Raw genomic sequence first — 115,343 nt, forward strand, 5'->3', positions numbered from 1 at the left:
GCTTCGAACTCCTCCAGCATGGGGTTCATGAGGGGGGAGTGGAAGGCGTGGGAGACCTTCAGGCGGGAGGTCTTGCCGCCCCTCTCCCTCACCGCGTCCGCCACCGCCTCCACGGAGGCTTCCGCCCCTGAGACGACCACGGAGCGGGGTCCGTTGACGGCGGCGATCGCCGCGTCGGTGACGCCGTCGAGGAGGGCGCGTACGTCGTCCTCTGTGGCCTGGAGGGCGATCATGGCGCCGCCGGAAGGCAGCGCCTGCATCAGGCGGCCTCGGGCGGCTACGAGGGCTGTGGCGTCGGCCAGTGAGAACACCCCGGCCACGCATGCGGCGGCGATCTCGCCGATCGAGTGCCCGGCGACGATGTCGGGCCGCAGGCCCCACGACTCCACGAGCCGGAACAGGGCGACCTCGACGGCGAACAAAGCGGGCTGCGCGTACTCGGTACGGTCGAGGAGGGCGGCCTCGTCCGAGTCCTCCGGCGCGAACATGATGTGCCGCAGGGGGTGTTCGAGCAGGGGGTCGAAGTGGGTGCACACTTCGTCCAGGGTGTCGGCGAAGACGGGGAAGGTGTCGGCGAGTTCGCGGCCCATGCCCACGCGCTGGGCGCCCTGTCCGGTGAAGAGGAACGCCAGCCGGCCGCCGGTGGCGGTGGCTTCGACCAGGCCCGTGGTGGTCTCGCCCGATGCGAGAGCCCGAAGCGCCGTAAGGGCTTCTTCGGGGCCGGTGCCGACGGCCACCGCGCGGCGGTCGAAGTGGGCTCGTGTTGTGGCCAGTGCCAAGGCGGTGTCCGCCGGGGCGGGGGCGTCCTCGCCCGTGAGCAGTTCCAGCACGCCCCGGGCCTGTGCCCGTAGCGCGGCGGGGCCGGTGGCGGACAGCGGGAGCAGCACCGGGCCCGAGGCGGTCTGATGGCCGGTGGGGGTGTCTCCCTCCGGCGCCTCGGGGGTCTTCGGCGCCTCGGGTGCCGTGGGGGTCTCCTCTGGGGCCTGTTCGAGGATGACGTGGGCGTTGGTGCCGCTGATGCCGAACGAGGAGACGCCCGCCCTGCGGGGCCGTCCGGTGGTCCAGGGCACCGCGTCGGTCAGCAGCTCCACCCGGCCCGCCGTCCAGTCCACATGGGGTGTGGGCTCGTCCACGTGCAGGGTCTTGGGCAGTACGCCGTGGCGCATGGCCATGACCATCTTGATGATCCCGGCGACACCGGCGGCGGCCTGGGTGTGGCCGAGGTTGGACTTGATGGAGCCGAGCCGGAGGGGCTGGTTGTCGGGGCGGTTCTGTCCGTAGGTGGCGAGGAGGGCCTGGGCCTCGATGGGGTCGCCGAGGGTGGTGCCGGTGCCGTGGGCTTCCACGGCGTCGATGTCGGCGGGGGTCAACTGGGCGCTGTCCAGGGCTTGTTTGATGACGCGCTGTTGGGAGGGGCCGTTGGGGGCGGTGAGGCCGTTGCTGGCGCCGTCCTGGTTGACGGCGGAGCCGCGTACCAGCGCGAGCACTTGGTGGCCGTTGCGGCGCGCGTCGGAGAGGCGTTCGACGACGAGGACGCCGACGCCCTCGGAGAGGCTGGTGCCGTTCGCGGCGCCCGCGAACGCCTTCGCCCTGCCGTCGGACGCCAGGTTGTGCGCCCTGCTGAAGTCGATGAACGTCTCGGGCGTGAACATCACCGACACACCGCCCGCGAGGGCGAGCGAGCACTCGCCCTTGCGCAGCGCCTGCACGGCCAGGTGCAGCGCCACGAGCGACGACGAGCACGCCGTGTCCACGCTCACCGCGGGGCCTTCGAGACCGAGGGTGTACGAGACGCGGCCCGAGGCCACGCTGCCGAGGCTGCCGTTGCCGAGGTAGGTGTCGACGCCCTCTGGCACCGGGGAGTTGCCGAGGCGTGAGGCGTAGTCGTGGTACATGATCCCGGTGAACACGCCGGTACGGCTGCCGCGCAGCGCGTGCGGGTCGAGCCCGGCGCGCTCCAGGGCCTCCCAGGACGCTTCGAGGAGCAGCCGCTGCTGGGGGTCGGTGGCCAGGGCCTCGCGCGGGGAGATGCCGAAGAACTCGGCGTCGAAGTCGGCCGCGTCGTACAGGAAGCCGCCCTCGGCCGTGTGGCTGGTGTGGGGGCGCATGCCGACGGGGTCGCAGATCTCCGCGAGGTCCCAGCCGCGGTCGTCGGGGAACGCCGAGATCCCGTCGCGGCCCTCGGCCAGCAGCTCCCACAGCTCCTCGGGGCTGGTGACACCGCCGGGGAAGCGGCAGCTCATGCCGACGATCGCCACCGGCTCGTCGGCGACCGCGCCCGCCGCAACCGCGGGGCCCGTGTCCTCCGGCTCCTGTGCGCCGCCGAGTTCGGTGCGCAGGAACTCCGCGAGGGCGACCGGTGTCGGGTGGTCGAAGACCAGGGTGACCGGCAGCCTGACGCCCGCGGCCGCGCCCAGCCTGTTGCGCAGCGCCACGGAGGCGAGCGAGTCGAAGCCGAGGTCCCTGAAGGCGCGGTCCGGGTCGACGGCGGCCGCGCCCTCGTGGCCGAGGATGGCCGCGACCTGGGTGCGTACCAGATCGAGCAGCAGTCGGCGGCGCTCCGGCACCGCCATCCGCGCCAGCCGGTGGGCCAGTGTGTCGCCGCCGCCCGCCGCGGCCGACGCCACCGCGCGCCGCGCCACCGGCCGTACCAGGGCGCCCAGCAGCGGCGGCGGGCCGCCCGGCCGGTTGCGCAGCGCCCCGAGGTCCAGCCTGACCGGCAGCAGCACCGGGGCGCTGCCGCGGACGGCGGTGTCGAAGAGGGCGGCGCCCTCCTCCGCGGAGAGGCCCACCACGCCCGACTGCGCCATCCTGCCGACGTCCGACGCCGAGAGGTGCGTCGTCATGGCGGACTGCTGCGCCCATAGTCCCCAGGCGAGGGAGTGGGCGGGGAGGTGGTGTTGGGTGCGGTGGTGGGCGAGGGCGTCGAGGAAGGCGTTGGCGGCGGCGTAGTTGGCTTGTCCTGCGGCGTCGAGGGTGGCGGCGGCGCTGGAGTAGAGGATGAAGTGGGTGAGGTTGAGGTGGGTGGTGGCGTGGTGGAGGTGCCAGGCTGCGTCGGCTTTGGGGGCGAGTGTGGTGTGGAGGTGGGTGGGGGTCTGGTTGGGGAGGGTGGCGTCGTTGAGGGTGCCTGCGGTGTGGATGATGCCTTTGAGGTGGGGGAGGTTGTGGATGAGGGTGGTGATGTGGTCGGGGTTGGTGAGGTCGCAGGTGTGGTGGGTGATGTGGGCGCCGAGGTGGGTGAGGTGTGTGGTGAGGGTTTTGGCGTTGGGTGCGTGTGGGCCTTGGCGGCTGGCGAGGGCGATGTGTCGTATGCCGTGGTGGGTGGTGAGGTGTTCGGCGGCGAGGGCGGCGAGTGCGCCGCTGCCTCCGGTGATGAGGAGGGTGTCCTCAGGACCCCACCCCTCGAAACCGGTGGTGTCGGAGGGTTCGGGTGCCGCGCGGACCAGCCGGGGCACATGGGCGGCGCCGCCGCGCAGGGCGAGTTCGGGCTCGCCGCCCGTCAGTGCCAGGGCGGCCAGGCGGTTCGCGGACTCCGGAGTGCCGTCGGTGTCGACCAGGACGAAGCAGTCGGGCGTCTCGGCCTGCGCCGCGCGCACCAGGCCCCACACCGACGCGCCGACCAGGTCGACGGGCAGCCCCTCGGGGCCCGTCGCGCCCCGGGTGACGACGGCGAGCCGTGACGACACCGGGCGCCCGTCGCCCGACAGCCACCCCTGTAGTGCCTCCAGCACGGTGGCGAGGGTGTCGCGCAGCAGCCCGGGCACCCGCGGCGCGTCCGCCACGTCGACACCGGGGACCGGCAGGACAAACAGTTCGGGCGCGGCGTCGGCGGCCACGGGAATGCCCGCGGGCAGCAGCGGCGCGACGGCCGCGGGGTCCTCCGGCTCCGTGCCCGGCAGCAGGGCCCAGGGGGTGTCGGCCGCCGTGGCGTCGTCCTGCCACGGCCGCCACTCCACCCGGAACAGCGCGTCACGGTGCGGCGCCCGGCTGCCCGACAGGCCGTCGAGCGCGACCGGGCGCAGCAGCAGCGCGTCGACGGACGCCACCGGGGCGCCCGCCGGGTCGGACAGGGTCAGGGACACCGCGTCGTCCCCCGCGGGTGCCACCCGCACCCGCAGCGCCGCCGCGCCCACCGCGCGCAAGCTCACCCCGCTCCAACTGAAGGGCAGCCTGATCCGCTCCGCCGTGCCCGCGGTGTCGAAGGGGCCGAGGCCCGCGGCGTGCAGGGCGGCGTCGAGGAGCGCGGGGTGCAGGCCGAATCTCGCGGCCTCGCCGCTCACCTCCTCCGGCAGGGCGACCTCGGCGAACACCTCGTCGCCGCGCCGCCAGGCCGCCGTCAGGCCCTGGAACACCGGCCCGTACCCGTAGCCCTCGTCGGCGAGGCGCCCGTACAGGTCCGTCACGTCGAGCGCGGTGGCACCCTCGGGCGGCCACGGTGCCGCGGTGTCGGCGGGCTCGGCACGTGGCGGCTCGGGGACGAGGAACCCGGTGGCGTGCCCCGTCCACGCGGTGTCCTCGTCGCCGTCGGCCGCCGCGCCGCCCGTCGGCCGGGCGTGGACCGCCACCGGGCGCCGCCCGCCGTCGTCGGGCACACCGACGAACACCTGGAGCTGGACGCCGCCCCTTTCGGGCAGCAACAGCGGTGCGGTCAAGGTGAGTTCGTCGATACGGCCGCAGCCGACCTGGTCGCCCGCGCGGATGGCGAGTTCGACCAGTGCCGTGCCAGGCAGCAGCACCGCGCCCCCCGCGGCGTGGTCGGCGAGCCAGGGATGGGTGTCGAGCCCGATACGGCCCGTCAGCACCGCGCCGTCGGCGTCGGCGAGGCCGACCACCGCGCCGAGCAGCGGGTGGTCGGCGCCGTCGAGGCCCGCCGACGCCACGTCGGAGCCGCCCGCGTCGGGGCGTGGCCAGTACGGGCGGCGCTGGAACGGGTAGGTCGGCAGCTCCACCCACGTCGGCGCGTGCGGCGCGAACACCGGCTCCCAGTCCACGGCCACCCCGCGCGCCCACGCCTCACCGAGCGCGAGGTGGAAGCGGTCCATGCCGCCGTGGTGTCTGCGCAGCGAGCCGACCGACGCGGCGGGCCGCCCGGCCGCGTCCCCGGTCTCCTGGATGCCCATCGCCAGCACCGGGTGCGGGCTGGCCTCGACGAACACCGTGTACCCCTCGGCGAGCAGCGCCCTCGTGGTCTCCTCGAAGCGCACCGTCCTGCGCAGGTTGCGGTACCAGTACGCGGCGTCGAGCCCGCTGGTGTCGATGACGGACGCGGTCACCGTCGAGTAGAACGGCACACGCGAGGCGCGCGGAGCGATGTCCGCGAGGACGTCGAGCAACTCGTCCTCGATCGCCTCCACATGGGCGCTGTGCGAGGCGTAGTCCACGGGAATGCGCCGCGCCCACACGCCGTCGGCCTGGAGTTCCGCGAGCAGTTCGTCGAGCGCGTCGGAGTCCCCGGAGACCGCCACCGAGCCCGAGCCGTTGACCGCAGCCACCGACAGCCGCCCGTTCCAGCGGCGCAGCCGCTCCTCGACCAGGCCGGCGGGCGAGGACACCGACATCATGCCGCCGGGGCCCGTCAGCCGCCCGGCGATGGCCCGGCTGCGCAGCGCCACCACCCGGGCGGCGTCCTCCAGGGAGAGGGCGCCCGCGACACACGCCGCGGCGATCTCGCCCTGGGAGTGGCCGACGACGGCCGCGGGCCGCACCCCGTGGGCGCGCCACAGCTCGGCGAGCGACACCATCACCGAGAACAGCACCGGCTGCACCACGTCGACACGGTCCAGGGCGGGCGCGTCCTCGTCGCCGCGCAGCACCGCGAGCAGGTCCCAGTCGGTGAACGCGCCGAGCGCCCGCGCGCACTCCTCGATGCGCCGCGCGAACACCGGTGCGGTGTCGAGGAGTTCAAGGGCCATCCCGGCCCACTGCGAGCCCTGCCCGGGAAAGACGAAGGCCACCTTGGCGCGGCCCGCGGCCGTGCCGGACGCCAGGTTGTCGGGGGTGTCACCGGCCGCGGCCGCCCGCAGCCCCGCGAGCAGTTCCTCCCGGCCGCCCGCGACCAGCACCGCCCGGTGCTCAAGCGCGGCGCGGGTGGTGGCAAGCGAGTGCCCGAGGTCGGCGAGGCGCAGCCCGAGGTCGGCCGCGACCCGCTCGGCGAGCCGCCCGGCCTGCGCGCGCAGCGCCGCCTCGCTCTTCGCCGTGATCAGGAATGGCAGCGCGGTGGCTGCGGTGCCGGGTCCGGCGGCAGGAGCCGCCCCGGCCGCCGGGGCCTGCTCGATGATGACGTGCGCGTTGGTGCCGCTGAGCCCGAAGGACGACACCGCGGCGCGGCGTGGCCGGTCGCGCTCCCACGGCACCGGCTCGGTGAGCAGCCGTACGGAGCCGTCCTCCCAGTCCACCTTCGCGGACGGGGTGTCCACGTGCAGGGTCCTCGGCAGCACCCCGTGCCGCAGCGCCATCACCGACTTGATCACCCCGGCGACCCCGGCGGCGGCCTGGGTGTGCCCGATGTTCGACTTGACGGAGCCGAGCCACAGCGGGTCGTCGGCGGGCCGGTCGCGGCCGTAGGTGGCGAGCAGCGCCTGCGCCTCGATGGGGTCGCCGAGCACGGTGCCCGTGCCGTGCGCCTCCACGACGTCGACGTCGCCGGTGGCGAGGCCCGCGTCGGCCAGCGCCTGCCGTATCACCCGCTGCTGCGAGGGCCCGTTGGGCGCGGTGAGGCCGTTGCTCGCGCCGTCCTGGTTCAGCGCGGAGCCCCGTACCACCGCGAGGATACGGCGCCCGCCCCGGCGGGCGTCGGACAGCCTCTCCAGGACCAGCATGCCGACGCCCTCGCCCCAGCCGGTGCCCGCGGCGCTGTCGGCGAACGAGCGGCAGCGGCCGTCGAGCGCGAGCCCGCGCTGCCGGCTGAACTCGATGAACGTACGCGCCGTGGACATCACGGTGACACCGCCCGCGAGCGCGAGCGAGCACTCGCCCTTGCGCAGCGCCTGCACCGCCAGGTGCAGCGCCACGAGCGACGACGAGCAGGCCGTGTCCACCGACAGGGAGGGCCCTTCGAGGCCCAGCGTGTAGGAGACACGGCCCGAGACGATGCTGCCGTCGGTGCCGGTGACCATGAACCCCTCGGCGCCCTCGGGTACCGTGCCCACCCGCACCGGGTAGTCCGTCGCCATCACCCCCGCGTACACACCGGTCCTGGTGCCCGCGAGGGCCTGCGGGTCGATCCCGGCCCGCTCGAACGCCTCCCAGGACACTTCGAGGAGCAGCCGCTGCTGGGGGTCGGTCGCGGTCGCCTCGTGCGGGCTCATCCCGAAGAACGCCGCGTCGAACTCCGGCGCCCGGTGCAGGAATCCGCCCTGCCCGGTGTAGCTGGTGTGCGGCCGGGTGCCGTCGGGGTCGACCACCCGGTCGAGGTCCCAGCCCCGGTTCGCGGGGAAGCCGGTGATGGCGTCGGTGCCCGAGTCGACGAGCGACCACAGGTCCTCGGGGGACTCCACGTCCCCGGGGAAGCGGCAGCTCATGCCCACGATCGCCACCGGCTCCGCGGCGGCGGCCGTGGCCTCGTCATAACGCCGCCGCAGCCGCTCGTTCTCCAGCAGCGAGGTGCGCAGCGCCTCGGCGATCTTCTGCACGGGTGTGTCCACGGTCGTCACTCGCATTCCTGCTCGCTCGTATGACTTGAGTCGCTTACGACGGGACGGGGCCCCGAACCGGGGCCCCGCCGCGGTCACTCGGGCTGTTCCGAGTCGCTGCGCTCGAATGCCTCGCGCACGAGATCGTCGATGTCCATCGCCAGGATGGCGCCGCTCTGGTCCTCCCCGCCGCCGGACCCGGCGGCCCCGTCCGCACCGTCCGCGCCATCGGCGGGGGCCAGCGCGAGCAGCGCTTCGAGCAGCCCCGCCTCCCTGACCCGGGCCAGCGGCACCGAGGCGATGATCCGCCGCAGCGCCTCCTCGTCCGCGTCCTGCTCCGCCGCCGGGTCCGCCGCCGTGTTCGCCGTCGTGGGCCCGGCGCTCGTCGCGATCTCCTCGACGGCCGGCAGCAACTCCTCAAGCAGGTACTTCGCCAGTGCCTCGGGCGTCGGATAGTCGAAGACCAGGGTGGCGGACAGCCGTTGCCCCGTCGTCTTCTTCAGCCTGTTGCGCAGTTCCACCGCGGTGAGCGAGTCGAACCCGGAGTCCTGGAACGCCCGCGCCGGGTCGAGCGTGGAGGCGTCGGCGTGCCCGAGCACCGCCGCCACCTCGACACAGATCATGTCTTCGAGCAGGTGCAGCCGCTCGTCCTCGGCCAGCGGCGCGAGCCGCTGTTCGAGCGTCGCGGGGTCCACGGGGGCGGCCTGCGCCGCCGGGTGCGCGGCGGGCCGGGCGGCGCCGTGGGCCGCCGCGAGGCCGAGGTTGTCGGTCAACGGCGGTGTGGGGCGCCGGGGGTTGATCCTGACGGGCAGCACCGCGGGCCGCCCGGCGCCCAGCGCGGTGTCGAGGAGGGCGAGGTTCTGGGCGGTGGTCAGCGGCAGCAGGGGGCCGTTGGCCAGGCGGTCCAGGTCGCTCCTCGTGAGGGTGGCCGCCATGCCCTGCCCGGTGTTCCAGAGTCCCCAGGCGAGGGAGTGGGCGGGGAGGTGGTGTTGGGTGCGGTGGTGGGCGAGGGCGTCGAGGAAGGCGTTGGCGGCGGCGTAGTTGGCTTGTCCTGCGGCGTCGAGGGTGGCGGCGGCGCTGGAGTAGAGGATGAAGTGGGTGAGGTTGAGGTGGGTGGTGGCGTGGTGGAGGTGCCAGGCTGCGTCGGCTTTGGGGGCGAGTGTGGTGTGGAGGTGGGTGGGGGTCTGGTTGGGGAGGGTGGCGTCGTTGAGGGTGCCTGCGGTGTGGATGATGCCTTTGAGGTGGGGGAGGTTGTGGATGAGGGTGGTGATGTGGTCGGGGTTGGTGAGGTCGCAGGTGTGGTGGGTGATGTGGGCGCCGAGGTTGGTGAGGTGTTCGGTGAGTTGGGTGGCGTTGGGTGCGTGTGGGCCTTGGCGGCTGGCGAGGGCGATGTGTCGTATGCCGTGGTGGGTGGTGAGGTGTTCGGCGGCGAGGGCGGCGAGTGCGCCGCTGCCTCCGGTGATGAGGAGGGTGTCCTCAGGACCCCACCCCTCGAAACCGCTCTGGGGCGCCTCGGGCCGCGCCACCTCCGCGAGCCGGGCCGCGTACACCCCGTCCGTCGTGACGGACACCCACGGCTCGCCGCTGGCGACGGCGGCCGGGAAGCGGCGCAGCGACGCCTCGGCGCCGTCCCAGCCCGCCAGTACGAAGCTGCCAGGGTTCTCCTGCTGGGCCGCGCGCACCAGGCCGCCGACCGCGGACTCCACGAGGCCCCCGGGGCCGTTCGCGCCTTGGGCCACCACGACCAGCCGGGACGACGCGAACCTGTCCCGCGCCAGCCACTGCTGGAGCGTGCCGAGCACACCGCCGAGCACCTCGCGCAGCCGTACCGGCAGGGTGGTCCTGGCCTCCGGGTCCGCGGGGTCGGGGTCGAACGCCGGGCACGGCAGCAGCACCACGGGCGGCACCGCGTCGCCGAGCGCGTCCAGGTCCCGGCACGCCGTCGTGCCCGTCCAGGACCACTTCTCCGCCTCGGGGCCGAGCACCACCCAGTTGTCCGGGGCCGCCTCGGGCCCGTCGGCCGCGACCGGCACCCACTCCACCTCGTACAGCGGCAGCGCACCGTCCCCGGCCGCCGCGATCTGCTCCGCGGACACCGGGCGCGCCGCCATCGAGCGCACCGTCGCCACCGGGGCGCCCGCCAGGTCGGCGAGGTCGAGCGACACCGTGTCCGCGTTCCCGCCGACCGCCGAGAGCCTGACCCGCAGCGCGGTCGCCCCCGAGGCGTGCAGCGACACATCGCTCCACGCGAACGGCAGGGTCGCACCGCGCCCCGGCTCCCTGTCCCCGCCGAGCAGTTCGCCCGCGTGCAGCGCGGCATCGAGGAGCGCCGGGTGGAGGCCGAAGGCGCCCGCGGTGCCGTGTGCCTCCTCCGGCAGGACCACCTCGGCGAACACCTCGCCGCCGCGGCGCCAGGCGGCGCGCAGGCCGCGGAACACCGGGCCGTACCGGAGGCCGTCGGCGGCCAGCGTCTCGTAGAGCCCGCCCACGTCCACGGGGGTGGCGCCGCGCGGCGGCCACACCCCGAGATCGGCCCCGCCGGGCGCCGCCCCGGCGCCGGAGGCGAGGAAGCCGCTCGCGTGCCTGGCCCAGGCGTCGGGCGCCGCGTCCGGCACCCGCGAGTACACGCCCACCGTGCGCCGCCCCGCGCCGTCGGGCTCGCCCACGGACACCCTCAGGTCGCGCGCCCCGGACTCCGCCAGCGCGAGCGGCGCTTCGAGCGTCAGCTCCTCAAGCAGCCCACAGCCCACCTGGTCGCCCGCCCGCAGGGCGAGTTCGACGAGCGCGGCCCCGGGCAGGAGGGCCGTGCCCATGACGACATGGTCGGCGAGCCAGGCGTGGGTACGCAGCCCGATCCGCCCCGTCAGCACCACACCGCTCGACTCCGGCAGGGTGACCGCGGCGCCCAGCAGCGGGTGCTCCGCCGCCGCGAGACCCGCGGAGGCCACGTCGGCCCGCCCCGCCACCGCGTCGATCCAGTAGTGCTGGTGCTGGAAGGGGTACGTGGGCAGGTCCACGGGCCCGGCCGGGCGACCGGCGTGCAGAGCGCTCCAGTCGACCGTGTGCCCGTGCGCCCAGAGCCGGGCGAGCGCGGTCAGCGCCTCGGGCCGCTCGGCCCTGCCGCGCCGCAGCAGCGGCACGAACCGGGCGCCGTTGTCGTCGGGCAGCGCGTCGGCGGCCATCGCGGTGAGGACCGCGTCGGGTCCGATCTCCAGGAAGGTGGTCACACCGTCGTCGGCCAGCGCCCGCACCCCGTCGGCGAAGCGGACGGCTTCGCGTACGTGCCTGACCCAGTACCCGGGTGAGGCCAGATCGCCAGGCGCCGCGGGGCCACCCGTGAGGTTGGAGACGACCGGCACCAGGGCGTCGTGGTAGGTGAGCGTGGAGGCGACCGCTTCGAACTCCTCCAGCATGGGGTTCATGAGGGGGGAGTGGAAGGCGTGGGAGACCTTCAGGCGGCTGGTCTTGCCGCCGTCGGCCTTCACCGCCTCCGCCACGGCGTTCACTGAGGCTTCCGCCCCTGAAACCACTACGGAGCGGGGCCCGTTGACGGCGGCGATCGTGGCGTCGGTGACGCCGTCGAGGAGGGCGCGTACGTCCTCTTCTGTGGCCTGGAGGGCGATCATGGCGCCGCCGGAGGGCAGCGCCTGCATCAGGCGACCGCGCGCGGCTACGAGGGCTGTGGCGTCGGCCAGCGAGAACACCCTGGCGACACACGCGGCGGCGATCTCGCCGATCGAGTGCCCGGCGACCACGTCGGGCCGCAGGCCCCACGACTCCACGAGCCGGAACAGGGCGACCTCGACGGCGAACAGGGCGGGCTGCGCGTACGCGGTCTGGTCGAGAAGGCCAGCCTCGTCCGAGCCCTCCGCCGCGAACATGACCTCCCGCAGCGGGCGTTCGAGCAGCGGGTCGAGGTGCGTGCACACCTCGTCCAGGGCGTCGGCGAACACCGGGAAGGTGTCGGCGAGTTCGCGCCCCATGCCGACGCGCTGGGCGCCCTGCCCCGTGAACAGGAACGCCAACCGGCCCTCGGTCACGGTGTCTTCGACCGCTGCCTCGCCGGACGCCACGGCCCGCAGGCCCGCCAGCGCCTCGGCACGGTCCGCGGCGACGACCGCCGCGCGGCGTTCGAGCTGGGCACGCCTTGTCGTGAGCGCCACCGCCACGTCCGCAGGGTCGGGGGCGCCGTCGCCGTCCAGGAGTTCCACCAGGTTCTGGGCCTGCGCCTTCAGCGCGGCGGTGCCGCGGGCGCTCAGCACCAGCGGCGGCAGGGGCGCGGTCGAAGGGCGCTTCTGCTCGGGCTCCGTCGCCTCCGGCAGGTCGGGGGCCTGTTCGAGGATGACGTGGGCGTTGGTGCCGCTGATGCCGAACGAGGACACCCCCGCCCTGCGCGGCCGCCCGCTCTCCCAGGCACGCGCCTCGGTCAGCAGCTCCACCCGCCCCGCCGACCAGTCCACCTTCCGCGACGGCTCGTCCACGTGGAGGGTCTTGGGCAGCACACCGTGGCGCATGGCCATGACCATCTTGATGATGCCCGCGACCCCGGCGGCGGCCTGGGTGTGGCCGAGGTTGGACTTGATGGAGCCGAGCCGGAGGGGCTGGTTGTCGGGGCGGTTCTGTCCGTAGGTGGCGATGAGGGCCTGGGCCTCGATGGGGTCGCCGAGGGTGGTGCCGGTGCCGTGGGCTTCCACGGCGTCGATGTCGGCGGGGGTCAACTGGGCGCTGTCCAGGGCTTGTTTGATGACGCGTTGCTGGGAGGGGCCGTTGGGGGCGGTGAGGCCGTTGCTGGCGCCGTCCTGGTTGACGGCGGAGCCGCGTACCAGCGCGAGCACTTGGTGACCGTTGCGGCGCGCGTCGGAGAGGCGTTCGACGACGAGGACGCCGACGCCCTCGCCCCAGCCGGTGCCGTCCGCGGCCTCGGCGAACGAGCGGATGCGCCCGTCGCTCGCCAGGCCGCGCTGCCTGCTGAAGTCGATGAAGGTGTCCGGCGTCGACATCACCGTCGCACCGCCCGCGAGGGCGAGCGAGCACTCCCCGGCGCGCAGCGCCTGGATCGCCCAGTGCAGCGCCACCAGTGACGACGAGCACGCCGTGTCCACCGTCACCGCGGGGCCTTCGAGACCGAGGGTGTACGAGACACGGCCCGAGGCCACGCTGCCGAGGCTGCCGTTGCCGAGGTAGGCGTCGACGCCCTCGGGGAGGGCCGAGTCGCCCAGGCGTGAGGCGTAGTCGTGGTACATGATCCCGGTGAACACGCCGGTACGGCTGCCGCGCAGCGCCTCGGGGTCGAGCCCGGCGCGCTCCAGGGCCTCCCAGGACGCTTCGAGGAGCAGCCGCTGCTGGGGGTCGGTGGCCAGGGCCTCGCGGGGGGAGATGCCGAAGAACTCGGCGTCGAAGTCGGCCGCGTCGTGCAGGAAGCCGCCCTCGATCGAGTACGTCTTCCCCGGCTTGCCGGGCTCGGGGTCGAAGATCTCCTCGACGTTCCAGCCGCGGTCGGCGGGGAACGTCGAGACCCCGTCGCGGCCCTCGGCCAGCAACTCCCAGAGTTCTTCCGGGGTGGTGACGCCGCCCGGGTAGCGGCAGCTCATGCCGACGATCGCCACGGGCTCCTCGGCGGCGGTGTCGGACGGCGCCGCGGGGGCCGCGGGTGCGGCGGGTGCGGTGGCGCCGAAGAGCTGTTCGCCGAGGTGGTCGGCGAGCGCCTGCGGCGTCGGATAGTCGAAGACGAGGGTCGCGGGCAGCCGCAGCTCCGTCGCCTTGTTCAGCCGGTTGCGCAGCTCCACCGCCGACAGCGAGTCGAAGCCGATCTCGGAGAACGCCCGCCTGGGGTCGACCGCCGCCGGGCTGTCGTGGTGCAGCACCCCGGCGACATGCGTACGGACCAGTTCGAGCATCGCGCGCTCGCGCTCGTCGGCGTCGAGACCGCCGAGCCGTCCTGCGATCTCGGGGCCCGTGGCCTCCTGCGCCGCGGTGTGCGCGGTGGGCCTGGCCCGGGTGGCGGGGCCGAGGTTCGCGGTGAGCGGCCGGGCGGGGTGCCCGGGGTTGATCCTGACGGGCAGGAGCGCCGGGTGCCGGGTGGTGAGGGCGGCGTCGAGCTGGGCCAGGTTCTGCGCGGTCGTCAGATGGAGCAGCGGCCCGCCGTCGAGACGGTCGAGGTCGCTCTTGGTGAGGTCGGCGGCCATGCCACGGCCGGTGTTCCACAGGCCCCAGGCGAGGGAGTGGGCGGGCAGGCCGCTCTCCGCGCGGTGCAGGGCGAGGGCGTCGAGGAAGGCGTTGGCGGCGGCGTAGTTGGCCTGTCCGGCGCCGTCGAGGGTGCCGGCGGCGCTGGAGCAGAGGACGAAGTGGGTCAGCCCCAGGTGTGCCGTGGCCCGGTGCAGATGCCAGGCGGCGTCCGCCTTGGGGGCGAGCACGGTGTCCAGGTGTGCCGGGGTCTGGTTGGTGAGGATGGCGTCCTCGACGGTGCCCGCGGTGTGGAGCACGCCCCTGAGGCGGGGGAGCGCCCCGACCAGCGCGCTCACCTGGTTCGGGTCGCCGACGTCGCAGGTGTGGAGGGTGACGCGGGCGCCGAGGTCGGTGAGGTGTGCGGTGAGTTCGGCGGCGTCGGGGGCCTCCGCGCCCCTGCGTCCGGCGAGGGCGAGGCTCCGTACGCCGTGGTGGGTGACGAGGTGTGCGGCGGCGAGGGTGGCGAGGCCGCCGGTGCCACCGGTGATCAGCAGGGTGTCTTCCGGGTCCCACGCCTCGAAACCGGTGACAGGGGAGGCGTCGGCCCCCGGGGTGACCCGGGCGAGCCGGGACACCCGGAACGCGCCCGCCCGCAGGACGAGTTCGGGCTCGCCGCCCGCGAGTGCCGCCGCGAGGGCGGCAGGCTCGGACTCTACGCCGTCCCAGTCCAGCAGCGTGAAGCGGTCGGGGTGCTCGGCCTGCGCGGAGCGTACGAGGCCCCACACCGCGGCGCCCGCCAGATCCACGGGCTCTTCGAGACCGTCCCTCGGACCGACCGCGCCCCTGGTCGCCACCACCAGCCTCGACGACGCGAACCGCTCGTCGGCCAGCCACGCCTGGAGCGCTTCCAGCACACCCCCGGTGGCCGTGCGCACCAGGCCCGGCACATCGTCGCCGTCCGCGCCCCGGGGGCAGGGCAGCACCACGACGTCCGGTACGGGGCCGGGCGCCCCGGCGAGCGCGGCGAGACCGGGGTGCGCGGTGGCGCCTGTCCACTCCCACCGGTCGGCCTCGGCGCCGAGCGCCGCCCAGGTACCGGCGGCGGGCGCGCCCCGGTCCCCGGCGGCGGGCAGCTCGTCCCAGGTCACCGCGTACAGATGGGTGTCGGCCCCGTCGCGGGCCGCCGCGATCTGCTCGGCCGACACCGGGCGCATCGCCAACTCGCCGACCTCGGCGACGGGTTGGCCCGCGGGGTCGCTGAGCAGCAGCCGCAGCCCCGCATGGGCGGTCCGGGTGACGCGCACCCGCAGCGCGGTCGCGCCGGTGGCGTGGAGGCGTACCCCGCCCCAGGAGAAGGGCAGCACGGTCGGCGCGTCGGGGTCGCTGTCCGCGCCGAGGTCGGTGGCGTGCAGCGCCGCGTCGAGGAGCGCCGGATGCAGCCCGAACAGGGCCGCGTCGTCATGCGCCCCCGCGGGCAGCGCCACCTCAGCGAACACCTCGCCGCCCTGCCGCCAGGCGGCCTTGAGGCCCTGGAACACGGGCCCGTAGTCGTAGCCCTCGGCGGCCAGCCGGCCGTACACGTCGTCGAGCGGCAGCGGCTCCGCGCCCGGCGGCGGCCAGGCCGACGGGGCGAAGTCGGCGCCGGAAGAGGGGGGTTGGTCCGTGAGGGTGCCGGTGGCGTGCAGGGTCCATGGGGTGTCGTCGGCGGCGCCGTGCGGCCGGGAGTGGACGGTGACCGAGCGGTCGGACGCGGAGGTCTGCACCCGCAGGTCGGTGAACGCGTCGGACCGCAGCGCCAGCGGCGCGTGCAGGGTCAGCTCCTCCAGGTGGGGCGCGCCGGTGTGGTGCCCCGCGTGCAGGGCCAGCTCCACGAACGCGGTGCCCGGCAGCAGCGGCGTCCCCATGATCGCGTGATCGCCGAGCCACGGGTGGCTCCGCGCGCCGACCCGGCCGGTGAGCACGGTGGTGTCGGTGCCGGGGGCGGTGACGAGCGCGCCCAGCAGCGGATGGTCCGCGGCCGCCTGCCCCAGGGCGGCGACGTCCCCGCCCTCGGGGACGCTCTCAAGCCAGAAGCGCTGTCGTTGGAAGGGGTAGGTGGGCAGGTCGACGTGCCGTGCGGGGCGGCCGGTGTGCAGTGCCGCCCACTCGACGTCACGGCCCTGCGTCCACAGTCGGGCGAGTGCGGTCAGTGCCTCGGTCCGTTCGGGCCTGCCGCGGCGTAGCAGGGCGAGGGTCCTGGTGGTGTCGTCGGGCAGGCTGTCTGCTGCCATGGCGGTGAGGACGGCGTCGGGGCCGATCTCCAGGAAGGTGGTGACACCGTCGTCGGCGAGGGTGCGTATCCCGTTGGCGAAGCGGACCGCCTCGCGGACATGGGTGACCCAGTACTCGGGCGAGGTGATCTCGCCGGGCGCCACGGCGCGCCCCGTCACATTCGAGACGACCGGGATCTGCGGCTCCGCGTAGTCCAGCACCTCGGCGATCTGCCGGAACTCGTCGAGCATCGGGTCCATGAGCGGGGAGTGGAAGGCGTGCGAGACCTTGAGACGGGAGGTCTTGCCGCCCTCGGCCTTCACCGCCTCCATCACGGCGGTCACGGAGGCTTCCGCTCCTGAAACGACCACGGAGCGTGGCCCGTTGACGGCGGCTATCGCGGCATCCGAGACACCGTCGAGAAGCGCGCGTACGTCCTCTTCTGTGGCCTGGAGGGCGATCATGGCGCCGCCGGAAGGCAGCGCCTGCATCAGACGGCCTCGGGCGGCTACGAGGGCCGCCGCGTCGGCCAGCGAGAACACCCCGGCCACACACGCGGCGGCGATCTCGCCGATCGAGTGCCCCGCCACCACGTCGGGCCGTACGCCCCACGACTCCACGAGCCGGAACAGGGCGAACTCGACGGCGAAAAGGGCCGGTTGTGCGTACTCGGTATGGTCCAGCAGGGCGGCCCCGTCCGAGCCCTCCGCCGCGAACAGTACGTCCATCAGGGGCAGTTCGAGCTGGATGTCGAGGTGTCCGCACGCCTCGTCGAGGGCGTCGGCGAACACCGGGAAGGCGGCGGCGAGTTCACGGCCCATGCCGATGCGTTGGGCGCCCTGCCCCGTGAACAGGAACGCGAGACGGCCCCCGGCCACCCGGTCCCGTACCGTCCCCGTGGCGTCTTCGCCGCCGTCGGCGAGGGCGCGCAGGCCCGCGAGCAGGTGTGCACGGTCCGCCGCGGGTACCACCGCGCGGTGGTCGAGTTCGGCCCTGCTGGTGGCGAGTGCCACCGCCACGTCCCCGGGGTCCGGGGCGCTGTCGGACTCCAGCAGCCCGAGCACGCCGCGCGCCTGCGCCGCAAGGGCCTCCCCGGTGCGGGCGCTGAGCACCAGCGGCAGCGCCGGGGCGTCGGCGCCGGGGCGCTCCCCGGCCTCCCCGATCTCTTCCGAGGTGGGCGGCTCCTCGATGATGACGTGCGCGTTGGTGCCGCTGATGCCGAACGCGGAGACACCGGCGCGCCGCGGCCTGCCGTCCGGGGTGTCCCAGGGCCTGGCCTCGGTCAGCAGCTCCACCCGGCCCGCCGACCAGTCGACATGCGGGGACGGCGCGTCCACATGCAGGGTCTTCGGCAGCACACCGTGCCGCATCGCGAGCACCATCTTGATCAGGCTGGCCGCGCCGCCCGCCGCCTGGGTGTGCCCCAGGTTGGACTTGGCGGAGCCGAGCCACAGCGGCCGGTCACCGGGGCGCTCCTGCCCGTAGGTGGCGAGGATGGCCTGCGCCTCGATCGGGTCGCCGAGCTTGGTGCCGGTGCCGTGCGCGTCGACGGCGTCGACGTCGGCGGGGCGGAGACCGGCGTTGGCGAGCGCCTGGAGGATCAGCCGCTGCTGGGAGGGCCCGTTGGGCGCGGTCAGGCCGTTGCTCGCGCCGTCCTGGTTGACGGCGGAGCCGCGTACCACCGCGAGCACCCGGCGCCCGGCGCGCCGCGCGTCGGAGAGCCGCTCCATGACGAAGACACCGGCGCCCTCCGCGAAGCCGGTGCCGTCCGCCGCCTCGGAGAACGCCTTGCAGCGGCCGTCGGGCGCAAGACCCCGCTGTCTGCTGAAGGCCGTGAACATGCCCGGGCTGCCCATCACCGCCACCCCGCCGACCAGGGCGAGCGTGCACTCCCCGGCGCGCAGCGCCTGCGCCGCCAGATGCAGCGACACGATGGAGCCCGAGCAGGCGGTGTCCACCGTCACGGCCGGGCCTTCGAGACCGAGCGTGTACGAGACCCGTCCCGACGCCACACTCGGAGCGTTGCCGGTCATCAGATAGCCGTCGAGGCCGACCGGCGCCTGGTGGACCCGGGTGCCGTACTCGTGCACCTCGGCGCCGAAGAACACCCCGGTGCGGCTGCCGCGCAGCGACGCCGGGTTGATGCCCGCGCGCTCAAGCGCCTCCCACGAGGTCTCCAGGACCAGCCGCTGCTGTGGGTCCATCGCCAGCGCCTCACGCGGGCTGATCTTGAAGAAGTCCGCGTCGAACTCGGTGGCGCCCGCGAGGAAACCGCCCTTGTCGACATACGACTTGCCCGGCCGGTCCGGGTCGGGGTCGAACATCCCGGGGACGTCCCAGCCGCGGTCGGTGGGGAAGTCGCCGAGGACTTCACGGCCCTCGGCCATCAACTCCCAGAAGTCCTCGGGGGAGTCGACACCGCCCGGGTAGTGGCAGCCGATGCCGACGATCGCGATCGGCTCGTCGTCCTCCGCGGCAGGCTCGGGCAGCGCCACCGCGACGGGCTCGGGCGCGATCCCCAGGGCCCTGCCGCGCACATAGCGGCTCAGCTCGACCGGGGTCGGGTGGTCGTACGCGACGGTGAGCGGCAGCCCGACACCGGTGGCCGCGACAAGACGGGCGTGCAGGTCCACCGACGACAGCGAGTCGAAGCCCAGTTCGAGGAAGGGGCGCGCGGTGTCCACCGTGTCCCCGGTGTCGGGGCGAGCCCGGCGCAGCGCGGCGACCGTCTGCTCGTGCACGATCTCCAGGACCACGCGCTCCTGCTCGGCCGGGGTCAGCCCGGTCAGCCGCTCGACCAGGGCGGACCGTGGCGTCTCGGGCTCGTTCCTCGGCTCGCCACCGGACTCGGAAAGAACGTTCTCGGACTCGGTCATTCGGTGCACTCCAAAAAGAATTCCGGGGCGAGGAACACGGCAGGAACGGTCGGACGGGACCGGGCGGACCCAGGGCGGGTCAGGGCGGCGGGCGCTCCCCGTGCAGGAACGGCCGGTCGTAGCTGCGCTGGACGTAGGAGAGGGCTTCGAGCAGGTCGGACGAGGTGACGGGGCGGGCGCCGCGGCCGTCCACCAGGCCCTTGATGGGCAGCGAGCCGGTGTCGGCCCAGCGCAGCCAGCCGTCGTCGTCGATGTAGCTGCGGCAGCGGCCCGCGTTGTCCGGGTGCAGGCAGTACGGGATGTCCAGATGGCCGCGCTTGAACGCGAGCAGCAGCGCCCGGCCCAGGTCGGGATGGCTGTCGAACACCGCGTCGACGAGCGCTCTGGCCTCCGCGTACGTCTGCGAGTCCCCGGCCGCCTCCCGCTCGGACGCGGCGGACGCGGCGGGCGCGGGGGCGTCCGCGGCGCGGGCCACCCGGCCGGCGTGTTCGAGCGCGGCGACGTTCTCCGCGATCGTGGGGATACGGCGGGACTCGGCGACCGTCTTCACGATCAGCCGCTCGCAGCCGGTGCCAACCGCAAGCTCGGCGGCCTGCCCGAGCAGCCGCAGACAGCCCTCGGGCGTGGTCGGGTAGACCCCCATGTAGGCGTAGACCACCACATGCCAGTCGGCGTCGGGCAGCAGCTCGGCGCAGAGCCTGCGCAGCGCGAACACCGCCTCGCGGTCCTGCGCGCCGCTGGTCTGCTGCGCGTAGCTGACGGACACGTCGTCGATGCCGAGGCGGTGGAAGAACAGCGCTTCGAGGACGCTGACCGCGACCAGCATGCTCGGCGGGCAGAGCTGGCCGAGCATGCAGCCGCCGAACGTCTCCAGATGCGGCCGCGCGCCCCACTCGCGCAGCCCGGCGAGCAGGGCGGTGCTCCGCTCCCAGTTGCGCAGGGACTCGTCGAGGGGCGTACGGCCGTACGGCAGGCAGTACGAGACCGGGCCGCCCTCGGTGGCGCTGAGCCCGGCACGCATCAGGGCGACGAAGATGTCGAACGGCGCCGCCGAGCCGTGCCGCACCTGGACGGGGAAGTCGTCCGCGAGGACACCGCGCAGCACCGAGCGGGTGGTGTCCGTGTCGTAGCTGACAATGGGGAAGCCGTTGATGCCGATACCGTCGCGCAGCGCGGTCTCCACCGCGGCCAGGTCCCCCACCCTGGTGAAGCTGTCCAGGGTCAGCGTGCCCACGGTGGTGGCGTCGGCGCCGCGGGTGGCGAGCAGCCCCTCGCGCATCGCGCCGACGTCGCCGAAGCCCATACGGGGCTGCACCACGAGCCGCCCCGCGCGGCGCGCCCGGCGCACAAACGCGCCGAAGTCGCCCACCCGGGGGTCGGCGGGGGGCGCGGGGCCGCCCTGCGGCACCGTGGCGAAACGGTCACTCACGACAGCTCTCTCCGGGGTATGCCGCCGATGAAACGCCGGAAGGCGGCGATCTCCCGCGCGCCGTCCTCGAAGACGCTGTCGAAGCCCGCGGCGACCAGCTCGGCCGCGTGCCCGCCGTCCTCGCCGCCCGTGATGCCGAGCTTCCCGCCGATCACCGCGGGCAGTGTCCGAAGGCCGCTCTCGCTGCGCAGCTTCCCGATGAGGCGCAGCCCGTCCTGGTGGCCGTGCCCGTTGACGCTGCTGAGCACCAGCATCGCGGGCGCCCGCTCCAGGCACTCCCGGATCAGCAGCTCGTCGGGCACGCACGGGCCGAGGTTGACCACGTCGTAGCCGTGCTCCTCGATCAGCAGTTGCAGGAACACCAGGTTCCAGGTGTGCGAGTCGGACGCCAGGCCGCTCACCAGGACCGTCTCCCGGCGGCGATGCCGCGGGGCGCCGTCCCCCGTGCCCACCGGGCTCGCGCCCCCGGCCTGCGCCGGCTCCGTCAGCCCCCGCGCGGGAAGGGTCATGCCGGCCCTCCACCGCGCGGCGCCCCGCCGTCGAGCGGGGCCACCTCGGACCTGCGGTGCTCGATCCGGGTCGCGGAGACCACCTCGCCGCCGCGCACCAGCACCTCGGCGGGCGCGGGGCGGCCAAGGAACATCAGCAGGCTCGCGGTGGGCCCGTACGCGCCCGCGTTGGGGATGGTGAGGACGTCGCCGACCCGCAGGTCCGGCAGGTCCACCTGCCGCCCGAGCACGTCACCCGGGGTGCACAGCGGCCCCACCAGGCTGGCACTGAGGCCGGTGCCGTCGGCGATCTGCGCGGCCTGCTCGGGGCCCTCCGGCCGCACCGCCACCGGCAGCAGCCTGCCGAGGCCCGACATGCCCCCGAAGGTGTTGATGCCCGCGTCCAGAATGACGAACGTACGGCCCCTGCTCTCCTTGATGTTGACGACCCGGGTCAGCAACACCCCGCTGTCGCCCACCAGATAGCGCCCCGACTCGCAGGCGAAGTGGACCTCGCCGAGCCGCCACCGCGGGAACGTCGCGTCGAGCGCGTCCTCAAGGCGCCCGCGCAGCTTCTCGTACACGGGTCGCTCGCCCGGCACGGCGTACGGCGCCGCGAACCCGCCGCCGATGTCGACGAACCGCAGCGGAAGCCCGTGCTCGCGCTCCAACTCGGCGGCCACGGCAAGGGTGTTGCGGAACTCCCCGACCAGGCTGTCCTCGTCCGAGGCGTTGCTCAGCGGGAAGAAGTGCGCCCCCGCGATGCTGGTGCCGGGGACCTCGCGCAGCCGCGGCAGCACCTCGCCCAGGGTCTCCGCGTCGATACCGAACTGCGAGGGCCTGCCGGTCATCCTGATACTGGTGGTGGCGCTCGCCGAGGCGCTGTTGATCCGCAGCAGGCACTGCGCCCGGGCGCCCTGCGCGACGGCGGCGGCGCCCACGTGCTCCAGGTCCGAGGCCGACTCCACGGAGAACGTCCGCACCCCTGCGGCGAGGGCGTCCCGCAGCTCCCCGCCGGTCTTGCCCGGGCCGGTGTACAGCATCCCGGCCGCGTCGAAACCGGCTTCGAGCGCCGCCGCCAGCTCCCCGAGCGAGCTGATCTCGGCGCGGCACACGCGCCCGTCGCCCCCGGCGAGCACCCGCAGCACCTCGGGGTGCGGATTGGCCTTGACGGCGCTGAAGAGGCTGAACGGCTCGGGCAGCGCCTCCAGCAGGTCCCGCCGCGCCGCCGCGACCCGGTCCAGGTCGTAGACGTACAGCGGGGTGCCGTACCGCTCGGCCAGTTCGGTGTACCGGGTCACTTCTCGCTCCCGTCGAGCAGCTCGGCGAGCTGCTTCTTCTCGCTCTTGCCGTGCAGGGTCAGGGGGAACTCGCCGAGCACCCGGCAGACCGCGGGGACCTTCTGCGGTTCGAGCCGCGCCGCCAGCTCCCGCAGGACCGCGGCGGGCGCCAGCTCCGACTCCACGAACAGCGCCAGGTCGTGCCGGTCCGTCGGCGGCAGCACCGCGGCCTGGCGCACCCCCGGGATGTCCATGGCCGCGGACTCGATCTCGATGGTGCTCATCCGGATGCCCTTGCGTTTGAACATGTCGTCGCGGCGGCCCTGGAAGTACAGGTAGCCGTCCTCGTCGAGGCGGCCGTAGTCGCCGGTGTGCAGCCGCAGTTCGCCGGTGGGCCCGTGGCGGCGGAAGTTGCGGGCGCTCACCTCGGGGTTGCGCCAGTAGCCCGGCATCACATGCGGTCCCACGGCGACGATCTCGCCCGGCTCCCCGGCGGGCACCTCACGCCCGTCCTCGCCGAGGATGAGCACCCGGGTGCCGGGCAGCGGCAGGCCCACCGAGTCGGGGCGCTCGCGGTCCTCGGCGGGCGGCATGATGGACACCCGCTTGCACTCGGTCTGCCCGAACTGCCGCACCACCCGCACCCCGGGGAACGCCTCCCGCAGCGTGTCGATGGTCGACTGGGGCAGTGCGGCACCGGTGTTGGTGAACATCCGCACCCGCGGCGCCGGTCCCTCGAAGCGCCGCGTCAGCGTCGCGATCATGGTGGCGAGGGACGGCACGATGGGCACCACCGTCGCCCCGCTGCCTCGGAGGGTGTCGAGCAGCCGCAGGTCCGACTCGCCGTCGGCGAGCCTGATCTCGCTGCGGCCGACCGCGCACATCAGCACCTTGTACAGGCCGTAGTCCCAGGACATCGGGAAGCGGCAGAACACCACGTCGTCGGGCCGGTAGCCGAGCACCTGGACCATGGCGCGGGTGGCGAACGTGATCTGCGCGTGCGGGCAGACGACCGCCTTCGGCGCGGCGGTGCTGCCCGAGGTGTACACGAGGACGGCGGGCACATCGGCCGGGACGTCCACCGCGGCGCCCGGGCGCGCCCCCCTTGCCGCGGTCTTCTCCACCTCGCTCCACACCCCGCCGAACGGGTGCACGGGGGCGTCGGTGATCTCCGCGAAGACGTCCTGGCGGCCCTCGGCGCAGACGACGAGCGCCGGCTCCGCGTTCTCCAGCACCGAACGCAGGTGGAACGCCTTCATGTTGGGGTTGAGCGGCACGAAGACGACACCGCGCCTGGACGCACCGTAGAAGAGGGCGGTCAGCTCCCGGTTGGTGGGCAACTGCACGACCAGGCGGTCCCCTGGGCCGAGGCCCCGGTCCGCCAGCCAGTCGGCGAAGGCGCGGCTGTACTCGTCGAGGCGGGCGTAGCTCCACCGCCCGGCGGCGTCGCTGACCGCCGCCGCGGAGGGCGTGGTCGCCACGGCCTCGTCCAGCAGGTGGTGGACCAGGCTGCCTTGACTGTGGCCGGGCACGGGGTCCCCGTGCGCCGCGCCGGAGGTGCTGTCCAACGCTCGTCTCCTGTCAGATCGTCGGCGTGCTGTCGTTCGTCGGCGTGCCGGTGTCGCGTGCGGTGCTCTTCGTGCGGGCGGCGCCGAGACGTTCGGCGGCGCGCGCCCGCAGCGCGCCGCGGTCGGTCTTGCGGTTGGAGTTCAGCGGGAACTCCGCGAGGCGCCAGTAGTGCCGTGGCGTCATGCCCATCGGCAGCACCTCGCGCAGCAGCCGCGCGAAGGTGGCGGCGGGCACCTCGGAGCCCGTGTAGAACACGACGAGTTCGGTGCCCGCGGGCCCCGCCACGTCGACCGTGACGGCCTCGGTGACGCCCGCGCAGCCGCGCAGCGCGTGATCGATCTCGGGCAGCTCCACGCGCCAGCCCGCGATCTGCACCTGGGAGTCCAGCCGCCCCAGGTAGGCGAGTTCGCCGCCGTCGCCGATCCTGCGCACCCGGTCCCCGGTGCGGTACCAGGTGCGCTCGCCGTGCTCAAGGAAGCGGCCGCGGTCGTCCGCGGAATCCAGGTAGCCGCGCGTCATCTGCGGCCCCGTCACACACAGTTCGCCCTCGTCCGCGGCGGGCCCGCCGTCAGCGCCGAGCAGCAGGTGCTCATGGCCGTCGTTGACGCGGCCGATCGGCACCACACCGTTCACCGCGATCCCGGGGGAGTGCCCGGGACGCCAGCGGTGCGCGGCGACGGTGATCGTCAGCTCGGTGGGCCCGTACAGGTTCTCCAGTACGGAAGCGGGCGCCGCCGCCTGCCAGTCGGCGGCGTCCTTGCAGGTCAGCGCCTCACCGGCGAAGAAGCTCCAGCGCAGCCCCGGCAGCGCGCCGGGGGCGAGCCCGCCGAGGCGGCGCACCAGCGGGATCGCGCTCGGCGTGGAGAACCACACCGTCATCCGGTGCTCCGCCGCGAACGCGGGCAGCTCCCGGTACGCGCCGGGCGGCGCCCACAGCGCGGTGGCCCCGGCGCCCCAGGCGCAGAACAGGTCGAACATCGCGCAGTCGAAGTTGAGGTCGAACGTCTGCGAGAAGACGTCGTCCGGGGTGAAGCCGTAGCGCTCGTCCTGGAGCGCGAAGTAGTGCGCCGCGCTGCCGTGGCTGATCGGCACCCCCTTGGGCCGCCCCGTGGAGCCCGAGGTGAACAGCACATAGGCGGTGTCCGCCGCCCGCACCGGGCGCGGCGCGACGAGCGCGCCCGCCGTCGCGGGCACGATCCGCTCGACGCCCGGATGGGTGCCGTGCGGGCAGCCGGGCGCGAGGACGGGCAGCGGCGCGTCCGGGTCGCCGAGGTCGAGCGGCAGCTCGCCGTCGGGTCCTGGCGCCATCAGCTCGGGCAGCCGCGTCCAGCCCGCGGTGTCCGCGATCACCGCGGACACCTGCGCGGAGCGCATCATGCGCCGGGTGCGCGCCGGGGGGAAGCCCGGTTGCAGCGGCACCACCGTGGCGCCCGCGTACAGCCCGGCGAGGATGCCGACATACGCGTCGATGCCCTTCGCGGCCAGCACCGCGACCGTGCCGGGCGGCTTGCGCACCGCCCGCAGCAGCGCCCCCGCCCAGACCAGCGCCCGTTCGTGCGCCTGCTCATAGGTGATCGACTCGGCTGCGACCCGCACCGCATCGCCCCGTGGTGCGAGGTCGACTCCGCGCAGAAAACGCTCGTGCAGCGCCAGTCCCACGGCTGTGTCCACCGCTCCTCCTTCGATGCTCACTGCTTGTCGCTGACGGCCCCGGCGGGGCGCCTGCTCAGGCGGCCCGCTCCGCGACGAGCGAGGACAGCACCTTCCACAGCACGGCGGGGGTCTGGAACGTCTCCTGACCGAGCGCGTCGTCCTGGAAGCGGACGTCGTACTCGTGCTCAAGGGCCGCGAGCAGCTCGACTGTCCCGAGCGAGTCCAGGCCCAGGTCGCGCAGCGTGGCGTCCTCGGCGAGCGGTTCCTCGGCGCCGAGGAACGGCAGGAAACCGCGGAGCAGGTCCTCGAACTTCTTGTCCCACATGGTGAGTTGCCTTTCGGAGAGAGGGGTGTGCGCGGAGGGGTGCACGGGCGGCGGGCGCTGGGAGCCGGCGTGCGTGGTGCAGGGGCGGTGGTGTCCGGGTGCGGGCGAGGGCGGTGTCCTGGCGGCGGGTGGCGGTCGCGCCGCCGCCCGCCCGGCGGCGGGGTCAGGCGCGGGCGGGCCGCGGCCTCGGCTGGAGCGCGAAGCGCGGGGTGACCGGCACGACCTCGAAGTTCGCCGTCGTACGCCGCACCCGTCCGAACAGGCTGTCCTGGCCCGCCACGCACACGGTGCCCACCCCGGCGCCGCGCAGCGTGTCGACGACCGCGGGCCACCGCATCGGGCGCACACAACTGTCGAGCAGCATCGCGCGCACCCCCTCGCCCGTGGTGATCAGCGAGCCGTCCTGGTCCGCGACCACGGGCACCCGCGGCGCCGCGTAGGAGAGCGGCCCGAAGACCTCTTCCTCGGCGCGCTCGCGCAGCCCCCCGAACAGCGAGCAGTGCATCGGGGGCCGCATCGAGTACAGCGACATGCCGCCGAGCGAACGCAGCCTGGGCGCAAGCCAGTCGAGGTTGTGCTCACGCAGCGTCAGCATGTAGAAGTCGTCGTCGACATAGCAGGAGATCTCGTACGTCTCCTCGCGCTCGTCGAGTTCCGCGAGCAGCACCCGCAGCCGCTCCTGCGGCACCCGGACGAAGGAGTGGGTGACCAGGTCCTTGAACTCGGTGCTGAAGTAGTCGTCGAGCAGCCGGGCGAAGCGCGCGGTCGCCAGGATCGCGTCGGGCAGGTCGAGCGCGCCGCAGTAGGCCGCCGCGGGCTTCTCGCCGAAGCTCGGCCCGGCGCACAGCGCGGCCTCCACGCCCAGGGTGTGCTCCGCCCAGCGGGCCAGCGCGAGCGAGTTGAGCATGAACGCCACCTGGGCGTACTCGCTGTAGTCGCCCTCGGTGCGCCGGTAGCGGTCGACGAGCGAGTACCCGAGCACCTTGTCGGCCTCGGCGACCAGCCTGCGGGCGAAGGGGTTGACGACCATGAACTTGCCCACGTCGGAGAACGGGGTCGGCCCCATGCCGGGGAAGATCATCGCGGTGCCGGTCCGGGGTTCGGTGGTCATGGCACGGTCCCTTCGAGACACGGGGGCGTACGGGTGGTGGTGGCACGGTCGGCGGGAACGGCGCAGGGGGCCGGGGCTCCGGTCCGCCGGGGTGGGTGCCGGCCGGTGACCGCGAGCCCCGCGGCGACCGGCCGGCACGTCCTACTCCTCGGGGGCGAGCAGCGCGCCGGTGCCGCTGTCGTGCACCGTGATCGCGGACACCGGGCAGGTCTCCGCGGCGTCGAGCACCGCCTTGTCGGCCTCGGTCGCCGACACCCGGGGCGTCGACTTGCCCGCCTTCAACTCGAAGAGGTTCGGGGCGTAGTTGGCGCACACCGAGGCGCCGATGCAGACCGTCCTGTCGACGGCGACGGTCCAGTCGCTCACCACACCACCTTGAGGCTCTTCGGACCGCGCACCAGCATGCCCTGCTTCCACACCACACCGTCGGCGCCGTCGGCGAAGTCCAGCGTCGGGAAGCGCTCGATGAGGACACTCAGCACGCTCTGCAACTCCATCCGGGCGAGCTGCGCGCCCAGGCAGTGGTGCGGGCCGTGGCCGAAGCCGATGTGCGGGTTGTGCTCCCTGGTCAGGTCCAGCCTGTCCGGGTTCTCGAAGATGTCGGGGTCGCGGTTGGCCGACGCCACGGAGCCGAGCACCGGCTCCCCGGCCCGCACCGTGACGTCGCCGAACTGGATGTCCTCCAGCGCGTACCGGGCGAACATCGCCGAGTAGTTCAGCGGAATCCAGCGCACCAGCTCCTCGACCGCCTGCGGCACCAACTGCGGGTTCTCACAGAGCAGTTCCCACTGGTCGCGGTGGGTCAGCAGGGCGTAGAGGAAGTTGGGTATCTGGGAGGCGGTGGTCTCGGTGCCGGTGATCAGCAGCCCACCGGTCACGTTCATGACCAGCTCCTGCTCGCTCAGCCGGTCGCCGTCCTCGTCACGGGTCTTGACCAGCGCGCCGAGCAGGTCGTCCGTGGGGTTGCGCCGGCGCTCCGCGATCAGCCCCCCGATGTACCCGAACAGCTCCTTCGCGCTGCGCTCGATCTCCGCGTACGGCAGCGCGGTGGTGGACACCATCGCCTCCGACCAGCCGCGCAGCTTCGCCCGGTCGGCCGCGGGCACGCCCAGCATCTCCGAGATCACGGTCACCGGCACCGTGATGGCGAAGTTGTCCACCATCTCGAACGGGCCGCCCTGCTCGACCATGGTGTCGGCCAGGCCCTCGACGATCCGCCGGGTGTCGGAGCGCATCAGCTCCACCCGGCGCGCCGTGAACGCCTTGGCGACCAGCTTGCGCAGCCGCGCGTGGTCCGGCGCGTCCATGCCGACCAGGCCGTCGTCCAGGTTCTCGGTGGAGTGCGTACGCGGCTGGTCCCTGGTGCGTGCCATGGCACGGCTGAACCGGGGGTCGGCGAGGACCGTGCGCACGTCGTGGTAGCGCGTGGCCAGCCAGGCCGGTTCACCGATCGGGAACTGCACACGGCTCAGTGGTTCTTCCGCACGCAACCTGGCGTACATCGGGTCGAGTTCAAGCCGGTCCGGTTCGCTGAACGGATATGCGCGAACCTCCTGAGCAGCGGTCACCCGTGCGCCCCTTCCTTGAGGTATTCGAGATCTCTAGTTGCCCATGGTCCGCACGGGCCCTATTTCACGGAGGAATTCGGTCAGCACCTCGGTGAACCGCTCGGGCTCCTCCAGGTGTGGCATATGACTGGACTCCTCGAAGATTTCCCAGCGGACCGTCGCGATGCCGTCGAAGTACGGCCGCACGGTGGCCGGAGTCGCCTCGTCGTGGCGCCCGCTCAGCAAAAGCGTCGGAACGTCGATGCGCGGCAGTACGTCCTCGACCGACCAGTCCTTCAGACTGCCGATGACATGGAATTCATTGGGCCCGTTCATGGCGTGGTACACGGTCGGGTCGTCATTGATCTCCATGAACGTGGCCAGATAGTCGCGCGGCCACGGCAGGACACGGCACACATGGCGGTCGTAGAAGACCCGCATGGCCGAGAAGTACTCCTGGGTGTCCGTGGTGCCCGCGGCCTCGTGGCGCAGCAGTGTCTCCTGCACCCCGGGCGGCAGCCGTTCCCTGAGCACCTTCATCTCCTGGAGCCACAGCGGCATCGACGCCGGGGAGTTGGCGATCACCAGGCCCCGCAGCCCGGCAGGGCGGTCCCCCGCGTGTGACGCGGCGAGCATCCCGCCCCAGGACTGCCCGAAGAGGAGGTAGTCGCCGGTGATCCCCAGGTGGCGCAGCAGGTTGTCGAGTTCGTCCCGGAAGAGCCCGACGGTCCAGAAGTCGGCCCCCTTGTCGGGGAGTCGGGTCGAGCCGCCGTTGCCCACCTGGTCGTAGTGGACGACCGGCCAGCCGGCGTCCGCGAGTGTTGCCATGCTCAGCAGGTAGTCGTGGGTGCTGCCGGGGCCGCCGTGCAGGACGACGACGGGCGGCAGCCCGCAGCCCAGATCGCCGGTGACGCGGTACCAGGTGCGGTAATCGCCGAAAGGGGCGGTCCCCTTGACAGACGGTGCCGACGGCATGTTCCCCCACCCCAGGTCAATGTTTTGCAGCCTCAACGCAGGGAACGCTATAGCAGCGCCTGCGGCCAGGAAGACCCCTAGCAGCCCCTACGAGCCCTTAGCCCGTGGAGTTCCGGACCATCCCCGGAATGCGCCCCCCGCGAACGGCGATCATGTCGGCCCCGCCCCCTTGCTAATCGCGTAGGGGCCCCCGCGTCTTTGCGTAGGGGCTCCTGACCTGCGCTCCCGGTAGGGGTGGCTAGGGGGGCCTATGGGTGGTCGACGGCTCAGATGCGCCCGTAGCGTTCGTGTGGACATTCCGAACGGGTTCAGGGGGTTCCTGGGTGGAAAGCGAGAAGAAGCTTCTCGACTACCTCAAGCGAGCGACGGCTGACCTTCGGGAAGCGCGTCGCCAGTTGCGCGAAGTCGAGCGCAGGGACCACGAACCCGTCGCGATCGTCGGCATGAGCTGCCGCTATCCCGGCGCGATCACGTCCCCCGAGGGGCTGTGGCGCATGCTGGCGGCGGAGGCGGACGGTATCCGCGAATTCCCCGCGGAACGCGGCTGGGACATCGCGCGGCTGTACGACCCCGATCCCGACCGGCCGGGAAAGACCTATGCCCGCGAGGGCGGTTTCCTCGACGACGCCACCGCGTTCGACGCCGACTTCTTCGGGATCGGTCCCCGCGAGGCGCTGGCGATGGACCCGCAGCAGCGGCTGCTGCTCGAAGCGTCCTGGGAGGCGCTGGAGCGCGCCGGGCTCGACCCGCACACCCTGCGCGGCAGCCGCACCGGCGTCTTCGCCGGGGTCATGTACCACGACTACGCCTCCCGGCTGCACACCGTCCCCGACGAGGTGGACGGCTACGTCGGCAACGGCAACTCGGGCAGCGTCGTCTCGGGCCGTGTCTCGTACACCCTCGGTCTCGAAGGCCCCGCGGTGACGGTGGACACGGCGTGCTCGTCGTCGCTTGTGGCGCTGCACTGGGCGATCCAGGCGCTGCGCGCCGGGGAGTGCTCGCTCGCGCTCGCGGGCGGTGTCACCGTCATGTCGACGCCGGACACCTTCACCGAGTTCAGCAGGCAGCGCGGCCTCGCCGCCGACGGCCGCTGCAAGGCGTTCGCGGAGGCCGCGGACGGCACCGGCTGGGGCGAGGGCGTCGGCGTCCTCGTGGTGGAGCGGCTGTCCGACGCACAGCGCAACGGCCACCGGGTGCTCGCGGTGGTACGCGGCTCCGCCGTCAACCAGGACGGCGCAAGCAGCAGCCTCACCGCCCCCAACGGCCCCTCCCAGCAGCGCGTCATCCGCGCCGCGCTCGCGGACGCCGGGCTGCGCCCGGGCGACGTGGACGCGGTGGAGGCGCACGGCACCGGCACCACCCTCGGCGACCCCATCGAGGCCCAGGCCCTGCTGGGCACCTACGGCCGCGACCGCACCGACCAGGACCCCCTGTGGCTGGGCTCCGTCAAGTCGAACCTGGGGCATACCCAGGCCGCCGCGGGGGTCGCGGGGATCATCAAGATGGTGATGGCGATGCGCCACGGTGTGCTGCCGAAGACGCTGCATGTGGACGAGCCGTCGCGGAAGGTGGACTGGTCGGCGGGGCGGGTGGAGCTGCTGACCGAGGCGCGTGCCTGGGAGAGCGGGCGGCCGCGCAGGGCGGGGGTGTCCTCGTTCGGCATCAGCGGCACCAACGCCCACGTCATCGTCGAAGAGGCCCCGAGGACCGAGGAGCCCCCGGTACGCCCCGAGTCTGCCCCGAGGCCGCGGGCCCTGGCGCTCAGCGCCCGTACCGCCGACGCGCTGAAGGCACAGGCCCGTGGCCTTGCCGAGCTGCTTGAGGGCGACGGCGCCCCCGACCCGGCCGACGTGGCCGTGGCGCTCGCCGCCACCCGGGCGCACTTCGAGCGCCGCGCGGTGGCCCTCGGCACCGGCCGCGGCACGCTCCTCGCGGGGCTGCGCGCCCTCGCCGCGGGGGAGAACACCGCGGACGTGGTCCAGGGCACCGCCGCCGAGGGCCGGCTGGCGTTCCTGTTCACCGGGCAGGGCGCCCAGCGCGTCGGCATGGGCCGCGAACTCGCCGACACTTTCCCGGTGTTCGCCGATGCCCTCGACGAGGCGTGCACCCACCTCGACTTCCTCCTCGAACGCCCGCTGCGGGAGGTCATGTTCGCGGCGGAGGGCTCGGACGAGGCTGGCCTGCTGGACCGCACCGAGTACGCACAACCGGCCCTGTTCGCTGTCGAGTTCGCGTTGTTCCGGCTCGTGGAGTCGTGGGGCGTGCGGCCTGATGTGGTGGCGGGGCACTCGATCGGTGAGATCGCGGCGGTGTGTGTGGCGGGGGTGTTCTCGCTGGCCGACGCGGCAGCCCTCGTAGCGGCCCGTGGCCGTCTGATGCAGGCGCTGCCTTCCGGCGGCGCCATGATCGCCCTCCAGGCCACAGAGGAGGACGTACGCGCCCTCCTCGACGGTGTCTCCGACGCGGCGATCGCCGCTGTCAACGGACCCCGCTCCGTGGTCGTTTCGGGGGCTGCCGGCCCCGTGGAGGCGGTGGCGGAGGCGGTGAAGGAGAGGGGCGGCAGGACCTCGCGGCTGAAGGTCTCGCACGCCTTCCACTCCCCGCTCATGGACCCCATGCTCGACGAGTTCGAGCGGGTGGTGACCGGTCTTGAGTTCCATGAGCCCGCGCTCCCGGTCGTCTCCACCGTCACCGGCGCCCCCGCGGCCCCCGCCGACCTCGCCACCCCGCACTACTGGGTCGGGCACGTCAGGGAGGCGGTGCGCTTCGCCGACGCGGTGCGGGCGCTGGCCGACGACGGTGTGACCAGGTTCCTGGAGATCGGGCCCGACGCGGTCCTCACCGCGATGGCCGCCGAGGCGCTGCCCGAGGGCACCACCGCCCACACCGTGCCGCTGCTGCGGCGCGGCAGGCCGGAGGTGCCGGAGGCGGTGGCCGCGCCCGCCCGGCTGTGGGCGCTGGGACAGCCGGTGGACTGGGCCGCGTTCGACGGCGGCGGCCCCGCCAGGCCCGTGGACCTGCCCACGTACCCCTTCCAGCACCGGCACTACTGGCTGGAGGACGCGCACCGCGGCCCCGCCGACGTCACCGCGCTCGGCCAGGGCGACACGAGCCACCCGCTCCTGGGTGCGGTGCTCCAGCGTGCCGGGGCCGACGAGACCATTCTCACCGGGTCACTGAGTACGGGCGCGCACCCCTGGACCGCCGACCACCGCATCATGAACACCACCCTGCTCCCCGGCACCGCACTCGTCGAACTCGCCCTCCACGCCGGAGACCACACCCACACCCCCCACCTCGAAGAACTCACCCTCCAAACACCCCTCACACTCCCCGACGACCACACCCTCGACCTCCAGGTCACCGTCGGCACCCCCGACACCGAACAACGCCGCACCCTCACCATCCACTCCCGCCCCCACACCCCCCACGCCCCCTGGACCCAGCACGCCGAAGGCACCCTCACCCCCCACCCCCCACGCACCGACCACACCACCGACCACACCACCGACCTCAGCACCTGGCCACCACCCGGCGCCCAGCCCATCCCACTGCGCGACACCTACGCGACACTGGCCGACCAGGGCTACCACTACGGCCCCGCCTTCCAGGGCCTCACCGCCGCCTGGAGCGAGGGCAACCACATCTACGCCGAGGTCGCCCTGCCCCCCGAGGCGCACCGCGACGCCGCCGCGTTCGGCGTCCACCCCGCGCTCCTCGACGCGGCGCTCCACGCCAACCTCTTCGACGAGGGCGACAGCCAGGAGGACGCCGCGGGACCGCGGCTGCCGTTCGCGTGGAGCGGGGTGACCGTGCACGCGTCGGGTGCCACCGCGCTGCGGGTGCGGGTGACCTCCCGCGGTGTCGACGAGGCGAGCGTGCTCGCCACGGACACCACGGGCGCCCCGGTGCTCTCGATACGCTCGCTTGCCGCGCGGGCCGTCAGCGCCGAGCAGTTGGCGGCGGCGGGCGGCGCCGGGGACGGCGCCGCCGCGCTGCTGCGGCCCACCTGGAGCGAGCGGGCCGGCTGGCGCGCGGCCGAGGAGACGACGGGCGGCCTGGCGGTCCTCGGCACCCGGGCCGACGAGGAGATCGCGGCGGCCTTCGGCGACGACGTCCCCGTCCTCGCCGACTTCGCGGCGCTGCGGGCGACCGAGGGGCCCGCGCCCGAGCGCGTCGTCCTCGTCTGCTCCGCGGGGACCGCGGGCGACGGCGGCGACGGGCTGCTCGACCGGATGCGCGCCGCGACCGCGCGCGTACTGGAGACCGTGCGGGGCTGGCTGGCGGACGAACGGTTCGCCGACTCCCGTCTCGTGGTCCTCACGAGCGGTGTCACGGGACCCGAGCCCGCGCGCGGCGCCGTCGTCGACCTGGTGAACGCGCCCCTCGCGGGCCTGGTGCGCTCGGCGCAGGCCGAGCGGCCCGACGCCCGGATACTGCTCCTCGACTGGGACGGCAGCACCTCGTCCCAGGAGCGGCTGCCCGCCGCTGCCGCCGCCGAGGGCACCGAACTCGCCCTGCGCGACGGGGCGTTGTGGGAGCCCCGGCTGGTCAGGGAGCAGCAGGCCCCCGCCGGGTCGCTGCACGCGGCGCGGCTCGACCCGCGGGGCACCGTGCTGGTCACCGGCGGCACCGGCGGCCTCGGCGCCGCGGTCGCCCGGCACCTGGCCGACCGCCACGGGGCGCGTCGGCTGCTGCTGGTGAGCCGACGCGGCGAGCAGGCGCCGGGCGCGGACGAACTCCGCGCGGAGCTGGCCGAGTCGGGTGCGGAGGCCAGGATCGCGGCGTGCGACGTGGCGGACCGCGCCGCGCTGGAGAAGCTGCTCGGCGAGATCCCGGCCGCGCACCCGCTGACCGCGGTGTTCCACACCGCGGGCGTCGCCGACAACGGCCTGATCGAGACGCAGACCGCGCGCAGCCTCGAAGCCGTCATGCGGCCCAAGGCCGACGCCGCCTGGCACCTCCACGAGCTGACCCGTCATCAGGATCTGGCGGCCTTCGTGCTGTTCTCCTCGACGGCCGGTCTCTTCGTCGGCGCGGGCCAGGCCAACTACGCCGCGTCCAACGTCTTCCTCGACGCGCTCGCCCGCCACCGCGCCGCCGAGGGGCTGCCAGGTCTCTCGCTCGCCTGGGGCCTGTGGTCGCAGACCTCCGGCATGGCGGGGGAGTTGGGCGAGGCCGACCTGGAGCGGATGCGGCGTATGGGCCTGCGGCCGCTCGCCACCGGGGCCGCGCTCGACCTGCTGGACGCGTCGCTCGCGGTGGACGCCCCCGTACTGGTGCCGGTCGGCGTGGAGACCACGGTGATCGGCTCCCCGGGCGGCCCGGTGCCCGCACTGCTGCGGACCCTGGTGCGCACCCCCGCCCGGCGGGCCGCCTCGTCCGCCGGGGCGGCGCCCGCGGCCGCCGCCGGGGCACTGTCCGACCGGCTGGCCGCGCTCGAAGCCGCCGACCGCAATCTGCACCTGCTCGACCTGGTACGGGAGAACGCGGCGGCTGTGCTCGGCCACTACAGCGGCGAACTCCTCGACCCGGAGCGGCCGTTCAAGGACATCGGGTTCGACTCGCTGGCCGCCGTCGACCTGCGCAACCTGCTGAACGCGGCCACCGGCCTCAGGCTCCCCGCGACCCTGGTCTTCGACTTCCCCACCCCGGCCGTGCTCGCCTCGCACCTGGCGGCCGAACTGGTGCCCGCGCTCTCCTCGGGGCAGCCGCTGTTCGCGGAGATCGAACGCCTGGAGACGGCGCTGCTCGCCTCCCCGGCCGGCGACAGCGGCCAGCAGGGGGAGTACGAGGAGGTCGCCGCCCGGCTGGAGACCCTGCTGCGCAAGTGGCGTGACCGGCACGCCTCCGCCCTCGGCGGCGGGGTGCGCCCTGACTTCGAGTCGGCCACCGACGACGAGCTGTTCGCCGCGCTGGACGGTGAGGTCGGACTGCCGTAGCGGGGGAGCGGGCCGCTGCGGCCGGGCGGGGGAGCGGCCACGCCCCACGGCCCCGTACCGGCCCACGACACCACACCAGGCCACACCACACCACGCACACGGCACCCCGCACCTCTCCCCGGCTCCGACTGACCCCAGATTGGTTCAGACACCGATGGCGAACGACCAGAAACTGCGTGAGTACCTGCGGCGCGCGACGGCGGACCTGCACGAGACCCGCCGTCGACTGCGCGAGGTGGAGGACGGCAGGCACGAGCCGATCGCCATCGTCGCGATGGGCTGCCGCTACCCGGGCGGTGTGACCTCCCCCGAGGACCTGTGGCGCGTCGTCGACGAGGGTGTCGACGTGGTCGGGCAGTTCCCCACCGACCGCGGCTGGGACATGGACACCCTCTACGACCCGGTGCCGGGACGCCCGGGCCGCAGCTATGTGCGCGAGGGCGGATTCCTCCACGACGCGGCCGACTTCGACCCGGTGTTCTTCGGGCTCAGCCCCAGGGAGGCCCCGGAGACCGACCCCCAGCAGCGCCTCCTCCTCGAAACCGCCTGGGAGACCTTCGAGCGCGCCGGGATCGACCCCGCCACCCTCAAGGGCAGCAGGACCGGTGTGTTCGCCGGGCTGATGTACCACGACTACGCGGGCGGCAGCGCCGCGGGCAGCCTGGTCTCCGGGCGCGTCGCCTACACCTTCGGCTTCGAGGGCCCCGCGGTGACCGTGGACACCGCCTGCTCCTCGTCGCTCGTGGCGCTGCACCTCGCCGCCCGGGCGCTGCGCGACGGCGAGTGCACGCTCGCGCTCGCGGGCGGGGTGACCGTGATGGCGAGCCCCGGCATGTTCGTCGAGTTCAGCAAGCAGCGGGGCCTCGCCCCCGACGGCCGCTGCAAGTCCTTCGCCGGTGCCGCCGACGGCGCGGGCTGGTCGGAGGGCGTCGGCGTCCTGCTGGTCGAGCGTCTTTCGGACGCCCGCCGCAACGGGCACCAGGTGCTCGCTGTGGTACGCGGCTCCGCCGTCAACCAGGACGGCGCGAGCAACGGCCTCACCGCGCCCAACGGCCCCTCCCAGCAGCGTGTGATCCGCCAGGCGCTGCACAACGCGCAGCTCACCACCAAGGACGTCGACACCGTCGAGGCACACGGCACGGGCACCGTGCTCGGCGACCCCATCGAGGCCCAGGCCGTCCTCGCCACCTACGGCCAGGACAGGCCCGCCGACAGACCCCTGTGGCTGGGGTCGGTCAAGTCGAACATGGGGCACGCCCAGGCCGCCGCGGGAGTGGGCGGCATCATCAAGATGGTCGAGGCCATCAGGCACCGCACCCTCCCGCGCACCCTGCACGTCGACGAGCCGAGCCCCCAGGTCGACTGGAGCGCGGGCAACGTACGGCTGCTGACCGAACCGGTCACCTGGGAGAGCGACACACCCCGCAGGGCGGGGGTCTCCTCCTTCGGACTCAGCGGCACCAACGCGCACCTCATCATCGAGGAGGCGCCCGCGGACCCGGCGCCCGAGCCCGCCGACACCCCCGGCCCGCGCACCCTGCCCTATCTGCTGTCGGCACGCGACGAGCGCGCGCTGCGCGCCGCCGCGGGCCGGCTGCGCGCCCGGCTCACCGCGCCGGAGCCGGGGAGCGACGCGGACATCGCGTTCTCCCTCGCCACCACCCGCGCCGTCTTCGACCGGCGCGCCGTCGTCGTCGCGGACGACCGCGAGAGCCTGCTGCGCCGCCTCGACGCGCTGGTGGCGGGCGAGGAGGGCGCCGGGACCGTGCGCGGCACACCCCATGGACCCGGCGCCCGCACCGCGTTCATGTTCCCCGGGCAGGGCGCCCAACGCCTCGGCATGGGAGGCGAGTTGTACGAGACCCAGCCCGCGTTCGCGGCGGCGCTCGACGCCGTCACCGCCGAACTCGACCCGAGGCTCGGCACACCCGTGCGCGACGTGATGTGGGCGGCCGAGTCGCACGACAACGCGGAGGAGCTGAACCGCACAGGACACACCCAGGCGGCGCTGTTCGCCGTCGAGGTCGCGCTGTTCAGGCTGCTGGAGAGCTGGGGGGTGCGCCCCGACCTGCTCGTCGGCCACTCCATCGGGGAGATCGCCGCGGCCCACGCCGCCGGGGTGTTCACCCTCCCCGACGCCTGCGCCCTGGTCGCGGCGCGCGGGCGGCTCATGCAGGCGCTGCCGTGCGGCGGCGCCATGGTCGCCCTTCAGGCCAACGAGGACGAGGTGCTGCCGTTCCTCTCCGACACCGTCGGCGTGGCCGCCGTCAACGGCCCCTCGTCCGTGGTGCTCTCCGGTGACGAGGACGACGTGCTCGCCGCCGCCGAGCGGCTGCGCGAGCAGGGCCGCAAGGCCACCCGGCTCAAGGTCTCCCACGCCTTCCACTCGCCCCGCATGGAGCCCATGCTCGGCGACTTCCGCAAGGTCGTCGAGGCCATCCCGATGAGCCCGCCGCGGCTCCCCGTCGTCTCCAACCTCACCGGAAAGCCCGCCGCGGACGACGAGTTGACCACCGCCGACTACTGGGTACGGCATGTGCGCGAGACGGTCCGCTTCGGCGACGGCGTCGCCACCCTCCTCGACCACGGCGTCACCACCTTCGTCGAACTGGGCCCGGGCGCCACCCTCACCGCCCTCGCCCGCGACTGCGTCACCCCCGGGGCCGACCAGCAGGACGCCGCCTTCGCCACCCTGCTGCGCGCCGACCGCCCCGAGCCCCAGGCCCTGTTCACCGCCCTCGCGCAGCTCCACGTACACGGGGCGCCCATCGACTGGCCCGCCGTCGCCGCGCACTGGGGCGGACGCCAAGTGCCCCTGCCCACCTACCCCTTCCAGCGGCAGCGCTACTGGTGGGAGGAGGAGACCGGTGCCACCGCCGCCACCGGCGCGCAGCACGGCGGCGCGGGCGACACCGCCTTCTGGGGCGCCGTGGAGCGCACCGACACCGGCGCACTCGCCACGGCACTCGGCGCGGACGCCGCCGAACGCGACTGCCTGGACGCGGTGTTGCCGCTGCTCGCGTCCTGGCGCTCGCGCCGCGTGCGGGAGGCCACCGCCGACGCCTGGAGCTACCGCGTCGAGTGGCAGCCCCTCGCGGAACCCGCAGCCGACACCGCGGCCACCGCCGGGACCTGGCTCGTCGTCACCCCCGACGAGCCCGCAGCGCGGCACTGGAGCGCCGCCCTCGGCGAGGCGCTGGCCGCCCGCGGCGCCACCGCGCACCCGGTCACCGTCCACGCCGCGGAACTTGCCCGCCTCGGCGGCACCACACAGAGCGCGGCCGACACAGGCACCGACACCGAGGCCGCCCGGCGCGCGCTCGGCGACCGGCTGCGTACCGCCCACGACGGTGCCGCCCCGGTACACGCCGTGGTCTCCCTGCTCGCCCTCACCACCGGGGACCACGGCCTGGGCGCCACCGTCTCCCTCGCCCAGGCACTCGGCGACGCCGCCGTCGACGCCCCGCTGTGGTGCCTGACAAGCGGCGCCGTCGCGGTCGGCGACACCGAGGAGCTGCCGCACCCGGAGCAGGCGCAGGTGTGGGGCCTCGGCCGGGTCGTCGCGCTTGAGCACCCGCGGCGCTGGGGCGGCCTCGTCGACCTGCCGGCCGCCGCGGACGGGCGCACGGCGGCCCGCCTCGTCGCCACCCTCGCCGCGCCGGGTACCGGTGAGGACCCCGAGGACCAGGTCGCGATACGCCCCTCTGGCACCTTCGGCCGCCGCCTCGCCCACGTCCCCGCCGACACCACCCTCGCGGGCACCGGCATGGCCGAGCCTGTACCCGACACCGCCGAGGCCACCGACACCGACGGCACCACCGAGCCCGCCGACACGCCCCGCCCCGCCCGCTGGGCGCCGCACGGCACCGTCCTCGTCACCGGAGGCACCGGCGCTCTCGGCGCCCACGTCGCCCGTTGGCTGGCCCGCCGCGGTGCCGACCACCTCGTCCTCACCAGCCGCCGCGGCCCCGACGCGCCCGGCGCCACCGAACTGTCCGCGGAACTCACCGCGCTCGGCACCCGCGTCACCGTCGCCGCCTGCGACGCCGCCGACCGCTCCCAACTCGCCGCGCTGCTCGACGGGATGCCCGCGCAGCAGCCGCTCACCGCGGTCGTCCACACCGCGGGCGTCCTGGACGACGGCGTGCTGGAGTCCCTCACCCCCGACCGCCTCGACGGCGTACGCCGCCCGAAGGCGCTCGCCGCACACCACCTCCACGAACTCACCCGCGACCTCGACCTCACCGCGTTCGTCACCTTCTCCTCCATCGCGGGCCTGCTCGGCAGCGCGGGCCAGGGCAGCTACGCCGCCGCCAACGCCTACCTCGACGCCCTCGCCCAGCACCGCAGGGCGCTCGGCCTCGCCGCCACCTCGGTGGCCTGGGGCCCCTGGGACGGCGGCGGCATGGCGGGAGAGGAGGCGTCCCAGGACCGCTCCTGGTGGCGCGGCCTCGCCCCGATGGCCGCCGACCTGTGCCTCACCGCGCTCCAGCGGGCCCTGGACGGCCCCACGGCCTGCGTCGGTGTCCTCGACGCCGACTGGCCGCAGTTCGCGGCCGGTTTCACCGCGACCCGCCCAAGCGCCCTCATCGGGAGCCTGCCCGAGGTGCGCGCCGCCTCGGCCACCGCGGGCGACGCCGCCGCCACCGGCACCGCGGAGGCCGCGTCCGACCTGGTGGCCAGGCTCGGCGCGCTGCCCGAGGGCGAGCAGCGCCGCGAGATCCTCGACCTGGTGCGCGAGCAGGTCGCGCTCGTCCTCGCCTACGACAGCCCGGGCGCGGTGCAGTCGAGCCGCGCCTTCAGCGAACTCGGCTTCGACTCGCTCACCGCGGTCGAGTTCCGCAACCGGCTCGGCACCGTCACGGGCCTGGGGCTCCCCGCCACCCTGCTCTTCGACTACGCCAACCCGGAGGCGCTCGCCGCCCATCTGCACGGCGAGCTGTGCCCGGGCGGCGCGGCGCCCGCCGTACCGGTGCTCGCGGAGCTTGAGCGCATCGAGTCGGTGGCCGCGGCCCTCTCCGCCGAGGAGATCGCCCGCAGCCGCATCAGCCACCGGCTCCAGGAGCTGGTGGCCGGCCTCAACGCGCGTACCGGCGAGGGCGCAGAGCCGGCCGCGGCCGGCGCGGCGGAGGGCGCCACCGTCGCCGACCGCCTCGACGGCGCCTCGGCCGAGGACGTCTTCGACTTCCTCGACAAGGAACTCGGGCTCTCCTGACCCGCTGCCAGGACCCCAGGACCCACCACTCCCTTCCCGAACCTCCCGCGCACGCTGTTTCCGGGAGATGACACACGGCGAGGCCCCGATGGCGAACGTGAACGAAGCGAAGCTCCTCGACTACCTCAAGCGGACGACCGCGGACCTGCATGCCACCAGGCAGCAACTGCGCGACATCGAGAAGGCCGGACAGGAGCCCGTCGCCATCGTCGCGATGAGCTGCCGTCTTCCCGGTGGCGTACGGACGCCCGAGGAGCTGTGGCGGCTGCTCGCCGAGGGCGGCGACGCCATCGGGGACTTCCCCGAGGACCGCGGCTGGGAGACCGGGGCCGCCGCCGACGACGGTGACGACTACGCACGCAAGGGCGGGTTCCTCTACGACGCCGGGCAGTTCGACCCCGCCTTCTTCGGCATCTCGCCCCGCGAGGCACTGGCCATGGACCCTCAGCAGCGCCTGCTGCTGGAGACCGCCTGGGAGGCGTTCGAGCGCGGCGGCGTCGCCCCCGACTCGCTGCGCGGCGGCCGCGTCGGCGTCTTCACCGGCACCAACGGCCAGACCTATTTCGAGCTGAAGCTGCCCGAGGAGGCCGAGGCGTACCTGTCCACGGGCAGCAACGCCGCCGTGCTCTCAGGACGCATCTCCTACGTGCTCGGCCTCGAAGGCCCCGCGGTCACCGTCGACACCGCCTGCTCCTCGTCACTGGTGGCGCTGCACCTCGCCATCCAGGCGCTGCGCAAGGGCGAGTGCACCCTCGCCCTCGCCGGGGGCGCCACCGTGATGGCCACCCCGGACCCGTACGTCGCCTTCAGCAAGCAGCGCGGCCTCGCCGCCGACGGCCGCTGCAAGGCGTTCTCCGAGGACGCCGACGGCACCGGCTGGTCGGAGGGCGTCGGCATGCTGCTGGTCGAGCGGCTGTCTGACGCCCGCCGCAACGGGCACCCGGTGCTCGCGGTGGTACGCGGCTCCGCAGTCAACCAGGACGGCGCCAGCAACGGCCTCACGGCACCCAACGGCCCCTCCCAGCAGCGCGTCATCTGGGACGCGCTGGCCGCCGCGCAGCTCTCCGCCGACCAGGTCGACGCGGTCGAGGCGCACGGCACAGGCACCGTCCTCGGCGACCCCATCGAGGCGCAGGCGCTGCTCGCCACCTACGGCCGCGACCGCGCCGCCGACAGGCCCCTGTGGCTCGGCTCCATCAAGTCCAACATGGGCCACACCCAGGCCGCCGCGGGCGTCGCGGGCATCATCAAGATGGTCATGGCGATGCGCCACGGCATCCTGCCGAGAACTCTCCATGCCGACCGGCCCTCCACCAAGGTCGACTGGACCGCGGGCCATGTACGCCTGCTGACCGAGCCGGTGGAGTGGGACGCCACCACCCCGCGCCGCGCGGGCGTCTCCTCGTTCGGCATCAGCGGCACCAACGCCCACGTCATCCTCGAACAGGCCCCGGACGACACCCTTACGGACCCCGAGGGGGCGGGGACGCCCGCCGAGGACACCGCCGCCGGGCAGCACAGGCCCGCGGGCCCCGGTCTCCACCCGCTGTCCGCCGCGAGCCCCGCGGCGCTGCGCGCCCAGGCCGCGAACCTGCTGGAGCTGCTGACCGCCGAGGACGCCCCCCGGCCAGGCGATGTCGCCGCGGCGCTGGCGACCACCCGCGCCCAGCTCGAACGCCGCGCCGTCGTCGTGGCCACCGGCAGCGACGACCTCCTCGCGGGCCTGCGCGCACTCGCCGCGGGCGAGCAGGCCGCGGGCGTCGTCGAAGGCGCCGTGGCGGACGGCAGGCTGGCCTTCCTGTTCACCGGCCAGGGCGCCCAGCGCGTCGGCATGGGCCGCGAACTCGCCGCCGCCTTCCCGGTGTTCGCCGACGCCCTGGACGAGGTGTGCACGCACCTCGATCCCCTGCTCGAACACCCTTTGCGGGACGTCATGTTCGCGCCGGAGGGCTCGGACGAGGCCGCCCTCCTCGACCGGACCGCGTACGCACAGCCCGCGTTGTTCGCCGTCGAGATCGCCCTGTTCCGGCTCGTGGAGTCGTGGGGCGTACACCCTGACGTCCTCGCCGGGCACTCGATCGGGGAGATCGCCGCCGCGTGTGTGGCCGGGGTGTTCTCGCTGGCCGACGCCGCAGCCCTCGTAGCCGCCCGAGGCCGTCTGATGCAGGCGCTGCCTTCCGGCGGCGCCATGATCGCCCTCCAGGCCACAGAAGAGGACGTACGCGCCCTCCTCGACGGTGTCTCCGACGCGGCGATAGCCGCCGTCAACGGACCGCGCTCCGTGGTGATTTCGGGCGCGGAAGCCTCCGTGACCGCCGTGATGGAGGCGGTGAAGGCTGACGGCGGCAAGACCTCCCGTCTCAAGGTCTCGCACGCCTTCCACTCCCCGCTCATGGACCCGATGCTCGACGAGTTCCGGGAGGTCGCCGGGGGACTTGAGTACGCCGAGCCGCGCATCCCCCTCGTGTCCCACGTGACCGGACGCACCGTCACCAAGGGCGACGTCACCTCGCCCGAGTACTGGGTCGCCCATGTCCGCGAGGCGGTCCGCTTCGCCGACGGGATACGCACCCTCGCCGACGACGGTGTGACCACCTTCCTGGAGATCGGCCCCGACGCCGTCCTCACCGCCATGGCAGCAGACAGCCTGCCCGACGACACCACAAAGACCCTCGCCCTGCTACGCCGCGGCAGGCCCGAACGGACCGAAGCACTGACCGCACTCGCCCGACTGTGGACACGGGGCCGTGACGTCGAGTGGGCGGCACTGCACACCGGCGGCCCGACAAGGCACGTCGACCTGCCCACCTACCCCTTCCAACGACAGCACTACTGGGTCAGGGACGTCGCCGCCGTCGGCAACGTCGCCTCTGCCGGGCTCGACGCCGCCGATCACCCCCTGCTGGGCGCCGCCACGATGCTGGCGGACTCGGACGGCGCGCTGTTCACGGGGCGGCTCTCCGCGGCAGGCCACGCCTGGCTCGCCGACCGCGCCGTGGCCGGCTCCGCCGTCTTCCCCGAGACCGGCTTCGTCGAACTGGCGATCCGCGCGGGCGACCAGGTCGGCTGCGGCGTCCTCGAAGAGCTGACCGTAGAGGCGCCGTTGGTGCTGCCCGAGCGTGGCGGCGTCCAGGTGCAGGTCGCGGTGGGCGCACCCGAGGGCCCGTCCGGGACGCGCAGGGTGCGGGTGTTCTCGCGCGCCGGTGACACCGCGGGCGACGCCGCCTGGCGGCGGCACGCCACCGGCCTCCTCGGCGGCGCCGTGCGCCCCGCGGCGCAGGACACCGGCCTCGACGTGTGGCCCCCTGCCGGTGCGGCCCCCGTACCGGTCGAGGACGTGTACGAGCGGTACGCGGCGGCCGGTCTCGCCCACGGCCCCGTCTTCCGGGGGCTCACGGCCGCCTGGCGGCGGGGCGGCGAGCTGTTCGCCGAGGTCGCGCTGCCCGAGCCTGCCGCGAAGGACGCCGGGCGCTTCGGGCTGCACCCCGCGGCACTCGACGCCGCGCTCCAGAGCGTCACCGCCCTCAACTCCGCCGAAGGCGAAGGCGAAGGTGCCGGGCGGCCCCCGGCCCTCCCGCTGCACGCGCAGTGGCGCGGTGTGACCCTGCACGCGGGCGGCGCGTCCGCGCTCAGAGTGCGGCTCTGCCCGCTCGGCGGCGACGGCTACACGGTCGGCATCGCCGACGCCGTGGGCGACGCCGTCGCCACCGTCGAGGCGCTGACCGTACGGACCGTCACCGCGGCCGAGTTGGCGGGCGACGGCGGTATGGGCTACCCGGAGTCCCTGTACCGCGTGGACTGGGTGCCGGTCGGGCCGGGCCTCGCGCACCTCGGGTCCCCCGCGGTGGCGGACTTCGACGACGTGGTCTCGGGCGCGGTCGCTGGTGTGCCCGACGTGGTGGTGCTGCGGGCGTTCCGCGACGGGGCGCACGCGGTCCCGGAGGCGGTGTCCGCGCTGCTCGAACGGGTGCTCGCGGGGGTCAAACGGTGGCTTGACGAGGAGCGTTTCGCCGCCTCCCGGCTCCTGGTGCTGACCCGCGGCGGCGTGCCGGCCGACGGATCGGGTGTGACCGACCTGGCGGGCGCGTCCGTCACCGGCCTGGTGCGCTCGGCCCAGGCGGAGAACCCGGACCGCTTCCTGCTGGTGGACGTGGCCGACGCGGGGGACGTGGGAGAGACGGCGGGCGCGGCCGGGGCGGCGGGGGCCGTGGGGCTGTCGCCCGACACCGTCGCGCGTGTGCTCGGCGCCGGGGAGCCGCAGGTGGCCCTGCGCGCGGGCACCGTCCTGGTGCCGCGCCTGGTGCGCGCCGGTGTGCCCACCGCACGGCGCGCCCTCGGGGACCCCGAGGCCCCCGAGGGCACGGACCTGGGCGCGGGCACCGTCCTGGTGACCGGCGGCACCGGCGGCCTCGGCGTGCTGCTGGTACGGCACCTGGTGACGGCGTACGGGGCGCGGCGGTTGGTGCTGCTGAGCCGCGGCGGTGGCGGTGCCCGCGCCGCGGGGCTGGTGGAGTCGCTGCTCGCGGCGGGTGCGGAGGCGGTCGACGTGGTGGCCTGCGACGTGGCCGACCGGGAGGCGCTTGCCGGGGTGCTTGCGGCGGTCCCGCAGGAGCATCCGTTGGTGGGTGTGGTGCATGCGGCGGGTGTGCTCGATGACGGTCTGGTGGCGGCGTTGTCGCCGGAGCGTCTTGAGGCCGTGTTGCGGCCGAAGGTGCTGGGCGGCTGGAATCTCCACGAGCTGACCCGGGGCTCGGAGTTGGGGCTCTTCGCGGTGTTCTCGTCTGCTGCGGGTGTGCTGGGTGCGCCGGGGCAGGGGAACTATGCGGCGGGCAATGCGTTCCTCGACGGTTTGGTGGAGTCGCGGGTGGCGGCGGGTCTGCCTGCCGTGTCGCTGGCGTGGGGTGTGTGGCACGACGAGGGTCTTGGCGGTATGGGCGGCGGCCTCTCGGAGGGCGACAGGTCGCGGATGGCGCGCGGCGGTGTGCTGCCGCTGTCGGCGGCGGACGGGCTCGGGCTGTTCGACGCCGGGGTGCGCGCGGGCTCCGCCGTCGTACCCGTCCGCCTCGACGTCGAGGCGTTGCGCGCCCTGGGCGGCGAACTCCCCCCGCTCTTCCACCATCTCACCGGCCGCCCGGCCCGCCGCCAGGCCGCCTCCCGCGGTACCGGCGCCGTCACCGGCTCGCTCGGCGAGCGGCTCGCCGCCCTCGCCGCAGCCGAGCGCCACGAGGCCGTACTCGACCTGGTAAGGGGGCAGGTGGCCGCCGTCCTCGGCCATGCCACCCCCGAGGCCATCGAGCCCGACCGCGCCTTCAGCGACCTCGGCTTCGACTCCCTCACCGCGGTCGAACTGCGCAACGGCCTCGGCGGCGCCACCGGTCTCGCCCTCCCGGCCACCCTCGTCTTCGACTACCCCACCGCGGGCGACCTCGCGGGCTTCCTGCTGGCCGAGGTCTCGGGCGACATGGCCGCCGCGGCCACCCTCCCGGCCACGGGACACGTCGCCGACGACCCCGTCGTCATCGTCGGCATGTCCTGCCGCTTCCCCGGCGGCGTCGAGTCCCCGGAAGACCTCTGGCGGCTCGTCGCCGATGGCGACGACGCCATCACCGGCTTCCCCGGCAACCGCGGCTGGAACCTCGACCGGCTCTACGACCCCACCGGCGCCCGCCCCGACACCACCTACGTCAACCAGGGCGGCTTCCTCCACGACGCCCCCGACTTCGACGCCGACTTCTTCGGCATCAGCCCCAACGAGGCCCTGATCACCGACCCCCAGCAGCGGCTGCTCCTCGAAGCGTCCTGGGAGGCGTTCGAGCGCGCCGGGATCGACCCGGCCACCCTCAAGGGCAGCGCCACCGGTGTCTTCGCCGGGGTCGTCTACCACGACTACTCGGGCAGCAGCAGCTCCGGCAGCATCGTCTCGGGGCGCATCGCCTACACCTACGGCCTCGAAGGCCCCGCGGTCACCGTGGACACCGCCTGCTCCTCGTCGCTCGTCGCCCTGCACCTCGCGGCCCAGGCGCTGCGCGGCGGCGAGTGCGACCTCGCGCTCGCGGGCGGTGTGACCGTCATGGCCTCGCCCGCCGCCTTCGTGGAGTTCAGCCGCCAGCGCGGGCTGTCGCACGACGGCCGCTGCAAGGCGTTCGCCGCCGGGGCCGACGGCACCGGCTGGGGCGAGGGCATCGGTGTGCTCGTGGTGGAGCGCCTTTCCGACGCGCGCCGCAACGGGCACCAGGTCGTCGCGGTGGTACGCGGCTCCGCCGTCAACCAGGACGGTGCCAGCAACGGCCTCACCGCGCCCAACGGGCCCGCCCAGCAGCGCGTCATCCGCCAGGCGCTCGCCAACTCCCGGCTCGACCCCGCCGACGTCGACGCGGTCGAGGCGCACGGCACCGGCACCGTGCTCGGCGACCCCATCGAGGCGCAGGCACTGCTCGCCACCTACGGCCGCGACCGCCCCGCGGACAGCCCGCTGTGGCTCGGCTCGGTCAAGTCCAACATCGGCCACACCCAGGGCGCCGCGGGCGTCGCCGGGATCATCAAGATGGTCATGGCGATGCGCCACGGCGTGCTCCCCAGGACCCTCCACGTCGACGCGCCGTCCACCCATGTCGACTGGACCTCCGGCGCCATGCGGCTGCTGACAGAGGAGGTCCCCTGGGACACCGCACGGCCCCGGCGCGCCGGGATCTCCTCGTTCGGCATCAGCGGCACCAACGCGCACGTGATCATCGAGCAGGCGGCCCCCGAGGAGACCACGGAGCACACCGCGGCCGCCGAGGCCCCCGCGGCAGGCGCACCCGTGCCGTGGGTCATCTCCGGCCGCGGCGAGGAAGGGCTGCGCGCCCAGGCCGGGCGCCTCGCCGCGCATGTCACCGAGCACGCCGGGCTCAGCCCCGTGGACATCGGCTGGTCCCTGGCGGCCAGGCGCGGCGCCCTGGAGCGGCGCGCCACCGTGCTCGGCGCCGACACCGCGGAACTCCTCGCGGGGCTGCGGGCGCTCGCCGACGGCACGGCCCCCGCGGACACCGCCCGCACCAGCGGCAAGACCGCGTTCCTCTTCACGGGGCAGGGCGCCCAGCGGCCCGGCATGGGCCGCGAGCTGTACGCGACATACCCCGCCTACCGGCGGGCCTGGGACGAGATCGCAGGACACCTCGACCCGCTCCTCGAACACCCCCTGGACGAGGCGCTGTCCGCCGCCGACGGCACCGGGCGGGCCGCGCTGCTCGACCGCACCGAGTACGCGCAGCCGGGACTCTTCGCCGTCGAGGTCAGCCTGTACCGGCTGCTGGAGTCCTGGGGGGTGCGGCCCGACGTCGTCATGGGCCACTCCATCGGCGAGATCGCCGCCGCGCACATCGCCGGGGTGCTCTCGCCGGCCGACGCCTGCACCCTGGTGGCGGCGCGCGGGCGGCTCATGCAGGCACTGCCTCTCGGCGGCGCCATGGCCGCCCTTCAGGTCACAGAGGACCATGTACTGCCGTTGCTCGCGGAGGCGCCCGGCGTCGACATCGCCGCCGTCAACGGCCCCAGGGCCGTGGTCGTTTCGGGCCCCGAGGCCGCCGTGGACCGGGTCGTCGAGCGGCTGCGGGCCGGGGGGCACAAGACATCGCGGCTGAACGTCTCGCACGCCTTCCACTCCGGCCTGATGGCACCCATGCTCGACGAGTTCCGCACGGTGCTCGAAGGGCTCTCGTTCGCCGAGCCGAGGCTCACCGTGGTCTCGAACGTGACCGGCGAGGCGGCGACCGGCGACGACCTGCGCACCGCCGAGTACTGGCTGCGGCACGTGAGCGGCGCCGTGCGCTTCGGCGACGGGGTGCGCACCGCCGTGGACCGCGGGGTGACCCGGTTCGTGGAGGTCGGCCCCGACGGTGTGCTCACCGGCCTCGCCCAGACCTGCCTGGAGGAGACCGAGGGCGCGGAACGCCCCGAGCGCATGGCGCGGTTCGTGTGCGTGCCGCTGCTGCGCAGGGACCGTCCCGAGGCGCGGAGCCTGCTCACGGGACTCGGGCGGCTGTACGCGTCAGGTGGCGAGGTCGGCTGGCCCGCCGTCTTCGACGACACCGGCGCGCGCCCCGTCGACCTGCCCACATACGCCTTCCAGCGGCGCGCCTTCTGGGAGCAGACGCCGGGCGACCAGGGCGACCCGCGCTCCATCGGCCTCGGCGCCACCGGCCACCCGCTGCTCGGCGCGGCCGTCGCGCTCGCCGACTCGCAGGGCCACCTCTTCACCGGCAGGCTCTCCGCACAGAACCACGCCTGGCTCGCCGACCACGTCGTCGGCGGCGCCATCTTCTTCCCCGGCACCGGCTTCGTCGACCTCGTCATCCGCGCGGGCGACCAGGTCGGCTGCGGCGTCCTCGAAGAGCTGACCCTTGAGGCGCCGTTGGTGCTGCCCGAGCGCGGCGGCGTCCAGGTGCAGGTCGTCGTCGGCGCCCCCGAGGGCGGCTCGCGGCGCCGCCAGGTGCGGGTGTACTCCCGCGACGACACCGCGGGCGACACCTGGGTCAGGCACGCCGCCGGCACCCTGGTCCCCGCCGCACCCGCGGGCCCCGCCCCCTTCGACCTGGCCGCCTGGCCCCCGCCGGGCGCCGAACCCCTCACCGTCGACGGCGTCTACGAGCGGTACGCGGAGGGCGGCCTGTCGTACGGGCCCGTGTTCCGCGGCCTGCGCGGCGCCTGGCGGCTCGGCGACGAGGTGTGCGCCGAGGTGGCGCTGCCCGACGGTGTCTCCGTCGACGGCTTCGGCGTGCACCCCGCGGTACTTGACGCGGCCCTGCACGCCGTGGGGCTGACGGGCGCGGGGGAGCGGGCCGCGCTGCCGTTCTCCTGGTCCGACGTGGAGCTGTTCGCCACCGGGGCCACCGCGCTGCGGGTGCGGGTGCGCCCGCTCGGCGCCGGGGGAGCGGTGTCGCTCGACGTCGCGGACACCGCGGGCCGTCCCGTCGCCTCGGTCGGCAGGCTCGACGTACGCCCCGTCTCCGAGGAACAGCTCTCCCGGGCACGTACCGAGTACCCGGAGTCCCTGTACCGGGTGGACTGGGTCCCGGTCGCGGCGCCCGCAGGGGGGCTCTCGGCGGCGGGCTTCGACGAGGTCGTGCCGGACGCCGCGGCGGCCGTCCCCGACGTGGTGGTGCTGCGCGCCTTCCGCGAAGCCACGGGCGCGGTGCCCGAGGACGTGCGGGAACTGCTCGTCAGGACCCTGCTCGCCGTCCAGCGGTGGCTGGGCGACGAGCGCTTCGCGGGCGCCAGGCTCGCCGTGGTGACACGCGGCGCCGTCTGCGTCGGCGGCGAGGACGTACCCGACCTCGGCGGCGCGGCCGTCACGGGCCTGGTGCGGTCGGCGCAGGCGGAGAACCCCGGGCGGCTCGTACTCGTGGACCTCCAGACGGACCCGAACAGTACGGACCCGAACGCCACGGGCCCGGACGGCACGGACCCGAACGCCACGGGCCCGGACGGCACGGCCCCCGACGATGTGGACACCGCCGTCGCGGCCGCGGTCGGCACGGGCGAGCCGCAGGTGGCGCTGCGGGACGGCGCGCTACTCGCGCCCCGGCTGGCGCGCGCGGGCGTGCCCGCGCCGGGCACCGGCCCCGGCGGGCCCGACCTGACCGGCGGCACCGTCCTAATCACCGGCGGCGCGGGCGGCCTCGGCGCGGTACTGGCCGGGCACCTGGTGTCCCAGTGGGGAGTACGGCGGTTGGTGCTGCTGAGCCGCGGCGGTGGCGGTGCCCGCGCCGCGGAGTTGGTGGAGTCGCTGCTCGCGGCGGGTGCGGAGGCGGTCGACGTGGTGGCCTGTGACGTGGCCGACCGGGAGGCGCTTGCCGGGGTGCTTGGGGCGGTCCCGCAGGAGCATCCGTTGGTGGGTGTGGTGCATGCGGCGGGTGTGCTCGATGACGGTCTGGTGGCGGCGTTGTCGCCGGAGCGTCTTGAGGCCGTGTTGCGGCCGAAGGTGTTGGGCGGCTGGAATCTCCACGAGCTGACCCGGGGCTCGGAGTTGGGGCTGTTCGCGGTGTTCTCGTCCGCTGCCGGTGTGCTGGGTGCGCCGGGGCAGGGGAACTATGCGGCGGGCAACGCCTTTCTTGATGGTTTGGTGGAGTCGCGGGTGGCGGCGGGTCTGCCTGCCGTGTCGCTGGCGTGGGGTGTGTGGCACGACGAGGGTCTTGGCGGTATGGGCGGCGGCCTCTCGGAGGGCGACAGGTCGCGGATGGCGCGCGGCGGTGTCCTGCCGCTGACAACGGCCGACGGGCTTGGGCTCTTCGACGCCGGGGTGCGCGCGGGCTCCGCCGTCGTACCCGTCCGCCTCGACCCCGAGGCCCTGCGCGCCCAGGGCCCAGAACTGCCCCCGCTCTACCACCACCTCGTCCCCACCGTGCGCCGCAGCGCCGCCGTCGGCGACACCACCACCGCCGACACCCTGCACCGGCAGCTCGCCGCCCGCACCCCCGCCGAGCGCGAGCGCACCCTGCTCGGCGTGGTGCGTGGCCAGATCGCCGACGTGCTCGGCCACGCCGACCCCGCGTCCATCGCGCCCGACCGCGCCTTCAACGACCTGGGCTTCGACTCCCTCACCGCGGTCGAACTGCGCAACGGGCTGAACGCGGCGACCGGTCTGCGACTGCCCGCCACGCTCGTCTTCGACTACCCGACCGCGGGCGACCTCGTCGACTTCCTCCACGACGAACTCCTCGGCACCCTCGACACCCCCGCCGACACGGCCGTACGGCACCAGGGCCCCGCGAGCGACGACCCCATCGTCATCGTCGGCATGTCCTGCCGCTACCCGGGCGGCATCGAGTCCCCCGAGGACCTGTGGGACCTCGTCCTCGACGGCAGGGACGCCGTCTCCGAGTTCCCCGAGGACCGCGGCTGGGACACCCACGCCATCTTCGACCCGACCGGCGAGCGCCCCGACACCACCTACGTCAACAAGGGCGGCTTCCTCCACGACGCCGCCGACTTCGACGCCGCGTTCTTCCGCATCAGCCCCAACGAGGCGCTGAGCACCGACCCCCAGCAGCGGCTGCTCCTCGAAGCGTCCTGGGAGGCGTTCGAGCGCGCCGGGATCGACCCGGCCACCCTGAAGGGCAGCGCCACCGGCGTCTTCGCCGGCCTGATGTACCACGACTACCCGACCAGCCACAGCGCGGGCAGCATCGTCTCGGGGCGCATCGCCTACACCTACGGCCTCGAAGGCCCCGCCGTCACGGTGGACACCGCCTGCTCGTCGTCGCTCGTGGCGCTGCACCTGGCGTCCCAGGCGCTACGGGGCGGCGAGTGCTCGCTCGCGCTCGTCGGCGGTGTGACGGTGATGTCGACCCCCGCCACCTTCCTGGAGTTCAGCAGGCAGCGCGGCCTCGCCGGGGACGGCAGGTGCAAGTCCTTCGCCGAGGCCGCGGACGGCACCGGCTGGTCGGAGGGCGTCGGTGTGCTGGTCGTCGAACGCCTCTCCGACGCGCGCCGCAACGGCCACCAGGTCATGGCGGTGGTACGCGGCTCCGCCGTCAACCAGGACGGTGCGAGCAACGGCCTCACCGCCCCCAACGGCCCCTCCCAGCAGCGCGTCATCCGCGCCGCGCTCGCGGACGCCAGGCTCTCGACGGACGACATCGACACCGTGGAGGCGCACGGCACCGGCACCGTGCTCGGCGACCCCATCGAGGCACAGGCCGTCCTCGCCACCTACGGCCGCGACCGCGGCGCGGAGCAGCCGCTGTGGCTCGGCTCCGTCAAGTCCAACCTCGGCCACACCCAGGCCGCCGCCGGTGTCGCGGGCATCATCAAGATGGTCATGGCGATGCGGCGCGGCGTGCTGCCGAGGACCCTGCACGTGGACGAGCCCTCGTCGAAGGTCGACTGGACGGCGGGCCGGGTGGAGCTGCTGACCGAGTCGAGGCCCTGGGAGGTCACGAGGCCGCGGCGCGCCGCGATCTCCTCGTTCGGCATCAGCGGCACCAACGCCCACGTCATCCTCGAACAGGCCCCCGCGCCCGCCGAGCCCGCACCGGCCGCGGCGCCGCAGGACGGCACCCCCGCCACCCTGCTGCTCCCGCTCTCCGCCGCCGAACCGGCCGCACTCCGGGCCCGTGCCAGGGACCTCGCCGCACTCCTCGACACCGCCGAGGCCCCCCACCCGGTGGATGTGGCGACGTCCCTGGCGACGAAGCGCGCCCACCTCGCCCACCGTGCCGTCATCCTCGGCACGGACCGCGAAGAAGCCCTTACGGCGCTTCGGGCTCTCGCGTCGGGCGAGACCACCACGGGCCTGGTCGAAGCCACCGCCACCGGCGGCCGGCTGGCGTTCCTCTTCACCGGACAGGGCGCCCAGCGCACCGGCATGGGCCGTGAACTCGCCGACACCTTCCCCGTGTTCGCCGACGCCCTGGACGAAGTGTGCACCCACCTCGACCCCCTGCTCGAACACCCCCTGCGGCACATCATGTTCGCGCAGGAAGGCTCGGACGAGGCCGCCCTCCTCGACCGTACCGAGTACGCGCAGCCCGCGTTGTTCGCCGTCGAGGTCGCCCTGTTCCGGCTCGTGGAGTCGTGGGGCGTGCGGCCCGACATCGTCGCCGGGCACTCGATCGGGGAGATCGCCGCCGCGTGCGTGGCCGGGGTGTTCTCACTGGCCGACGCCGCAGCCCTCGTAGCCGCCCGAGGCCGCCTGATGCAGGCGCTGCCTTCCGGCGGCGCCATGATCGCCCTCCAGGCCACGGAGGAGGACGTACGCGCCCTCCTCGACGGGGTCACCGACGCGGCGATCGCCGCCGTCAACGGACCCCGCTCCATAGTCGTTTCAGGGGCGGAAGCCTCCGTGAACGTGGTGGCCAAGGCGGTGAGGGAGAGGGGCGGCAAGACCTCCCGCCTGAAGGTCTCCCACGCCTTCCACTCCCCCCTCATGAACCCCATGCTGGAGGAGTTCGAAGCGGCCGTCTCCACGCTCACCTACCACGACGCCCTGATACCGGTCGTCTCCACCGTCACCGGCACCCACACCGCCCCCGCCGAACTCGCCACCCCCCACTACTGGCTCACCCACGTACGCGAAGCCGTCCGCTTCACCGACGCCGTGCACACCCTGCACACGGACGGTGTGACCACCTTCCTGGAGATCGGGCCCGACGCCGTCCTCACCGCGATGACCACCGAGGCCCTGCCCGACACCACCACCGCCCAGCCCGTCCCCCTGCTGCGCCGCGGCCGACCCGAACAGACCGAAACCCTCACCGCCCTGGCCCGCCTGTGGACCCGAGGACACACACTCGACTGGAACACCCTCCACCCCGCAGGCCACCCCCACCACATCGACCTGCCCACCTACCCCTTCCAACGCCACCGCTACTGGATCGACGGCTACTCCCCGTTCGGGGCGGCGTCGGGCGCCGGTGACCACCCCCTGCTCGGGGCGGCCGTGGCGCTCGCGGAGGCCGACAGCCTGCTCTTCAGCGGGCGGCTGTCGACCAGGACCCACCCCTGGCTGGCCGACCACGCGCTCGGCGACACCGTGCTGTTCCCCGGCACCGGGCTCGTCGAGATGGCCCTCGCCGCGGGGGACAGGGCGGGCTGCCAGGTCCTCGCCGAGATGACCCTGGAGACACCGCTGGTGCTCCCCGAACACGGCGCGGTCCACACCCAGTTGGTGGTGGGCGCCCCCGACGACGGCGGAAGCCGTGCCTTCAGCGTCCACTCGCGCGGCACGGGCGCCCCGGACGAGGCGCCGTGGGTGCGGCACGCCTCCGGTGTGCTGGCCGCCGCGGCGCACACCGGCGCGGACGGCACGGAGTTCGCCGTCTGGCCCCCGGCGGGAGCCATACCCGTACCGGTCGAGGGTGTTTACGAGCGGTTCGCGGAGGGCGGCCTGTCGTACGGGCCCGTGTTCCGCGGCCTGCGCGGCGCCTGGCGGCTCGGCGACGAGGTGTGCGCCGAGGTGGCGCTGCCCGAGGGGGTGTCCGTCGACGGCTTCGGTGTGCACCCCGCGGTGCTCGACGCCGCGCTGCACGCCGTGGGGCTGACGGGCGCGGGGGAGCGGGCCGGGCTGCCGTTCTCCTGGTCGGGCGTGGAGCTGTTCGCCACCGGGGCCACCGCGCTGCGGGTGCGGGTGCGCCCGCTGGGACCCGGCGCCGACTCCGGAGCGGGGGCGGTGTCCATCGCCGTGGCGGACGCCGCGGGGCAGCCCGTGGCCGCGGTGGAGCGGCTGGACGTACGCCCCCTCACGGAAGAGCAACTGGCGCGGGCCCGCACCGAGTTCGTCGAGTCCCTGTACCGCGTGGAGTGGACGCCGCTGCCGCTTGCGCCCGCAGGCACCGACACCGGCAAGTGGGCGGTCGTCGGCACCGGCGCCACCGAGTGGTCGGAGACCCTGGCCACGGTCGTCGGAAGCACCACGGTGGTACCGGAACTCGGGGACGCCGCGGACGTGGGCACCGTCGTGCTGCCGGTCCTCGGCGCCCCCGGCGCCCCCGACACCCCGGCGGCCGTATGCGACCTGGCCCACCGCACCCTCGCCGACCTCCAGACATGGCTGGCGGACGACCGCTTCGCCGCCGCCACCCTGGCCGTCGTCACCCGGGGCGCGGTGCCGGGACCCGACGGCGCGGTCGCCGACCTCGCCGCCGCGACCGCCGCCGGGCTCGTACGGTCCGCGCAGACCGAGCACCCCGGCCGGATCGTGCTCGTCGACGTGGACGGCACCGACGCCTCGCTCACCGCCCTGCCCGCGGCGCTGCGCACCGACGAGCCGCAACTCGCCCTCCGCGGCGGCGCGGCGACGGCCCCCAGGCTGGCACGGGTGCCCGCCACCCCCGTCAACCCCGCCGCGCCCGGCAGGGCCCTCGACCCGGACGGCACCGTCCTGGTGACCGGCGCCACCGGCGCCCTCGGCGCCCTCGTGGCCCGCCACCTCGTCGCCGAACACGGCGTACGCCACCTGCTGTTGACCAGCAGGCGCGGCGAGGACGCGCCGGGCGCGGCCGAGCTGGTCGCCGAACTGGCGGGGCACGGCGCCGCCGTCACCCTCGCCGCCCGCGACGCCGCCGACCGCTCCCAACTGGCCGCACTGCTGGCGGCCGTACCGGCGCAGCACCCGCTCACCGCGGTCGTCCACGTGGCGGGCGCCCTCGACGACGGCGTCATCGGCTCGCTGACCCCCGGGCGGATGGACACCGTCCTGCGGCCCAAGGCCGACGCGGCATGGCACCTGCACGAACTGACCCGCGGCCTCGACCTGGCGGCGTTCGTGCTCTTCTCCTCCGTCGCCGGGCAACTCGGCGTCCCCGGCCAGGGCAACTACGCCGCCGCCAACTCCTTCCTCGACGCGCTCGCCCAGCACCGCGCCTCCGACGGCCTCCCCGCCACCTCGCTCGCCTGGGGCCTATGGGCGGACGACGGCGGCATGGCGGGCGCGCTGAGCGGCACCGACACCCACCGCATGACACGCTCGGGCGCGGGCGCCCTCACCGCACGGCAGGGCCTCGCCCTCCTCGACGCGGCCGTCCTCGGCACCGAGCACACCGGCGCCCCCGAGGAAGCGCTCCTGGTACCGGTCGCGCTCGACACACGCGCCATGGCGCGGGGCGCGGCCGAGCTGCCGCCGCTCTTCCGCGGCCTGGTACGGGCGCCTGGGCGCCGCACCTCCCAGGCCGCTGCCGCGGCCTCCGGCGACTCCCAGGGCCTGCGCGCCCGGCTCGCCGAGGTGCCTGAGGCGGAGCGCGGGGACCTGCTCACCGAGATGGTGCGCGGGCACGTCGTGGCGGTGCTCGGGCACGCCGACGCGGAGACCGTCGACCCCGACAGGTCCTTCAGCGACCTCGGCTTCGACTCGCTGACGGCCGTCGAGTTCCGCAACCGCCTCGGCGCGGCCACCGGACTGCGCCTGCCGGCCGCGCTCATCTTCGACCACCCGAGCACCAGGGCCGTGGCCGACCACCTCGGGCAGGAGCTGGCCCCCGAGCCCGACGCCGCCGCGGGCGACCCGGCCGAGGCCCGCGTCCGCACCGCACTCGCCACCATCCCGCTGTCCCGGCTGCGGGAGGCGGGCCTGATGGACAGCCTGCTCGAACTCGCGGGCGCCGACCCGGACATCGCCACGGACGTCGATGCCGGGGCCGCCGCCGACACCGCCGGGTCCATCGACGCCATGGACACCGACGCCCTGATCAGCATGGCCCTCGCCGACCCCGGCGCGGGCGGCACCGGGGACGGCGCCGACCCGGCCGGTGAACACGGCTACGACCAGGACGAGTTCGACGTCCACGACACGACGTGGGAGAAGTGACACCGCCATGACCGAGACCAGCCGTCAAGGCAGGGCCGGCACCGCCCCGGGGCCCGAGGGGTCCGGCGCGAAGCTCGTCGACGCGCTGCGGGCGTCCGTCAAGGAGACCGAGCGGCTGCGCGAGCAGAACCGCAGGCTCACCGCCGCCGCGCGCGAACCCCTCGCCGTCGTCGGGATGGCCTGCCGCTACCCCGGCGGCGTCCGCTCGCCCGAGGACCTGTGGCGGCTGGTCTCCGACGGCTGCGACGCCATCACCGAGTTCCCCGCCGACCGCGGCTGGGACCTCGACACCCTCTACGACCCCGACCCGGAGCACGACGGCACCTCGTACGCACGCCACGGCGGATTCCTGCACGACGCCGGGGACTTCGACCCCGCCTTCTTCGGCGTCGCACCCCGCGAGGCCCACGCCGTCGACCCCCAGCAGCGGCTGCTCCTCGAAGTCGCCTGGGAGGCGCTCGAACACGCCAGGCTCGTCCCGGCGGCGCTGCGCGGCAGCCGCACCGGAGTGTTCGCCGGGGTGATGTACCACGACTACCTCAACAGCTACGGCAGCGGCAGCGTCGTCCCCGGGCGGGTCTCCTACACCCTCGGCTTCGAGGGCCCCGCGGTCACCGTGGACACCGCCTGCTCCTCGTCGCTCGTCGCGCTGCACCTCGCGTCCCAGGCGCTGCGCGCGGGCGAGTGCTCGCTCGCGCTCGCCGCGGGTGTCACCGTGATGGCGACGCCCGGCACCTTCGTCGACTTCAGCAGGCAGCGCGGGCTCGCCGCCGACGGCCGCTGCAAGTCCTTCGCGGACGCCGCCGACGGCACCGGCTTCTCCGAGGGCGTCGGCGTACTGGCCCTGGAGCGGCTGTCCGACGCGCGCCGGGCCGGTCACCGGGTGCTCGCGGTGGTACGCGGCTCCGCCGTCAACCAGGACGGCGCGAGCAACGGCCTCACCGCCCCCAACGGGCCCGCCCAGCAGCGCGTCATCCGGGCCGCGCTGGCGAACGCCAGGCTCTCGGCCGACCAGGTCGACGCCGTGGAGGCACACGGCACCGGCACCACCCTCGGCGACCCCATCGAGGCCCAGGCCCTCCTCGCCACCTACGGACAGAACCGCCCCGAGGACCGGCCACTCTGGCTCGGCTCCATCAAGTCCAACCTCGGCCACACCCAGGCCGCCGCCGGGGTCGCGGGCATCATCAAGATGGTCATGGCCATGCGCCACGGCACCCTGCCCAAGACCCTGCACGTGGACGAGCCGTCGTCCAAGGTGGACTGGACGGCGGGCCGGGTCGCGCTGCTGGCCGAGGCCAGGCCCTGGGAGGCCGCCAGGCCGAGGCGCGCCGCCGTCTCCTCCTTCGGCATCAGCGGCACCAACGCCCACGTCATCCTCGAACAGGCCCCGACCGTACCGGCCGACCAGGACGAACGCCCGCCGCACGAGGGCCACCGCGCCCCGCTGCTCTGGCCGGTGTCGGGCGCCACCGCGCCCGCCCTGCGCGACCAGGCCGCGGCCCTGCTCCGGCTCCTCGAAGACCCGGCCGCGCCCTCCCCCGCCGACATCGGCTACTCCCTCGCCACCACCCGCGCCCACCTCGACCACCGCGCGACCGTCACCGCCGCCGACCCGGCGGAACTCACCGCCGCGCTCACCGCCCTCACCGCGGACACCCCCGCGCCCGGCCTCGGCCGCGCCACCGCCCACGCCGGGGGCAGGACCGCCTTCCTCTTCACCGGGCAGGGCGCCCAGCGTGTCGGCATGGGAGCCGAACTCGCCGAGACCTTCCCGGTGTTCGCGGAAGCCCTCGACGAGGTATGCGCCGCTCTCGACCCGCTGCTCGAACGCCCCCTGGGCGAAGTCCTCTTCGCGGCCCCCGGGTCCCCGGAGGCCGCCCTGCTCGACTGCACCGAGTACGCCCAACCCGCCCTCTTCGCCGTCGAGTTGGCGCTGTTCCGGCTCGTCGAGTCCTGGGGGGTGCGCCCCGACGTGGTCGCCGGGCACTCCATCGGCGAGATCAGCGCCACCTGCGCCGCAGGGGTACTCGGCGTCGCGGACGCGGCAGCGCTGGTCGTGGCGCGCGGGCGGCTCATGCAGGCGCTGCCTCGCGGCGGCGCCATGGTCGCCCTTCAGGTCACCGAGGAGGAGGTACGTGCCCTCCTCGACGGGGTCTCCGACGTGACGATCGCGGCGGTCAACGGGCCCCGCTCCGTGGTGGTTTCGGGGGCGGAAGCCTCCGCGAACGCGGTGGCGGAGGCGGTGCGGGCGAAGGGCGGCAAGACCAGCCGCCTCAAGGTCTCGCACGCCTTCCACTCGCCCCTCATGGACCCGATGCTGGCGGAGTTCGAGAAGGCGGCGTCCGGTCTCGCCCTGCACGAGCCCGCCCTCCCCGTCGTCTCCACCCTCACCGGCGCCACCGCCGCCCCCGCCGACCTCGCCTCGCCCCGCCACTGGGTCGGGCACGCGCGCGAAGCCGTCCGCTTCGGCGACGCGGTACGGGCCGCCGCCGCACGCGGCGCCACCCGCTTCGTCGAGATAGGACCCGACGCCGTGCTCTCCGGGCTCGTCCGGCAGAACCTCACGGACGAGGCCGCGGAACGGGCCACCGTCGTGCCCCTGATGCGGGAGAACCGCGCCGAGGCCCGCACCGCCCTCGCCGCGGTCGGCCTGCTGCACGCCGCCGGGGCCGCCGTGGACTGGCGGGCCCTCTACCAGGACACCGGCGCACGCGCCGTCGACCTGCCCACCTACGCCTTCCAGCACCGCCGCTACTGGACCGCCTCACCCGCACTCCCCGGCACCCACACACCGGACGCGCCCGACACCGCCGCCCCTGCCGAGCCCGCCGACGACCTCGCGGCGGCCGGGTTCCGCGCCCGGCTCGACGAACTCCCCGAGCCCGAAAGGGCGAAGCTGCTGACCGAGGTCGTCGTGGACCACGTGGCCGCCGTCCTCGGCCATGACTCCACCGCCGACCTCGACCCCGGGCGCGGCTTCCTCGAAGTCGGCGTCGACTCGCTGTCCGCCGCGGAACTGCGGACCACCCTCCAGCGCGCCACCGGCCTCGAAGTCCCCGCCGCCGCCGTCTTCGACTTCGGCACCCCGGCACGCCTCGCCGCCCACCTCGCCGCAGAGCCGCGCGACGCGCCCCCGGCAGCGGCCCCCGAGACCCGTACGCCCACCGCGCCCGCCGCGCCGACGGCGGCCGAGCGGATGCCGGACACCGTCGGTGCCTGGTTCAGGACCGCCGTGCGCGACGGCAAAATGGTCGAGGGCACCGCCCTCATGAACGCCGTCGCGGAACTGCGCCCCGCCTTCACCACCGCCCGCCAACTCGGCCCCGTCAGCCCCCCGGTGCGCCTCGCCAAGGGACCCGAGGGCCCGATGCTCATCTGCTTCCCCTCACCGATGGCGCTCGCCGGGGCCCAGCAGTACGCCAGGCTCGCCGCGGGCCTCCGCGACGTGCGCGACGTGCACGTCGTCACCCCGCCCGGCTTCGTCGAAGGCGAACCACTGCCCGTCTCCGTCGACGCCGCCGTCGACCACTTCGCCCACAGCGTCCGGGAGTTGGCGGGAGACGCCCCCTTCGCGCTCGTCGGCTACTCCTCGGGCGGCCAGTTCGCCCACGCCACCGCCACCCGCCTCGAACACGACGGCCTCGCACCCGCCGCCGTCGTCCTCCTCGACACCTACCTGCCGCTCGACGACGAACGGGCCACCGGCTCCGCCGACGCCGCCGACGGGCTCTGGGCCCGGATGCTCGACGGAATGATGGCGCGCGAGGACCACTTCGGGATGTTCTCCACCGCGAGACTGTCCGCGATGGGCCGCTACAGCGCCCTCATGCGGCAGTGCGCCCCCGAGGACGTCACCGCACCCGTGCTGTTCGTCCGCCCCACCCGGTCGTTCCTCACCGACACCGGCGCTGACGGCACCGAGGACGACGGGAGTTGGCGCTCCTCCTGGTCCGCACCGCACACCCTGCGCGAGATCGAGGGCGACCACTTCACCCTGCTGGAGAATTCCGCCCCCGAGACCGCGGCCGCCGTCGACACCTGGCTGCGCACCCTCCACCGCAACTCCGCCCACTAGACCCACTCCCGGCGAAATCCACCCCCTCCACGACGGGTGCGAAACACGTCAGGAAAAACGGGCCCCGGTACCGCACATGGCGCGCACCGGGGCCCTCGTATAGCCGAACCGCGCCGCCCGGCGCCCCGATTCGAGTGGCGGGAATTCGGCAATACGCACCCCTAAGGGGGCTTAGGGGCTTTGTCAGGCCGACGACGATCGTTTACAGTGAATGCAGCCGGTTGTGAGAGTGCCTGTCGTTTCGCGTCCCACTGCATTCTCTGCCCCGCGCAAACTCACATCGCCGGTCCCCCAGTTCTCCCGGAAGTACAGACTCGTACGGAACATTCGGCGGCTTCGGGCCGGCCGGGGCCCGGCGGAGTCGGCCGACCGTATTCGCACAGCGCCTTGTGCGTGGTACGCCCCGGCGCCCGACCACAGGATGCGATCTCATATTGCCTGAGCTGTTAACCCACAGGACCACCCGCGAAATCCCGCCCGCACCCGGCCACCGGCCCGCACCCGGCCACGGGCGGCACGGCGCGCCGCGGCGGCAGCGGGCAGCGGAGATCGTCTTCATGACCGAGGAAAGCCCCGCGCCCCACTACAGCATCGTCATCCTGAACGCCCCCGCGGAACCGCAGACCCGCTCCATGCTGCCCATCGCCCAGGAGCTGCAACGCCGCGGCCACCGCATCACCTACGTCACCACCAGGGACTTCGCCGGCCGGGCCGTCGCCACCGGCGTCGACGTCCTCGTCCACGAGTCCTGCCCCACCTACGGCCTCGACGTCGAGAGCTGGGAGTGCAGCGGCACCGCCGACCCCGGCTCCGTCGCCGACACCCTCGACTGCGCCGAGGAGATCCACGCCGAGTTCGTCGACGACATTCCCGACCTGGTGCTCTACGAGGCGTCGGCACGCGTCACCGCCCGCCTGCTGACCTGCCGCTGGAACCGGCCCGCCGTACAGATACTCCCGTCGTTCGCCCGCGGCGACCTGGTCGACGGCGACGAGCCGCCCCCACTCGTCCCCGACGCCGACAGCGACGCCTGCGTCAGGGAACTGCCCACCCACGTCAGGGAACGGCTATTCCGATTCCTCTCCCCGGCCGAAAAAGCCGGAATGTCGCCGAGTAACTTCTACACAAAACCCGAACCCCTGTCGATAGCGCTGCTGCCGCGCGAGTTCCAGGCCGATGGTGAACTCTTCGACGGCCATGTCGCCTTCGTCGGCCCCTGCATACCGGAACGCCGGATGGACGAACGCTGGCTGCCGCCTTCCACCGGACTCCCGGTCGTCTTCCTCTCCCTCGACCGCGCACTCCTCGACGGCGCCCCCGATTTCGTCCGCGACAGCGTCACCGCCCTCGCCGGGAAACCCCTCCATCTGGTGATCGCGGCGGACAGCGACACGGAAAGCCTCTTTCCGGCCGGTGGGCAACCGCCCAACGTCGAGATCCACGCACACGTGCCGCGCGCCGTCGTCCTGCGCTGCGCGGCGGCCCACGTCTGCCACTCGGACCTGGGCGGCGTCATGGAGTCGCTGTACTTCAACACCCCGCTCGCCGCCGTACCGACGTCACCACGGCAGCGCGCCGTCGCGGACCGCGTCGCGGAACTCGGCCTCGGCGTACGGATCGTGCCCGCGGACACCGAACCCGCCGCCCTCGCCGACACCGTCGCCGCCCTCGTCGACGACCCCGACATCAGCCGGTCCGTACGGGACTTCCAGCGGCAGGCGCGGCGCGCGGGAGGCGCCCGGCGCGCCGCCGACGAGATCGAGCGCTACCTGGAGTGGAGCTACGAACCCTAGAACAAGCCCCCCGGCGGCGCCGGTTCAGGCCGACTCGGCGTCGTCCGTCTGCACGATGCCAAGCCGCGCCGCCAGATCCCCCCTCCGGCTGACGTTCAACTTCCGGTAGACCCGCGTCAGATGCTGCTCCACGGTACTGGTCGTGATGTACAGCTTGCGGCCTATGGCCCGGTTCGTGGCGCCGAGCGCGGCCAGTTCCGCCACCCGCCGCTCCGCCTCCGTCAGCAGGTCCGCCCCGCCCGACGCCGCCTCCGGATGCCTCTCGGCGGCGTCGGGCAGCGGCGGGCGCCCAGGACCCGACATCGGCGAGGGGCGCTCCCACTCCGTGCCCACATGGCACGACCGCAGCATCTCCGCCGCCTTCTGCGCCATCGCACCGGCCTGCGCCGGATCGCCCAACTGCCGGTACGTATCGCTGAGATCGGACAGCGCCCTGGCCAACTCGAAGCGCCCCACGTCCGGATGGAGCAGCCGCACCGCCTGATGGAGCAGGGCGGGCCGGTCCTCCAGGTCCGAGGTCGCCGCCAGCACCCGCAGTGACGCGCCCCGGGTACGCGGCAGATGCGTCCCGGGACGGCTCAACTGCTCCTCCATGAGGAGCCGCGCTCTTCTGCGCTGCCCGAGCGCCAACGCCGCCTCCGCGGCACCGCTGCGCCACGAGATCAGCGACGGCAGGTCGAGCCCCCAGGCGTCCATCAGCCGCCCGCAGCTCTCGAAGTCGGCAAGCGCCGCGGCCGGGCGGTGCCGCGACAGATGGAACTGCCCGCGCGCGTTCAGGTAGTGCAGCCCGTAGCGGGCGTCGAAGAGTGTGTCGGGCACCGGCAGCCGCACGTACTTCACCGCCTGCTCGTGCCGGCCCATGAAGGTGTTCGCCAGGATCAGGTTGGCCAGCGGACCGCCGAGCGCGACACCCCAGCCGGTGGGGGAGAGCTGCGCGAGCGCCGCCTCCCCGTGCCGCACCGACGCCGCCATGTCGCCCTGCCGGAACGCGGCCTCCGCGCGGATCGCCGCGAACGCCGCCTGCCAGGTCGCCGAGCCGTGCTCCACCGCCACCTTCAGCAGCTCGTCCGACCACACCGCCGCCTTGTCGGGGCGGTCGGCGCACAGCAGCGCGAGCAGCGCCGCGTGCAGCGAGTCCAGGGTGTCGTCGCCCAGGCTGACGCTGTGCAGGACACCCTCGGCGGTCGTCACCGTGTCGTCGTCGGCACCCTGGTCCAGCAGCCTGGCCAGCTCGGCGAACGCCTCACGCCCGAGCGAGCGCACCGGCTCCACGGCCGCGCCCGGCTCGGCCACCGCCGACACCCAGCCCGGCTGCCGCGCGCCCGCGCCCCCCGCCGCGCCCTGCGCGCCCTCCGCCCCGGGGGAGCCCGGGGGAGCGGCGGTCAGCGAGGGATGGGTGTACGTCACCCAGCAGTTGAAGGCCGACAGCTCGTCGGAGGAGAAGCCGTGGCCCTCCGCCTCGTTCTCCTCCCACAGCGCGATGGACTCGCGGGCCTCGCCGTACCGCCCGTGCCACAGCAGATTGCGGATCAGCAGGCTGGAGTCCTGGCCCGTTAAATGCCCCCGGCGCAGCGCGTCCTTGAGCCAGGCGGTGTGCCGCATCGCGCGCAGCGGCGACTTCCGCCAGTCGATGCGCATCCGGTCCGCGATGAGGGCGCCGAGCTGGCGGCTGTTGGTGCCGTACGTCAGCGCGAGCTTCAGGTACTCGCCGGCCATCTCCGTGCGGCCCGCGTCCAGTTCGGCGTGGGCGGCGTCCCGCAGGACGTTGATCATCCAGCCCTCCGGCGCCTTGCTCGCCGCGATGAGCTGCTCGGCGACGGTCACCGGCGGTGTGCCCTCGTTCTGGAGCACGGTCGCCACCCGCAGGTGCAGTTCGTGCCGCCGGTCGGGGGGCACCTGCTCCAGGATGGCCGTGCGCGCGGCGGGGTGGCGGAACCTGCCCGAGGTCAGCAGCCCCGTGGCGGTGAGCGTGGCGATCGCGTGTTCGACGGTGGCGGTGTTCCTGCCGAGGATGTGGGCGATGGACGCCGACGGCATCACCTCGCCCACCGCGGCCACCGTGCGCGCGACTTCGAGCACCGCGGGGCCCGCGAGGAACAGGCAGCCCGTGAGCGCGTTGCGGAACGCCTCGTCGGGGATGGCCGGTTCCGTCCTGTGGCTGCCGGTGCTGGCCCCGTGGGCCGCCTCGTAGTCGTCGAGCAGCGCGGACAGGAAGAGCGGGCTGCCGCCGGACGCCTCGTAGTAGGAGTCCGTCAGCTCCATCGCCTTGGCGGGGCCGAGCCTGGCCCCGATCATGGTGTGGGTGCTCACCCGGGACAGCATCTCCAGGCGGATCTTGCGGCAGTTCGGCTGCCGGAACAGCTCCGCGTGGAACACCGGGTGCGGCGAGCGGATCGTCGACTCCTCGGCGAGCAGCAGCAGCGTCGGCGACGCCTTCGTCCTGCGCTGTAAAAAGAGCAGCATCTGCAGGGAGGGGCCGTCGGCGAACTGCAAGTCGTCGATGCTCATGACGACGGGCCCCCGGCGGCCCAGCTCCAGCAGGATCGACCGCAGCCCGTGCGCCACCGAGATGCTCGGCTGGCTCGCCAGGATGGGGTCGCGGCCCCGGCTGGCGGACAGCTCCTCGGTCAGCAGCTCGCTGACCCGGTCCCTGAACTCGAGCGGCAGCGCCTCGCTCCTGAAGAGCTGGTCCATCACACCGAGCGGAATTTCCCGTTCCGCCGGAGAGGCGGCCGCGGTCAGCACGGTGGCGTGAGAGGTCTCCGCCTGTTTGCAGAAAGTTTGTATCAATTGCGTTTTGCCGCTGCCGGTCGGCCCGCTGACGAGTGCGATACTGCTGCGTCCCCCCGCGGCGTCACTGAGCAGGGCAGTGAGTGTGGCCAGTTCACGCTCACGGTCGATGAGCTGAACCGTTGGCCGTGTTTGCATACCGCTCCCCGTGCACGTCCATATCCCCCCGGCCACCGTAAAGATAGCAAACGGATTCGAGTGCCCGGAGTTGCCCGGATCACATGGCAACGAAAAATCCACATTCGGCTGATAGTCGATACCCGCGCTGTTGGGCGTCGTTCATCTGCCGACGAGGGCAGGTGGGGTGCCGTGCGCATCACGCCGGAGGGTCGGGGGCGGGCATGTCGGTGGTGGATGAATTTTGGCCGTCTGCCAGGAATTGGCCGCATGGCAGGCGCACCGGCGCCCGAACGGGCAGACGGCCGGTATCCGGTCCCGGGAACGGGCGCGCCCGCCGTGGCACCGGGGCGGAATCAGGGAATCCGGAATGCGCCCCGTAGTCGCTCGGCGCCCGCCCCCGGCCCTGGAATACGGACGTCCGTCTGGGCACCCCGCGCGCCTCGGGCGCGCACCCGCCGCTGCCTCGCGGGGCACCGTCGGCGCTGCCCGCTCCTGCCCGCGAGCGCTGCCCGCACAGGCGGTCGTGCCGGGGTACGGGCCGATTGCGGAGCCTGGTCACGGGGGCGGCGCGCGGCACGGTGACGGACGGCGCCGGCGACGCTCCTCTGCGGCGGAAGGCACGCGGATGAGCATGGCCCGCGGCGGCGTTTATTCGCTTTACGGGATGTTTTTCAGCATTGGCACCAGTAATCGCCGGTATGGGGGAGGCTGGTTCTCGGACATTTTCGTTGCGAAATCTTTGCGTTCCCCCGGCGGTCGGGCGCACGGCCCCGGGAGCGGACCCCCTCCGCTGCCCGAAAGGGGAACTCTCCGCGACCGTACGGGCACCTGGTGTCGCGGCCCTCGGGAATCGCGACGGTGTTTCGCCAGGAGCGGAGACCCGTCACCCCTCCGGATTCGAGAGGGAGTCCGCGGCGCGGAATGCTGGATTCGAAACCCCATTTAGGAAAAGAGGTTTTGCTTGAACGTACAAGTATGCGCTTGCTTGTTTGCGGCTGGTAAAGGGAAGCCGCAGAAAGCCCAAAGCGCCCTTCCCCCGCTCTCGCCCCGCCCTTCCCCGGCCTGCCTGTGCCACTGTCCCTTGCCCGCCACTTCCCCGCCCCCTACGGCGTCCCGTTTGTCGCCCGGGGATGCGGGGAAGGGCACGCCGCCCGACGGAAATAACCATCCGGGCCGCCGGGAAATCCCGGGCCCTTCGGCGCGGGCCGCGGCCCGCCGCGGTCGACCCCGGCATCAGCCGATCGGTTGATGCCCGGCCGAGCGCGTTGGGCGATGTGGGCGGCGGCACCCCGGCGGGAGGGTCGTGGCATGGGAAACGCGCAGAGAACCCGGCCGGCCACGGGCCCCGTCATCGAGGTGCGGGACCTCCGCAAGGAGTACGGGGGCCGCGCCGTCGTCGACGGCGTCTCGTTCACCGTCGAGGAGGGCGAGATCTTCGGCGTCCTCGGGCCCAACGGAGCGGGCAAGACCACCACCGTGGAGTGCGTCGAGGGGCTGCGGACGCCCGACGGCGGCAGCGTGCGGGTCACCGGGCTCGACCCGGTGACCGACCACGAGGCCGTCACCCACGTGCTCGGCGTCCAGCTCCAGGAGAGCGAGGTGCAGGCCAAGCACACCGTACGCGAAGTGCTGGAACTCTATGCGGCGTTCTACCCGCGCCCGGCCGACTGGCGCCCCCTCGCCGAGCGCCTCGAACTCGGCGAGAAGCTCGGCACCCGCTTCGGCAAGCTCTCCGGCGGCCAGAAGCAGCGCCTGTTCATCGCGCTCGCCCTCATCGGACAGCCCCGCGTCGTCGTCCTCGACGAGCTGACCACCGGGCTCGACCCGCGCGCCCGCCGCAACACCTGGCAGCTCATCGAGGAGATCAGGAGCGCGGGCGTCACGGTGCTGCTCGTCACCCACTTCATGGAGGAGGCGCAGCGGCTCTGCGACCGGGTGGCCGTGATCGACGCGGGCCGGGTCGCCGCCCTCGACACCCCGGAGCGGCTGATCCGCCAGGCGTCGAGTTCCACCGTGATGTCCTTCAACCCGTCCGAGCCGATGGACACCGCGGAACTCGCCCGGCTGCCCTCCGTCGCCTCCGTCACCGAGCGGGAAGGACGCATCACCATCAACGGCACCGACGACACCGTCAACGCCGTCATGACACTGCTCGCGCGCCACCGCGTCACCGCCCACCAGCTCCGCGTCGTCGACGCCACCCTCGACGACGCCTTCCTCGACCTCACCGGAGCGTGACCATGAGCACCGCGACCACCACGCACGCCGCCGGGGCCGAGGCGCCCGCGAGGACCGACAGCCGCGTCCTGCGCGCCCTGCTGCGGTCGGAGACGATCCTCTTCCGCAGGGAGCCCGCGGCGATCTTCTGGATCATGTGCTTCCCCACCCTGCTGCTCGTGGTCCTCGGCAGCATCCCCTCGTCCCGCGACAGGAGCGGCGACCTCGCGGGCATCAGCCTCGTCGAGGCGTACGTGCCGGTCTCCGTGCTGCTGTCGCTGATCGTCGCGGGCATCCAGGGCCTGCCGGGCGGCGTCACCACCTACCGCGAACGCGGCATCCTGCGCCGCATCGGCACCACCCCGGTACGGCCGCGCACCGTGCTCGGCGTGCAGATGACGATCTTCGGCGCCGCCGCGCTGGTCTCCGTGGTGCTCTCGCTGCTGGTCGGCAGGCTCGCCTTCGGCGCGCCGCTGCCACGGCAGCCCGGCGGCTACGTACTCGCGCTGGTGCTCGCAGGGGCCGCGGCGCTCGCCCTCGGCGCCCTGGTCGCCGCCCTGTCGAGGACCGCCAGGGTCGCCCAGGCGATCGGCACCGCGGGCATGTTCCCGATGATGTTCTGCGCCGGGGTGTGGATTCCGGTGCAGGCCATGCCCGACACCCTCGCCGACGTCGTCGGGTACACGCCCTTCGGCGCCGCCGCCCGGGCGCTCGGGCAGGCCGCGGCGGGCGACTGGCCCTCCTGGACCCACCTCGGCGTGCTCCTGCTGTGGACCGCGGTGTTCGGCAGGGCGGCCGTACGCTGGTTCCGCTGGGAGTGAGCGGCCGTGACCGGGGCCGTACCCGCTCCCGCGCGAGGCGGCGCGGGACACGGCGGCGAGCGGCCCTGCGGCACGGCGGACGGAGGACGGGACGTGCGGCGCACAGCACGGCGGCGCGGCCGGGAGACCGCGGCCCCGACGCCGCCGCCCACCGTCCCCGCCCCTGCCGCGCCCGGGGACACCGCGCCGCCCGCGCCGAAGGACACCGCCCCCGCGGCGCCGGGGGACACCGCGTGGGAGCGCCACAGGGCCGCGAGCAGCGTCGAGTGGTCGCGCGACGTCGGCAGCGCCAGGGAGGCCGTGGAGGCCCGCTGGGAGCTGTTCCACGGCTGGCTGCCCAACCTGCTGCTCGCGGTCAGCGCCGTCGCCACGCTCGCCACCTCCCGCATGATGATGAGCGCCACGGAGCGCACGCTGAGCGTGCCGCTGTTCGCCGCCGCGGCGCTGCTCCAGACCTGGTGGACCGCCGTACGCGGGCGGCACCCCGAGCCCTCCCCGGCGGGCGCCTGCTACTACGCGCTGCGCTGGGCGCTCGCGTTCACCCTCACCTGGCTCAACCCCTTCGTCGCCTTCTACGCCATCACCGGCTACTTCGGCGTGAACAGGCTGCTCTCCGGCGGATGGCTGAAGCTCGGCGTGGTCGCCACCGCGCTCGTCATGGCCGGCTCCCAGGGCGGCGGGCTGCCCCCGCGGACGCCGCTCGACTGGGTGGTCGTCGGCATCGCGCTGCTGGTCAACCTGGCCATGCTGACCGCGTTCAGCGCCCTGGGCGCCAAGGAGGACGAGCACACCAGGGTGCAGGCCGACACCATCGAGCAGCTCGCGGTCGCCAACGCCCGCCTCCAGCAGGCCCTCGACGAGAACGCCGCGCTCCACGACCAACTCCTCGTCCAGGCACGGGAGGCCGGTGTGGCCGACGAGCGCCGCCGCCTCGCCGCCGAGATCCACGACACCCTCGCCCAGGGCCTCATCGGCATCATCGCCCAGCTCCAGGCCGCCCCCGGCGCCCCCGACCGGGCCACCGCAAGGGCCCACCTCGACCTCGCCGCCGACCTCGCACGGCACAGCCTCGGCGAGGCCCGCCGCTCGGTGCAGAACCTCGCCCCCGCCGCCCTCGCCGAGGACACCCTGCCGTGTGCGCTGAAGAAGACCGTGGCCGAGTGGGGCGAGCGGCACGGCGCCGACGCCCGGTTCACGGTCACCGGCACCGTCGTGCCGCTGCACGACGAGATCGAGGCCACCGTGCTGCGCATCGCGGGGGAGGCGCTGTCCAACGCCGCCCGGCACGCCGCCGCGCACCGCGTCGTCGTCACCCTCTCCTTCATGGACGGCGAACTCGCCCTCGACGTGCGCGACGACGGCCGCGGCTTCGCCCCGGCGACGCTGCCGTCCCGCTCCGGCAGCGGCGGCTTCGGCCTCGGCGGCATGCGGGCCCGCGCGGCACGCCTCGCCGGGACGCTGGACGTCGAGTCGGAGCCGGGAGGCGGCACGGCGGTGTCGGTTCGCGTACCGTTGCCCCCCGATGACCGGTGACAGTTCCCCCACGCCCGCCAGCACACTGACCCTGCTCATCGTGGACGACCACCCCGTGGTACGGAACGGCCTGCGCGGCATGTTCGAGGCCGAGGGCGGCTTCGCGGTGCTGGGCGAGGCCGCCTCGGGCGCCGAGGCGGTCGAGCTGACCGCGCGCCTCGACCCCGACGTGGTGCTGATGGACCTCAGGATGCCCGGCGGCAGCGGCGTCGAGGCCATCGCGGAACTCGTGCGCCGCGGCGCACGCGCCAAGGTCCTCGTGCTCACCACCTACGACACCGACTCCGACACGCTGCCCGCGATCGAGGCGGGCGCCACCGGCTACCTCCTCAAGGACGCGCCAGGACACGAGCTGTTCACCGCCGTGCGCGCGGCAGCCGAGGGCCGCACCGTGCTGTCGCCCGCCGTCGCCTCCCGCCTCGTCACCGCGGTCCGCGCGCCCGCGGCCGCGCCGGGCGGCGAGCCGCTGTCGGCGCGCGAGCGCGAGGTGCTCGCGCTGGTCGCCAAGGGCACCTCCAACCGGGAGATCGCCCGGGGCCTCTTCATCAGCGAGGCCACCGTCAAGACCCACCTCACCCACCTCTACGCCAAGCTCGGCGTCGGCGACAGGGCCGCCGCGGTCGCCGTCGCCTACGACCGCGGCATCCTCGGCGCCGGGCCGCCCCGCCCCGACGCCTGACCCGCCCCGCGCGGGCCGCCGTCACTCCCCGCGCGCGTCCAGCGCCCTCAGCACCAGCACCGTGCGCCCCGCCACCTGCACCGGCGCCCCGGCGGGCAGCGGCGGCCCCGACGGCGGGACGCCGTCCTCGTACCCGGTGTCGACCAGCGGCTCGTACCCGCCCGCCCACGGCGCGCCCGGCAGCAGGAAGGCGACAGGATCCGCGCCTGCATGCCACACCGCGAAGAGGCTGTCGTCCTCGATACGCCGCCCGCGCGCGTCCCGGCCCGTGATGCCGCGCCCCGACAGGTACGCGCCGACACAGTGCGCGGGCGCGTACCAGTCGTCCGGGGTCATCTCCGCGCCCGCCGCGGTGAACCACGCCAGGTCCCGCAGCCCGTCCGCGGTGCGCTCCCCGGTGAAGAACGCCCGGCGGCGCAGCACGGGGTGGCGGCGGCGCAGCGCGACGAGGCGTGCCGTGAACGTGTGCAGCGGGCGCCAGAGCGGGTCCGCGAGCAGGTCCCAGTCCACCCAGCCGACCTCGTTGTCCTGGCAGTAGGCGTTGTTGTTGCCGCCCTGGGTGCGGCCGAACTCGTCGCCCGCCACCAGCATCGGCACCCCGGTGGCGAGCAGCAGCGTCGCCAGCATGTTCCGCGACTGGCGGCGGCGCAGCGCGGTGACCTCCGGGTCGTCGCTGCCGCCCTCGGCGCCGCAGTTCCACGACCTGTTGTCGTCGCTGCCGTCCCGGTTGCCCTCGCCGTTGCCCTCGTTGTGCTTGCGCTCGTACGAGACCAGGTCGCGCAGCGTGAAGCCGTCGTGCGCGGTGACGAAGTTGACCGAGGCGTAGGGCCCGCGCCCGTTCGCCTCGAACAGGTCGCTCGACCCGGTCAGCCGGTAGCCGAGGTCGCGCATGTCCGGCAGCGCCCCGCGCCAGAAGTCCCGTACCGCGTCCCGGAACCGGTCGTTCCACTCCGCCCACAGCGGCGGGAAGGCCCCCGTCTGGTAGCCGCCCGCGCCCACGTCCCAGGGCTCCGCGATCAGCTTCACCCGGCGCAGCACCGGGTCCTGTGCGATCACCGCGAGGAACGGCGAGAGCATGTCCACGTCCGGGTGGGAGCGTGCCAGCGTGGCCGCCAGGTCGAAGCGGAAGCCGTCCACGCCCATCTCGGTCACCCAGTACCGCAGCGAGTCCGTGATCAGCCTGATCACCTGGGGCCTCGTCACGTCCAGGGTGTTGCCGCAGCCGGTGTAGTCGGTGTAGTGGCGGGCGTCGGGCGCCAGCCGGTAGTAGCCGGGGTTGTCGATGCCCTTCAGGCTCAGCGTGGGCCCGAGTTCGCCGCTCTCCGCGGTGTGGTTGTAGACCACGTCGAGGATGACCTCGATGCCCGCCGCGTGCAGCGCCCGCACCATCTCCTTGAACTCCCGCACCTCACGGCCCGCGCCGGGCGCGCGGGCGTAGCCGGGGTGCGGCGCGAAGTAGCCGATCGAGTTGTAGCCCCAGTAGTTGCGCAGGCCCCGGCGCAGCAGGTGGTCCTCGTGCGCGAACGCGTGCACCGGCAGCAGCTCCACCGCCGTCACCCCGAGCCCGCGCAGGTACTCCGTCGCCGCCGGGTGGCCGAGGCCCGCGTACGTGCCGCGAAGCCGGGGCGGGATGCCCGGGTGGCGCATGGTGAAGCCACGCACGTGCAGCTCGTAGATCACCGAGTCCCGCCAGGGCGTCTTCGGCCTGCGGTCGTCGAGCCAGACGTCGCCCGGCGCCTCGTCGTGCACCACCACGCCCTTGGGCACGTAAGGCGCCGAGTCACGCTCGTCGCGCACGGTGTCCGCCGCGCGCTGGTCGGGCCAGTCCCGCACATGCCCGTACAGCTCGGGGGCGAGCCCCGCGGCGGCCCAGTCGCCGTCGACCGCGCGCGCGTACGGGTCGAGCAGCAGCTTCGCCGGGTTCCAGCGGGCGCCGGTCCACGGGTCCCAGGGGCCGTGCACCCGGTAGCCGTAGCGCTGGCCGGGGCGCACCCCCGGCACGAAGCCGTGCCAGATGCCGTCCGTGCGGTCCGTCAGCGGCAGCCGCCGCTCGCGCCCGCCACCGGAGCCGCCCGGGACGGGCGAGCCGTCAGGAACGGACCCGTTGCTCCCGGGGCCCTCGGCGCCGTCTGCGCCGCCGGTGTGGTCGGCGTCGTCGGCGTCGTCGAAGAGGCACAGCTCCACCGCCTCCGCGCCCGCCGCCCACAGTGCGAAGTTGGTGCCCTGCTCGCCGCCGGGGCCGGTGCGGAATGCGGCGCCCAGCGGGCTCGGGGAGCCCGGCCAGACGGCCGCGGCACGCTCCGGCTCGCCCATCGCCAGGGGCACGGCACCGCCGCGCCCGGCGGTCTGCTGATCGGCTGCGCTCGACACCCTCGGCCCTCCGCGGCTCACTCCTGGACACTGTCGGCCGGCGGTTTCGGCATCCGGCCGCCCCGCCGTTCTACGTGTTCTGCCCAGCCTGGCCGCCCGGCACGTTTCCGCCGGGGGTGAAACGGCGGCACGGCGAAACTGGAGCCGCGCCGGTCCCGGCAGAGCCCGATCCGGCAGGGCATCACGTATGAATCACATATGAAGCAGAAAAACGGCACAAAACATCTCGCGCCGGTGTGCGCGGGGGCGGTTCTCGGGGCGCTCGCCCTGGCGCTCGCGCTGCCGGGCTGCTCCGCGGGCGGCCCCTTCGGGGGTCCCGCCGCCCCCGACGACGCCATCAGCATCTCCACCGTCGCCCGCCACGCGCGCGTACCCGCCGACGGGCGCCACGCGCGCGTGGCAGCCGATGACGGGCACGCGCGCGTGCCCGTCCGACGGCCCCTGCTGATCCGCGTCCCCGAGGGGCGGCTCACCTCGGTGCGCGTGGTCAAGGACCTCGACGGCCGCCGCTACCAGGTCCGCGGCCGGATCGCCGTCGACGGCCTGAGCTGGCGGCCCGCCGAGCCCCGCCTCGCCACCGACGCCCGCTACTCCGTGACCGCCACCGCGCTCGACGGGCACGGCCGCCGCATCACCCGCCGCGCCGGCTTCGCCACCGAGCGGCCCCCGCACCGCCTCACCGCCCGCACCACGCCCGCGGCCGGCGGCGCCACCGTCGGCACCGGCATGATCTTCTCGCTGGACTTCGACCGCCCCGTCGAGGACCGCGCCGCGGTGCGCCGCGCCGTCAGCGTCACCGCGGAGCCCGGCGTCCCCGTCGCCCCGCACTGGTTCGGCGACAGCCGCCTCGACTTCCGCCCCGAGCGCCCCTGGGAGCCCGGCACCCGGGTCACGCTGCGGCTGCGGCTGCGCGACGTCGAGGCCGCGCCCGGGGTGTACGGCACCCAGCACCGCACGCTGCGCTTCACCGTCGGCCGCGCCCAGCGCAGCGTCGTGGACGCCGCGGACCACACCCTGCGGGTGATCCGCCAGGGCCGCACCGCCACGACCCTGCCCGTCACCGCGGGCGCCGCGCGCACCAGCACGTACAACGGCAAGATGGTGATCAGCGAGAAGCTGCGCAGGACCCGGATGAACGGCCGCACCGTCGGCTTCGGCGGCGCCTACGACATCCCCGACGTCCCGCACGCCATGCGGCTGACCGCCTCCGGCACCTTCCTGCACGGCAACTACTGGGCCGACGACGTCTTCGGCAACACCAACATCAGCCACGGCTGCGTCGGCCTGCGCGACGTGCGCGGCGGCGGCGGTGACACCCCCGCCGGATGGTTCTACGACCACAGCCTCGTCGGCGACATCGTGGAGGTGGTCGGCTCCGACGACCGCGCCGTCGCCCCCGACAACGGCCTCGGCGGCTGGAACATGACGTGGCGCCAGTGGCGCGGCGACACCGTCTGAGCCCGCCACGCGCCCCGCGCCGCACCCCCGCGCCCCCGGGCCCGCGCAGGTCGGGCATGCCCGGGGGCGCGCCGGGCACCCTCAGTTGGAACGGAACGGTGACAACCCCGGGGGAGCTTTCCTGCTCTCCAGTGTGATTAATTGTGGCCATGTGCGCGTGAGCGCTTGAGTGCGGGCCTGACCGGGCCGTGCGAGGGGAGAGAACATCGTGGATGGGCGACCGATATCGGGGGCATCGGTTGGCGGGGGGAAGACGGCGCGGACGGCGCGCGGGCTGCTCGCGCTGCTGCTCGGGGTGCTCCTGCTGGCGACCGCGGCCTGTGGCGGTTCAGGCGGCGGCGGGAAGGACGACGGCAAGGACGGGGGCAAGGGCGGTTCGCACACGGCGGACACCGCGCCCTCCAAGGCCGAGGTGACGGTGTCCCCGAAGGACGGCGCCACCTCCGTCGACACCAGCGGCGCGCTCAAGGTGAGCGCCGCCGAGGGCAAGCTCACCGAGGTCACCGTCAAGGACGACAAGGGCGACGAGGTCCCCGGCAAGATCAGCGCCGACGGCACGGGCTGGCAGCCGGAGCGGCACCTCGCGGCGTCCACCCAGTACAAGGTGCACGCGCTCGCCAAGGACCCCGACGGGCGCCCGGCGGCCAAGGACACCAGCTTCACCACCCTCACGCCGAAGAACACCTTCGTCGGCATCTTCACCCCCGAGGACGGCAGCAAGGTCGGCGTGGGCATGCCGTTCTCGCTCCACTTCACCCGCGGCATCACCCACCCCGAGGACGTCGAGAAGGCCGTCCGCATCACCACCGAGCCCCAGGTCGACGTGCGCGGCCACTGGTTCGGCAACGACCGCCTCGACTTCCGCCCCGAGCACTACTGGAAGTCCGGCACCAAGGTCACCGTCGCCCTCGACCTCGACGGCGTCGAGGGGCGCGACGGCGTCTACGGCAAGCAGGACAAGAAGCTCACGTTCACCGTCGGCCGCTCCCAGGTGTCCACCGTCGACGCCAAGAAGCACAGCATGACCGTGGAGCGCGACGGCAAGGTCGTCAAGAAGGTCCCCATCACCGCGGGCGGCCCGGGACACACCACATACAACGGTCAGATGGTGATCAGCGAGAAGCTGCGGGTGACCCGGATGAATGGCGAGACGGTCGGATTCGGCGGCGAGTACGACATCCCGGACGTCCCGCACGCCATGCGCCTGTCCAACTCGGGCACCTTCATCCACGGCAACTACTGGTCGGGCGGCGCCTTCGGCAACTACAACGCCAGCCACGGCTGCGTCGGCCTCAGGGACGTGCGCGGCGGCTACGACAAGAAGGCCCCCGCCGCCTGGTTCTACGACAGCTCCCTCCTCGGTGACGTGGTGGTCGTCAAGAACTCCCCCGACAAGACCGTCCAGCCCGACAACGGCCTCAACGGCTGGAACATGTCCTGGTCCGACTGGACCAAGTGACCCCGTCCCCACCGGGCCCGGTGCGCGCACGCGAGTGTGACACAGCGCACCGGGCCCCCACGCGTTAACGGCCACTAACCTGCTGGCATGACTGTGCACTTCGAGGTATCCGAGGGCGTCGCCACCTTCCGGCTCGACCGGCCGCCCATGAACGCGATCGACATCGCCATGCAGGAGCGGCTCAGGGAGCTGGCGGGGGAGGCGGGGCGCCGCGACGACGTGCGCGCCGTGGTCGTGCGCGGCAGCGAGAAGGTCTTCGCCGCCGGGGCCGACATCAAGGAGATGCGGGACATGGACCACACGGCCATGGTCAAGCGCGCCCGCGAACTCCAGGACGCCTTCACCGCCGTCGCCCGCATCCCCAAGCCGGTCGTCGCCGCCGTCACCGGCTACGCCCTCGGCGGCGGCTGCGAACTCGCCCTCTGCGCCGACTTCAGGATCGCCGCGGAGGGCGCCAAGCTCGGCCAGCCCGAGATCCTGCTCGGCCTCATCCCCGGCGCGGGCGGCACCCAGCGCCTCACCCGCCTGGTCGGGCCGTCCCGCGCCAAGGACCTGATCTTCACCGGCCGCCAGGCCCACGCCGACGAGGCCCTCGCCCTCGGCCTCGTGGACCGCGTCGTGCCCGCCGACGAGGTCTTCGGGCAGGCGCACGCCTGGGCCGCCGCACTCGCCAAGGGCCCCGCGCTCGCGCTGCGCGCGGCCAAGGAGTCCGTCGACGCGGGCCTGGACGCGGGCATCGACACGGGGCTCGCGGTGGAGCGGAGCTGGTTCGCCGGCCTCTTCGCCACCGAGGACCGCGAACGCGGCATGCGCAGCTTCGTGGAACAGGGGCCGGGGAAGGCGGAGTTCCTCTAGTACCCTGCCGGCCCCCGGCACGCCCCGCGGACCGCTCCCGTGCCCCGCGACCGCCCCGCGTATCCGCGCCAACGCAGTCGGTTACCGCAGGTCACGGGGGTCCGCGGGGTCCGGGCGGCGTCCCGCGCCCCTTTCGCGCCCCCCGCGCCGCCACCGCTCGTACGAGGGGGTTTCCCGCGGAACCGGCCACAGAAGTCCCCCGGGGCCGCCATCATGGTGCGCATGGCGGAGCTTGAGGGTGCCGAGCGTCCACGAGGGCACTCGGGCACGGCGACTGCGCGCTGGTCGCCAGCGGTCGAGGACGAACAGGCACTCGGGGCGATCGAGGAGTACGGGAACCCGGCGGAGCGCGAGGTGCAACTGGTCTCCCGGCCGCAGTCCGCGGCCGTCGCCCGCCGTCTTGCCCAGATGGTGGTCTTACGGCAGTGGGGCCTCAGCCCCAAGACCACCGAGGAGGTCGTGCTGCTCGTCTCCGAACTCGTCGGCAACGCGGTACGGCACACCGGCGCCCGCGTCTTCGGGCTGCGGATGCTGCGGGGCCGCGCCAGAATCCGCGTCGAGGTCACCGACCCGTCAAGCTCGCTGCCCTGTCTCATGCCGGTGCGCGCGCACGACGTCTCGGGGCGCGGTCTCTTCCTCGTCGACCACTACGCGGACCGCTGGGGCGTGGACCTGCTGCCCCGCGGCAAGACCACCTGGTTCGAGATGCGCGTCACCGAACGCCCGGCGCCCTGACGCCTGCCGCGCCCCCGATGCCCGGGGGCGTGATCCGCGCCGCGGGCCCCACACCGTACGCTGACGTCGTCAGCACTCGTATCACGAAGGGGCGGGGACCTGTGGCGGACATCGAGGAGGCGCGCAGGGCCTTCCAGCGCTTCGACCTGGACGGCGACGGCTTCATCACTGCGGCCGAGTACAAGAGCGCCATGGCGCAGATGGGGGACTTCCACGTCACCGAGCCGGTCGCCGAGGCGGTCATAGCCCAGCAGGACAGCAACGAGGACAAGCTGCTGTCCTTCGAGGAGTTCTGGGCCAACCTGAACAAGTGACCCCCTGAGCCTGCTCCGGGCCCGGCGCGAGCACCGCGCCGGGCCCCTCGCGCGCCGGGGCCGCGGTCAGCCGCGCGACCTGCGCGCCCGCACGCTCCAGCGCCCGTCCCGCCGGTCGAGCAGCACCGGATGGTCGAAGCACTTGCTGACCTGGTCGCTCGTCAGCACCTCTGCCACACCGCCCAGGGCGAGCGTCCGGCCATCCCGCAGCAGCATCGCGTGCGTGGTGCCCGTGGGAAGCTCCTCCAGATGGTGCGTGACCAGCACCGACGCCAGCCCCGGATGTGCCGCGCGCAGGGTCTCCAGGCTGTCGATCAACTGCTCGCGGCCCGCCACGTCGAGCCCCGTCGCGGGCTCGTCGAGCAGCAGCAGCCGGGGGCGCGGCATCAGCGCCCGCGCGATCAGCGCACGCCCCCGCTCGCCCTGCGACAGCGTCGGCCACCGCGCCTCGGCCCGCGCCGCAAGACCCAGCGTCCCGATCAGCCGCTCGGCGTGCGCCACCTCCGCGTCGGACGGCGTCCACCGCGGCGGGCGCTCCACGCTGTTCGTGAGGCCCGTCAGCACCACGTCGCGCACCCGCAGCGGCGAGCGCAGCGGATGCCGCGGGTTCACATGGCCCACGTACGCGCGCAGCTCCCGCAGGTCCACCCGCCCGAGCCGCCGCCCCAGCACCTCCACGAGCCCCGACGTCGGATGCGTCAGCGCCCCCAGCATGCTCAGCAGCGTCGTCTTGCCCGCCCCGTTCGGACCCAGCAGCGCCCAGTGCTCGCCCGGCCGCACCGTCAGCGACACGTCGTCGAGGATGGGCCGCCCGTCGCGTACCAGGCACACCCCCTCGGCGCGCAGCAGGGCGGAGGCGGCGGCAGGCTCCGCCTCCGGGTCGAGGCCGGGCAGCAGTTCGTCGTTCACCCTCCGACCGTACGCCCCGCCCGGCGGGCGCCCGTCGGGGGGACGGGGCGGAATAGCTCCGCGGCGTGCGCGGTTGCCGGGTTCTGCCACGCGATCGCCAGCCTCGGAGGGCACCATGAAGATCGGAATCATCGGCGCAGGCAACATCGGCGGCAACCTCGCCCGCCGCTTCACCGCCCTGGGACACGACGTCCGTATCGCCAACTCCCGCGGCCCCGAGACCCTCGCGGCCCTCGCCGAGGAGACCGGCGCCACCGCCGTCACCGCGGCGCGGGCCGCGGACGGCGCCCAGGTCGTCGTGGTCACGGTCCCCACCGGCGCCGTGCCGAAGCTGCCGGCCACCGTCCTCGACGGCGCCGCGCCCGACGTCGCCGTCATCGACACCACCAACTACTACCCGCAGCGCGACGGCCGCATCGCCGCCGTCGAGGAGGGGGCCACCGAGAGCCGCTGGGTCGCCGACCAGCTCGGCCACACCGTCGTCAAGGTCTTCAACGGCACCTACGCCCAGGACATCCTGGACAGACCCCGCCCGAAGGGCGACCCCGAGCGCATCGCGCTGCCCGTCGCGGGCGACGACGCCGCGGCCAAGCGGCTCGTACGCGACCTGCTCGACGAGATCGGCTTCGACTCCGTCGACACCGGCACCCTCGACGAGTCCTGGCGCCAGCAGCCGGGCACCCCGGTGTACGGCCTGGCGGCGGGCGCCGAGGCCGTCACCGCGGCCCTCGCCGAGGCGTCCCCGGAGCGCGGCCCGCAGTGGCGGGCCTGAAGCGCCGCGGGACCCGGCCCCCGGCTGCACACCGCGGGGCCGGGTCCCCGGCCCGACCGCTCAGCCGCCCGTGGCCCACTTGTGCATGGCCTCCGTGGACGAGAAGTCGGCCACGTTCTTGTCCAGCGGGCTGCTCGTGTACTGGTGGATGCGCCACGTCGCCTGGATCTTCGGCTTGCCCATCGTGGTGTAGTCGGCGATCCACAGGCCGTCGCCCGCGTACGACGTGGTGTCCCTGTTGAGCCAGAAATCGCGGTTCGTGTACAGCAGCACCCTGTGCTGGGGGCGCAGCTTCTTCACCTCGCGGATGAAGGAGTCCTTCTCGCCGTTGGACGCCGCCGTGCCGTCCCCCGTCCACTCCCAGTCGACCGCGAGCAGGTCCTCCTCGACGGACGCGCACTTCTCCACGAAGTACTCCGCCTGGGCCTTGATGTTGCCCGGCCACAGGAAGTGGTAGAAGCCGACGACGCAGCCCGCGTCGCGCGCCTGCTTGGCCTGGGACGACTGTTTGGGATTGATGTACGAACGGCCCTCCGTGGCCTTCACGATGACGAACGAAAGACCGTCCGTGTTGAACGACGACTGATACGAACTGACGTCGATGCCCTGGAGCATCAGCATCGCCTCCTGAACCCGGGTCATGGAACCCCCGTGACGGAGCGTTCCCCCTCCGCGAGGTTTCGACCCTCATCCACCCCACGTTGCCTGAACGAGTGAGAGCAATACGGTTTATTTCGGTCCAGGGCGGTTTCGGCGGCCCCTTGTGCGTCACGCGCGGGTCAACGCAGCGTCACGGTCAGGGTGGCGCCGTAGGTCTGATGGGTCGTCGCCTCGACCCGCACGCCGCCCGCCGTCCCGCGCACCCGCACCCCGTCGTCCGCGGCGACCACGCGCCGCGCGCGTCCGCGCAACACGGCCGTGACGGTGGCCCGTTGGGTCGTCGGGTCGGACAGGGCGAGGGTGACGGTGCCGTCGCCCCCGGTGCGTACGAGGGCGGACGCGGGGCCCTCCAGGGCGAGTTCGCCCACCCGGTGGGTGCCGTGGGCGAAGGTGTTGACGGCGAGCAGCCCGAGCGTACGGTGCCGGATCGCCTGCATACGCGGGGAGTTGGCGAGCACCGCGAGCGGGCCGTGCGCGTACCGGCGCAGCCGCTTCTCGTCCGCGTGCGGCACGAGGGCGTGCGCGAGCGCGATATGGCGTGCGCCCGGGGCCTGTTCGTGGCCGACGGAGAACACCTGCTTGGTGACGGCGGTGTCGGGGTTGGCGGCGCGCACCGCGCGGCGGCTGCGGGTGACGGTGTCGAGGCGCACCGTGGGCCTGTGGGTGCCGTCGAGGAAGACGTAGCCGAGCGCGTGCGTGCCGTCGCCGTAGCGCAGCCAGGCGAGCGGCGCCGTACCGGTGCCGCTGAAGCGGCGGCCGTCGCGCAGCCGCCCGGTCAGCGACACGGCGGCATCGGGGGCGGCGATACGGGTGTCGACCGTGGTGGTGGTGCCGCGCCCGGCGCCGTCGCCCACCCCGGCGGCGAGCACCACGATCTCGTCGTCGAGCAGGAACCACGACTTGGTGGCGTCCGCGCCCCGGTAGGCGACGAAGTCGGCGGGCAGCTCCCCGGCCCGCGCGGCGGCGTACGCGGCGTCGTCGGACTGGACGAGGGCGGCGGTGGCGAAGCGCCCGAGGACGGCGCCGCCCGAGTGCGGGCGGGTGGCGCGCGGGAAGTAGACATAGGTGTTCTGGGACTCGGAGGACGAGGTGAAACCGGCGTCGGGGTTGTCGTACCACTGGGTGCCGTACAGCTCCGGGACGGTCCTGCGGGTCTCGACGGGGGCGGTGACGCCGCCGAGCCGGTAGGGGGAGACCGCGGTGTAGTGGTCGACGCCGTACGCGGTGGACTGGTCCTGGCCCGAGAGGTAGAGGTAGTGCGCGCCCTCGCCCTGGAACCACGGCATGAGGTTCTCGCCGCTCATGTACTCGTACTTGCTGACCCGGGTGGAGCTTCTGGCCAGCGCGAACGCGTATCCGGGGCGCCGGTGCACGGTGCGCTCCATGGCGTTCAGGGCGTGGGTGGAGCTGGTGGGGACCAGGTCGCGCGGGACGGTCGCGGGGTCCGCGGCGATGTCGGCGTAGCGGGCGACGGTGACGGGGGAGGCGAAGGCCGCCGGGTCCAGGGGCGCCTTGGCGGTGGCGGCGATGTGGGCGGCGTAGTTCCTGAGGGCGGCGGCGTCGTCGCCCTCCGCGTACGCGGAGAGGTCGACGACGGCCTCGACGACGGTGGCGGTGTCGGCGTAGCCGGTGCCGGTGCGCGAGACGCCGCGGCCCTTGACGATCTCCATCATCCAGCCCTCGTAGATGACGGGCGCGAAGGCGTCCGAGAGCCAGCCGCGCGCCACCCCGGCGATCTCGTCGGGGGTGGCGTAGTCGGTGCCGTCGAGGAGCTTCACGGTGCCGGTGACACGGCTCAGCAGCCCGGTGCCGTACGAGCCGGTGTAGGCGACGGAGGCGTGCTGGAGGAAGGAGCCGTCGGCGTAGAAGCCGTCGGTGACACCGTGGCTGAGGTGGTACGGGTCGATGCGCGCGAGGACGGTGAGCTGGTCGGCGACGGCCTTGGTGATACGGGCCGCGTCGCCGGTGACGGCGCCCTGGAGGATGCGGTTGGTGGTGATGTCGGCGAGGTTGGCGCCGGTGTGGAAGCGGGAGTCGAGGTCGACGTCGCCGTCCTTGCCGTTGCGCAGGTAGCCGTCCATGGAGGCGATGTAGGCGGCGGTCAGCTCGGGCTGCGCCGCGGCCAGTTGGGCGGCGAGCAGCAGCAGCGTCCTGCTGACGTGCTGCGAGATGCCGATCTCCCAGTTGAACCAGTTGCCGTAGTAGCCGGTGGACTGGTCGCCGTAGTACGCGGTGTGGAGGGTGGCGAGGGCGTCGACGACGCGGCGCTGGACGGCCGCGTTGTCGCGCAGGTCGGACGCCGCGGGGCCCGGGGTGCGGGTGGCGAGGGCGATCTCGTACAGGTACTGGCAGGTGGTGGTGAGCTTGGCGTCGTCGGAGCCGAGCGCGAGGCCGGAGAAGATCTCGCCGCTGCCCGCCGCGTCCATGGCGGCCAGCCTGGAGTACGCGGTGTCCTCGACGGCGGCGAGCTTGGCGGCGACCTCGGGACGGGCGTTGGACTCGTCGGTGCCGGTGAGGTCGGCGAGGGCGTTGGCGGCCACGCGCTCGGCGTCGGAGCCGGGGTCCGCGGCCGGGGCGCCGTCGGCGGCGCGTGCCCGCAGCGGGGCGGCCGCGGCGAGGAGGGCGGCGGCGGGGACGGTCGACAGCAGGGCACGGCGCGACAACGGCACGGCTACGCTCCCAGGTTGGCGCGAAAACGTTGCCGCATCCAAGCAAGCGCTTTCCGGCGGTGTCAATGAAACGCGCGTGTTCCGGTGCCCGCAGGGGCGCCGGGGGCGGGTGTCGCGTCGACGCCGGTCCGGGGCTTAAGGTGGGCGGCGGTGTGCCGGGAAGTCTGGTCGGCGATGGAGAGACGTGATCCTTCGTACCGATCGGGGCCCCTGACGTGTCGCAGATGGACGGCTGGCAGAGCTGGGCGGCGGTGGCCGTCTTCGTGGGCGCCTACGCGCTCATCATCACGGAGCTTGTGCACCGGGTGGCGGCGGCGCTGGCCGGCGCGGGCCTCATGCTCGCGATCGGGGCGACGGACGACGGCTCCGCGTTCTTCTCCAGCGAGTCCGGCATCGACTGGAACGTCGTCTTCCTGCTGATGGGCATGATGATGATCGTCGGTGTGCTGAAGCGCACCGGCCTGTTTGAGTTCCTGGCGATCTGGGCGGTGAAACGGGCCGGGGCGAGACCGTTCCGGGTCATGGTGATGCTGATCGTGATCACCTCGGTGGCGTCCGCGCTGCTGGACAACGTCACCACCGTGCTGCTGATCGCCCCCGTCACCATCCTGGCGTGCGAGCGCCTCGCACTGCCGGTGACGCCCTACTTGATCGCCGAGGTGCTGGCGTCCAACATCGGCGGCACCGCGACCCTGGTCGGCGACCCGCCCAACATCATCATCGCGGCCCGGGCCGGTCTCAGCTTCAACGACTTCGTGCTCTCCCTGGCGCCGCTGGCCGTGCTGCTCGTCGTGGCGCTCGTCGTGGTCTGCCGCGTGGTGTTCCGCTCCGCCTTCCGCTACGACGAGGAGCGCGCCGCCGAGGTACTGGCGCTCGACCCGCGCGACGCCGTGCGCGAACCACGTCTGCTCGCGCAGGGGCTCGCCGTCCTCGCCCTGGTCGTCGCCGGGTTCGTGCTGCACCCGGTGCTGCACTACGAGCCCAGCGTGGTGGCGCTGCTCGGGGCGGGCGTGCTCGTGGCGGTCGCCCGCACGGTCGCGACGGGGGACGTGCTCGCCGAGGTCGAGTGGCCCACCCTCGCGTTCTTCGCGGGCCTGTTCGTGATGATCGGCGGGCTGATCGAGACCGGGGTGATCGCCGAGGTGTCGCGCGGGCTCGCCCATCTCGTCGGCGACGGCGAACTGGGCGGCTCCATGGTGCTGCTCGGCGGTTCCGCGGTGCTCTCGGGCGTCGTCGACAACATCCCCTATGTCGCCACCATGGCGCCCGTCACCAGCGACCTGGTGCACGGCATGGGGGGCGGGTCCGACCATCCGATGTGGTGGGCGCTCACCCTCGGCGCCGACCTCGGCGGCAACGCCACCGCCATCGGCGCCAGCGCCAACGTCGTCGTCCTCGGTATCGCGGAGCGCCATGGAACGCCGATCAGCTTCTGGCGGTTCACCCGGTACGGGCTGCTGGTGATGCCGCTCACGGTCGGCATCTCCGCGCTGTGGCTGTGGCTGCGCTACTTCGCCCTCGGCTGAGCGTCCCGCCGACGGTGGTCTCGCCTCCCCCGTCGGGGACTTGGGGCCCTGTGGGCCCGAACCGCCGCTTCCCGCGCCCGAGTCGGCCCGTTTCGCGGCGCCGCCTGCGGGACTGCTTCCGGCCGCTGACACGGCGCTGATGCCCGAGCGTGCCCGAGCCGCCCGCGGGCGCGTCGGCGCATGTCGCGGGCGTGGCGGGCCGGTTGCGGCCCCTCCGGAGCACGGGGGCGGACACCGGGTTCGCGGCCCGTGGCCCCGGGCGGCTGGCTATGGTGATGCGTATGGATGCCCGTCCCACCGACCCCGCAGAAGAGTGGCCGCTGCCGCCCGTCTGGATGTTCGACTGCCGCGTCTGTGTCGAGCTGTACAAGGACATGAAGCGCGCCCCCGAAGTCGTGGACGCGGCCTTCGCCGAGGGCGGACCAGGCGTCGACCACGACCCGATGGACGCCATCGTCAGCACCCAGATCCGGCTCTCGCAGCACATCGCCACCCGGCACACCGAGGAGGTCCCGGAGGCCGACAGCGGCTGCGAGCGCTGTGTCACCGACGTCACCGGCGGCCAGATGCCCCGGGCCCTCGTCCTCGAACACCGCGCCCGCCACCTCTTCGCGCCCCCGAGCATCGTGGGACTGATGTAGCCGCCCGGCGCCCGCGCCCCGTGTGGTGCCCGGCCGGTGCGGACCGCGGCACCCCCGGTGCGCGAAGGGCGTACGGGTGTGGGGCAAGGGCGGCGGTTGAACACCATGTCGTTTTCTCGCCAGCCACCGCCCCCACCGTGGGCGATGCTGGTGCCATGTCCACCGACCACGCAGGCCCCCGCGGGGGCCCGGGCGCCACCGCCGCCCCCCACACGCCCCGGGCCGCGGGGGAGGGGCTGGACAGCGAGCGGTGCCTGCGGGCCGTGCAGGCCAGGGACACTCGGTTCGACGGGGTGTTCTTCACCGCCGTCACCAGCACCCGTATCTACTGCCGCCCCGGCTGCCCCGTCGCACCGCCCAAGCCCGAGCACATGCGGTTCTACCGCAGCGCCGCCGCTTGCCAGCAGGCCGGATACCGCGCCTGCAAGCGGTGCAGTCCTGACAGCAGCCCGGGCTCCCCCGAGTGGAACATGCGCGCCGACCTGGTGGCCCGCGCCATGCGCCTGGTCGCCGACGGCGTCGTGGACCGCGAGGGCGTGCCGGGACTCGCGGCGCGCCTCGGCTACAGCACCCGGCAGATCGAGCGGCAACTGCGCGCGGAACTCGGTGCCGGGCCCCTTGCCCTGGCCCGCGCCCAGCGTGCCCAAACCGCGCGGCTGCTGATCGAGAGATCGGCGCTCCCCATGTCCGACATCGCCTTCGCCGCGGGCTTCTCCTCCATCCGCGCCTTCAACGACACCGTCCGCGAGGTGTTCGCGCTCACCCCGAGCGTGCTGCGCACCCGCGCGCCCCGCCATGGGACGGGCCCTGCGGCCCCCGGAGTGCTCGTGCTGCGGCTGCCGTACCGGCCGCCGCTCAACCCCCACAACCTCTTCGGGCACCTGGCCGCCACCGCCGTACCCGGGGTCGAGGAGTGGCGCGACGGCGCCTACCGGCGCACCCTGCGGCTGCCGTACGGCCACGGCACCGTCGCGCTCGCCCCGGCCGACGGGCACATCGCGTGCCGGCTCGCCCTCACCGACCAGCGCGACCTGACGGTGGCGATCAGCCGCTGCCGCAGGCTGCTCGACCTCGACGCCGACCCCGTCGCGGTCGACGCCGGGCTCGGCACCGACCCGCTGCTCGCGCCCCTGGTGCGCAAGGCGCCGGGGCGGCGGGTGCCGCGCACCGTCGACGAGGCCGAGTTCGCGGTACGGGCCGTCCTGGGGCAGCAGGTGTCCACCGCCGCCGCCCGCACCCACGCCGCCCGCCTGGTCGCCGCGCACGGCGAGCCCGTCACCGACCCCGAGGGCGGCCTCACCCACCTCTTCCCCACCCCCGAGGCGCTGGCCTCCCTCGACCCCGAAACCCTCGCGCTGCCCCGCAGCCGCCGCGCCACCCTCACCACCCTCGTCGGCCGGCTCGCCGACGGCAGCCTCGCCCTCGGCCCCGGCAGCGACTGGGAGGAGAGCAGGGCGCGGCTGTCCGCACTGCCCGGCTTCGGGCCCTGGACCGTCGAGGCGATCCTGATGCGCGCACTCGGCGACCCGGACGCCTTCCTCCCCACCGACCTCGGACTGCGCCGCGCCGCCGCGGCCCAGGGCCTGCCCGCCACCCCCGCCGCGCTCACCGCCCGCGCCGCCGACTGGCGCCCCTGGCGCGCCTACGCGGTCCAGTACCTCTGGGCCACCGACGACCACCCGATCAACCGCCTGCCCGACTGACCACGCCACCCACGGCGACAGAGGACCGCACCATGCCCGCCACCGAGCACACCCTCATCGACAGCCCGTACGGACCGCTGACCCTGGTCGCCACCGACGGCACCCTCAGCGCCCTCTACATGACCGACCACCGCCACCAGCCGCCGCCCGAGACCTTCGGCGAGCGCGTCGCCCCCGACGCCCCCGCCTTCGTGCCCGCGGTGCGCCAGCTCGACGGCTACTTCGCGGGCGAACTCAGGGAGTTCGACCTGCCGCTGCACATGGACGGCACCCCGTTCCAGCGGTCGGTGTGGGCGGGCCTCACCCGCATCCCGTACGGCGAGACACGCAGCTACGGGGAGCTGGCCGAGGAGCTGGGCCGCCCCACCGCGGTCCGCGCCGTCGGCCTCGCCAACGGCAGGAACCCGATCAGCATCATCGTCCCCTGCCACCGCGTCATCGGCGCCGACGGCAGCCTCACCGGCTACGGCGGCGGCATCGACCGCAAGCGGCGGCTGCTGGAGTTCGAGCGGGGCGAGGAAGCGGCCCTCTTCTAGGCCGACGCCCGGTCGCCCGTCGGCGGGGCGAGGTGGACGCGGGGCGGCGCGGTCGGCTACCGCTGGCTGTCATGACCGACACCATCGCCATCGGGCGGCCCGCCGACCTCGACGCCGCCGCCGTGCTCCGTATCGCCCGCGGCGCGGCCGTCCCCGTGCTCACCCGCGAGCTGACCGGACGCGTCGAGGCGCGCCGCGAGACCGTGCTCGGGGCCCTCGCCGCGCAGGGGCCCGTGTACGGCGTCAACACCGGGATGGGCGCGTTCAGCGAACGCCGCCTCGACGAGGCCGAGCAGTCCCGCCACCAGGAGTCCCTGATGCTCGCCAGGTCCGTCGGCGGGCCGCCGTGGCTCACCGCCGAGGAGACCAGGGCGGTGCTCGCGGTCCGGCTGCGCACCCTGCTCGCCCCCGAGAGCGGCGTCAGCGCCGTGCTCTGTGTGCGTCTTGCCGAGATGATCGCCCGCGGGGTGCTGCCCGCGCTGCCCCGCGACGGGCTCGGCTCGGCGGGCGAGATCATCCCGCTCGCCCACCTCGGCGCCGCCCTCGGCGGGCGCGGCGGCGTACTGCCCCCGCCGGGCGCCGCCACCGACCCGGTGCCCGCGGGCCCCGCGCTCGCCGCCGCAGGGCTCGCCCCGCTGCCGCTCGGGCCCAAGGAGGGGGTGGCGCTGATCGAGGGCGTCCCCGTCACCACCGCGCTCGCCGTCCTGTGCGCCGACGCCGCGCGCACCGCGCTGACCCAGGGACTGCACACCGTGGCGGGCGAGTTCGCCCTCACCGGCGCCTCCCGCGACGCGCTCCACCCCGCGCTCGGCCGCGCCGACCCCGTGCTCGCCGACGTCAACGGCCGCCTGCTGGCCCTCGTGGGCCCCCAGCACGGCGCCCGCGGCCTGCAACCCCCGGTCTCCTTCCGGGTGTCGGGCCAGGTACTCGCCCAACTGGCGCGCGCCACAGGACTGCTTGAGGACGCCGTGCGCCGCGCCCTCGACGGGGTGACCGACTCGCCCGCGTACGTCGACGAGGACGGGACGGGCCGCTTCCTCGGTACCCCCGGCTTCCACGGCTACGACCTGGCCTCCCAGGCGCATGTGCTGACGGTGGCGCTCGTCGGGGCGGCCGAGCTGGGGGCGACCAGGCTGCACCGGATGATGGACGCCCGGGTGAGCGGCCGCACCGCCCAGCTCTCCCCGCGGCCGGGACCGCACGCGGGCGTCTCGCCCGTCCACAAGCGCGCCGCGGGAGTGGTGCACGCGCTGCGCCGCCTCACGGCCCCCGCCACCGTCGGCACCGTGGAGGGCTCGGGCGGGCAGGAGGACACGCAGTCGTTCTCCGTGGAGGCCGCCGAGTGCTGCCGCCGCGCGGCCCTCGGCCTGGCGGACGTCACCGCCTGCGAACTGCTCGCCCTGCACCAGGCGCGCCGCCTCGGCGCCGTACCGCCGCCCGGGACGCAGGCCCTGGCGCGGGCCCTCGACCTGGCGGGCGAGCCGCTGCCCGACACCACGGAGGACCGCTTCTTCGGCGAGGACCTGACCCGGCTGCGCGCCCTGCTCGCGGCGGGCTGGCCCGGCCCCGGGGCGGCACGGGCGTGAGCAGGCGTACGGGACGGGGGTGAGCAGACGTACGGACGGGGGTGAGCGGGCCCGCGGCGCACCCGCCTCTCCCGGCTTGCCTTCGAGCGTGCTCGAAAACGTAGGCTCGGCCCCGTCAGCACCACGGGTCACATGGGGGAACGGCATGCGCTACCGCGCTCTGGGCGGCACCGGCATCGAGGTCAGCACCTACTGCCTCGGCACCATGATGTTCGGCTTCATCGGCAACTCCGACCACGACGACTGCGCCAGGATCGTGCACGCCGCGCTGGACGAGGGCGTCAACTTCGTCGACACCGCCGACATGTACTCCTCCGGCGAGTCCGAGACCATCGTCGGCAAGGCGCTCAAGGGGCGCCGCGACGACGTGGTGCTCGCCACCAAGGTGCACTTCCCGATGGGGGAGGGGCCGAACAGGGGCGGCAACTCGCGGCGGTGGATCGTGCGGGAGGTCGAGGACAGCCTGCGGCGGCTCGGCACGGACTGGATCGACCTCTACCAGGTGCACAGGCCCGACGCCACCACCGACGTCGAGGAGACCCTGTCGGCGCTGACCGACCTGGTGCGGCAGGGCAAGATCAGGGCCTTCGGCTGCTCCACCTTCCCCGCCGACGAGATCGTCGAGGCGTACCACGTCGCCGAGCGGCGCGGGCTCCACCGCTTCCGCACCGAGCAGCCCCCGTACAGCCTGCTGGCGCGCGGCATCGAGAACCGGCTGCTGCCGGTGGCCGGGCGCCTCGGCATGGGCGTGCTGACCTGGAGCCCGCTGGCCTCCGGGTTCCTGACCGGGCGCTACCGCAAGGGACAGCAGATGGATCTGTCCCACGGGCGCGCCGTGCTCAACCCGAACCGCTTCGACCCGGAGTCACCGCTGACCGCGGCCAAGCTCGACGCCGTCGAGCAACTGGTCGCGCTGGCCGAGGAGATGGGCTGCACGCTGCCGCAACTGGCCGTCGCCTTCCCGCTCGCGCACCCGGCAGTCACCTCGGTGATCATCGGCCCGCGCACCATGGAGCAGCTCCGGGACAGCCTCGCGGGCGCCGAGCTGGTGCTCGACGACTCCGCGCTCGACCGGATCGACGCGATCGTGCCGCCCGGCACCGACGTCTACCCGCCGGACGGCGCCTGGACCCCGCCCTCGCTGACCACCCCCGCCATGCGGCGGCGCGCCCCGGGGGACAGGGCCGCCGCCTGACGCGCCGGGTCAGCGCCGGGCGAACACCCCGATCCCGTTCGGCACCGGGCGCTCCGCGATGCCGCCCGGGTGGTTGCGGACCGTGACATGGCCGGCGCCGGGGGCGCGGGTGACCAGGGTGGTGGAGCCGCCGCCGTCCAGGTTGACCGCGTCGTCGGCGCCGAAGTCCCGCATCACCCGCGCCAGTTCCGCGACGGTCAGCCCCGCGCTGTCCTCCGCGGCGCCGTCGAGCGCGAACAGGTAGAGGCGCCGCCCGTGGTCGCCGAGGCCCGCGGCGGTGCGGGTGGCGGCGGTGGCGTCGTCGAGGCCGGGCAGCGGCGCGCCGCCGCGCAGCACGGGGAAGCCGCCCACCGCGAACCGCAGCGGCACGGGGTGGCGCGCCGCCAGCCGGTACGAGAGGTGCACCGGGGTGCCGGGGCGCAGTCGGCGCAGCGCGTCCGCGCCCCGCTCCCTGCCCACCAGCACCGTGGTGCCGCGCGCGATGGCGCCCGAGCCGAGCCGCGCGGAGCCGGACACCACCCGGCCGCCGCGCACCGCCACCTCGTACGCGTCGGGGGTGCAGGGGTCGGCGCGCACCGTGTCGCTGCCGCAGGCCGCGCGGGCCCGGGAGACGGTGCCCCAGTCGGAGGTGTAGGCGCCGACGCCGTTCTGCGGCACCGCGTACTGGTTGAGGCCGCCGAGCGGCAGCACCCCGCGCGTGGTCAGGGCGGCGCCCTTCAGGGTGAGGGTGTCGAGCCTCGCCCTGCGGTCCACCCCCACCCCGATGACGTCCCGGGTGCCGGTGCCGACGGGCAGCGCGGGCCCGAACCGCTGCCCGTCGGGCACGGCCGCCTTCAACTGGCGGCCCGCGGCGATCTCGGGCCCGTCGCTCGAACCGGTGGGCTCGATGCCGGGGTGGGTCTCGTCGATGTTGAAGAAGTCGCCGTTGACCCCGGCCACCGCGCCCTGCCCGTCCGCGAGCGCGGAGACCGGCTGCCTGTCGGTCACCGAGGTGCCGTGCAGCAGGTCGACCGACACCCGCGGGTTGCGCAGGTCCACCGTGACCAGATGCCCGTTGACCCGGCCCTGGGACGCGGTGAGGGAGACGTCGCGGTACCCGACGCCGGGCGCGAGCCCGCGCTGCCGCCCGACGGCCGACACCACGGAGGGCGCCGCGCTCGCGGGCGTCGCCGCGGCGAGCCCCGCGCCGAGCAGCGCCGCGCACGCGGTCAGCGCCACCGCGGCCGACCGTGGGGACGGGCGGCTGCGCGGCGCCCCCGCGCGCCCGGTGAATCCGGCATTTCTGACACCCGGTACCGAAACCACGACCACTCTCACCCCAGACGTCTCGTCACATCACGGCATGCACACGAGACTTCAGCACGGCACGCGGTCCTGGGGAAGAGGACGGGGCGGGTGTTGACCGGGAGTGCGGGAAACGTTCACGGGCGTGCACCGTGGCGCGCGGCGTGGCGCGGTGCCGCGCGGCGGCCGGGGCCGGGGGCGGCGGGGCGTGCGACCGTGCGGCGGTCGTCGGGCGGTGGGGTGTACGGGGCCGGTGGCCGGAGGCGTCGTACGGGGCCCGTGACCGGTGGCCCGGTCAGGCGCTGGCGCCGCCGTCCACCGGGAGCACCGCCCCGGTGACGAAGGAGGCACGGTCGCTCAGCAGCCACGCGGCCGCCTCGGCGATCTCCTCCGGGGTGGCCTGACGGCGCAGCGGGGTGCGGGAGACCAGCATGTCGGCGAAGCCCGGGGCGGCCACGTCCTCCCACGCCCGCATCATCGCGGTGCCTGTGTTGCCCGGCGCGATGGCGTTGATCCTGATGCCCTCGGGCCCGTATGTGAGGGCGGCGGACTCGGTGAGGCTGTTCACGGCCCGTTTCATCGCCCCGTACACGGGGAGTTGGGGGTTGCCGCGCAGGCTGCCGACGCTGGAGTTGTTGACGATGGCGCCGGTGCCCGCGGTGGCGCGGATCGCGGCGACCTCGGCGGCCATCGCGAGCCAGGGGCCCCGCAGGTTCACGGTGTAGAGCAGGTCGAACTCGGCGGTGGGCACCGCGTCGAGCGGCGTCGGCGGGGTGAACGCGGCGCCGTTGTTGAAGGCGGCGTCGAGCCGCCCGTACAGCTGCACGGCGCGGTCCACGGCCGCGCGCACACTCTCCTCGTCGGCCAGGTCGCACACCGCCAGGTCCGCGGTGCCCCCGGCGGCCCTGATCTCCTCGGTGACGTTCTTCAGCTCCTCCTCGGTACGTGCCGCGAGCAGCACCCGGGCGCCCTCCCGGGCGAAGAGCCGGGCCGCGGCGGCGCCGATGCCGCGCCCGGCGCCGGTGACAAGGACCGTCTTCCCGGCGAGCAGGCCCCCGGGGGCGGTGTCGTGGGCCGGTGCACTGGTGGTCGTCGCATGGGTCATGGCGGTGAGCCTGCTCCGCCCGCCCCGGCCCATCCAGGCACCGGCGGTACCTGGATGGGGACCGGCCGCGGACGCACACTGGACAGCGTGGACCGTATGGACAGAAGAGAGCTGGCCGCCTTCCTGCGCAGCAGGCGCGAGCGGATCGCGCCCGCCGACGTGGGCCTGCCCGCCGGGCCGAGGCGGCGCACGCCGGGGTTGCGCCGCGAGGAGGCCGCGCGTCTGGCGTTCATCTCCACCGAGTACTACACCCGGCTCGAACAGGGCCGCGCCCCGCGCCCCTCCCGTGAGGTGCTGGCGGGCCTCGGCAGGGCGCTGCGGCTCAGCGACGCCGAGTCCGCCCACCTCCACCACCTCGCGGGCGCCCCGCCAGGACCGCCGCCCGGGCCCTCGCGCGAGGTCGGGCAGAGCATCCTCGACCTGCTCGAACGGCTGCCGCAGGCCGCGGCGACGGTGATGTCCGCGACCCTTGAGGTGATCGCCTGGAACGATCTCGCGGCCGCCCTGATGGAGGACTTCTCCGCCGTCCCGCGCCGCGACCGCAACCTGATGCGCCGGGTCTTCCTCGGCACCGAAGGACAGGGGCCCTGGCTGTACGGGGTCTCCGACATGCGGTCGTTCGCCTGCCACGCGGCGCGGCGGCTCAGGGCCACCGCCGCACGCTACCCGGGCGACCCCGAGGTCACCGCGCTGGTGGCCGAACTGCTCGCCGGGAGCGAGGACTTCGCCGGGCTCTGGGCCTCGCACGACGTCGCGTCGCAGCCCGCGCTCCGCAAGACCTTCCGGCATCCGGTGGTCGGCCCCGTCACCCTCAACTGCGACGTCCTCGACATCAGCGACCGCGACCAGAGCCTGGTGATCTACACCGCCACCCCCGGCTCCTCCGACGAGGAGGCCCTGCGACTGCTCTCCGTCCTCGGCACCCAGCGCATGGACGTGCCCCGGTGAATTCCCTGGCGGTGACTGCCCGGTGGTGATTCCCGGGCAGTGGTTCCCTGGCGATGCTTTCCCAGTGGTGTTCTCCGGCGGTGGACTCCGTGACTGTGAACTCCTCGACGAGGGTGTCTGCCTGATGGGGCGTCAGCCAGTCTCGTGAGGGGCGCCGTGCCGCACGGATGTCGGGCGGGCGGTGCCGCTTCCCCGACGCCCGTCTGGTGACCGTCCCGCGCCTGTCGTGGGACGGTTCATGGCACGCGCCCCCACGGCGCGCCCCCCCCACGGAGGAGCGGGCATGACGTACCCCTTCGATCCCGAACTGGCAGCCGCGCTCTCCCTGATGGCCGAGGTCGACATCACCGACCTCACGGCCGCCAGGGCGGCGCAGGCCGCCGAGCTGAAGGCGGCGCTCGCGGAGGCCGACGAGCGCGGGACCGAGATCTCCCACACCCACGCCCCCGGCGGGAACGGCGGCCCCCCGGTGCCGCTGCGGATCTACCGGCCCGAGGGCGCCACGGGGCCGCTGCCCGCGCTGCTCAGCCTGCACGGCGGCGGCTTCGTCCTCGGCTCGCCCGACGCCGACCACGAGCTGAGCCTGCGGCTCTGCCGCGAACTGCCCGCCGTCGTCGTCGCCGTGGACTACCGGCTCGCCCCCGAACACCGCTTCCCCGCCGCCCTCGACGACTGCTACGCCGCCCTGTGCTGGCTCGCGGCACACGCCACGGGGCTCGGCGCCGACCCCGCCCGCATCGGGATATGGGGGGACAGCGCGGGCGGGGGACTCGCCGCGGGGGTGGCGCTGCTCGCCCGCGACAGGTCGGGCCCCGCGATCCGCCTCCAGCACCTGCACAGCCCCGCCCTCGACGACCGCCTCGCGACCTTGAGCGCCCGCCGCTTCACCGACACCCCGGTGTGGAACCGCCGCAACGCCTGGCTGAGCTGGCAGCGCTACCTCGGGCCCGGGGTGCCGGGCAGCTCGGGCGTCACCGGTTACGCGGCGCCCGCCCGCAGCGCGGACCTGGCCGGGCTGCCGCCCGCGTACATCGCCGTGATGGAGTTCGACCCGCTGCACGACGAGGGGGTGGACTTCGCCGGGGCGCTCGCCGCCGCCGGGGTCCGGGTCGACCTCAGGAGCTACCCGGGCACCTTCCACGGCTGCGCCGCCGTCGCACACTCCGCCGTGGCCCGCCGCATCACCGACGAGGCACTGGGCGCGCTCCGCGAGGGTCTCGGCCCGCTGCCCGAGGGATCACGCAGATGAGCGTCGCCCGCACGGATCACCCCGCACCGGCCCCCGTACCCCCGGCGCCACCGGCCCCCGTACCCACACCGCCCCCGTCACCCGCACCGTGCCCGGCGCCGCCCGCGCCCCCGCCGTCCCAGGCGCCGTCCGCCGCACCATCTCCCACACCGCCCCGCGTCCCGCTCGCCCCGCCGTCCCCCGCACCGTCCCCCGTCGCGTCGTCCGAACGGGAGAGCCGCCAGGCGTACAACGCGAGTTGGGCCCTCAGCAGCCCGCCCGGGTCGCCGAGCCGCCAGCCGAGTGCCGACTCCACCTGCGCCAGCCGCGCGGCCACCGAGCTGTGGTGCAGATGCAGCGCCGCCGCCGCCCTGCGCAGCGACCCGTGCCGGCAGAACGCCGCGAGGGCGGCCACGCTCAGCTCCGCACCGTCCCGCCCGGCCAGTTCCGCAAGCGCCCGCACCCCGGGCTCGGCGCGCAGCCGGGCGGCGGGCAGGTCGGCGAGCAGCGCGAGCGGTCCCAGCGCGTCGTGGTCGACCACCTCGTCCTCGGGGCCGCCGCCCGCCGCGAACCGCAGCGCCGTGCGCGCCTGCGCCCAGGAGAGCGGCGCCAGTTCCGCCGCCACGCTGCCGCCTATCCCGAAGCGCGTCCCCGCCACCCGCGCCCCGCCCCCGCGCAGCTCGCGGGAGCGCTCGACGACCGTGCGGCGCAGCGCCGCGGCGGGGGAGTCCGCGCCGTCCCGCGGCTGAACAAGCGTCGCGGTGAGCCGCCCCACCGCCGCGACCCGCACCACGGCGGGCAGCGCGCTGCGGGCCAGCAGCGCCACCGTCTCCACCCCCGGCTCCGCGCCGGGGCCCGCGTCGGCGGCCGCCACCCTCAGCGCCCTGGCCGGGTTCAGACCGAGCAGCCGAAGCGCCCGCACCCGGTCGGCCGCCGCCTCGCGGCCCGAGAGCGCCAGCTCCACCAGCGCGGGGTCGGCCGCCTGCGGCGCCCGGCCGCCGTGCCCCGCACCGCCCATCCGCGCCGCGAGCGCCAGCCATTCGAGTACCAGCGCGTCCAGCGGCCCCGGCGCGCCCGCACGCTCCAGCCACACCCGCCCGCCCCCGGGCAGCTCCACACTCCCCGAGACCCGCCCGGGCGCCCCGGGCAGCGTCGACCCGTCGGGCGCGCACCGCACCCGGTGTCCTTCGGCCGGCTCCATCCCCGCGGGACACCGCGCGAGACCGGCGGTCGACCGCACCAGTACCAGCGGTTCGACCGGGCCGCCGCCCAACAGCGCCTGGAAATGGGCGATCACCCGCACCGCGGCGGCGGCGTCCGCGTCCAGCGACGACAGGCGCAAAAGCAGACCCTTCACCTTCGCAGTCTAGAAAGGGCATGAGCATGACGACCAGAGCCGCACCGCCCCGGGCCGCCGCCCGCCGCCCCCGCACCCTCGCCGCCGTGCTGTTCGGCGCCGTACTGCCGCTGCTCGCCGCGCTGTTCCTCGGCGCGCCCCCGGCCTCCGCGGCCACCCTCACCGAGGTCACGGGCTTCGGCGACAACCCCAGCAACCTGCGGATGCACGTCTATGTGCCCGACGGCGCGGGCGCGGGCGCGCCCCTGCTGGTGGCCGTGCACTACTGCACGGGCTCGGGCCCCGCGTTCTACTCGGGCACCGAGTTCGCCGCGCTCGCCGACCGCTACGGCTTCCTCGTCGTCTACCCGTCGGCGACCCGCAGCGGCCAGTGCTTCGACGTCTCCACCTCCCAGGCGCTGCGCAGGGGCGGCGGCAGCGACCCGGTCGGCATCATGTCGATGGTCACCTACGCCGAGGACACCTACGGCGCCGACCCCGACCGCGTCTACGTCACCGGCGCCTCCTCGGGCGGCATGATGACCAACGTCCTCCTCGGCGACTACCCCGACGTGTTCCAGGCGGGGGCCGCGTTCATGGGCGTGCCGTTCGGCTGCTTCGCCACCGACGACGGCTCCGGCTGGAACAGCACCTGCTCGGGCGGGCAGCTCACCCACACCGCCGGGGAGTGGGGCGACCTCGTCCGCGCCGCCGACCCCGGGTACGGCGGGCCGAGGCCCCGTATGCAGCTCTGGCACGGCACCGCGGACACCACGCTGGACTACGCCAACTTCGGCGAGGAGATCAAGCAGTGGACCGACGTACTCGGCGTGGGCCAGATGCCGGTGTCCAGCGACGCCCCGCAGCAGGGCTGGACCCGTACCCGCTACGGCGACCCGGGTGACCGGGCGCCCGTCGAGGCGGTCAGCGTCCAGGGCGTCGGCCACTCGCTGCCGCAGCCGGGGATGGCGGCCCGCGCGATCACCTTCTTCGGCCTCGACCAGCCGTAGCCGACACCGCGCCGCACCGGTCCGCCCCCGCCGCACGCACCACCCGCACCACCCGCCACGTACACCGTGTGCCCCACGCACACCCCTGTGTCCACCCGGTGGCCGTCACACCACTGCACCCCAGGAGAGGCCGGAAGTGAAGAGAAGCACCGACAAGTCCCTGGCCCCCGCGCGCCAGCGCCTGGCCGGACCCCCCGAGGCCGCCGTGCCTCCGGCGCCCGCCGCCCGCCGCTTCCGGTCGGCGAAGGCCCTGGCCGCCGTGGTGCTCGCGCTGTGCCTCGGCGCGGCGGGAGCCGCGTTCGGCGCCGACGGCGCGGCGCACCGGGCGGCCGGGGCGCCCGGCACGGAACACCGCGCACAACCGGCCCCCGGCGACCACTGGGTGGACACCTGGACGGCGACGCCGCAGCTCACCGAGGACACCAACATGCCGCCCGCCCCCTTCACCGGCGACGGCGAGGTGCTGGTCGACAGCACCCTGCGCCAGACCGTCCACGTCTCCGTCGGCGGCGAACGGCTCAGGCTGCGCTTCTCCAACGCCTTCGGCGGCGCCCCGCTGCCCCTCACCGCGGCCTCCGTGGCGCTGCCCGCGGGCGGCGCGGCGGGGGCGAGCGCGACCGAGCCGGGCTCCGCCAGGCCGCTCACCTTCCGCGGCCGGGCCGGGACGACGGTGCAGCGCGGCGCCCAAGTGGTGTCCGACCCGCTCGACTTCACCGTCGGGCCCGGCGCCGACCTCACCGTCACCCTCTACCTCGCCCGGGGCCAGGCGTCCACCGACATCACCTCGCACCCCGGCTCGCGCACCGCCTCGTACCTGGTCCGCGGCGACCACCTCGACGACACCGGCCTGCCGGGCGCCGCGTCGGTGGAGCACTGGTACTTCCTCAGCGGCGCCGAGGTGTGGTCGCCGCGCGCCACCCGCGCCACCGCCGTGCTCGGCGACTCGCTCACCGACGGCCGCGGCTCCACCAGCAACCGCAACGACCGCTGGCCCGACCAGCTCCGCGCCCGGCTGCTGGCGGACCCGGGCACCGCGGGCAACGCGGTCGTCAACCAGGGCGCGGGCGGCAACCGCGTCCTCAACGACGGCCTCGGCCCCGCCGGGGTGGCACGGCTCGACCGCGACGTGCTCGCCCAGTCGGGGGTCACCTCGCTGATCGTCTTCGAGGGTGTCAACGACATCGGCACCGCGCCCGCCGACGAGGCGAGCCAGCAGCGCGTCGCCGACGACCTGATCTCCGCCTTCGACCAGATCGTCGTCCAGGCCCACGCCCAGGGCATCCGCGTCTACGGCGCCACCCTCACCCCCTTCGGCGGCTACGCCGACTACGACGACCCGGACGGCAACCGCGCCGCGGCCAGGCGCACCGTCAACGACTGGATACGCACCGGCGGCCGGTTCGACGCCGTCGTCGACCTGGACCGCGCCGTGCGGGACCCCGGCCTGCCCGGCCGGGTGAACCCCGCGTACGACGTCGGCGACCACCTGCACCTCAACCCCGAGGGCTACGGAGAACTCGCCGCGGCCTTCCCGCTCGACCTGTTCCACGACCGGCGGCTCCCGCCCGGCTCCGGCTTCGACTGAGCCCGCCGGGACCCGCACCGCCCCCGCCCCCCGACTCCCCACAGGAGAGCAGCATGTTCCGCCACGCACGCAAGCATCTGCGCACCGCCGCCGCCACGCTCACCGTGGCCGCCGCGGCCTTCGCCGCCACCCCCGCGCACGCCACCGCCCAGGGCCCCGCGGGCGCCGGCCTCTGGGCCGACTGCTCGGGCGGCTACGTCGGCCTCACCTACGACGACGGCCCGAACCCCTCGTCCACCACCGCGCTGCTGAACGCCCTGAACGCGGGCGGCGCCAAGGCCACCTTCTTCATCTGGGGCGAGCACGCCCAGCAGCACCTCGACCTGCTGCGCGCCGAGCAGTCCGCCGGGATGTGGATCGGCAACCACACCTGGAACCACCCGCACATGACCCAGATAGGGGAGCCGGCCGCGTACAACCAGATCGCCGACACCCAGAACATCATCCAGCAGACCATCGGCGTCAGGCCCACGCTCTTCCGCCCGCCCTACGGTGAGACCAACGCCCAGATCAGGAACGACGAGCTGCAACTCGGCCTCACCTCGGAGGTGCTGTGGAGCGTCGACTCCCAGGACTGGAACGGCGCGAGCACCCAGCAGATCGTGCAGGCCGCCGCCACCCTGCAACCTGGCGGCATCATCCTGATGCACGACGGCGGCTACCAGACCACCATCGCCGCCGTCCCGCAGATCCTGAGCAACCTCTCCTCCCGGCACCTGTGCCCCGGCCAGGTGAACACCGTGCGGGACGCCGCCACCGGGCAGTACCGGGTGACGGCCGTGGCCCCGTAAGAGAAGGGCCCCCGCGAGTCACGTCCTCGCGGGGGCCCTTCCTCTGTCCGTCCGCCGTGAAGGCTGAGAAGACGATCACGAGGCGGACGCCTGGGGGCCGGGCGGCGGCCCGGTCAGGGGGCGAGCAGCAGGGTGCCCGCGCGCTCCTTGGCCGCGGCGTGGCGCCTGGCCACGTCCTGCCAGTTGACGACGTTCCACATCGCCTCGATGAAGTCCACCTTCTGGTTCTTGTACTGGAGGTAGAAGGCGTGCTCCCAGGCGTCGAAGACCAGGATCGGCACCGAGCCCTGGCCCACGTTGCCCTGGTGGTCGTAGATCTGCTCGACGATGAGGCGCCCGCTCACCGGCTCGTACGCGAGCACGCCCCAGCCGGAGCCCTGGGTGGTGGCCGCTGCCTTGGTGAGCTGCGCCTTGAAGCCCGCGAAGGAGCCGAAGGACTCCGCGATCGCGTCGGCGAGGTCCCCCACCCCGTCCGCGGCCAGCGGCTCACCGCCGCCGTCGCCCGTCATGTTGTGCCAGTAGATCGAGTGCAGGATGTGCCCGGAGAGATGGAACGCGAGGTTCTTCTCCAGCCCGTTGACCGCCCCCCACGTCCCCTTGTCCCGCGCCTCCGCGAGCTGTTCGAGCGTGTCGTTGGCGCCCTTCACATAGGCGGCGTGGTGCTTGTCGTGGTGCAGCTCGACGATCTGCGGGTCGATGACCGGTTCGAGGGCCGAGTAGTCGTACGGCAGTTCCGGCAGCGTGTACGTGGCCACGTCTCATGCCTCCAGGTCCTTATTGCAATCTATATGCAACTGCACGCTAGCAGCATCTGCAACAGGAAAGCGCCAAGGGGCGCACCGCCGCGTCCGCCCCGGCGGCCCGCCGACCCCGCCCCGGTACCGCTGACGGGGCGTCGGCTACCCATTTGCCGGAGCGCTCTCTACGGTTGGCGGAGGGGCTGCGGCCGAGAGGGGGAGCGGTGGACGAGGAGCAGGGCGAGGGCGCGCGGCCCGTGGAGCCGGGCGGGGCGCGCAACGTCATCACCGGCGGCGACTTCGCGGGGCTCGTCCTCCAGGTCAGCGGCTCGGTCGGCCAGATCACCTACACCCCGCCCGCCACCGCGGGCCGTTCCCCCTTCGAGGTGCCCCCGCTCACCTTCCGCCCCGTCGACCAGCAGCAGTACCTGGACTTACTCGACCGCTTCGTGGGCGGCGCGGGGCGCGAGGACCGCGGTATCGGATACGGCGCCATCGACGGACTGCCGGGACTCGGCAAGACCACCCTCGCCCGGCGCTGGGCGGGGCGCAGCAACGGCCTCTTCCCCGACGGGCAACTCTTCGTGGACTACGGGGAGTTGCGCAGACGCGCCGCGGTCGGCGGTGACGTCGGTGCCGCCCTGTTCCACTGCCTTGTCACCCTCGGCTGCGACGCCACGGCCATCAAGCCCTCGGTCGAGGAGCGGCGGGAGCAGTACCGGTGCGCCACCCGCGGTCGGCGCATCCTCGTGCTGCTCGACGACGTCAGCCACCCCGGGCAGGTCAGCGCCCTGATCCCGGAGGGTTTCGGCAGCGCCGTGCTCGTCACCAGCACCCGCAGGTTCCCCGAGCTGTACCTCGACGGCGCTCGCCCGATCTCGGTGGCGCCGCTCGACCGGGCGAGTGCCCTCGAACTCCTCGCGGAGGTCGCGGGCGAGACACGTACCGCCGCAGAACCGGCCGCCGCCGAGCGGCTCGTGGAGCTGTGCGGACGGGTGCCGAAGGCGATCTGGCTGGTCGCGACCCGGCTGCTGGACGACGTCCTGACCATCGCCGAGCTTGTCGGGGAACTGGCCGACGAACGCCGCCGGCTCGCCGGCATCGGAATGGGGGAGGAGAACTCCATGTCCGCCGCGCTCGAAGTGGCCTACCGTGACCTCGGCGCCGACGCCGCCCGCATGTACCGGACGCTGGGGCTGCTGCCCTGCCGCACCTTCGACCTGGGCACGGCCGCGGCGGCGGCCGACGTCGACACCACGACCGCCAGGGCCCTGCTGCGGCAACTGCGCGCCACCAACTTCCTCGACCCCGCGGGCGACGGCCGCTACCGCCTCCACGACCTGGTCAGGCTGCACGCCCGCGAGCGCGCCGAGCGCGACCCCGGGACCGACGAGAAGGCGGTCGCGCTGCGCGTGGCCACCCGCTACCTGGCCCAGGTCGCCTGGGCCGACCGCGCCCTGCGGGCCGACCGGCTGCGCCTGGCACGCCTCGGCGACCTGCTCGACCGGGTGCCCGACCCCTTCGCGGGCGGCGGCCCGGCGCTCGACTGGCTCGAAGCCGAGCGCGCCAACATCATGGCGGTGCTGCGCGCGGCGCACCGCCACCACCTGGACGGTGTGGCGGCGCCGCTCGCCGAGGGCTTCGTCGCGCTGTTCCTGCACCACCGCCACCTCGACGACTGGCTGAACTCGCTCGACCTCGGCAGCCGCTGCGCCGCCCGGGCCGGCCTGACCGCCCTGGAGGCCAGGCTCCGCAGCCTGCGCTCGCGCCCGCTGCTGGACCTCGGCCGGTACGACGAGGCGTACGAGGAGCTGACCAGGGCCGCCGCACTCGCCGCCGGCTCGGGACACGCCGTACTCCAGGGCTCCGTGCAGGAGTTCCTCGGCCGCTACTGGGACAGGAGGGACCCACCCACCGCGGTCCTCGCCTACCGCGAGTCGCTGCGGTTCAACACCGAGGCGGGGGAGGAGCGCGGCGCCGCCATCGCCCGCCTCTTCCTCGGCCAGGCGCTCGCCGCCACCGCGAGGGACCTGGGCGACGAGTCCCTGGCGCGCGCCAGGCGCGCCGAGGCGCTGCTGACGCTGGAGAAGTCACACGCCGCGTTCCTCGCCCTGCCCGCGCCCGACGTACGGATGGCGGCCCGCGCCCAGGCCGCCGTCGGCGCCCTGCGCGGACGGCTCGGCGACACCGCCACGGCCGAGGACGAGCTGCGCGCGGCGATCGACACACTGCACCAGGTGGAGGGCCCGCACTACGAGGCCGGGGCCCGGGTCGCCCTCGCCGACGTCCTCCAGGCCGCGGGCGCCCCCCTCGACGCGGTACGGGAGCAACTGGCCGCGGCCCACACGATCTACGCCGACGGCGACAGCCCGGAAGCCGAGGGCGTCAGGCGGCGCCTGGAGACACTGGGACCCGCCGCCGACGAGGAGCAGGGCGACACCCCCGTATGACGGGCCGCCCGGCGCGTGCGGCTCAGCCCGCCGGGCGCGTGCCGTGTCTGAGCCGGATCGAGACGTCCTGCGCACGCCCCGCGTCGACCCGCAGCGCCACCAGGGCGCCGTCCGGCTCCACCTCCCCCTCGCACAGGCAGGCATAGACCGCCGCGGCGGGAACGCCCGCGTCGAGGGCGGGCCCCGTCGTGGCGACCTCGTACACCCGCCCGTCGCGCAGCCCCACCAAAAACTGCCGCGGCCCCAGCGGCACCGCCGCGACCCTGCTGCCGGGCACCGCGCGCAGGGTGTCCCCGATCCAGGCGAGCGCCTCGACCGCGGCCCGTACCGGCTCGCCGCGCACCAGGACCGCCGCGCTCTGGGTGAGCTGCGCGTCGGCCTCACGGTCGTCGCAGGCGAGATGGAGGAGCGCGTCCTGCGGCTCCGTCCACTCCTCGAAGACCGCCGCGGGACGACGGCGCACGGCCACGGTGCGCCGCCCGCCGTCCCTGGCGAGGTCGGTCGCCACCATCCAGGATGTGACCGGCCGCGCCGCCACCGCGGGCGGCGGCAGCCGCCGGGCCCGCGGCGCGGGCGACTCCGGCTCAGAGAGACCCACCAGCCGGTACAGCGCGTCCCGCAGCCGGTCGAGCGCGTGCCCCTCGTCCGCGAACGCGGCCGCCGCCACGGCCCGTGCCGCGCCCTGCCCGTCCCGTACCGCCGCCGCGATCTGCCGCCCGCGCTCACCCCTGCCGCCGAGCCGTGGCGCCGTCGCGCCCAGCGCCGTGATCGCCGTCCCCGGCACCGCGTCGTCCCCGAACGCGCCCAGCAGCACCGGCTTGCCCAGCGCCGCCCCGTACAGCGTCACACTGCCGTGGTCCCCCACCACGGCGTGCGCGGCGACCAGCGCCTGGCGCCACTCGTGCACGGGCGGCACCAGCAGGAGACCGGCGTCGAGGGCGTCGGCGAGCAGGGTCTCGATGTGCCAGGCACCGTGCGCCGACCACACGTTGGGGTGCAGCACCAGCGCCACCCGGTAGCGGTCGTACGGCAGCTCCGCGAGGAGCTGCGCGGGCAGGTCGGGCCGCCGCCCGATCAACGACGCGGGCCCCCAGGTCGAGCTGAGCACCACGAGCCGCCTGCCATCGCCCGCGCCGAGCGCCGCCCGGTAGGAGTCCGCCAGCGACAGGCTCGCCGAGAGCCCGTCGAGCACCGGGTCGCCCACCAGCAGCGTGCGGCCCGCGGCCTTCGGCTGCGCGGCGACCAACTGCCGCTCCTGGTCCGGGTGCGACACCGCGAGCCAGGCACGCCCCGACTCCAGCCACTCGTCGGGCACCATCCCCGACACCCGCGTCCCCGGGCCGCGCGCGTCGGGCACCAGCTTCTGGAACCCGACGCCGTGCGGCAGCACCAGCACCGGGCAGTCGCCCCGCGGCAGGTCGAGGTTCTCGCTCGCGGTGACGATGAGGTCGGGACTGACCGAGCCGAGCTGCGGCCACGGCAGCACCCGGCAGCCCGCGGCGCGCAGCGCCCCGAGGACGCCCTCGTTGAACGCGGAGGTCGGATCGAAGGCGTAGACGACGTCGAGACGCCGGTCCCCGCGCAGCAGCGCGGGCAGCGTCTCCAGCAGCCGCACGGTGGAGGTCAGCGTCCTGACGGCGGCGACGAGGACCCGCCGCCCCCCGAACGTCCGCCAGCGGGAGGCGCCGGGACCCACCAGGAGACCCGCGCCGCCCGGCGCGCCCGGCCCGCTCATCCCCCGCCCCCGCCCGCACGCGGCACGGTGCACCCGTGCCACCGCACGCGGGCCGCGGCCCCGGCGGGCGTCGGCTCCTGCCACCACGGTGAGATCTCGGGCACGCGCTCCACGGTACCGGCGCCCCTCACGCCCGCGGCCGGCCCCGGCAGCCCCGCCGCCCTCAGCACTCGATGATGTTCACGGCGAGCCCGCCGCGCGCCGTCTCCTTGTACTTGACGCTCATGTCGGCGCCCGTCTCGCGCATCGTCTTGATGACCTTGTCGAGGGAGACCAGGTGGTTGCCGTCGCCGCGCATCGACATGCGGGCCGCGGTGATGGCCTTCACCGCGGCCATGCCGTTCCGCTCGATACAGGGGATCTGCACCAGGCCGCCCACCGGGTCGCAGGTCAGGCCGAGATTGTGCTCCATGCCGATCTCGGCCGCGTTCTCCACCTGCTCGGGGGTGCCGCCCAGCACCTCGGCGAGCGCGCCCGCCGCCATCGAGCACGCCGAGCCCACCTCGCCCTGGCAGCCCACCTCGGCGCCCGAGATCGACGCGTTCTCCTTGAAGAGCATGCCGATCGCCCCCGCCGCCAGCAGGAAGCGCACCACGCCCTCCTCGTCGGCGCCCGGCACGAAGTCCAGGTAGTAGCGGAGCACCGCGGGGATGATGCCGGCCGCGCCGTTGGTCGGCGCGGTCACCACCCGGCCGCCCGCGGCGTTCTCCTCGTTCACCGCCATCGCGTACAGCGTCACCCACTCCATCGCGCGCGCCGCGGGGTCGCCCTCCGCGCGCAACTGCCGCGCCGAGGACGCCGCGCGCCTGCGCACCTTGAGGCCGCCGGGCAGCAGCCCCTCACGGGACATGCCGCGCGCCACGCAGTCCCGCATCACCCGCCAGATCTCCAGCAGTTCCGCGCGCACCTCGCCCTCGGTGCGCCACGCCCGCTCGTTCTCCAGCATCAGCGCCGACACCGAGAGACCGGTCTCCCTGGCCCGCGCCATCAGCTCGTCGCCGGTGCGGAACGGGTGCGTCAGCTCCGTGTCGTCGAGGGCGATACGGTCCGTGCCCACCGCGTCCTCGTCCACCACGAAGCCGCCGCCGACCGAGTAGTACGTCTTCTCCAGCAGCGCCCGCCCGGCCGCGTCCGCCGCGCGCAGCGTCATGCCGTTGGCGTGGTACGGCAGCGCCCGCCTGCGGTGCAGCACCAGGTCGCGGTCGGTGTCGAAGCCGATCTCGTGGGTGCCGAGCAGCGGCAGCCGCCCGGTGGCGCGCATACGGTCCGTGCGCTCCTGCGCCGTGTCGACGTCGACGGTGCGCGGGGACTCGCCCGCGAGGCCGAGCAGCACCGCGCGCGGGGTGCCGTGTCCGTGCCCCGTCGCGCCGAGCGAGCCGTACAGCTCCGCGTGGACGGTGTGCGTCCGCTCCAGCAGGCCCTCGCCCCGCAGCCGCCGCGCGAACATCCGGGCCGCCCGCATCGGGCCGACCGTGTGGGAGCTTGAGGGTCCGATGCCGACCGAGAACAGGTCGAAGACCGAGAGGGCCACGGATGACTCCTTGCTGGCGTGGCACGCCGTCGGCCGCGGGGTGCGCGGCCCGTGGGTGGCAGGGCGCGGGCACCGCGCCCCGGTCGGGGTGCGCGCTGCCACGGTCAAGCGTACGAAAGGCCCCGGGGCGGTGCCCCGGGGCCGCGGGCGCTACAGGTTCGGATACAGCGGGTGCTTCGCCACCAGCGCCGTCACCCGCCCGGCCAGCGCCTTCGTGCCGGACTCGTCGAGGTCCGGCTTCAGCGCCCCGGCGATGACGTCGGCGACCTCGCGGAAGTCCTCGGCGGCGAAGCCGCGGGTGGCGAGCGCGGGGGTGCCGATGCGCAGCCCCGAGGTGACCATCGGCGGACGCGGGTCGTTCGGCACGGCGTTGCGGTTGACGGTGATGCCGATCTCGTGGAGCCGGTCCTCGGCCTGCTGCCCGTCGAGCCGGCTGTCGCGCAGGTCGACGAGGACCAGGTGGACGTCGGTGCCGCCGGAGAGCACCGAGACGCCCGCCGCCGCGACGTCCTGCGCCACCAGGCGCTCGGCGAGGATCGCCGCGCCCTCCACGGTGCGCCGCTGGCGCTCCTTGAAGTCCTCGCTCGCGGCCACCTTGAACGCGACCGCCTTCGCCGCGATGACATGTTCGAGCGGCCCGCCCTGCTGGCCGGGGAACACCGCCGAGTTGATCTTCTTCGCGAGATCCGCGGTGCTGAGGATGACGCCGCCGCGCGGGCCGCCGAGGGTCTTGTGGGTGGTGGTGGTCACCACGTGCGCGTGCGGCACCGGGTTGGGGTGCAGACCGGCCGCGACCAGGCCCGCGAAGTGGGCCATGTCCACCATCAGGTACGCGCCGACCTCGTCGGCGATCCTGCGGAACGCGGCGAAGTCCAACTGCCTCGGGTACGCGGACCAGCCCGCGACGATCAGCTTCGGCCTGCTCTCCTTGGCCAGCCGCTCCACCTCGGCCATGTCGACGCGCCCGGTCTCGCCGTCCACGTGGTAGGCGACCACGTGGTACAGCTTGCCGGAGAAGTTGATCTTCATGCCGTGGGTGAGGTGGCCGCCGTGGGCGAGGTTCAGGCCCATGATGGTGTCGCCCGGCTTCAGCAGCGCGAACATCGCGGCGGCGTTGGCCTGGGCCCCCGAGTGCGGCTGGACGTTGGCGTGCTCGGCGCCGAACAGCTCCTTCACACGGTCGATCGCGATCTGCTCGACCACGTCGACGTGCTCGCAGCCCCCGTAGTAGCGGCGGCCCGGGTAGCCCTCCGCGTACTTGTTGGTGAGCACGGAGCCCTGCGCCTCAAGGACGCCGACGGGCGCGAAGTTCTCCGAGGCGATCATCTCCAGCGTGGACTGCTGGCGGCGCAGCTCGGCGTCGACGGCGGCGGCGACGTCCGGGTCGAGCTGGTGGAGCGGGGTGTTGAGAAGCGACATCACGGGTCCCTGGGGAGTCTGGTCCCGGCGGCGTGCCGCGCGGGACGGTCACGGAGGGCGCCTGCGCACCGGCGGCGGCCCCGGCGCTCCACGGGGGAGCGCGGGCCGCCCGCGGGCGCGGCGGCGCGGGGGCCTACTCGGAGGCCGAGAACTCGCCGTACTCGGCGGCGGTGAGCAGGTCGTCCGGCTCCCCGGCGACACGCACCCTGAACAGCCAGCCGCCCTCGTACGGCTCGGAGTTCACCAGCGAAGGGTCGTTCGCCACGTCCTCGTTGACCTCGGTCACCTCGCCGCTCACCGGCGAGTAGAGGTCGCTGACCGACTTCGTCGACTCCAGCTCGCCGCAGGCGTCGCCCGCGGTGATGGCCGCGCCGACCTCGGGGAGCTGGGCGAAGACGACGTCGCCGAGGGAGTTGGCGGCGTACTCGGTGATACCGACCGTGGCCACGCCGTCGGCGGTGGGCGTCACCCACTCATGCTCTTTGCTGTAGCGAAGGTGCTCGGGATTGCTCATGGCTGAATTCTCCTGTACGCGGGGGACTGCTCAGTACGGGGTCTTGCCCAGTGGGACGGGGCTCCCGCCCGGTGGGACGGTGCGCGGCGGCGCCCCCGCCATCCTCTGCGGGGGCACGGCGCCGCCGGGGAACCGGCGCGCGCTTCAGCTCCCGCGCCGGTAGAACGGCAGCGCCACGAGGTCGTACGGCTCCGCCGCGCCCCGGATGTCGACGGCGATCCCGGGGGCGCCGGGGGCCGCGTGCGCGGCGTCCACGTAGGCCATGGCGATGGGCGCCCCGAGGGTGGGGGAGGGGGCGCCCGAGGTGACCTCGCCGACCGGCGCGCCGTCGGCGAGCACCCGGTACCCGGCCCGCGGCACCCTGCGGCCCCGCGCGACGAGCCCGACGAGCACCCGCGGCGGGGCGGACTCGGCGCGCCGCGCCGCCTCCTCCAGGGCGTCCTTGCCGACGAAGCCGCCCTCCTTGCCGAACTTCACGATCCGGCCGAGCCCGGCGTCGAACGGGGTCAGCTCCGTGGACAGCTCGTGCCCGTACAGCGGCATGCCCGCTTCGAGCCGCAGCGTGTCACGGCAGGCCAGCCCGCACGGCACGAGGCCCGCGTCCGCGCCCGCCTCGGTGAGCGCCGCCCACAGGCCCTCGGCGTGCTCGGGCGCGACGAACAGCTCGAAGCCGTCCTCGCCCGTGTACCCGGTGCGCGCGATCAGCGCGGGCACCCCGGCGACCGTGCCCGGCAGCCCCGCGTAGTACTTCAGACCCTCAAGCGCGGCGTCCGTGAGCCCGCCGAGGATGCCGGCGGACGCCGGGCCCTGCACCGCGAGGAGCGCGTACGCGTCGCGGTCGTCGCGCACGCGCGCGTCGAAGCCTTCCGCGCGCTCCGTGAGGGCGTCGAGCACCGTGCGTGCGTTGGCGGCGTTGGCGACGACCAGGTACGTCGTGTCGTCGAGCCGGTAGACGATCAGGTCGTCGAGGATGCCGCCGTCCGTGCGGCAGATCATGGTGTAGCGGGCCCGTCCGGCGCGCAGGGTGCCGAAGGCGCCCACCAGGGCGTGGTCGAGCGCGGCGCCCGCCTCCGGGCCCGTGACGGTGATCTCGCCCATGTGGGACAGGTCGAAGAGCCCGGCCGCGGTCCTGACGGCGCTGTGCTCCCCGCGCTCGCTGCCGTAGCGCAGCGGCATGTCCCATCCGGCGAAGTCGGTCATGACGGCACCGAGGGAGCGGTGCACGGCGTCGAGGGCGGTACGGCGCGGGGCGCCCGGCTGTTTTGGCGGCGCGGCGGCGCGCGGGGCATGGGTCATCGGCTGGCTCCAGGGCAGGACGGGCGGGTGACTTCCTCCCCATCTGTCATCGGAACCTGAGAGCTTCACCGGGGGCGTCCGACGCGCGGACTGCTGCCGTCCCGGCTTGCACCTTCGGTGGGACCGCCCGTGGGCGGCCCGCTTTTCAGATGCGCCTCGCCCGCGCGGTATCGGGGCCTGAGAGATTCAAGGGAGGAACTTGCTCCTTCGGCGCCCCGGCCGGTGGCCGGGAACTCTCCCGCGCGGATTCAAGCGGCCGTTATGGAGTTTGCGCGCACATCATGGCACGCGCGCGTGCCGGGCGCCCGGGCGGTGGTGCGTCTCCGGGCGCCGCGACGGGTCCGCGACCCGCGCGGGCGCCGGTACGTGAGCGGTACGGGGGCGGTACGGAGCCCTGCGGGAAGGGCGCCGCGGGGCGGGGCGGCCGGGGGCGCGAGGCGGCCTCGTGCGGGGCCGCGCGCGTGTGACCGGCGCCGGACGGCGGCCACGGGCCGTACCGACGACGCGATCCGGCCATAAGCAGAGACACCCTTGTGCGGCATTACCGTTTCTTTACACTCGGGTCAGGGCCCTGACACGACCGCACGGGGGAGGCCGATCACGGTGCCGGCATCCGACACGACCCCCATGTCCGGCATGTCCGTCACCGCGCCCGACGCGGCCGCCACGACAGCCATGCCCGGCGTGTGGGACCTCAGGGGCCGCCCCGGGGCCGTCCCCGCGGAGCTGTGGTTCGACGCGGGGGACCTCGTCGTGGTCTCGGGGCTGCCGGGCAGCGGCAAGTCCACCCTGATCCGCCGCACCGTACGCACCGCCACGGGCGTCATGGACGCCACGGCCACCGCAGGCACCGCGGCAACCGGCGCCCACGGCGCCCACCGCCTCGACTCCCAGGACGTCAGGGAACGCTTCGCGCGCCGCGTGCACCCGAGCCTGCCCTACGCCCTCTACCGCCCCCTGGTACGCCTCGCGCACTACGCGCGCCTCCTGCGCGCCCTGCGCTCCGGGCGCGGGCTCGTGGTGCACGACTGCGGCAACAGGCGCTGGGTGCGCGCCCTCCTCGCGTGCGCGGCGCGCCGCCGCGGCGGCGCCCTGCACCTGCTGCTGCTCGACGTCGCGCCCGACGCCGCCCTCGCGGGGCAGCACGCGCGCGGGCGCCGCGTCTCCCGCCACGCCTTCGGCGCGCACCGCAGGGCCTTCGCCCGCCTCCTGGAGCGCGTCGCCGCCACCGGGCCGCCACCGGGCTGCGCGAGCGTCCTGCTGTTCGACCGCACCGCCGCCGACACCGTACGGACGCTCGGCTTCCGCCGCTGACGCGCCCCGCGTGCACCACGCCCCTGTTCGAACGCCGTCAACACCGCGCCCGGCAAGGGTTAAGGTGCGTCCCGCAGTACAGGACACAGGTGTGGAGCAAGCGTTGAACATGGACATACCGGTGGAGTCCGCGCCGTACGCGTACGGCGCCTGGCCCGTCAACGAGTTGGAGCAGGTGCTCTCCGCCGCCCTGGCGGGCGGCGCACCCTCGGCCGCCGCGCGCGTCGTCGAGGTGCTGGCCCGCAGCCATGTGTGGGTGCCCCTGCCCAACGGCGGCAGCCCCGGCCACCCCGATCTCGACCTGCCCACCCTGGAGATCGCGGGCCAGGCGTACGTCCCGGTGTTCAGCTCCGAGCAGCAGTACCGCCAGGTCGTCGGCGGGCACATGGCGTGCACCGTCGCCCCCGCCGTCGAGTTCGCCCGCGGACTGCCGCCGCAGCTCGGCATCGCGCTCAACCCCGACGGCGCCGTCGGCATCCCGCTGCCCCCGCCCGCCGTCGCCGAACTCTGCCGCGCGGGCCGCACGGAACTGGACGGCGCGGGCGGCGGCCGGGTCAGGCTCTTCCCGCCGGACTGGCAGGACGACCCCCTGGACTTCCTCACGGCGGCCGCCGAGGAGTTCGCCGCCACCGGGGTCGTCACCACCGCGCGCCGCTGCCTCGCGAGCGTCGAGGGCGGCCCCACCCAGCTCTTCGTCGGCGTCCAGACCGACCGCTTCGAGGACGAGGCGCTCCACCTGCCCATGGCCGCCCTCGGGCGCGCCCTCGGCCGGGTGCCGGTGCGCTGGGAGGTCAACCTGATCCTGCTCGACGTCGCACGCGACCCCGTCACCGACTGGATGCGGGACCAGGTGCGGCCGTTCTACGCGCGCGCCACACCCGGCACACCGTGATGCCGGCCCGCGCGCCGTGCCGGTGTCAGCGGCGCCGATTAAGGTGGTTTCATCAGTCGGTGGGCAGCGGCACGGCGCCGCCGCCCCCCGATGCCCGGGAAGCGCGGGACAGAGCAGCAGAAAAGCCGCGGGACAAGGCAGTACAGCGCGGCACGAGGCAGGGCAACGCAGGACATCGCGGTGCGTATCGAGGCGGCCGACCGGCGGCGGCCGTACGGGGCGCGGCACGGAGGGGCGGTCAAGAGGGTGAGTGCGTCGGGCACGGCAGCGGCCGGGCAGGTCGAGCGCATGCTGCGCCAGGTCACCCCGGGACGCTATGACGCCTACGAGTCCCTGCTGCGGGCGCTCGCCGACCCGGCCGCGGGGCAGGTGTGGATGCTGCTGTGGCACGGCCAGGCGGGCTCACCCGACGCCCAGTACGGCAACATCGAGGTGGACGGCCTCGGTTACACCCCCTGCATGACGTCCCCGCAGGAGCTGGCCGCCAGCGGCTGGAACCGCTCGTACGAGGTCATCGGCGGTGTCGACATCGCCCGCACCCTCTACCCCGACCACTACGGCCTCTGGCTCAACCCCCACGCCCCCGGCGGCGGAGTCGGCGTGCCCTGGCTCGACCTGCGCAGGATCGCCCTCGGCCTCGACACCACGCCCTCGGGGCCCCTCAGGATCGCCGAACCGTCCATCGAGATCCCGCAGTTCTACGCGCTGCTGACCCAGCAGGCGCACCGCACCGCCGCCGTGCGCGCGCTGCACCGCGCCTGGGTGCAGCCCAGCCTCGGCCAGCCGCACCTCGCCATCGGGCTCGACGTGTACGACACCGGCGGCCCCGCCGTGGCCTCCGTGCGGTCGATGATGCAGCAGTCGATCGGCGCGGTGCCCGAGGGGCTCTCCGTGTCGACCGTCGCGGTCTCCGACCCGCACGACCCGGTCGCCATGTGGTTCCGCGCCCGCTCCCGGCCCTTCTACCACCGCGAGGCCCCCCAGGGCGCCCCCGCGGCCCACGCCCCGGCCGGTTACGGCTACCCGCCCCCCGCGGGCTGACCGCCGCCCCCCGCAGGTACGTTCACGCCCCGTACCGCCCCATCCTTCACACCCGCACACCTTCACCCCCGTAACGGGCATGACGCCCTTTCCGGGAACAACCGCCTCCCCTCACTCGGGTCACCGACGCCCCCCGCGCCCCCCGCCGTCTCGCCCGTCGGAAGGGCGTCCGGCGCGGCCGACCGCTGTATCAAGTCGTGTAACGGCGGTGTTTCCGCAGGTCCATGGGGAATTCACGCCCTAAGGAGCGAAACGGGAGGAAGGGGCACCGTCCGGCTCCCGTGCGGTCGCGTCCGGATAACGCAACATCCCTGACAGGGTCACGGTTGGGCATCCTTTCCCTGTCAAGTCTGGCAACAGATCGCAACCGCGATGAAGACTCCCGCAGCAAGGGCGGACAGATGACCCCGCCCCGGCACAGAACAGCACCACAGCACGACGGAACCACGGCCGCCACAGCGGCGACTGCGGCAACTGCGGATCGGCCACCCGCCGGTTGAGAGGGGTCCCTGGCGCGATGACGGCACCACTGCACGAGCCGACGGCGGAAGCGGCGCCGAACGCGGCCGCCGAAGCGGCAGCGGCGGTCCCACCCGGGAAGGCGGTGCAGGGCCGCTCGCTCGGCCGGATCGCCTGGGAGCGGCTGAAGCGCGACAAGCTCGCCCTGACCGGCGGCGTCATCGTCGTCGTCCTGATCCTCGTGGCCGTGTTCGCGCCGTTCATCGCGGACCTCGCGGGGCAGTCGCCCAACGAGCACCACGAGGACCTGATCGACCCCCTGTTCTCCACCCCCACCGGATCGTTCGGCGGGATGAGCGGCGACCACCTCCTCGGCGTGGAGCCGGTGAGCGGCCGCGACGTGTTCGCCCGCGTCGTCTACGGCGCCCGGATATCCCTGCTGGTGGGCTTCCTCTCGGCGGTCGTCGCCGTCATCCTCGGCACCGTCCTCGGCACCCTCGCCGGCTACTTCGGCGGCTGGCTCGACGCCCTGATCAGCCGGATCATGGACATGCTGCTGTCGTTCCCGCAGCTCCTTTTCATCATCGCCCTGGTCTCCGTGATGCCCAACTCCCTGCTCGGGCTGAGCGGCACCGGCGTCCGGCTGTTCGTGATGATCCTCGTCATCGGCTTCTTCGGCTGGCCCTACGTCGGCCGCGTGGTGCGCGGACAGACGCTCTCGCTGCGCGAACGCGAATACGTCGACGCCGCCCGCAGCCTCGGCGCCGGCCGTGGCTACATCCTCTTCAAGGAACTGCTGCCCAACCTGGTCGCGCCGATCATCGTCTACAGCACGATGATGATCCCGACCAACATCCTCACCGAGGCCGCCCTGAGCTTCCTGGGCGTCGGCGTGAAACCGCCCACCGCCTCCTGGGGGCAGATGCTGTCCTCCGCGCTCAGCTACTACGAGTCCGACCCGATGTACATGATCGTCCCAGGTCTGGCGATCTTCGTCACCGTTCTTGCGTTCAACCTCTTCGGCGACGGCGTGCGCGACGCGCTCGACCCGAAGGGCTCCCGCTGACCCACCGCCGTACCCCACAGGGCCCCTGCCGGGCCGCACAACCCACCGGAGGAAGCATCGTGACTACCCAACGCACCTCAGGCCGGCGCAAACAGGCCGTGGCGTTCGGCGCCGCGCTCGCTGCACTGCTGGCGACGGCGGCGTGCGGCGGTGGCGGCAGTGACAACGATGGCAGCGGCGGTGGCGGCGCCGCCGGGTTCGACGCCGCGAACAACAAGGTCGCCAACGCCTCGTCGCACAAGGGCGGTGTCCTGAAGTACGCCGCCACCCAGGACGCCGACTCCTGGGACCCCACGCGCTCCTACTACGGGTTCGCCTGGAACTTCGAGCGCTACTACGCCCGCACCCTGATCAGCAACAAGACCGAGCCGGGCAAGGCGGGCGCCGACCTCACCCCGGACCTCGCCACCGGGCTCGCGAAGGTCAGCGCCGACGGCAAGACCTACTCGTACACCCTCAGGCCCGGCGTCACCTGGGAGGACGGCAAGCCGATCACCTCCGAGGACGTCAAGTACGGCATCGAGCGCTCCTGGGCGCAGGACGTGCTCTCCGGCGGCCCGGTGTACCTCAAGGACACCCTGGACCCGGACGGCAAGTACAAGGGCCCCTACAAGGACACATCCAAGGGCGGCCTGAAGGCCATCGAGACGCCCGACGCCAAGACGATCGTCTTCCACCTCCCGAAGCCCAACTCGGACTTCGAGGAGATGCTGTCGATGGCCCCGGCCGCCCCGGTGCGCGCCGACAAGGACACCAAGTCCAAGTACGGGCTCCACCCGTTCTCGTCCGGGCCGTACAAGTTCCAGTCGTACAGCCCCAACAAGGACATGACGCTGGTCCGCAACCCGAACTGGAAGCAGTCGTCCGACCCGGTCCGCAAGGCGCTGCCCGACAAGATCACCGTCAAGATCTTCAGCAACGCGGACGACATGGACAACCAGCTCATCTCCGGGAACTACGACGTGTTCCTCGGCCAGACGGGCCTCGCCCCGCAGGGCCGCGCCAAGGCCCTCAAGGAGCACAAGAACAACCTGGACAACCCGCTCCTCGGCTACATCCGCTACGGGGTCTTCCCGCAGGAGGTGGCCCCGTTCGACAACATCCACTGCCGGATGGCGGCCATCTACGGCGCCGACCACAAGTCGCTCCAGACGGCGCGCGGCGGCCCGGAGGCCGGCGGTGACATCGGCACCAACATGCTGCCCGCCGCGGTCCCCGGCTCCGAGGGCCAGAAGTACGACCCGTTCGGCCTCGCCAAGAACGACGGCAAGCCCAACGTGGCCAAGGCCAAGGCCGAGCTGAAGGAGTGCGGCAAGCCGAACGGCTTCAAGACCACCATCGCGGTCCGCAACAACAACCCCGTCGAGGTGGCGAGCGCCGAGTCCCTCCAGGCGTCCCTGACCAAGGTCGGCATCAAGACCGACATCGACCAGTACGACGGTTCG

At 74.2% G+C, this 115,343-nt stretch carries 58 protein-coding genes and 1 riboswitch (1 of these 59 running past the window's edge); of the genes, 32 read left to right on the forward strand and 26 right to left on the reverse strand.

What is annotated here, in order from left to right; genetic code table 11:
- The 12 genes from ACIBIW_RS31040 to ACIBIW_RS31095 all read right to left on the reverse strand — a co-directional run.
- Positions 1-7,643: type I polyketide synthase (locus tag ACIBIW_RS31040; RefSeq protein WP_399341068.1), on the reverse strand; the 7,643-nt coding region annotated here is incomplete at its 3' end.
- Positions 7,644-7,726: 83 nt separating this feature from the next.
- Positions 7,727-18,922: a type I polyketide synthase gene (locus tag ACIBIW_RS31045; RefSeq protein WP_399340885.1), complete on the reverse strand. Its 11,196-nt coding sequence runs from the start codon at positions 18,920-18,922 to the stop codon at positions 7,727-7,729.
- A 79-nt stretch (positions 18,923-19,001) separates the two neighbouring features.
- A complete protein-coding gene (locus ACIBIW_RS31050) occupies positions 19,002-20,330 on the reverse strand; it encodes a methylaspartate mutase (RefSeq protein ID WP_399341069.1) in 1,329 nt (442 codons plus the stop codon).
- Between the two features lie 17 nt (positions 20,331-20,347).
- Positions 20,348-20,860: a cobalamin B12-binding domain-containing protein gene (locus ACIBIW_RS31055; protein WP_399340888.1), complete on the reverse strand. Its 513-nt coding sequence runs from the start codon at positions 20,858-20,860 to the stop codon at positions 20,348-20,350.
- Positions 20,857-22,140, reverse strand: a complete 1,284-nt coding sequence (locus ACIBIW_RS31060; RefSeq protein WP_399340890.1) for a type III PLP-dependent enzyme — start codon at positions 22,138-22,140, stop codon at positions 20,857-20,859. The genes ACIBIW_RS31055 and ACIBIW_RS31060 overlap by 4 nt, the downstream gene beginning before the upstream one ends.
- Positions 22,137-23,687, reverse strand: a complete 1,551-nt coding sequence (locus ACIBIW_RS31065; protein ID WP_399340892.1) for an AMP-binding protein — start codon at positions 23,685-23,687, stop codon at positions 22,137-22,139. Before ACIBIW_RS31065 ends, ACIBIW_RS31060 begins: the two co-directional genes overlap by 4 nt.
- Before the next feature lie 13 nt (positions 23,688-23,700).
- Positions 23,701-25,359: an AMP-binding protein gene (locus tag ACIBIW_RS31070; RefSeq protein ID WP_399340894.1), complete on the reverse strand. Its 1,659-nt coding sequence runs from the start codon at positions 25,357-25,359 to the stop codon at positions 23,701-23,703.
- Positions 25,360-25,414: 55 nt separating this feature from the next.
- Positions 25,415-25,666: a phosphopantetheine-binding protein gene (locus ACIBIW_RS31075; protein WP_399340896.1), complete on the reverse strand. Its 252-nt coding sequence runs from the start codon at positions 25,664-25,666 to the stop codon at positions 25,415-25,417.
- A 163-nt stretch (positions 25,667-25,829) separates the two neighbouring features.
- A complete protein-coding gene (locus ACIBIW_RS31080) occupies positions 25,830-26,777 on the reverse strand; it encodes an ACP S-malonyltransferase (RefSeq protein WP_399340898.1) in 948 nt (315 codons plus the stop codon).
- Positions 26,778-26,918: 141 nt separating this feature from the next.
- Positions 26,919-27,143 carry a ferredoxin gene (locus tag ACIBIW_RS31085; RefSeq protein WP_399340900.1) on the reverse strand — a complete coding sequence of 75 codons (225 nt, stop codon included), beginning with the start codon at positions 27,141-27,143 and terminating at the stop codon, positions 26,919-26,921.
- Positions 27,140-28,345 (reverse strand): cytochrome P450, encoded by a 1,206-nt coding sequence (locus tag ACIBIW_RS31090; protein WP_399340901.1) that lies wholly within the window; start codon positions 28,343-28,345, stop codon positions 27,140-27,142. Before ACIBIW_RS31090 ends, ACIBIW_RS31085 begins: the two co-directional genes overlap by 4 nt.
- A gap of 33 nt (positions 28,346-28,378) precedes the next feature.
- Complete coding sequence (locus ACIBIW_RS31095; RefSeq protein WP_399340903.1) at positions 28,379-29,299, reverse strand: proline iminopeptidase-family hydrolase; 921 nt, start codon at positions 29,297-29,299, stop codon at positions 28,379-28,381.
- A gap of 323 nt (positions 29,300-29,622) precedes the next feature.
- Here ACIBIW_RS31095 and ACIBIW_RS31100 point away from each other — a divergent pair, with 323 nt between their 5' ends.
- From ACIBIW_RS31100 to ACIBIW_RS31120, 5 genes are all read left to right on the forward strand, one after another.
- On the forward strand, positions 29,623-35,241 hold the full coding sequence (locus ACIBIW_RS31100) for a type I polyketide synthase (RefSeq protein WP_399340906.1): 5,619 nt from the start codon (positions 29,623-29,625) through the stop codon (positions 35,239-35,241).
- A gap of 154 nt (positions 35,242-35,395) precedes the next feature.
- On the forward strand, positions 35,396-40,456 hold the full coding sequence (locus ACIBIW_RS31105; protein WP_399340908.1) for a type I polyketide synthase: 5,061 nt from the start codon (positions 35,396-35,398) through the stop codon (positions 40,454-40,456).
- Positions 40,457-40,553: 97 nt separating this feature from the next.
- On the forward strand, positions 40,554-56,738 hold the full coding sequence (locus ACIBIW_RS31110) for a type I polyketide synthase (RefSeq protein ID WP_399340910.1): 16,185 nt from the start codon (positions 40,554-40,556) through the stop codon (positions 56,736-56,738).
- A gap of 85 nt (positions 56,739-56,823) precedes the next feature.
- Complete coding sequence (locus ACIBIW_RS31115) at positions 56,824-60,816, forward strand: type I polyketide synthase (protein ID WP_399341071.1); 3,993 nt, start codon at positions 56,824-56,826, stop codon at positions 60,814-60,816.
- A gap of 557 nt (positions 60,817-61,373) precedes the next feature.
- Positions 61,374-62,609, forward strand: coding sequence for a nucleotide disphospho-sugar-binding domain-containing protein (locus tag ACIBIW_RS31120; RefSeq protein WP_399340912.1), 1,236 nt, complete (start codon positions 61,374-61,376; stop codon positions 62,607-62,609).
- A gap of 24 nt (positions 62,610-62,633) precedes the next feature.
- On the opposite strand, the gene ACIBIW_RS31125 is transcribed toward ACIBIW_RS31120, so the two are convergent.
- Positions 62,634-65,537: an ATP-binding protein gene (locus ACIBIW_RS31125; protein WP_399340914.1), complete on the reverse strand. Its 2,904-nt coding sequence runs from the start codon at positions 65,535-65,537 to the stop codon at positions 62,634-62,636.
- Positions 65,538-66,827: 1,290 nt separating this feature from the next.
- Here ACIBIW_RS31125 and ACIBIW_RS31130 point away from each other — a divergent pair.
- The 4 genes from ACIBIW_RS31130 to ACIBIW_RS31145 all read left to right on the forward strand — a co-directional run bounded on the left by ACIBIW_RS31130 (position 66,828) and on the right by ACIBIW_RS31145 (position 70,769).
- Positions 66,828-67,757 carry an ABC transporter ATP-binding protein gene (locus ACIBIW_RS31130; RefSeq protein ID WP_399340916.1) on the forward strand — a complete coding sequence of 310 codons (930 nt, stop codon included), beginning with the start codon at positions 66,828-66,830 and terminating at the stop codon, positions 67,755-67,757.
- Between the two features lie 2 nt (positions 67,758-67,759).
- Positions 67,760-68,557 carry an ABC transporter permease gene (locus ACIBIW_RS31135; protein ID WP_399340917.1) on the forward strand — a complete coding sequence of 266 codons (798 nt, stop codon included), beginning with the start codon at positions 67,760-67,762 and terminating at the stop codon, positions 68,555-68,557.
- A 300-nt stretch (positions 68,558-68,857) separates the two neighbouring features.
- Complete coding sequence (locus tag ACIBIW_RS31140; RefSeq protein WP_399341072.1) at positions 68,858-70,090, forward strand: sensor histidine kinase; 1,233 nt, start codon at positions 68,858-68,860, stop codon at positions 70,088-70,090.
- Positions 70,080-70,769, forward strand: a complete 690-nt coding sequence (locus ACIBIW_RS31145; protein ID WP_399340919.1) for a response regulator — start codon at positions 70,080-70,082, stop codon at positions 70,767-70,769. Before ACIBIW_RS31140 ends, ACIBIW_RS31145 begins: the two co-directional genes overlap by 11 nt.
- 21 nt (positions 70,770-70,790) lie before the next feature.
- On the opposite strand, the gene glgX is transcribed toward ACIBIW_RS31145, so the two are convergent.
- Positions 70,791-73,139 (reverse strand): glycogen debranching protein GlgX, encoded by a 2,349-nt coding sequence (glgX, locus tag ACIBIW_RS31150; protein WP_399340920.1) that lies wholly within the window; start codon positions 73,137-73,139, stop codon positions 70,791-70,793.
- A gap of 198 nt (positions 73,140-73,337) precedes the next feature.
- Between glgX and ACIBIW_RS31155 the strand changes: the two genes are divergently transcribed.
- The 5 genes from ACIBIW_RS31155 to ACIBIW_RS31175 all read left to right on the forward strand — a co-directional run bounded on the left by ACIBIW_RS31155 (position 73,338) and on the right by ACIBIW_RS31175 (position 77,960).
- Positions 73,338-74,597: an Ig-like domain-containing protein gene (locus ACIBIW_RS31155; RefSeq protein ID WP_399340922.1), complete on the forward strand. Its 1,260-nt coding sequence runs from the start codon at positions 73,338-73,340 to the stop codon at positions 74,595-74,597.
- A 208-nt stretch (positions 74,598-74,805) separates the two neighbouring features.
- Positions 74,806-76,056: an Ig-like domain-containing protein gene (locus ACIBIW_RS31160; RefSeq protein WP_399340924.1), complete on the forward strand. Its 1,251-nt coding sequence runs from the start codon at positions 74,806-74,808 to the stop codon at positions 76,054-76,056.
- Between the two features lie 87 nt (positions 76,057-76,143).
- Entirely contained in the window at positions 76,144-76,911 is a 768-nt protein-coding gene (locus ACIBIW_RS31165) for an enoyl-CoA hydratase/isomerase family protein (protein ID WP_399340925.1), read from the forward strand.
- Positions 76,912-77,133: 222 nt separating this feature from the next.
- Positions 77,134-77,646 (forward strand): ATP-binding protein, encoded by a 513-nt coding sequence (locus ACIBIW_RS31170; protein ID WP_399340927.1) that lies wholly within the window; start codon positions 77,134-77,136, stop codon positions 77,644-77,646.
- A 101-nt stretch (positions 77,647-77,747) separates the two neighbouring features.
- Positions 77,748-77,960, forward strand: a complete 213-nt coding sequence (locus ACIBIW_RS31175; protein ID WP_399340929.1) for an EF-hand domain-containing protein — start codon at positions 77,748-77,750, stop codon at positions 77,958-77,960.
- A gap of 66 nt (positions 77,961-78,026) precedes the next feature.
- Here the strand turns inward: ACIBIW_RS31175 and ACIBIW_RS31180 are convergent, their stop codons facing one another.
- The gene (locus ACIBIW_RS31180; RefSeq protein ID WP_399340931.1) at positions 78,027-78,869 is read right to left on the reverse strand and encodes an ABC transporter ATP-binding protein; all 843 of its coding nucleotides are present in this window, start codon (positions 78,867-78,869) and stop codon (positions 78,027-78,029) included.
- 115 nt (positions 78,870-78,984) lie between these two features.
- Here ACIBIW_RS31180 and ACIBIW_RS31185 point away from each other — a divergent pair, with 115 nt between their 5' ends.
- Positions 78,985-79,641, forward strand: a complete 657-nt coding sequence (locus ACIBIW_RS31185) for an NADPH-dependent F420 reductase (protein ID WP_399340933.1) — start codon at positions 78,985-78,987, stop codon at positions 79,639-79,641.
- Between the two features lie 60 nt (positions 79,642-79,701).
- Here the strand turns inward: ACIBIW_RS31185 and ACIBIW_RS31190 are convergent, their stop codons facing one another.
- Together ACIBIW_RS31190 and ACIBIW_RS31195 are read right to left on the reverse strand one after the other, a co-directional pair.
- On the reverse strand, positions 79,702-80,256 hold the full coding sequence (locus tag ACIBIW_RS31190; protein ID WP_399341074.1) for a glycoside hydrolase family 25 protein: 555 nt from the start codon (positions 80,254-80,256) through the stop codon (positions 79,702-79,704).
- A 164-nt stretch (positions 80,257-80,420) separates the two neighbouring features.
- The gene (locus tag ACIBIW_RS31195; protein ID WP_399340935.1) at positions 80,421-82,970 is read right to left on the reverse strand and encodes a polysaccharide lyase family 8 super-sandwich domain-containing protein; all 2,550 of its coding nucleotides are present in this window, start codon (positions 82,968-82,970) and stop codon (positions 80,421-80,423) included.
- Positions 82,971-83,194: 224 nt separating this feature from the next.
- On the opposite strand from ACIBIW_RS31195, the gene ACIBIW_RS31200 reads away from it, so the two are divergent.
- From ACIBIW_RS31200 to ACIBIW_RS31225, 6 genes are all read left to right on the forward strand, one after another.
- Positions 83,195-84,496, forward strand: coding sequence for an ArsB/NhaD family transporter (locus ACIBIW_RS31200; protein WP_399340937.1), 1,302 nt, complete (start codon positions 83,195-83,197; stop codon positions 84,494-84,496).
- A 281-nt stretch (positions 84,497-84,777) separates the two neighbouring features.
- Positions 84,778-85,137: a hypothetical protein gene (locus ACIBIW_RS31205; RefSeq protein WP_399340939.1), complete on the forward strand. Its 360-nt coding sequence runs from the start codon at positions 84,778-84,780 to the stop codon at positions 85,135-85,137.
- Between the two features lie 155 nt (positions 85,138-85,292).
- A complete protein-coding gene (locus ACIBIW_RS31210) occupies positions 85,293-86,840 on the forward strand; it encodes an AlkA N-terminal domain-containing protein (RefSeq protein ID WP_399340941.1) in 1,548 nt (515 codons plus the stop codon).
- A gap of 32 nt (positions 86,841-86,872) precedes the next feature.
- A complete protein-coding gene (locus ACIBIW_RS31215; protein WP_399340942.1) occupies positions 86,873-87,376 on the forward strand; it encodes a methylated-DNA--[protein]-cysteine S-methyltransferase in 504 nt (167 codons plus the stop codon).
- Between the two features lie 71 nt (positions 87,377-87,447).
- Positions 87,448-88,962 (forward strand): aromatic amino acid lyase, encoded by a 1,515-nt coding sequence (locus tag ACIBIW_RS31220; RefSeq protein WP_399340944.1) that lies wholly within the window; start codon positions 87,448-87,450, stop codon positions 88,960-88,962.
- A 145-nt stretch (positions 88,963-89,107) separates the two neighbouring features.
- The gene (locus tag ACIBIW_RS31225) at positions 89,108-90,157 is read left to right on the forward strand and encodes an aldo/keto reductase (RefSeq protein WP_399340946.1); all 1,050 of its coding nucleotides are present in this window, start codon (positions 89,108-89,110) and stop codon (positions 90,155-90,157) included.
- Positions 90,158-90,166: 9 nt separating this feature from the next.
- On the opposite strand, the gene ACIBIW_RS31230 is transcribed toward ACIBIW_RS31225, so the two are convergent.
- Positions 90,167-91,369, reverse strand: a complete 1,203-nt coding sequence (locus ACIBIW_RS31230; protein WP_399341076.1) for a phosphodiester glycosidase family protein — start codon at positions 91,367-91,369, stop codon at positions 90,167-90,169.
- A gap of 367 nt (positions 91,370-91,736) precedes the next feature.
- Entirely contained in the window at positions 91,737-92,546 is an 810-nt protein-coding gene (locus ACIBIW_RS31235; RefSeq protein WP_399340948.1) for an SDR family NAD(P)-dependent oxidoreductase, read from the reverse strand.
- A gap of 96 nt (positions 92,547-92,642) precedes the next feature.
- On the opposite strand from ACIBIW_RS31235, the gene ACIBIW_RS31240 reads away from it, so the two are divergent.
- Positions 92,643-93,494, forward strand: a complete 852-nt coding sequence (locus ACIBIW_RS31240) for a helix-turn-helix transcriptional regulator (RefSeq protein ID WP_399340950.1) — start codon at positions 92,643-92,645, stop codon at positions 93,492-93,494.
- A gap of 283 nt (positions 93,495-93,777) precedes the next feature.
- A complete protein-coding gene (locus ACIBIW_RS31245; protein WP_399340951.1) occupies positions 93,778-94,743 on the forward strand; it encodes an alpha/beta hydrolase in 966 nt (321 codons plus the stop codon).
- A gap of 16 nt (positions 94,744-94,759) precedes the next feature.
- Here ACIBIW_RS31245 and ACIBIW_RS31250 read toward each other — a convergent pair whose 3' ends face one another.
- Positions 94,760-96,079: a PucR family transcriptional regulator gene (locus tag ACIBIW_RS31250; protein WP_399340953.1), complete on the reverse strand. Its 1,320-nt coding sequence runs from the start codon at positions 96,077-96,079 to the stop codon at positions 94,760-94,762.
- A gap of 26 nt (positions 96,080-96,105) precedes the next feature.
- Between ACIBIW_RS31250 and ACIBIW_RS31255 the strand changes: the two genes are divergently transcribed.
- From ACIBIW_RS31255 to ACIBIW_RS31265, 3 genes are all read left to right on the forward strand, one after another.
- Positions 96,106-97,068, forward strand: a complete 963-nt coding sequence (locus tag ACIBIW_RS31255; RefSeq protein ID WP_399340955.1) for an alpha/beta hydrolase family esterase — start codon at positions 96,106-96,108, stop codon at positions 97,066-97,068.
- Between the two features lie 250 nt (positions 97,069-97,318).
- Positions 97,319-98,653: an SGNH/GDSL hydrolase family protein gene (locus tag ACIBIW_RS31260; RefSeq protein WP_399341078.1), complete on the forward strand. Its 1,335-nt coding sequence runs from the start codon at positions 97,319-97,321 to the stop codon at positions 98,651-98,653.
- Positions 98,654-98,706: 53 nt separating this feature from the next.
- Complete coding sequence (locus tag ACIBIW_RS31265) at positions 98,707-99,444, forward strand: polysaccharide deacetylase family protein (RefSeq protein ID WP_399340957.1); 738 nt, start codon at positions 98,707-98,709, stop codon at positions 99,442-99,444.
- Positions 99,445-99,557: 113 nt separating this feature from the next.
- On the opposite strand, the gene ACIBIW_RS31270 is transcribed toward ACIBIW_RS31265, so the two are convergent.
- On the reverse strand, positions 99,558-100,199 hold the full coding sequence (locus ACIBIW_RS31270) for a superoxide dismutase (protein ID WP_399340960.1): 642 nt from the start codon (positions 100,197-100,199) through the stop codon (positions 99,558-99,560).
- 206 nt (positions 100,200-100,405) lie between these two features.
- Between ACIBIW_RS31270 and ACIBIW_RS31275 the strand changes: the two genes are divergently transcribed.
- Complete coding sequence (locus ACIBIW_RS31275) at positions 100,406-102,631, forward strand: NB-ARC domain-containing protein (protein ID WP_399340962.1); 2,226 nt, start codon at positions 100,406-100,408, stop codon at positions 102,629-102,631.
- Between the two features lie 22 nt (positions 102,632-102,653).
- Here ACIBIW_RS31275 and ACIBIW_RS31280 read toward each other — a convergent pair whose 3' ends face one another.
- From ACIBIW_RS31280 to gcvT, 5 genes are all read right to left on the reverse strand, one after another.
- On the reverse strand, positions 102,654-104,366 hold the full coding sequence (locus ACIBIW_RS31280) for a hypothetical protein (protein ID WP_399340964.1): 1,713 nt from the start codon (positions 104,364-104,366) through the stop codon (positions 102,654-102,656).
- A gap of 163 nt (positions 104,367-104,529) precedes the next feature.
- A complete protein-coding gene (locus ACIBIW_RS31285; protein WP_399340966.1) occupies positions 104,530-105,897 on the reverse strand; it encodes an L-serine ammonia-lyase in 1,368 nt (455 codons plus the stop codon).
- Between the two features lie 150 nt (positions 105,898-106,047).
- Complete coding sequence (gene glyA, locus ACIBIW_RS31290) at positions 106,048-107,316, reverse strand: serine hydroxymethyltransferase (RefSeq protein ID WP_399340967.1); 1,269 nt, start codon at positions 107,314-107,316, stop codon at positions 106,048-106,050.
- Positions 107,317-107,449: 133 nt separating this feature from the next.
- Entirely contained in the window at positions 107,450-107,830 is a 381-nt protein-coding gene (gene gcvH / locus ACIBIW_RS31295) for a glycine cleavage system protein GcvH (protein ID WP_399340970.1), read from the reverse strand.
- Between the two features lie 144 nt (positions 107,831-107,974).
- Positions 107,975-109,126 carry a glycine cleavage system aminomethyltransferase GcvT gene (gene gcvT / locus ACIBIW_RS31300; RefSeq protein ID WP_399340972.1) on the reverse strand — a complete coding sequence of 384 codons (1,152 nt, stop codon included), beginning with the start codon at positions 109,124-109,126 and terminating at the stop codon, positions 107,975-107,977.
- A 155-nt stretch (positions 109,127-109,281) separates the two neighbouring features.
- A riboswitch (glycine riboswitch) is annotated at positions 109,282-109,377 on the reverse strand.
- Between the two features lie 385 nt (positions 109,378-109,762).
- Here gcvT and ACIBIW_RS31305 point away from each other — a divergent pair.
- From ACIBIW_RS31305 to ACIBIW_RS31325, 5 genes are all read left to right on the forward strand, one after another.
- The gene (locus ACIBIW_RS31305) at positions 109,763-110,440 is read left to right on the forward strand and encodes an AAA family ATPase (RefSeq protein WP_399341080.1); all 678 of its coding nucleotides are present in this window, start codon (positions 109,763-109,765) and stop codon (positions 110,438-110,440) included.
- A 109-nt stretch (positions 110,441-110,549) separates the two neighbouring features.
- Positions 110,550-111,332, forward strand: a complete 783-nt coding sequence (locus ACIBIW_RS31310; protein ID WP_399341082.1) for an enhanced serine sensitivity protein SseB C-terminal domain-containing protein — start codon at positions 110,550-110,552, stop codon at positions 111,330-111,332.
- A gap of 246 nt (positions 111,333-111,578) precedes the next feature.
- Complete coding sequence (locus ACIBIW_RS31315; protein WP_399340973.1) at positions 111,579-112,373, forward strand: enhanced serine sensitivity protein SseB C-terminal domain-containing protein; 795 nt, start codon at positions 111,579-111,581, stop codon at positions 112,371-112,373.
- Between the two features lie 517 nt (positions 112,374-112,890).
- The gene (locus tag ACIBIW_RS31320) at positions 112,891-113,898 is read left to right on the forward strand and encodes an ABC transporter permease (protein WP_399340975.1); all 1,008 of its coding nucleotides are present in this window, start codon (positions 112,891-112,893) and stop codon (positions 113,896-113,898) included.
- A 59-nt stretch (positions 113,899-113,957) separates the two neighbouring features.
- Positions 113,958-115,343 carry the 5' portion of an ABC transporter substrate-binding protein gene (locus ACIBIW_RS31325; protein WP_399340977.1) on the forward strand. The gene runs 393 nt beyond the window's last position, so 1,386 of the gene's 1,779 nt are visible here — the first part of the coding sequence; the start codon lies at positions 113,958-113,960; the stop codon falls past the right edge of the window.

The organism is Streptomyces sp. NPDC050560 (genome assembly GCF_044457285.1).
In the GTDB taxonomy this organism is placed as follows: domain Bacteria; phylum Actinomycetota; class Actinomycetes; order Streptomycetales; family Streptomycetaceae; genus Streptomyces.

Excerpts from the sequence above, each read along its gene's own strand:
- ACIBIW_RS31045 (WP_399340885.1), bottom strand. The coding sequence starts at position 18,922 with ATGACCGAGTCCGAGAACGTTCTTTCCGAGTCCGGTGGCGAGCCGAGG.
- ACIBIW_RS31055 (WP_399340888.1), bottom strand. The coding sequence starts at position 20,860 with ATGACCCTTCCCGCGCGGGGGCTGACGGAGCCGGCGCAGGCCGGGGGC.
- ACIBIW_RS31075 (WP_399340896.1), bottom strand. The coding sequence starts at position 25,666 with ATGTGGGACAAGAAGTTCGAGGACCTGCTCCGCGGTTTCCTGCCGTTC.
- ACIBIW_RS31080 (WP_399340898.1), bottom strand. The coding sequence starts at position 26,777 with ATGACCACCGAACCCCGGACCGGCACCGCGATGATCTTCCCCGGCATG.
- ACIBIW_RS31095 (WP_399340903.1), bottom strand. The coding sequence starts at position 29,299 with ATGCCGTCGGCACCGTCTGTCAAGGGGACCGCCCCTTTCGGCGATTAC.
- ACIBIW_RS31105 (WP_399340908.1), top strand. The coding sequence starts at position 35,396 with ATGGCGAACGACCAGAAACTGCGTGAGTACCTGCGGCGCGCGACGGCG.
- ACIBIW_RS31120 (WP_399340912.1), top strand. The coding sequence starts at position 61,374 with ATGACCGAGGAAAGCCCCGCGCCCCACTACAGCATCGTCATCCTGAAC.
- ACIBIW_RS31125 (WP_399340914.1), bottom strand. The coding sequence starts at position 65,537 with ATGCAAACACGGCCAACGGTTCAGCTCATCGACCGTGAGCGTGAACTG.
- ACIBIW_RS31130 (WP_399340916.1), top strand. The coding sequence starts at position 66,828 with ATGGGAAACGCGCAGAGAACCCGGCCGGCCACGGGCCCCGTCATCGAG.
- ACIBIW_RS31135 (WP_399340917.1), top strand. The coding sequence starts at position 67,760 with ATGAGCACCGCGACCACCACGCACGCCGCCGGGGCCGAGGCGCCCGCG.
- ACIBIW_RS31145 (WP_399340919.1), top strand. The coding sequence starts at position 70,080 with ATGACCGGTGACAGTTCCCCCACGCCCGCCAGCACACTGACCCTGCTC.
- ACIBIW_RS31155 (WP_399340922.1), top strand. The coding sequence starts at position 73,338 with ATGAAGCAGAAAAACGGCACAAAACATCTCGCGCCGGTGTGCGCGGGG.
- ACIBIW_RS31165 (WP_399340925.1), top strand. The coding sequence starts at position 76,144 with ATGACTGTGCACTTCGAGGTATCCGAGGGCGTCGCCACCTTCCGGCTC.
- ACIBIW_RS31170 (WP_399340927.1), top strand. The coding sequence starts at position 77,134 with ATGGCGGAGCTTGAGGGTGCCGAGCGTCCACGAGGGCACTCGGGCACG.
- ACIBIW_RS31185 (WP_399340933.1), top strand. The coding sequence starts at position 78,985 with ATGAAGATCGGAATCATCGGCGCAGGCAACATCGGCGGCAACCTCGCC.
- ACIBIW_RS31190 (WP_399341074.1), bottom strand. The coding sequence starts at position 80,256 with ATGCTCCAGGGCATCGACGTCAGTTCGTATCAGTCGTCGTTCAACACG.
- ACIBIW_RS31200 (WP_399340937.1), top strand. The coding sequence starts at position 83,195 with ATGGACGGCTGGCAGAGCTGGGCGGCGGTGGCCGTCTTCGTGGGCGCC.
- ACIBIW_RS31205 (WP_399340939.1), top strand. The coding sequence starts at position 84,778 with ATGGATGCCCGTCCCACCGACCCCGCAGAAGAGTGGCCGCTGCCGCCC.
- ACIBIW_RS31210 (WP_399340941.1), top strand. The coding sequence starts at position 85,293 with ATGTCCACCGACCACGCAGGCCCCCGCGGGGGCCCGGGCGCCACCGCC.
- ACIBIW_RS31215 (WP_399340942.1), top strand. The coding sequence starts at position 86,873 with ATGCCCGCCACCGAGCACACCCTCATCGACAGCCCGTACGGACCGCTG.
- ACIBIW_RS31220 (WP_399340944.1), top strand. The coding sequence starts at position 87,448 with ATGACCGACACCATCGCCATCGGGCGGCCCGCCGACCTCGACGCCGCC.
- ACIBIW_RS31225 (WP_399340946.1), top strand. The coding sequence starts at position 89,108 with ATGCGCTACCGCGCTCTGGGCGGCACCGGCATCGAGGTCAGCACCTAC.
- ACIBIW_RS31235 (WP_399340948.1), bottom strand. The coding sequence starts at position 92,546 with ATGACCCATGCGACGACCACCAGTGCACCGGCCCACGACACCGCCCCC.
- ACIBIW_RS31240 (WP_399340950.1), top strand. The coding sequence starts at position 92,643 with ATGGACAGAAGAGAGCTGGCCGCCTTCCTGCGCAGCAGGCGCGAGCGG.
- ACIBIW_RS31245 (WP_399340951.1), top strand. The coding sequence starts at position 93,778 with ATGACGTACCCCTTCGATCCCGAACTGGCAGCCGCGCTCTCCCTGATG.
- ACIBIW_RS31255 (WP_399340955.1), top strand. The coding sequence starts at position 96,106 with ATGACGACCAGAGCCGCACCGCCCCGGGCCGCCGCCCGCCGCCCCCGC.
- ACIBIW_RS31265 (WP_399340957.1), top strand. The coding sequence starts at position 98,707 with ATGTTCCGCCACGCACGCAAGCATCTGCGCACCGCCGCCGCCACGCTC.
- ACIBIW_RS31280 (WP_399340964.1), bottom strand. The coding sequence starts at position 104,366 with ATGAGCGGGCCGGGCGCGCCGGGCGGCGCGGGTCTCCTGGTGGGTCCC.
- glyA (WP_399340967.1), bottom strand. The coding sequence starts at position 107,316 with ATGTCGCTTCTCAACACCCCGCTCCACCAGCTCGACCCGGACGTCGCC.
- gcvH (WP_399340970.1), bottom strand. The coding sequence starts at position 107,830 with ATGAGCAATCCCGAGCACCTTCGCTACAGCAAAGAGCATGAGTGGGTG.
- gcvT (WP_399340972.1), bottom strand. The coding sequence starts at position 109,126 with ATGACCCATGCCCCGCGCGCCGCCGCGCCGCCAAAACAGCCGGGCGCC.
- ACIBIW_RS31305 (WP_399341080.1), top strand. The coding sequence starts at position 109,763 with ATGTCCGTCACCGCGCCCGACGCGGCCGCCACGACAGCCATGCCCGGC.
- ACIBIW_RS31310 (WP_399341082.1), top strand. The coding sequence starts at position 110,550 with ATGGACATACCGGTGGAGTCCGCGCCGTACGCGTACGGCGCCTGGCCC.
- ACIBIW_RS31320 (WP_399340975.1), top strand. The coding sequence starts at position 112,891 with ATGACGGCACCACTGCACGAGCCGACGGCGGAAGCGGCGCCGAACGCG.